At 66.6% G+C, this 115,343-nt stretch carries 95 protein-coding genes, 2 tRNA genes and 1 pseudogene (2 of these 98 cut by a window edge); 48 read left to right on the top strand and 50 right to left on the bottom strand.

Going from position 1 to position 115,343, the window contains the following annotated elements:
- Positions 1–558, top strand: the 3' portion of a protein-coding gene (gene rsmA, locus AB0N05_RS02365) for a 16S rRNA (adenine(1518)-N(6)/adenine(1519)-N(6))-dimethyltransferase RsmA (protein WP_364686496.1). The gene continues 330 nt to the left of window position 1, outside the view; 558 of the gene's 888 nt are visible here — the last part of the coding sequence; its start codon lies beyond the left edge, outside the window; it ends in the stop codon at positions 556–558.
- A 4-nt stretch (positions 559–562) separates the two neighbouring features.
- Here rsmA and AB0N05_RS02360 read toward each other — a convergent pair whose 3' ends face one another.
- From AB0N05_RS02360 to AB0N05_RS02340, 5 genes are all read right to left on the bottom strand, one after another.
- On the bottom strand, positions 563–1,057 hold the full coding sequence (locus tag AB0N05_RS02360; protein WP_364686493.1) for an LpqN/LpqT family lipoprotein: 495 nt from the start codon (positions 1,055–1,057) through the stop codon (positions 563–565).
- Between the two features lie 114 nt (positions 1,058–1,171).
- Complete coding sequence (locus AB0N05_RS02355) at positions 1,172–3,412, bottom strand: heavy metal translocating P-type ATPase (RefSeq protein ID WP_364686490.1); 2,241 nt, start codon at positions 3,410–3,412, stop codon at positions 1,172–1,174.
- Position 3,413: 1 nt separating this feature from the next.
- Positions 3,414–4,301: a hypothetical protein gene (locus tag AB0N05_RS02350; protein WP_364686487.1), complete on the bottom strand. Its 888-nt coding sequence runs from the start codon at positions 4,299–4,301 to the stop codon at positions 3,414–3,416.
- The gene (locus AB0N05_RS02345) at positions 4,302–4,508 is read right to left on the bottom strand and encodes a heavy-metal-associated domain-containing protein (protein WP_364686484.1); all 207 of its coding nucleotides are present in this window, start codon (positions 4,506–4,508) and stop codon (positions 4,302–4,304) included.
- A 104-nt stretch (positions 4,509–4,612) separates the two neighbouring features.
- A complete protein-coding gene (locus AB0N05_RS02340; protein ID WP_364686481.1) occupies positions 4,613–5,218 on the bottom strand; it encodes a TetR/AcrR family transcriptional regulator in 606 nt (201 codons plus the stop codon).
- 80 nt (positions 5,219–5,298) lie between these two features.
- Between AB0N05_RS02340 and AB0N05_RS02335 the strand changes: the two genes are divergently transcribed.
- Together AB0N05_RS02335 and AB0N05_RS02330 are read left to right on the top strand one after the other, a co-directional pair.
- Entirely contained in the window at positions 5,299–6,051 is a 753-nt protein-coding gene (locus AB0N05_RS02335; RefSeq protein ID WP_364686478.1) for an SDR family oxidoreductase, read from the top strand.
- 22 nt (positions 6,052–6,073) lie between these two features.
- Complete coding sequence (locus AB0N05_RS02330; RefSeq protein ID WP_364686475.1) at positions 6,074–7,012, top strand: 4-(cytidine 5'-diphospho)-2-C-methyl-D-erythritol kinase; 939 nt, start codon at positions 6,074–6,076, stop codon at positions 7,010–7,012.
- On the opposite strand, the gene AB0N05_RS02325 is transcribed toward AB0N05_RS02330, so the two are convergent.
- Positions 7,013–7,861 carry an LLM class flavin-dependent oxidoreductase gene (locus AB0N05_RS02325; RefSeq protein ID WP_364686472.1) on the bottom strand — a complete coding sequence of 283 codons (849 nt, stop codon included), beginning with the start codon at positions 7,859–7,861 and terminating at the stop codon, positions 7,013–7,015.
- 277 nt (positions 7,862–8,138) lie between these two features.
- Here AB0N05_RS02325 and AB0N05_RS02320 point away from each other — a divergent pair, with 277 nt between their 5' ends.
- Positions 8,139–9,947 (top strand): ABC-F family ATP-binding cassette domain-containing protein, encoded by a 1,809-nt coding sequence (locus AB0N05_RS02320; RefSeq protein WP_364686469.1) that lies wholly within the window; start codon positions 8,139–8,141, stop codon positions 9,945–9,947.
- 25 nt (positions 9,948–9,972) lie between these two features.
- Here AB0N05_RS02320 and AB0N05_RS02315 read toward each other — a convergent pair whose 3' ends face one another.
- A complete protein-coding gene (locus tag AB0N05_RS02315) occupies positions 9,973–10,845 on the bottom strand; it encodes an Abi-alpha family protein (RefSeq protein WP_364686466.1) in 873 nt (290 codons plus the stop codon).
- On the bottom strand, positions 10,836–12,113 hold the full coding sequence (locus AB0N05_RS02310; RefSeq protein ID WP_364686463.1) for a hypothetical protein: 1,278 nt from the start codon (positions 12,111–12,113) through the stop codon (positions 10,836–10,838). The genes AB0N05_RS02315 and AB0N05_RS02310 overlap by 10 nt, the downstream gene beginning before the upstream one ends.
- Positions 12,114–12,523: 410 nt before the next feature.
- Here AB0N05_RS02310 and AB0N05_RS02305 point away from each other — a divergent pair, with 410 nt between their 5' ends.
- Both AB0N05_RS02305 and AB0N05_RS02300 read left to right on the top strand, forming a co-directional pair.
- The gene (locus AB0N05_RS02305; RefSeq protein ID WP_364686460.1) at positions 12,524–13,405 is read left to right on the top strand and encodes a DUF4393 domain-containing protein; all 882 of its coding nucleotides are present in this window, start codon (positions 12,524–12,526) and stop codon (positions 13,403–13,405) included.
- Positions 13,406–13,556: 151 nt separating this feature from the next.
- Entirely contained in the window at positions 13,557–14,072 is a 516-nt protein-coding gene (locus AB0N05_RS02300) for a nuclear transport factor 2 family protein (RefSeq protein WP_364686457.1), read from the top strand.
- Positions 14,073–14,084: 12 nt separating this feature from the next.
- Here AB0N05_RS02300 and AB0N05_RS02295 read toward each other — a convergent pair whose 3' ends face one another.
- Positions 14,085–15,665 (bottom strand): peptide chain release factor 3, encoded by a 1,581-nt coding sequence (locus tag AB0N05_RS02295; protein WP_364687431.1) that lies wholly within the window; start codon positions 15,663–15,665, stop codon positions 14,085–14,087.
- Positions 15,666–15,767: 102 nt separating this feature from the next.
- Entirely contained in the window at positions 15,768–16,334 is a 567-nt protein-coding gene (locus tag AB0N05_RS02290; RefSeq protein WP_364686454.1) for a TetR/AcrR family transcriptional regulator, read from the bottom strand.
- Positions 16,335–16,428: 94 nt separating this feature from the next.
- Between AB0N05_RS02290 and AB0N05_RS02285 the strand changes: the two genes are divergently transcribed.
- The 3 genes from AB0N05_RS02285 to pth all read left to right on the top strand — a co-directional run bounded on the left by AB0N05_RS02285 (position 16,429) and on the right by pth (position 18,538).
- Positions 16,429–17,094 carry a lysophospholipid acyltransferase family protein gene (locus AB0N05_RS02285; RefSeq protein ID WP_364686451.1) on the top strand — a complete coding sequence of 222 codons (666 nt, stop codon included), beginning with the start codon at positions 16,429–16,431 and terminating at the stop codon, positions 17,092–17,094.
- Positions 17,095–17,323: 229 nt separating this feature from the next.
- Positions 17,324–17,923, top strand: coding sequence for a 50S ribosomal protein L25/general stress protein Ctc (locus AB0N05_RS02280; protein ID WP_364686448.1), 600 nt, complete (start codon positions 17,324–17,326; stop codon positions 17,921–17,923).
- 33 nt (positions 17,924–17,956) lie between these two features.
- The gene (pth, locus tag AB0N05_RS02275) at positions 17,957–18,538 is read left to right on the top strand and encodes an aminoacyl-tRNA hydrolase (protein WP_364686445.1); all 582 of its coding nucleotides are present in this window, start codon (positions 17,957–17,959) and stop codon (positions 18,536–18,538) included.
- A gap of 19 nt (positions 18,539–18,557) precedes the next feature.
- Here the strand turns inward: pth and AB0N05_RS02270 are convergent, their stop codons facing one another.
- Complete coding sequence (locus tag AB0N05_RS02270; protein WP_364686441.1) at positions 18,558–20,204, bottom strand: fatty acyl-AMP ligase; 1,647 nt, start codon at positions 20,202–20,204, stop codon at positions 18,558–18,560.
- Between the two features lie 92 nt (positions 20,205–20,296).
- Positions 20,297–21,469 (bottom strand): aminotransferase class V-fold PLP-dependent enzyme, encoded by a 1,173-nt coding sequence (locus tag AB0N05_RS02265; RefSeq protein WP_364686438.1) that lies wholly within the window; start codon positions 21,467–21,469, stop codon positions 20,297–20,299.
- 119 nt (positions 21,470–21,588) lie between these two features.
- Between AB0N05_RS02265 and egtA the strand changes: the two genes are divergently transcribed.
- The 4 genes from egtA to egtD are packed head-to-tail and all read left to right on the top strand — an operon-like array spanning position 21,589 to position 26,159.
- Positions 21,589–22,920, top strand: a complete 1,332-nt coding sequence (egtA, locus tag AB0N05_RS02260) for an ergothioneine biosynthesis glutamate--cysteine ligase EgtA (protein ID WP_364686435.1) — start codon at positions 21,589–21,591, stop codon at positions 22,918–22,920.
- Between the two features lie 28 nt (positions 22,921–22,948).
- Positions 22,949–24,292 (top strand): ergothioneine biosynthesis protein EgtB, encoded by a 1,344-nt coding sequence (egtB, locus tag AB0N05_RS02255; protein WP_364686432.1) that lies wholly within the window; start codon positions 22,949–22,951, stop codon positions 24,290–24,292.
- A complete protein-coding gene (locus AB0N05_RS02250; protein ID WP_364686429.1) occupies positions 24,292–25,191 on the top strand; it encodes a class II glutamine amidotransferase in 900 nt (299 codons plus the stop codon). Before egtB ends, AB0N05_RS02250 begins: the two co-directional genes overlap by 1 nt.
- Positions 25,188–26,159, top strand: coding sequence for an L-histidine N(alpha)-methyltransferase (gene egtD / locus AB0N05_RS02245; protein WP_364686426.1), 972 nt, complete (start codon positions 25,188–25,190; stop codon positions 26,157–26,159). Before AB0N05_RS02250 ends, egtD begins: the two co-directional genes overlap by 4 nt.
- Before the next feature lie 52 nt (positions 26,160–26,211).
- Here the strand turns inward: egtD and AB0N05_RS02240 are convergent, their stop codons facing one another.
- The 5 genes from AB0N05_RS02240 to AB0N05_RS02220 all read right to left on the bottom strand — a co-directional run bounded on the left by AB0N05_RS02240 (position 26,212) and on the right by AB0N05_RS02220 (position 30,027).
- Complete coding sequence (locus AB0N05_RS02240) at positions 26,212–26,850, bottom strand: DUF2461 domain-containing protein (RefSeq protein ID WP_364686423.1); 639 nt, start codon at positions 26,848–26,850, stop codon at positions 26,212–26,214.
- 31 nt (positions 26,851–26,881) lie between these two features.
- Positions 26,882–27,199 carry a hypothetical protein gene (locus AB0N05_RS02235; RefSeq protein WP_364686420.1) on the bottom strand — a complete coding sequence of 106 codons (318 nt, stop codon included), beginning with the start codon at positions 27,197–27,199 and terminating at the stop codon, positions 26,882–26,884.
- Between the two features lie 185 nt (positions 27,200–27,384).
- Positions 27,385–28,365 (bottom strand): ribose-phosphate diphosphokinase, encoded by a 981-nt coding sequence (locus tag AB0N05_RS02230; RefSeq protein ID WP_364686417.1) that lies wholly within the window; start codon positions 28,363–28,365, stop codon positions 27,385–27,387.
- Positions 28,362–29,852, bottom strand: a complete 1,491-nt coding sequence (gene glmU, locus AB0N05_RS02225; RefSeq protein WP_364686414.1) for a bifunctional UDP-N-acetylglucosamine diphosphorylase/glucosamine-1-phosphate N-acetyltransferase GlmU — start codon at positions 29,850–29,852, stop codon at positions 28,362–28,364. Before glmU ends, AB0N05_RS02230 begins: the two co-directional genes overlap by 4 nt.
- 104 nt (positions 29,853–29,956) lie before the next feature.
- Positions 29,957–30,027 (bottom strand) — tRNA-Gln (locus tag AB0N05_RS02220).
- Positions 30,028–30,358: 331 nt separating this feature from the next.
- Between AB0N05_RS02220 and AB0N05_RS02215 the strand changes: the two genes are divergently transcribed.
- The 6 genes from AB0N05_RS02215 (at position 30,359) to AB0N05_RS02190 (ending at position 38,236) form a co-directional block, all read left to right on the top strand.
- Positions 30,359–30,973 (top strand): TetR/AcrR family transcriptional regulator, encoded by a 615-nt coding sequence (locus tag AB0N05_RS02215; protein WP_364687429.1) that lies wholly within the window; start codon positions 30,359–30,361, stop codon positions 30,971–30,973.
- Between the two features lie 218 nt (positions 30,974–31,191).
- Positions 31,192–31,839 (top strand): TetR/AcrR family transcriptional regulator, encoded by a 648-nt coding sequence (locus tag AB0N05_RS02210; protein ID WP_364686411.1) that lies wholly within the window; start codon positions 31,192–31,194, stop codon positions 31,837–31,839.
- A 162-nt stretch (positions 31,840–32,001) separates the two neighbouring features.
- On the top strand, positions 32,002–35,619 hold the full coding sequence (gene mfd, locus AB0N05_RS02205; RefSeq protein WP_364686408.1) for a transcription-repair coupling factor: 3,618 nt from the start codon (positions 32,002–32,004) through the stop codon (positions 35,617–35,619).
- Positions 35,620–35,726: 107 nt separating this feature from the next.
- Entirely contained in the window at positions 35,727–36,392 is a 666-nt protein-coding gene (locus AB0N05_RS02200) for a MazG family protein (protein ID WP_364687427.1), read from the top strand.
- Positions 36,393–36,500: 108 nt separating this feature from the next.
- Complete coding sequence (locus AB0N05_RS02195; RefSeq protein WP_364686405.1) at positions 36,501–37,472, top strand: hypothetical protein; 972 nt, start codon at positions 36,501–36,503, stop codon at positions 37,470–37,472.
- 125 nt (positions 37,473–37,597) lie between these two features.
- On the top strand, positions 37,598–38,236 hold the full coding sequence (locus AB0N05_RS02190) for a sensor domain-containing protein (RefSeq protein WP_364686402.1): 639 nt from the start codon (positions 37,598–37,600) through the stop codon (positions 38,234–38,236).
- A 19-nt stretch (positions 38,237–38,255) separates the two neighbouring features.
- Here AB0N05_RS02190 and AB0N05_RS02185 read toward each other — a convergent pair whose 3' ends face one another.
- Genes AB0N05_RS02185 through AB0N05_RS02175 form a run of 3 tightly spaced genes read right to left on the bottom strand, consistent with a single transcriptional unit; the run spans position 38,256 to position 39,869 of the window.
- Positions 38,256–38,945 carry a hypothetical protein gene (locus tag AB0N05_RS02185; protein WP_364686399.1) on the bottom strand — a complete coding sequence of 230 codons (690 nt, stop codon included), beginning with the start codon at positions 38,943–38,945 and terminating at the stop codon, positions 38,256–38,258.
- 40 nt (positions 38,946–38,985) lie between these two features.
- The gene (locus AB0N05_RS02180; protein ID WP_364686396.1) at positions 38,986–39,285 is read right to left on the bottom strand and encodes an antibiotic biosynthesis monooxygenase family protein; all 300 of its coding nucleotides are present in this window, start codon (positions 39,283–39,285) and stop codon (positions 38,986–38,988) included.
- A gap of 2 nt (positions 39,286–39,287) precedes the next feature.
- Positions 39,288–39,869, bottom strand: a complete 582-nt coding sequence (locus AB0N05_RS02175) for a TetR/AcrR family transcriptional regulator (RefSeq protein ID WP_364686393.1) — start codon at positions 39,867–39,869, stop codon at positions 39,288–39,290.
- A 108-nt stretch (positions 39,870–39,977) separates the two neighbouring features.
- Here AB0N05_RS02175 and AB0N05_RS02170 point away from each other — a divergent pair, with 108 nt between their 5' ends.
- Positions 39,978–40,808 (top strand): Sir2 family NAD-dependent protein deacetylase, encoded by an 831-nt coding sequence (locus tag AB0N05_RS02170; protein WP_364686390.1) that lies wholly within the window; start codon positions 39,978–39,980, stop codon positions 40,806–40,808.
- Between the two features lie 10 nt (positions 40,809–40,818).
- Here AB0N05_RS02170 and AB0N05_RS02165 read toward each other — a convergent pair whose 3' ends face one another.
- The 3 genes from AB0N05_RS02165 to AB0N05_RS02155 form a co-directional block, all read right to left on the bottom strand.
- A complete protein-coding gene (locus tag AB0N05_RS02165) occupies positions 40,819–41,961 on the bottom strand; it encodes a Fic family protein (protein ID WP_364686387.1) in 1,143 nt (380 codons plus the stop codon).
- Positions 41,962–42,058: 97 nt separating this feature from the next.
- On the bottom strand, positions 42,059–42,634 hold the full coding sequence (locus tag AB0N05_RS02160; RefSeq protein WP_364686384.1) for a TerD family protein: 576 nt from the start codon (positions 42,632–42,634) through the stop codon (positions 42,059–42,061).
- Positions 42,635–42,781: 147 nt separating this feature from the next.
- The gene (locus tag AB0N05_RS02155) at positions 42,782–43,291 is read right to left on the bottom strand and encodes a hypothetical protein (RefSeq protein ID WP_364686381.1); all 510 of its coding nucleotides are present in this window, start codon (positions 43,289–43,291) and stop codon (positions 42,782–42,784) included.
- Between the two features lie 537 nt (positions 43,292–43,828).
- Between AB0N05_RS02155 and AB0N05_RS02150 the strand changes: the two genes are divergently transcribed.
- The gene (locus AB0N05_RS02150; protein ID WP_364686378.1) at positions 43,829–45,259 is read left to right on the top strand and encodes a stealth family protein; all 1,431 of its coding nucleotides are present in this window, start codon (positions 43,829–43,831) and stop codon (positions 45,257–45,259) included.
- Between the two features lie 59 nt (positions 45,260–45,318).
- On the opposite strand, the gene AB0N05_RS02145 is transcribed toward AB0N05_RS02150, so the two are convergent.
- From AB0N05_RS02145 to AB0N05_RS02120, 6 genes are all read right to left on the bottom strand, one after another.
- Positions 45,319–46,269, bottom strand: a complete 951-nt coding sequence (locus AB0N05_RS02145; protein ID WP_364686375.1) for a phosphodiesterase — start codon at positions 46,267–46,269, stop codon at positions 45,319–45,321.
- A 135-nt stretch (positions 46,270–46,404) separates the two neighbouring features.
- Entirely contained in the window at positions 46,405–47,802 is a 1,398-nt protein-coding gene (locus AB0N05_RS02140) for an MATE family efflux transporter (RefSeq protein ID WP_364686372.1), read from the bottom strand.
- Positions 47,799–49,223 carry a cysteine synthase family protein gene (locus tag AB0N05_RS02135; RefSeq protein ID WP_364686369.1) on the bottom strand — a complete coding sequence of 475 codons (1,425 nt, stop codon included), beginning with the start codon at positions 49,221–49,223 and terminating at the stop codon, positions 47,799–47,801. Before AB0N05_RS02135 ends, AB0N05_RS02140 begins: the two co-directional genes overlap by 4 nt.
- Positions 49,224–49,436: 213 nt before the next feature.
- Positions 49,437–50,780, bottom strand: a complete 1,344-nt coding sequence (locus AB0N05_RS02130; RefSeq protein WP_364686366.1) for a Y4yA family PLP-dependent enzyme — start codon at positions 50,778–50,780, stop codon at positions 49,437–49,439.
- 46 nt (positions 50,781–50,826) lie between these two features.
- Positions 50,827–51,816, bottom strand: coding sequence for an ornithine cyclodeaminase family protein (locus AB0N05_RS02125; protein WP_364686363.1), 990 nt, complete (start codon positions 51,814–51,816; stop codon positions 50,827–50,829).
- Complete coding sequence (locus AB0N05_RS02120) at positions 51,813–52,895, bottom strand: TauD/TfdA family dioxygenase (protein WP_364686360.1); 1,083 nt, start codon at positions 52,893–52,895, stop codon at positions 51,813–51,815. The genes AB0N05_RS02125 and AB0N05_RS02120 overlap by 4 nt, the downstream gene beginning before the upstream one ends.
- Positions 52,896–53,138: 243 nt before the next feature.
- Here AB0N05_RS02120 and AB0N05_RS02115 point away from each other — a divergent pair, with 243 nt between their 5' ends.
- From AB0N05_RS02115 to AB0N05_RS02085, 7 genes are all read left to right on the top strand, one after another.
- Positions 53,139–53,876, top strand: a complete 738-nt coding sequence (locus AB0N05_RS02115) for a lytic murein transglycosylase (RefSeq protein ID WP_364686357.1) — start codon at positions 53,139–53,141, stop codon at positions 53,874–53,876.
- Between the two features lie 77 nt (positions 53,877–53,953).
- Positions 53,954–55,240: a phosphopyruvate hydratase gene (gene eno, locus AB0N05_RS02110; protein ID WP_364686353.1), complete on the top strand. Its 1,287-nt coding sequence runs from the start codon at positions 53,954–53,956 to the stop codon at positions 55,238–55,240.
- 288 nt (positions 55,241–55,528) lie between these two features.
- On the top strand, positions 55,529–55,933 hold the full coding sequence (locus AB0N05_RS02105) for a septum formation initiator family protein (protein WP_364686350.1): 405 nt from the start codon (positions 55,529–55,531) through the stop codon (positions 55,931–55,933).
- Positions 55,930–56,478 carry a DUF501 domain-containing protein gene (locus AB0N05_RS02100; protein ID WP_364686347.1) on the top strand — a complete coding sequence of 183 codons (549 nt, stop codon included), beginning with the start codon at positions 55,930–55,932 and terminating at the stop codon, positions 56,476–56,478. Before AB0N05_RS02105 ends, AB0N05_RS02100 begins: the two co-directional genes overlap by 4 nt.
- 72 nt (positions 56,479–56,550) lie before the next feature.
- A complete protein-coding gene (locus AB0N05_RS02095; protein WP_364686344.1) occupies positions 56,551–57,510 on the top strand; it encodes a Ppx/GppA phosphatase family protein in 960 nt (319 codons plus the stop codon).
- 132 nt (positions 57,511–57,642) lie between these two features.
- A complete protein-coding gene (locus tag AB0N05_RS02090) occupies positions 57,643–59,124 on the top strand; it encodes a peptide MFS transporter (protein WP_364686341.1) in 1,482 nt (493 codons plus the stop codon).
- Between the two features lie 112 nt (positions 59,125–59,236).
- Positions 59,237–59,310 (top strand) — tRNA-Leu (locus AB0N05_RS02085).
- A 43-nt stretch (positions 59,311–59,353) separates the two neighbouring features.
- On the opposite strand, the gene AB0N05_RS02080 is transcribed toward AB0N05_RS02085, so the two are convergent.
- From AB0N05_RS02080 to AB0N05_RS02070, 3 genes are read right to left on the bottom strand one after another with little or no spacing between them, the layout of a single operon-like run.
- Positions 59,354–60,676 carry a glycoside hydrolase family 130 protein gene (locus AB0N05_RS02080; RefSeq protein WP_364686338.1) on the bottom strand — a complete coding sequence of 441 codons (1,323 nt, stop codon included), beginning with the start codon at positions 60,674–60,676 and terminating at the stop codon, positions 59,354–59,356.
- On the bottom strand, positions 60,676–61,683 hold the full coding sequence (locus tag AB0N05_RS02075; protein WP_364686335.1) for a glycosyltransferase: 1,008 nt from the start codon (positions 61,681–61,683) through the stop codon (positions 60,676–60,678). The genes AB0N05_RS02080 and AB0N05_RS02075 overlap by 1 nt, the downstream gene beginning before the upstream one ends.
- Positions 61,680–62,717 (bottom strand): glycosyltransferase, encoded by a 1,038-nt coding sequence (locus AB0N05_RS02070; RefSeq protein ID WP_364686332.1) that lies wholly within the window; start codon positions 62,715–62,717, stop codon positions 61,680–61,682. The genes AB0N05_RS02075 and AB0N05_RS02070 overlap by 4 nt, the downstream gene beginning before the upstream one ends.
- A gap of 317 nt (positions 62,718–63,034) precedes the next feature.
- Between AB0N05_RS02070 and AB0N05_RS02065 the strand changes: the two genes are divergently transcribed.
- Positions 63,035–64,213, top strand: a complete 1,179-nt coding sequence (locus AB0N05_RS02065) for a glycosyltransferase family 4 protein (protein WP_364686329.1) — start codon at positions 63,035–63,037, stop codon at positions 64,211–64,213.
- Positions 64,214–64,267: 54 nt separating this feature from the next.
- Here AB0N05_RS02065 and AB0N05_RS02060 read toward each other — a convergent pair whose 3' ends face one another.
- From AB0N05_RS02060 to AB0N05_RS02050, 3 genes are all read right to left on the bottom strand, one after another.
- Positions 64,268–65,116, bottom strand: a complete 849-nt coding sequence (locus AB0N05_RS02060; protein WP_364686326.1) for an alpha/beta hydrolase — start codon at positions 65,114–65,116, stop codon at positions 64,268–64,270.
- A gap of 172 nt (positions 65,117–65,288) precedes the next feature.
- Entirely contained in the window at positions 65,289–65,798 is a 510-nt protein-coding gene (locus tag AB0N05_RS02055) for a hypothetical protein (protein WP_364686323.1), read from the bottom strand.
- A gap of 293 nt (positions 65,799–66,091) precedes the next feature.
- The gene (locus tag AB0N05_RS02050) at positions 66,092–66,409 is read right to left on the bottom strand and encodes a DUF222 domain-containing protein (protein WP_364686320.1); all 318 of its coding nucleotides are present in this window, start codon (positions 66,407–66,409) and stop codon (positions 66,092–66,094) included.
- A 242-nt stretch (positions 66,410–66,651) separates the two neighbouring features.
- Between AB0N05_RS02050 and AB0N05_RS02045 the strand changes: the two genes are divergently transcribed.
- A complete protein-coding gene (locus AB0N05_RS02045) occupies positions 66,652–68,019 on the top strand; it encodes a hypothetical protein (RefSeq protein ID WP_364686317.1) in 1,368 nt (455 codons plus the stop codon).
- A 19-nt stretch (positions 68,020–68,038) separates the two neighbouring features.
- Here the strand turns inward: AB0N05_RS02045 and AB0N05_RS02040 are convergent, their stop codons facing one another.
- The 9 genes from AB0N05_RS02040 to AB0N05_RS02000 all read right to left on the bottom strand — a co-directional run bounded on the left by AB0N05_RS02040 (position 68,039) and on the right by AB0N05_RS02000 (position 79,754).
- The gene (locus AB0N05_RS02040) at positions 68,039–69,838 is read right to left on the bottom strand and encodes a long-chain fatty acid--CoA ligase (RefSeq protein WP_364686314.1); all 1,800 of its coding nucleotides are present in this window, start codon (positions 69,836–69,838) and stop codon (positions 68,039–68,041) included.
- A complete protein-coding gene (locus AB0N05_RS02035) occupies positions 69,831–70,286 on the bottom strand; it encodes a MarR family winged helix-turn-helix transcriptional regulator (protein WP_364686311.1) in 456 nt (151 codons plus the stop codon). Before AB0N05_RS02035 ends, AB0N05_RS02040 begins: the two co-directional genes overlap by 8 nt.
- 106 nt (positions 70,287–70,392) lie before the next feature.
- On the bottom strand, positions 70,393–71,844 hold the full coding sequence (locus AB0N05_RS02030; protein WP_364686308.1) for an amidase: 1,452 nt from the start codon (positions 71,842–71,844) through the stop codon (positions 70,393–70,395).
- A 202-nt stretch (positions 71,845–72,046) separates the two neighbouring features.
- Positions 72,047–73,099: an NAD(P)/FAD-dependent oxidoreductase gene (locus AB0N05_RS02025; RefSeq protein WP_364686305.1), complete on the bottom strand. Its 1,053-nt coding sequence runs from the start codon at positions 73,097–73,099 to the stop codon at positions 72,047–72,049.
- A 24-nt stretch (positions 73,100–73,123) separates the two neighbouring features.
- Positions 73,124–74,032: a UbiA family prenyltransferase gene (locus AB0N05_RS02020; RefSeq protein ID WP_364686302.1), complete on the bottom strand. Its 909-nt coding sequence runs from the start codon at positions 74,030–74,032 to the stop codon at positions 73,124–73,126.
- Positions 74,032–76,137: an MMPL family transporter gene (locus AB0N05_RS02015; protein ID WP_364686299.1), complete on the bottom strand. Its 2,106-nt coding sequence runs from the start codon at positions 76,135–76,137 to the stop codon at positions 74,032–74,034. Before AB0N05_RS02015 ends, AB0N05_RS02020 begins: the two co-directional genes overlap by 1 nt.
- A gap of 48 nt (positions 76,138–76,185) precedes the next feature.
- Entirely contained in the window at positions 76,186–77,811 is a 1,626-nt protein-coding gene (locus tag AB0N05_RS02010; RefSeq protein ID WP_364686296.1) for a class I adenylate-forming enzyme family protein, read from the bottom strand.
- An 11-nt stretch (positions 77,812–77,822) separates the two neighbouring features.
- Complete coding sequence (locus AB0N05_RS02005) at positions 77,823–78,911, bottom strand: 3-dehydroquinate synthase II family protein (protein WP_364686293.1); 1,089 nt, start codon at positions 78,909–78,911, stop codon at positions 77,823–77,825.
- Between the two features lie 48 nt (positions 78,912–78,959).
- A complete protein-coding gene (locus AB0N05_RS02000; protein ID WP_364686290.1) occupies positions 78,960–79,754 on the bottom strand; it encodes a 2-amino-3,7-dideoxy-D-threo-hept-6-ulosonate synthase in 795 nt (264 codons plus the stop codon).
- Between the two features lie 331 nt (positions 79,755–80,085).
- Here AB0N05_RS02000 and AB0N05_RS01995 point away from each other — a divergent pair, with 331 nt between their 5' ends.
- Complete coding sequence (locus AB0N05_RS01995) at positions 80,086–80,964, top strand: geranyl diphosphate 2-C-methyltransferase (protein WP_364686287.1); 879 nt, start codon at positions 80,086–80,088, stop codon at positions 80,962–80,964.
- A 95-nt stretch (positions 80,965–81,059) separates the two neighbouring features.
- Entirely contained in the window at positions 81,060–82,157 is a 1,098-nt protein-coding gene (gene fni, locus AB0N05_RS01990) for a type 2 isopentenyl-diphosphate Delta-isomerase (RefSeq protein ID WP_364686284.1), read from the top strand.
- Here the strand turns inward: fni and AB0N05_RS01985 are convergent.
- Complete coding sequence (locus tag AB0N05_RS01985; RefSeq protein WP_364686281.1) at positions 82,078–82,800, bottom strand: response regulator transcription factor; 723 nt, start codon at positions 82,798–82,800, stop codon at positions 82,078–82,080. The two genes, fni and AB0N05_RS01985, sit on opposite strands and share 80 nt — an antisense overlap.
- A 269-nt stretch (positions 82,801–83,069) precedes the next feature.
- On the opposite strand from AB0N05_RS01985, the gene AB0N05_RS01980 reads away from it, so the two are divergent.
- The 4 genes from AB0N05_RS01980 (at position 83,070) to kynU (ending at position 86,944) form a co-directional block, all read left to right on the top strand.
- A complete protein-coding gene (locus AB0N05_RS01980) occupies positions 83,070–83,882 on the top strand; it encodes an AfsR/SARP family transcriptional regulator (protein WP_364686278.1) in 813 nt (270 codons plus the stop codon).
- Between the two features lie 66 nt (positions 83,883–83,948).
- Positions 83,949–84,653 carry a response regulator transcription factor gene (locus AB0N05_RS01975; protein ID WP_364686275.1) on the top strand — a complete coding sequence of 235 codons (705 nt, stop codon included), beginning with the start codon at positions 83,949–83,951 and terminating at the stop codon, positions 84,651–84,653.
- Positions 84,653–85,705 carry an amidohydrolase family protein gene (locus AB0N05_RS01970; RefSeq protein ID WP_364686272.1) on the top strand — a complete coding sequence of 351 codons (1,053 nt, stop codon included), beginning with the start codon at positions 84,653–84,655 and terminating at the stop codon, positions 85,703–85,705. The genes AB0N05_RS01975 and AB0N05_RS01970 overlap by 1 nt, the downstream gene beginning before the upstream one ends.
- A gap of 6 nt (positions 85,706–85,711) precedes the next feature.
- Entirely contained in the window at positions 85,712–86,944 is a 1,233-nt protein-coding gene (gene kynU, locus AB0N05_RS01965; RefSeq protein ID WP_364686269.1) for a kynureninase, read from the top strand.
- Positions 86,945–86,968: 24 nt separating this feature from the next.
- Here the strand turns inward: kynU and AB0N05_RS01960 are convergent.
- Positions 86,969–88,885, bottom strand: a pseudogene (locus tag AB0N05_RS01960) (AMP-binding protein); the annotation flags it as partial.
- Positions 88,886–89,124: 239 nt separating this feature from the next.
- Between AB0N05_RS01960 and AB0N05_RS01955 the strand changes: the two are divergent.
- From AB0N05_RS01955 to AB0N05_RS01940, 4 genes are all read left to right on the top strand, one after another.
- Positions 89,125–90,174 (top strand): hypothetical protein, encoded by a 1,050-nt coding sequence (locus tag AB0N05_RS01955; RefSeq protein ID WP_364686266.1) that lies wholly within the window; start codon positions 89,125–89,127, stop codon positions 90,172–90,174.
- The gene (locus AB0N05_RS01950) at positions 90,171–90,689 is read left to right on the top strand and encodes a hypothetical protein (protein ID WP_364686263.1); all 519 of its coding nucleotides are present in this window, start codon (positions 90,171–90,173) and stop codon (positions 90,687–90,689) included. The genes AB0N05_RS01955 and AB0N05_RS01950 overlap by 4 nt, the downstream gene beginning before the upstream one ends.
- Before the next feature lie 293 nt (positions 90,690–90,982).
- Positions 90,983–91,612 carry an ATP-dependent Clp protease proteolytic subunit gene (locus tag AB0N05_RS01945; RefSeq protein WP_364687425.1) on the top strand — a complete coding sequence of 210 codons (630 nt, stop codon included), beginning with the start codon at positions 90,983–90,985 and terminating at the stop codon, positions 91,610–91,612.
- A gap of 129 nt (positions 91,613–91,741) precedes the next feature.
- A complete protein-coding gene (locus AB0N05_RS01940) occupies positions 91,742–92,284 on the top strand; it encodes an ATP-dependent Clp protease proteolytic subunit (RefSeq protein ID WP_364686260.1) in 543 nt (180 codons plus the stop codon).
- On the opposite strand, the gene AB0N05_RS01935 is transcribed toward AB0N05_RS01940, so the two are convergent.
- Positions 92,247–93,449: a cation:proton antiporter gene (locus AB0N05_RS01935; protein WP_364686257.1), complete on the bottom strand. Its 1,203-nt coding sequence runs from the start codon at positions 93,447–93,449 to the stop codon at positions 92,247–92,249. The two genes, AB0N05_RS01940 and AB0N05_RS01935, sit on opposite strands and share 38 nt — an antisense overlap.
- Before the next feature lie 71 nt (positions 93,450–93,520).
- A complete protein-coding gene (locus AB0N05_RS01930) occupies positions 93,521–94,261 on the bottom strand; it encodes a tryptophan 2,3-dioxygenase family protein (RefSeq protein ID WP_364686254.1) in 741 nt (246 codons plus the stop codon).
- Between the two features lie 161 nt (positions 94,262–94,422).
- Between AB0N05_RS01930 and AB0N05_RS01925 the strand changes: the two genes are divergently transcribed.
- Genes AB0N05_RS01925 through fabD form a run of 4 tightly spaced genes read left to right on the top strand, consistent with a single transcriptional unit; the run spans position 94,423 to position 111,422 of the window.
- On the top strand, positions 94,423–95,964 hold the full coding sequence (locus AB0N05_RS01925; protein WP_364686251.1) for a tryptophan halogenase family protein: 1,542 nt from the start codon (positions 94,423–94,425) through the stop codon (positions 95,962–95,964).
- Between the two features lie 29 nt (positions 95,965–95,993).
- Positions 95,994–105,938 carry an amino acid adenylation domain-containing protein gene (locus AB0N05_RS01920; protein WP_364686247.1) on the top strand — a complete coding sequence of 3,315 codons (9,945 nt, stop codon included), beginning with the start codon at positions 95,994–95,996 and terminating at the stop codon, positions 105,936–105,938.
- Positions 105,939–105,960: 22 nt separating this feature from the next.
- Positions 105,961–110,430: a beta-ketoacyl synthase N-terminal-like domain-containing protein gene (locus AB0N05_RS01915; RefSeq protein WP_364686244.1), complete on the top strand. Its 4,470-nt coding sequence runs from the start codon at positions 105,961–105,963 to the stop codon at positions 110,428–110,430.
- Positions 110,427–111,422 (top strand): ACP S-malonyltransferase, encoded by a 996-nt coding sequence (gene fabD, locus AB0N05_RS01910; RefSeq protein WP_364686241.1) that lies wholly within the window; start codon positions 110,427–110,429, stop codon positions 111,420–111,422. The genes AB0N05_RS01915 and fabD overlap by 4 nt, the downstream gene beginning before the upstream one ends.
- Here the strand turns inward: fabD and AB0N05_RS01905 are convergent.
- Positions 111,419–111,691 (bottom strand): MoaD/ThiS family protein, encoded by a 273-nt coding sequence (locus tag AB0N05_RS01905; RefSeq protein ID WP_364686238.1) that lies wholly within the window; start codon positions 111,689–111,691, stop codon positions 111,419–111,421. The two genes, fabD and AB0N05_RS01905, sit on opposite strands and share 4 nt — an antisense overlap.
- A gap of 222 nt (positions 111,692–111,913) precedes the next feature.
- Here AB0N05_RS01905 and AB0N05_RS01900 point away from each other — a divergent pair, with 222 nt between their 5' ends.
- From AB0N05_RS01900 to AB0N05_RS01885, 4 genes are read left to right on the top strand one after another with little or no spacing between them, the layout of a single operon-like run.
- The gene (locus tag AB0N05_RS01900) at positions 111,914–112,444 is read left to right on the top strand and encodes a DUF6817 domain-containing protein (protein ID WP_364686235.1); all 531 of its coding nucleotides are present in this window, start codon (positions 111,914–111,916) and stop codon (positions 112,442–112,444) included.
- The gene (locus AB0N05_RS01895) at positions 112,441–113,070 is read left to right on the top strand and encodes a hypothetical protein (RefSeq protein WP_364686232.1); all 630 of its coding nucleotides are present in this window, start codon (positions 112,441–112,443) and stop codon (positions 113,068–113,070) included. Before AB0N05_RS01900 ends, AB0N05_RS01895 begins: the two co-directional genes overlap by 4 nt.
- Before the next feature lie 12 nt (positions 113,071–113,082).
- Positions 113,083–113,820 (top strand): SDR family oxidoreductase, encoded by a 738-nt coding sequence (locus AB0N05_RS01890; protein ID WP_364686229.1) that lies wholly within the window; start codon positions 113,083–113,085, stop codon positions 113,818–113,820.
- Positions 113,820–115,298, top strand: a complete 1,479-nt coding sequence (locus AB0N05_RS01885) for an NAD(P)/FAD-dependent oxidoreductase (protein WP_364686226.1) — start codon at positions 113,820–113,822, stop codon at positions 115,296–115,298. The genes AB0N05_RS01890 and AB0N05_RS01885 overlap by 1 nt, the downstream gene beginning before the upstream one ends.
- Positions 115,299–115,300: 2 nt before the next feature.
- Here the strand turns inward: AB0N05_RS01885 and AB0N05_RS01880 are convergent, their stop codons facing one another.
- Positions 115,301–115,343: the 3' portion of a LysR family transcriptional regulator gene (locus tag AB0N05_RS01880; protein ID WP_364686223.1), read on the bottom strand. It continues 938 nt past the right edge of the window; only the last 43 of its 981 coding nucleotides appear in the window; its start codon lies beyond the right edge, outside the window — the gene reads right to left on this strand; the stop codon is at positions 115,301–115,303.

Raw genomic sequence — 115,343 nt, 5'->3', positions numbered from 1 at the left:
AGCGTCGTCGAGGCCGATGCCATGCGCGTCTCGGCCAGCGATATTCCCGGCGAACCCACCGCGCTGGTCGCGAACCTGCCCTACAACGTCGCCGTCCCGGTCCTGCTGCATCTGCTGGCCGAATTGCCCAGCATCCGAACCACTCTGGTGATGGTGCAGCAGGAGGTCGCGGACCGCCTGGCCGCCGAACCCGGCGGCCGCATCTACGGCGTTCCCAGCGCCAAGGCGGGCTTCTTCGGCACCGTCCGCCGCGCGGGCACGGTGGGCCGCCAAATCTTTTGGCCCGTCCCGAAGGTCGAATCCGGACTCGTGCGCATCGACCGCTACACCGAGGCCCCGTGGCCCATGGACGAGGAGCACCGCCGCCGCGTCTACGCGGTGATCGACGCCGCCTTCGCTCAGCGCCGCAAGGGCCTTCGTGCCGCCCTGGCCCGTTGGGCGGGCTCCCCGGCCGAAGCCGAAAAACGCCTCGTGGCAGCCGGAATCGATCCGACCGCCCGAGGCGAAACATTGGATACCGCCGCCTACGTTCGCCTGGCGAACGCGGTGGTCGACTAACCGGTCAGCGAAGATCCAGGCTGCCGAGAATGTCCTGGACGTCCTCCGCCTGATCGGCGCGGGCGGTGACGGTGAACTGGATGAGGTATTCGTCCATGCCCGCGACCGCGACGATATAGCGGGTGTGCACCCACAATTCGAGTGCGTCCAGGGAATAGGTGCCGGTCACCGCCGCCGTTGGATACCCCCGGTAATGCCCGGTCTCCGAGCCGATCTCATACCAGCCCGGCAGCTGCTGCGCATCGGCGAACGAGGACTGCAGTAGCGCGGTAGCGTCCACCGGCTTCGACAGCCGACCGACCAGCAGCACCACATTGTCGGCCCAGCCGTTCTCCGGCGGCAGCGCCCACACTCCGTACGCCCCCGGGAAGACGGACCCGTCCACCGGCTGCCACTGCTCCGGCAGGTCGATCGAAACCTGCGGAACGCCCGGGGCTCCGGCCGGACTCGGGGTGATCTGAATATCCGCTGCGGCCAGGTATTCGGCGATGGTCGTCACGAGGTGCACTCCTCTGCTTTCCGGGGAAGGGTCCCTGAAGCGGTCCAACCCATTCAACACGAAGGGCCGTCCGGATCGTGGATCCGAACGGCCCTGTGCGGGAACCGGTACCGCTCATCCCTGGAAGCGGCGCAGGCGCAGGCTATTGCTGACCACGAACACGCTGGACAGGGCCATGGCCGCGCCGGCGAGCATCGGGTTCAGCAGGCCCGCGGCGGCCAGGGGGATGGCAGCCACGTTGTAGCCGAACGCCCAGAACAGGTTGCCCTTGATGGTGCGCAGGGTGGCCCGGGACAGGCGAATGGCGGTGCCCACCGTGCGGAGGTCGCCGCGGACGAGGGTGATATCGCCCGCCTCGATGGCCACATCGGTGCCGGTGCCCATGGCCAAGCCCAGATCCGCCTGGGCAAGCGCGGCAGCGTCATTGACGCCGTCGCCGACCATGGCGACGACCTTGCCTTCGGCCTGGAGCTTCTTGACCACGTCCAGCTTGTCGGCGGGCAGGACCTCGGCAATGACCTCCTCGATGCCGACCTGATCCGCGACGGTGCGGGCGGCGGCCTTGTTGTCACCGGTCAGCAGGACGGGGGTCAGGCCCAGAGTGCGCAGGTCCGCAATGGCCTCGGCGCTGGTGGGCTTGACGGCGTCGGCGATGACCAGCACACCTCGGGCAATGCCGTCCCACGCCACCGTGATGGCGGTGTGGCCCGCTTGCTCGGCGTGAGTCTTGGCTTCCGCCAAGGCTTCCGGGAGGGTGATCGACCAGTCGTCGAGCAGTTCGGTGCGTCCGATGACGACCGCGCGCTCACCGACCAGACCCTGTACGCCCTTGCCGCCGTGGCTGACGAACTGATCCACCTTCTCGGTATCGATACCGCGGTCGGCCGCACCGGTCACCACGGCCTTGGCGACCGGATGCTCGGAGCCGTGCTCGACCGCCGCCGCCACCGCGAGCAGCTCATCGGCGTCCACGCCATCGGCCGGAATCGCTTCCGCCAGAGTCATTTTGCCGGTGGTGACGGTGCCGGTCTTGTCCAGCACCACAGTGTCGATGCGGCGGGTGGACTCCAGCACCTGCGGGCCCTTGATCAGAATGCCCAGTTGTGCACCGCGACCGGTGCCGACCAGCAACGCCGTGGGCGTGGCCAGACCGAGGGCGCAGGGGCAGGCGATGATCAGGACGGCCACGGCCGCGCCGAAGGCGGTCGAGACGGCCGCACCGGTGCCGAGCCAGAAGCCCAGCGCCGCAACCGCGATGGCGATGACAATGGGCACGAAGATCCCGGCCACCCGATCGGCCAGCCGCTGCACGGGGGCCTTGCCGTTCTGGGCGTCCTCGACCAGTGCGGCCATCTGCGCGAGTTGGGTATCCGCGCCGACCCGGGTGGCGCGCACGGTCAGCAGGCCGCCCGCGTTCACGGTCGCACCGACCACCGGATCACCGGGGCCCACCTCGATGGGCACCGACTCGCCGGTCAGCATGCTCATGTCCAGGGCCGAATTGCCGGTCACCACAACACCATCGGTGGCGATCTTCTCGCCGGGACGGACCAGGAATTCCTCGCCCACCCGCAAATCACCGACCGGGATGCGGGTTTCGATGCCGTCGCGCAGCACCGCCACATCCTTCGCGCCCAGCTCCAGCAGCGCCCGCAGCGCCGAACCCGCCTTCTCCTTGGAACGCGTCTCGAAGTATCGGCCCGCCAGGATCGCGGTGATCAGCGTGGCCGCCACCTCGAAGTACAGCGCCGACGCGGAGTCACCGCGCTGAATGGCGAAGGTGAACGGGTGCTTCATGCCCGCCATGCCCGCATCCCCGAAGAACAAGGCGTACACCGACCAGCCGAAGGCGGCGATGGTGCCCAGCGAGATCAGCGTGTCCATGGTGGCCGCACCGTGCTTGGCATTCACCCACGCGGCCCGGTGGAACTGCGCACCGCCCCACACCACGATGGGTGCGGCGAGGGTCAGCGAAAGCCACTGCCAGTTCTTGAACTGGAGCGCGGGAATCATGGCCATGGCGACCACCGGAATGGCCAGCGACAGGCTCACCAGCAGGCGATGGCGCAGCTGCTGGGTGGCGCTGGGGGCCGAATCACCCTCGGAATCACCGGTTTTCGCGGGTTCCGTGGTGTGTACGGCGGCCGTGTACCCGGTGTCGACCACCTTGGCGATCAGGTCATCGGCGGACACGGATTCGGGGAAGCTGACCTTCGCCTTCTCGGTGGCGTAGTTGACCGTGGCGGTCACGCCGTCGATCCGGTTGAGCTTCTTCTCGATTCGAGACGCGCAGGAGGCGCAGGTCATGCCACCGATCTCTAGCTCGATCGATCGCTCCGGGGCTGGGGCGCTCATGTCAGTGACCTCCTCCGTGATGCGCGGGCGCATCCGAAGATGCGACAGTGGTTGTTGCGTTCGTGAACTCGGCGGTGTGAACGGTGCCGCCATGTGAGAAGTCCAGGTACAGGCGGTAATTGCCATCGCTGGGCGCTTGCGCGTGGAAGCTCACGTCCGGTCCGGCCGGTGTCTTGCCGACCTCGCCCTCCGGATGTACGTGCAGGTAGGCCAGATCGGTGGACCGCAACGCGACCAGGTGCGCGTACGCGCCGAGGTAGGGCTGTAGATCGGTGACCGGCTTACCGTCGCGGGTGACGGTGAACTTCAATTCGCTTCCCGCGGTGGTGAGATCGCCGGTCATCGTGACCCGGTAACCATCCACCTCGGCGGTCTTCGCTACCGGCGGCAGCGGCTTGTCCACCGCGGCGCCGGTCACGTTCAGGGTCTTGCTGAGCACCAGTTCGCCCGGTCCGCCCACGGGGGAGAAGTCGGTGAACACCCGGTAGGTGCCGGGCTCGGCCCACTTCCAGTCCAGGGACCAGGTGCCGTCGGCGGCGAGTTCCGGATGGACGTGCCGGAATTGGCTCGCATCCGAGCGGACCACGATCAGGTGCAGGTTCTTGTCGTGCAGGGTGTTGTACTGGGTCACCGCGCCCTGTGGGCCAGTGATCCGGAAGCGCAGTGCGCCTTGCTGATTCGGGTCGGCCGGGGCGGTGAGATCGGTGAGGGTGTAGCCGGACAGGCTGTCCTGCAATCCCGTTGCCGCGTCGGCCTGATGTTCGCTGTGGTCGGTGGTGCCGGAGGCCGGCTCGGCTGGGTCGCCCACCAGGGCTCCGATACCGAGCGCGGCCCCGAACAGTACGACCAGTCCGGCGCCGAAGGCGGCGAACTTCAGTCGATCGTTCACTTAGCTCGCCACCTCATAGCCCGCTTCATCGACGGCGGCCACAACGTCGGCGTTCGCGAGCGGGGCAGTGGATTCGACCTTGACCAGACCGCTGGCGAGGTCCACGTCGACGCTGGTGACGCCGTCGATCTTGCCGATCTCCTTCTGGACCGATCCGACGCAGTGGCCGCAGGTCATGCCGGTGACGGTGTAGGTGCTGGTGGCCATGTTCGGCTCCTTCGCTCGCGCTTCTCATACGGTGTGGGGGTATCCCCGACAACCAGAAACATACCCCCCATGGGTACCCGGCGCAAGTGCTTGGGCGAAGAGATTCAGCCCGCTCGCGGGGTGGGTATGGCGAGCACTCCGAGCTCGGCGACTTTCTCCAGCTCATCGCGGCCCGCACCGTCCTGGGCGGATTGCGACATGCCCTGCATGAGCGATCCGACATAGCGGGCCAGGGCCGCCGGATTCGTCTCCGCGGGCAGGATTCCGGCCGCCACATCCTCGCGAATTCGCTCCGCGAAGGCGGCCACATTGGCGGTGCGCATGCGTTCCAGCCGGGTCGCCACATCATTGTTCGCGGTGTTCTGTGCGGCGCTGATCACCATGCAGCCGGTGGGCCGTCCGGGCAGCGTGTATTCGATGGCCGCCTCGCGCAGGGTGCGGATGATGGCGTCGCGGGCGGTCGGCTCCTCGTCCAGGGCGCGGGCGGCGAACCTGCCGTAGCGCGCGCCGTACACCTCGATGGCCTCGTTGAACAGCTGCTGCTTATCGCCGAACGCGGCGTAGAGGCTGGGTGCGCCGATGCCGAGTTCGCCGGTCAGGTCGCTGATCGAGGTCGCTTCATAGCCCTTGCGCCAGAAGAGCCGGATCGCCTTGTCCAGTGCGGCATCTCGATCGAACGAGCGGGGTCGACCCCGGGTCGGTGTGGCCATGCCAGGCATTTTATAGCGGTCGCTAAATAATGTGTTACGGTCCCTTTCTGTAACGATCGATAGAGAAAGGGGAGGGCGGCATGGGCGCACTCACGGGCAAGACGGCACTGGTCACGGGCAGCGGACGCGGCATCGGGCGGGCCATCGCGGAACGACTCGGACGCGACGGGGCGCGGGTCGGAGTGCACTACAACAGCAATTCCGACGCGGCCAAGGAGACGGTCGCCGCGATCGAAGCCGCCGGTGGCTCGGCCTTCACATTCGGATCGCCACTGGGTGGACCGGGTGACGCCGAGGCGCTGTGGGCCGCCTTCGATTCGCACGCGGACGGCCTCGACATCCTGGTCAACAACGCCGGAACCGACGGCGTCCGCGAACCCATCGGGGGTACCGAGGAGGAGGCCTACGATCGCGTCTTCGCGATCAATACCAAGGCACCGTTCTTCGTCACCAAGCTCGGCCTGGAACGCCTGCGCGATGGCGGCCGCATCGTGAACGTATCCACCGGGCTCACCGCGGGCCTGCGCATGCCGGAGCTCATCGCCTACACCATGACCAAGGGCGCGATCGACTCCCTGACCAGTGTGCTCGCCAAAGAGGTAGGCGCGCGCGGCATTACCGTCAATGCCGTCGCGCCCGGCGTGGTCGACACCGATATGAACGCGGGCTGGCTGCGCAACGAGGAGGCCATGGTGACGGTTGCGGGCTTCTCGCCACTGAATCGAGTGGCTCAGCCCGCCGATGTCGCGGATATCGTCGGCTTCCTCGCCTCCGACGATTCCCGCTGGGTTACCGGCCAATGGATCGACGCCACTGGTGGAGCGCTGTTGTAGGTTCCCCTACTAGGCTGTGTCGGTGCTCTCTGTTGTGCCCAGTCCCGTGGTCGTGCGCGCGCCATCCAAGGTGAATCTGCACCTCGGAGTAGGCGATCTCCGCGATGACGGGTACCACGACCTCACCACGGTCTTCCAGGCGCTCTCGCTCTGCGACGATCTGGAGATCTCGCCGGCCGCCTCACTCACGGTGAAGGTGACCGGCGAGAGCGCCGACGAGGTCCCCACCGATCGCGGCAATCTGGTGTGGCAGGCGGCGGTGCGGCTCGGCCATGTGGCCGGTCGCGCCCCGCTGGTGGACATCGCCATCAATAAAGGCATTCCGGTGGCGGGCGGCATGGCCGGTGGCAGTGCCGACGCCGCGGCCGCCCTGATCGGCCTGAACGATCTGTGGGAGCTCGGGCTCGGCCGCACCGAATTGTTCGATATCGCAGCCGAACTGGGCAGCGATGTTCCCTTCGCGCTGCACGGCGGCACCGCCCTCGGCCGTGGCAGGGGCGAGAAGTTGCTTCCGGTGTTGTCCCGCAACACCTTCCACTGGGTGCTCGCCCTGGCCAAGGGCGGCCTGTCCACCCCCGCGGTCTTCCGTGAACTGGATCGTCTCCGCGAAGTCGGTGACCCGCCCCGCCTCGATAGCCCCGAGGAGTTGTTGCAGGCACTGGCCTCCGGCGATGCCAAGCAATTGGCTCCGCTGCTCGGCAATGACCTGCAAGCCGCCGCGCTCTCGCTGAAACCCGAACTCCGCCGGACCCTCCGGGCCGGAGTGGGCGCGGGAGCCCTCGCCGGAATCGTTTCCGGTTCGGGCCCCACCTGCGCATTCCTGTGCGAGGACGAGGAATCCGCCGTAGCCGTCGCCGCCGAGCTCTCCGGCGCGGGCGTCTGCCGCAGCGTTCGCACCGCCTTCGGTCCGGTCCCGGGAGCCCGCGTGATCAGTGACCCCCGGGATGCGGCGAAGCGGTGATCAGCTGATCGCGTCGGCTATGCGATCGACCTGATCGGCGTCGCGGCCGTAGCAGTAGAGCATGACCTCGTCCGCGCCGAGCTCTTCGAATTGTTTGATGGCCGTGCGGATTTGGTCGGGGGTGGTGAGCATGGCGTCGACCATGTGGGCGGCACGACCGCTGAACTCGTAGTAGCCGCCCATCGAGGCGCGGGCGTCGTCGATCACGTCCTGGCTGCCGAGGGCGGCATTGACCTGAGCGACGATGCGCGGCTGCCCGGGACGGCCGTGTTCGGTCCACTGGGTGCGAACCGTATCGAACAGGCCTCCCGCCCAAGAGGGTGCGGCGGCGGCCAGGAAACCGCCGCCGTAGCGGGCGACGCGTTCCAGGGCGGCGGGCTGGAAGCCGCCGAAGAGAAGTTCCGGCCCTTCGGGACGGGTGGGTGCCGGGCCGATCGGGCCGCAGTCCGCACTGAACGGTTCGCCTGCCCACAGCTGCCGCATCAGGACGATCTGCTCATCGAGGCGGCGACCGCGGGTGCGGAGCTCGGTCCCGGAGGCCTCGTGATCATCCTCGCGACCGCCGACCCCGAGGCCGAGTACGAAACGTCCGCCGGACATGAGATCAAGGGTCGCAGCCTGTTTGGCGAGCAACGACGGCTCGCGCAAGGGTGCGATGAGGACCTCGGTCTGGAGTTTGATGCGTGAGGTCGCCCCGGCGAGAATGCCGAGCGCCACCAGGGGCTCCGGATTATCGAAGACGAGCCGATCGAGCAGGCCGAGGGTCGAGAACGGGCCACTGTCGGCGCGACGAGCCCAATCGAGCAGGACGGTGGGAGTGGAGATCGGAAGACCGATACCGATGTGCATGGAAAGCCTCCATGGAAAGGGGTGGGCAAACTAACGCCGCCCACTCGCACCTCACCCGAGGCGGTCACTCCCACACTGCGGCAATACATCTGGGGAGCAACTACTGAATTGCGGCCAGTTTACGATGCTAACCATCAGACTCGCAAACGGAGGCGTTTCCGCCACTTTTCTCCCACTTCCGTGGTTACCCCCGGTGAGAGCGGGGCCAGCGGCGCGGACGGCCCGCGCGGGCCTCGGTAGTCTGGCTCAGGGCAAGCATCTACTACCTAGAGGACCCATGGCCAACCTGATCAACCTCGAAGCGGTCAACAAGAGCTTCGGAGTCAAGCCGCTGCTGGATAGCGTCTCCCTCGGTATTCAGGAGGGGGAGCGGATCGGGGTCGTGGGTCTCAACGGTGGCGGCAAGACCACGCTGCTGGAAGTACTGACCGGGCTCGAGCCGCCCGACAGCGGCCGAGTCAGCAGGGTCGGCGGTTTGCGGATGGCCGTGGTCACGCAGCGCGGGGTGCTGCCGGACGGGGCGACCGTCGGGGATGTGGTGCTGGCCGGGCTGGCCGAGGACGCCATGACCGACGGGGTCGCCGAGCACGAGTGGGCGTCGAATCCGCGGATTCGGTCCGTGGTCGAGGGCATCGGCATTGCCGACCTCGGCATGGACACCGTGGTCACCAATCTCTCCGGTGGTGAGCGGCGACGCGTCGCCCTCGCCGCGGCGCTGGTGCGCGAGCTGGATCTGCTGGTCCTGGACGAGCCCACCAACCACCTCGATGTCGAGGGCGTGCAATGGCTGGCCGAGCATCTGCTGTCGCGACGTAGCGCGCTGGTGGTCGTCACCCACGATCGCTGGTTCCTCGATACCGTGGCCACCCGCACCTGGGAGGTGCAGGGCGGCAAGGTCGAAACCTACGAGGGCGGCTACAACGACTGGATCTTCGCCCGCGCCGAGCGGGTCCGGCAGATGGACGCCAGTGAGGCGCGACGGCAGAACCTGGCCCGCAAGGAACTGGCCTGGCTGCGGCGTGGCGCGCCCGCGCGGACTTCCAAGCCCAAGTATCGGATCGAGGCCGCCGAGGCGCTGATCGCCGATGTGCCCGCGCCGCGTGACGGTGTGGCCCTCGCGTCCTTCGCGCGAAAGCGGCTGGGGCGCGTGGTGATCGAGCTCGAAGACACCACCCTCGCGACTCCGGACGATCGCGAGCTGGTCAAGGACCTCACCTGGCGGCTCGCCCCGGGCGAGCGCGTCGGCCTGGTCGGCGTGAACGGCTCCGGCAAGACCACACTGCTGCGCGCGCTCGCCGGTGAGGCGAAGCTGAAGTCCGGCAAGCGGATTCAGGGCCAGACCGTCAAGATCGGCTGGCTGCGTCAGGAACTGGACGATCTTCCCTTGGGCATGCGTGTGCTGGAGGCGGTTCAGGATGTGGCCATGCGAACCATGCTGGGCGACAAGGAGATCAGCGCCGGTCAGCTCGCGGAGCGCCTCGGCTTCACCCCCGCCAAGCAGCGCACCCCGGTCGGCGACCTGTCCGGTGGTGAACGCCGCCGCCTGCAGCTCACCCGAATCCTGATGAGCGAACCCAATGTTCTGCTCCTCGACGAGCCCACCAACGACCTGGACATCGACACCCTCCAGCAGTTGGAAGACCTCCTCGACGGCTTCGCCGGAACCCTCGTGGTCATCTCCCACGACCGTTACCTGATCGAGCGCATCTGCGATTCCACCTGGGCGCTGTTCGGCGACGGCAAGCTCACCAATCTGCCCGGCGGCATCGAGGAGTACCTCCGCAAGCGCGCCGCCAGTGCGAGCAATGGCAAGCCGGGCGCGGTGGCCGCCCCCGCCGCCATCGCGAGTTCCGGCACCGGGGATGCGGCCGCCTACCGCGCCGCGCGCAAGGAACTCCAGAAGGTCGAACGCACCGTCCAAAAGCTGGATGAGCGCGAAACCAAGCTGCACGCGGCCCTGGCCGAGGCCGCCACGGACCAGGACAAGCTCATCGCTCTCGGCACCGAACTCAAGCAGGTGCAGGCGGAGAAGGAAGCCGCCGAGGAGCGTTGGATGGAGCTGGCCGAGCTCGCCGAGCAGGCCTGATCGCCGGAACGCTGTGTCGCCGGAACTACCCGTGCTGTTCGAGGACCTGTTGGTCCAGGGACGGCACGGGTAGGCAGGTGCGGACGAATCCCGCACCGAACGAGGTCAATTCGATGGTGCGGTAGAGCACCTTGGTGCCGAAGCTGGTGCGCTTGAGTAGTCGCCGCACGTCGGGGAGCGCTTCCAGCAGCTGGTAGCGATTGGGGTTGCCGAGCGGCTCACGGGTGATGTCGGTGAGGCCGAGCCGGTCCAGGTTGGTGAGGTAGTCCTCGACCCGGTTCGGGTAGCGCAGGGCCGCATCATCGCCGAGCAGGTTGAACTCCCCGCCGGTGGCGTAGCGCCCGGTGCGAACCTCCAGTGCGGGCTGCGGGCCGTCGAGGTAGAGGTGGCGAATGATGCGCGCCTCGTCGGGCGCGAGTTCGCCCAGGATGCGCGCGTAGGCGGGGTGATTGCTGTCGTCCTCCGCCTCGTGGAAATCGGCGGAGCGGCGCAGCAATTCGGCTCCGCGAGCGCGCAGCTCGGTGGCGGGGCTGGCCTCGGGCGCGGCATCGGCGGCCTGCGGCGGTGTGACGCCGAGCGCCTGCCGCACCGAATGACGCACCTGCGCACCGGCTTCGGTGAGAATATCGCGGGGCGCGTGCCCGGCCATGCTGCCGCGCAGCACCACCGAGGTGACGCCGAGCGCGGTGCCCAGGCTCCACATGCTCGCTTCGACGGCGGCCGACATGGCTACTCGCACAACACCGGTCGCAGTACGGACCGGTCCGGCTGTTTGTTGGACATGATTGTGTGGGGTATGGCTGACCTGCACCGGCAAGGGCGCGGACGCTCGCACCACGAGTTCGGTGGAGGTCTCGGCGGGATCGCTGTCGCCCGAGCCGGATTCGGTCATACCCATGTCGTAGCCACTCCTGTTCCGAAGATCAGGAGGTGAGCGTAACCGGCGAAGAGCCCCAGCGCGCCGCCATGGACGAACAAAAGCCATTCATCTTGTTTGATGGCCGATCGCAGCATGTCCACGAACTCCGGAGGCGACAGCGCCGACATTTGTTTGGCGATGAACTCCTGAACCTGCTTGCCCTGGCGCACATTGAAGGCCGGGTCGGCGAAGGCCAGCGGCGCGATGTTCATGGCCTCGGAGGTGAACGACGCCGAGAGCGAGTCGTACTCGTTGCTGCCGAGCGCGAACTTCACCACCGAGCGAGCCGGGCCGAGCGCGCGGTCCGCGGCGGGCTTGAGGGTGTCCGCCAGCATCTGCAGCGTGCGGTCCGAGCGCGGGCCATTGAGCAGCTCGTCGCCGATATTGGCGATGGTCATGACCTGGCTGGCCACCATCTCGGCGTAGCCCTCGGTGATCTCGGGCTGCCGCTTGATCAGCAGTCCCTGCCGCCACGGGCAGTACCACTTCGGGTAGTACGGCACGAAGATCAGGTTGATGCCGACCCAGTTGACGACCCAACCGATCACGATGCCGCCGACCGGCAGCAACAACAGTGGCGACCAGCCGGTCAAATGCAGCAGTCCGACCAGCACCAGGCCCATGGGCGCGCCGAAGTAGAAGCCGAAGTTCTGCATGAATCGCAGTTCCTTCGCCCCGAGCACCTGGAACAGGCTGTTGAGCAACTGCGGCCGGGCCTGGAAGTAGCGAATGACCATCTGCTTCACGTCCAGCAGTTGATCGATGTTGTTGCCGAGTTCGTCGGTGAGTTCCCGTAGAATGTCGGGCAGTTGCTGCTTGATCCGGGCATGCACCATCTCGCGCACGCCATTGGGGAGGTTGTACCAAAGTTGCGGATGTTCGCGTCGCAGAATGTCTTCCACGATGTCGCGAATCTGAAGATCAGCAATTTCGGTCAGGTGTTCAGCCAGCTTGTCGGGTTCGAGTTCCCGATAGAAATCGGCGACGTTCCCGAGTTTCGCCAATCCTTTGTCCACCGCGATGCTGGCCATCTTGTCCGCACGCGACGGGACGATGCCCTGCCAGCCCATCCGCCCGTCGTACCGGAGCAAGGGCAGCACCTGAATCCGCTTGGGAAGCAAGGGAAACAGCGCGGCCAGGCCCGGCATCCGGAATCCGTGGAACTTGATCGGCTTGAACAGCATGAGCACGCCGGTCCAGTTGGTGATGTAGCCGATCACACCGGTGAACAGAGGAATCGTGATCAATTCCAACAATATTGTCGGGTGGACTCCGAAGACGCTTTCTAGCACGACACCCTCCTGCCGACCCGCCACAACGCTAACGCCGCCGGCGTTGTCACCCCAACTGCGCCTCGGACCTTACTGTCTGTTTACGAATGGAGTCCAGCGGAAGACTGTCTGAGTCGGAGATCTCGGTCACAGTGGTCACCTCCAGTGTTCCTCTCTCACGACCCGACCGCGAGAATGACGGGGACCACATCCTGATCGCGTGCGCTTTTCCAGTGTCGGGGGTCATGTTCGGCGCATGTGGCAGGGCGTGGACGGGGTAGCCTTCGCATGGCTTGGCAGGTTCGCTGGAACTTTTCGCGACATGCCTGGTCGTCCGTCGGCGGCAATAATCTGTGAACAGTTGGTTCACCTGGCGAGTTTCGGAGATGGACGTGGCAGACGACAGGACCGGGCACGAGGTGGTCCGTCCGGGTTCTCGTGCCGTGGAACGCAGTTCGGATGCGGAGCAGCGGCAGATCAGCAATGAGGCGCGCTTGATCCGGGGCGCGTTCCGGGGGGTCGGCCTCGCGGTCGGAACGGTGGCACGCGGCAGCCAGTGGGCGGTCGGCACCAGCTTCGAGATCACCAAACAGCTCACCCAGGCCGCGCTCGACGGCGAATCCTCGGCCGATATCGCGGAGCGTACGGGGGCGGCGCTGCGGTCCATCGCGCGCAGCGCGCTCGGCGTCACCGAGGGTTCGGTCCGGGAGATCGTCAGCTATGTGCCCACTCCCGTGGGCGCGCCGCAGCAGTCCATCGCCACCAGCAGCCTGGTCCGCTCCGCCACCACCGATGACCTGCGCCGGCGCGGCGACGCACTGCTCGCGCGCTCGGCGGACGTGTACTTCACCGAGGATGTGCATCCGGCCTACGACCGCATCCTCGACCAACTCGCCCCCGATGAGGCCCGCATCCTGCGTTTCATGGCGCTGAGCGGCCCGCAGCCGACGGTCGACGTGCGCACCAACCGGCCGCTCGGCATCGGCTCGGAACTGGTGGCGGGCGATCTGACCTCGGTTCCCGAGCAGGCCGGTGTCCGTTATCCGGACCGTGCCCGGAACTATCTGATCAACCTCAGCCGTCTCGGCCTGACCGTGACCTCCGAGGATCCGGTGGTGCTCTCGCGCTACATGGTCCTGGAAGTGCAGCCCGTGGTGGAGACGGCGCTCAAGAAGGCCGGGCGAGTACCCAAGATCGTGCGAAAGAGCCTGCGGCTGACCGAGTTCGGCGAGGACTTCTGCGACACCTGCTTCAGCATCAACAACTGACCGGTTCTGGTTGTTTCGAGCGACCGCAAGCGATCGCTGGCTGGTTGTTTCGAGCGACCCGCAAGCGATCGCTAGCGGTGCTGATAGCGATCCGGTACAAATCTGTGCCAATGCCCATGGGATAGCGATACCTGATGGGATTGTGGATGGTATGGATTCCGATGCCGTCGCCGCGATCAGCCGGCTGAAGTTCCGCTACTTGCGCGCCCTGGACACCAAGGCGTGGGAGGAGTTCGCCGACACCATGATTCCGGAGGCCACCGCTACTTATAGCGAGTACCTCCAGTTCGAATCCCGCGACGCCTTCCTGGCCTTCATGCGCAATACGCTCGGCCCGCACGTCATCACCGAACATCGCTGCGACCACCCGGAAATCGACGTCGACGGCGGGACGGCCACCGGCACCTGGTACCTCGCAGACACGGTCCTGATCCCCGGCCACAATATGCTGCTGCGCGGGGCGGCCTTCTATACCGACGAATACGTTCTCTGCGATGACGGGCAGTGGCGGATCGCGCACACCGGGTACGAGCGCACCTATGAAGTGGTGCTCTCCCTCTCGGACCTACCGAGCCTGCGACTGACGTCGAGCCGCTGGGGACTCATCGCCCGCGACCCCGCCGACACCCCCCGTACCGAACCCGATTCCTCGGGCACGCTGGGTTGATTGCACGCTGGGTTAGTCGGTACCCGCGACCAGGAGTTCCAGGGTCAGCTTGGGCATTTCCTTCTGGATGTACTGCAAGCGCCACTTATCACTGAACAGCGCGAGGATCGCGCCGTCGGTCCGGGTGAAGACCTCCACACCGCGCTGGCGGTTCAACTCCTCGGCCGATTCGGCGTCGGTGCGGCGGGCCAGCTGGAAGGGCAGGAAGTCGAGCTGGGTTTCGACATTGTATTCACCCTGCATGCGGGCGGTCACGACCTCGAACTGCATGGGACCGACGGCCGCCAGCACGGGCGAGGCGTCACCGCGAATGTCATTGCGCAGCACCTGGACCACGCCCTCGGAGTCGAGCTGGTCGATGGCCTTGCGGAACTGCTTGTACTTGCCCGCGCTCTGGGCGCGCAGGGTCGCGAAGTGCTCCGGCGCGAAGGACGGAATCGGCGGGAACTCCACCTTCTTGTCCACGAACAAGGTGTGGCCGGGGGCCAGCGCGGTCGCGTTGACCAGGCCGATCACATCGCCCGGATAGGCGGTTTCGACGGTGGTGCGTTCGCGGCCGAACACGGTCAGCGCGTACTTGGTGGCGAACGGGCGACCGGTCTGCGCGTGCGTCACCACCATGCCGCGCTCGAATTCACCGGAGACGATGCGCATGAAGGCGAGGCGGTCGCGGTGCGCGGTGTCCATACCGGCCTGCACCTTGAACACGACCGCGCTGAACGGATCCGTGGTCTCGCGGGCATTGCCGTTCACGTCCTTGCGGCCGTGCGGCGGCGGCGCGAGTTCGATGAGGGTCTGAAGGATCTGGCGCACACCGAAATTCAGCATGGCGGAGGCGTAGATGACCGGTGAGGTCTGCCCGGCCAGGAACAGTTCCTGATCGTGGTCCTGCCCGGCGGCGGAGAGCAGCTCGCTCTCCTCGACGGCTTCCAGCCACACATCGCCTTCGCGCGCTTCGGCCTGCTCGGGGGTGTAGCTCTCTTCGGGGGCGATGGTCGCGCCGCCCGCGGTGCGGGTGAAGTGGATGTATTCGGTGGCCGCACCCTCTTCGCCGCGACGCAGCAGGCCGCGGAAGTCTCCGGCAATACCGACCGGGAGGAACAGCGGGGTGGGGGTGAGGCCGATGCGCTCGAGAATCTCATCGAGCAGTTCGAGGGGGGCCTGGCCCGGCCGGTCCCACTTATTGATGACGGTGATGACGGGGATGCCGCGATCGCGCGCCACCTGGAAGAGCTTGAGCGTCTGCGGTTCCAGGCCCTTGGCCGCGTCGATCAGCATGACCGCGGCGTCGACCGCGGTGAGCACGCGGTAGGTGTCCTCCGAGAAGTCCGAGTGGCCCGGAGTGTCCACCAGATTGATGACGCAGTCCTCGTACTCGAACTGCAGGGCCGTGGAGCTGACGGAGATACCGCGCGCCTTCTCCATCTCCATCCAGTCGGAGACGGTGGCCTTGCGTCCGGCCTTGCCGTGGATCGCGCCCGCCTCGGAAATCATCCTGGCGTGCAAGGCCAGGGCTTCGGTCAGCGTGGATTTACCGGCGTCAGGATGCGAGATGACCGCGAAGGTGCGCCGCCGGGCCACCTCGTCGCCCAGCCGCCCTGAAGTGGGTGCGGTGGTCGCGCTGGTGGTCGGGGAACTCACGGGGGACTCCTTTTGTGCAGACGAGGCAACCTGCCCAGGGTACGTGACGGGCGGTCAGGCGGGACTTCCGAGGTATTGGGCCACCGCGCCGACCACCAGGCGGCGGGTATCGGTGCCCGGCGCGATCGCCTCGATGCTGCGAGTGGCCACCACCACGGCAATGCCGTGCAGGTTGGTCCACAGACTCAGCGCGCGCTCGCCGTGCGGATCGGCCGCGCACTCGGCGACCAGGGCGCGCCAGCTTCGGAACATCGGCCGGGTGATCGTCTCGCGCAGGTTCTCCCCGGCTCCTTCGAGGAGGTCATGGCGGAACATGAGGGTGAACATCTCCCGCCGCCGCACCGCGAAATCCACGTAGGCCAGCCCGGTCAGCTCCAGCCGGGCGCGCGGCGAATCCGCTTGCAACGCATCGAATTCGGCTTGCAGGTCGAGGTAGCCCCGCGCCGCGATGGCCGCGAGCAGCGAATTGTGGGTGGGGAAATAGCGCCGGGGCGCACCGTGTGAGACCCCGGCTTCCCTGGCGATCGCCCGCAATCCGAGCTGTGCCGCGCCCACCGTCTCCAGCATCTCCGCGCCCGCGGACACCAGCCGATCCCGCAGCGACTCGACGACCACATCCATGCCGGACATTCTGTCCGATGTCTGTAGACAGTGTCTACCTGGTGGTGTAGACACGTAGACAGTGTCTACGCGTTCGTTCCGGGAGGGTAATTTCATGTGGTACTGGCTGCTGAAGCATGTATTGGTCGGGCCGGTGCTCAGACTGCTCGGCAGGCCGAAAGTCGAAGGACTCCAGCATGTTCCGGCCGAAGGCCCGGTGATCATCGCCGCCAACCATCTGGCCGTGGTCGATTCGCTGTATCTGTGCCTGGTGCTGCCGCGCCGTCTCACCTTCATCGCCAAGCAGGAGTACTTCACCGGGGGCGGTATCCGGGGGCGGATCAACAAGTGGGTGATGGCCGCGACGGGACAGGTCCCCGTGGATCGCACCGGAGGGGCCGCCGGGTCGGATTCCCTGGCGGCGGCCGTGCGAATTCTGGAAGAGGGCGGCATGTGGGGGATTCATCCGGAGGGCACGCGTTCGCCCGACGGGCGGATCTATCGGGGGCGCACCGGCGTGATCCGGGTGGCCATGCAGACCGGGGCTCCCGTGATTCCGGTCGTCCTGTCCGGCACCGATAAGGTGAACTCGCGGCACCGCCGATTTCTGCGCCCCGCGAAGGTGCGCATTTCCTTCGGCCGCCCGCGTTATTTCCTGCCCGCCGATCAGTTCGGCGTCCGCAAGGCGACCGACGATCTGATGGCCGATCTGGTTCGCCGCTCGGGCCGTCCCTATGTGGACTGCTACGCGACCACTTTCAAGGTCGACGCGGCCGCATAACCTGAAGCGGGGGGTGGTTCAAGGGGTATCAGGCTGCGTGTTAGAGTCTTCAGGTTGTCTCGGCGAGGGTGTGGCACCCAGGTTGCCCACCGTGATCGACGCGGCTCGGCCTTCCGGTCGTCCATGCTCGTTCTTCGCCCGACTAGCAAGCCAAGAACTCGAGTCAGGGCGGAGTTTTCCCCTGACTTGCATGTAGACCATTGCCGGAACAGCCGTAGGAGAGACTCTCATGTCTGATGCCAACCTTCTCGAAGCCCTCGTTCGCACCGAGTTCGGTAAGGGTGCCGCCCGCCGTACCCGCCGCGACGGCAACGTTCCCGCCGTGCTGTACGGCCACAATGAAGAGCCGCAGCACCTGGCCATCAACGCCCGTGAGTTCGCCGCCATCCTGCGTCAGCACGGCACCAACGCCATCCTGAACCTGGACATCGCCGGCAAGAAGCAGCTGGCCATGACCAAGTCCGTCGTCGTGCACCCGCTGCGTCGCTACATCGAGCACGCCGACCTGCTGCTCGTGCGTCACGGTGAGAAGGTCGTCACCGACGTGCACATCACCCTGGTCGGCGAGGCCGCCACCGGCACCCTGATCACCCAGGAGACCACCGTCCTGTCCATCGAGGCCGACGCCATGAAGCTGCCCGAGACCATCGAGGTCTCCATCGAGGGCATCGAGCCCGGTACCCAGATCACCGCCGGCACCATCACCCTGCCGGCCGGCGTCACGCTCGCCGGTGACCCGGACGCGCTGATCGTCAACATCATCGCCGCCCCGGCCGCCGCTGCCGAGTCCGAGGGCGAAGCCGCCTCCGAAGAAGGCGCTGCCGAGTAATCACCGGTCTCCCAACGACTTTCAGTCACAGGAATGACCGAAGCGACGGCCGGGCCCGCGCTCGTGGTCGGACTGGGTAATCCAGGACCCGAATACGAGCGCACCCGGCACAATGTCGGTTTCATGGTCGCCGATGTGCTCGCGGAGCGCGTCGGCGGCCGTTTCACCGTGCACAAGAAGTCCGGCGCGGACCTGCTCGAGGCGCGCCTGGACGGGCGCAAGGTGCTGATCGCCAAGCCGCGCACCTATATGAACCTGTCCGGACGCTCGGTCGCCGCGCTGGCCCGCTTCTTCTCGATGCCCGCCTCCGAGGTGATCGCCGTGCACGACGAACTCGATCTGCCCTTCGGGGCCATCCGTTTGAAGCTCGGCGGCGGCGAGGGCGGGCACAATGGCCTGCGCTCGATTTCCCAGGCGCTCACCACCAAGGACTACCTGCGGGTGCGCTTCGGCATCGGCCGTCCGCCGGGCCGTCAGGACCCGGCCGACTATGTGCTGAAGCCGTTTTCGGCTCCGGAGCGCAAAGAGGTTCCGGTGATCGTCGAACAGGCCGCCGACGCGGTCGAGCTACTGCTCAGCATGGGCTTGGAGCCCGCGCAGAACCAATTGCACTAAGTCTCAGGACAGCTGCGTTTCAGGACAGATGCGCCGCCGTGGCCGAGCGGCGCAGCTTTCCGGACGAGGTCTTCGGCAGTGCGCCGGGGCCGAGCACCGTCACGCTGCGGGGGCGGACCCCGACCTCCGAGAACACCGCGTGCACGATCTCATGCTCGATGCGTTTCACCTCATCGGGATTCTGGTGGTCATTGGATTCCACCACCACCGCGAAGCTTTCGCGTTTCTGACCGGCGTCGAGCCGGACCGCCACCGCATTGCCGGGGCGAACTCCCTTGATGCGCAGGGCCGCTCGCTCGATATCGGTCGGGTAGATATTGCGGCCCGCCATGATGATGACGTCCTTGATCCGGCCGCACACGACGACCAGGCCGTCCTCGGTGAAGTAGCCGATATCGCCGGTATCGAGCCAGCCGTCGGCATCCTGTGCGGATTTGAATCCGTTCACCGTGACATAGCCGGAAGTGACTGCGGGGCCGCGCAATTCGATCACGCCCACGCTGCGCACCGGCATCGGATGCCGGTCGGTGTCGACGACCCGGCCCTCCAGATTGTCGACCAGATAGCCGAGTGTGGGCAGCCGCCGGACACCGCCGTGATGATGGTCGGGATCCCGGACCGGTACGGCCTTGCCCAGGGCTTCCAGCAGGTCCGCGTCGACCATGTCGAGTACCTGGCCGAGATTGGGATCCGGAATCGAGACGGCGAGGGTGGTTTCGGCCATGCCATAGACCGGAGTGAGCGCCATCGGGTTGAGCCCGAAGCGTTTTCCGGCCACGGCCAGGGCATCCATGGTGTCGGCGTCGACGGGTTCCGCACCGTTCCACATGTAGCGCACGCTGCTCAGATCGAACGCGCCGTCCGGGGCATTGCGCAGTTTGCGGCCGAGTAGCGAGTACGCGAAATTCGGTGCGGCGGTGACTGTCCCGCGATATTTGGAGATGAGTTCGGCCCACAGTATCGGCCGCATGAGGAAGTCCAGCGGCGTCACGCACACGACCTCCGCACCGAATTGCATGGGGACGCTGAGGAAGCCGACCATGCCCATATCGTGGAAGAGTGGCAGCCAGCTGATCATCACATCATTGTCGAGCTGGAATTTCACTCGATCGAACATGGCGTAGGCGTTCACGAAGAAGTTGCCGTGCGTGATCCGCACCGCCTTGGGTGACCCGGTGGAGCCGGAGGTCAACTGCTGCAAGGCGATATCGTCCTCACCGGTGGGCAGCGGATCGGTATCGCTGCCCTCGCGCATGGCGTCGATGGTCACGAAGTTGATGCCGCGCTCGGCCAGCAGGGGTGCGGCGGCCTCGAACGGCGCACCCAGGATGACGGCCCGGGCCTCGATCATCTCGAGCACGGTTTCGGTGTCGTGCACCCACATCTGCAGGTCGGTGCGCGGGGTCGGCTGATGCAGCATGGTGATGGACGCGCCCCGCATCCACACGGCCTGGCAGGCGGGCGCGATATCCACCGGCATGCCCGCCAGCACGCCCACCGCGTCCCCGTGCCCGATTCCGGCCGCGGCCAGCCCACCGGCCATGCGGCGGGCGATCGAATGAATTTCCCCCCAGGTCTGTCGTTTCGGCGCATCCGGTTCCCCGGTCACCAACCCCCGTTCCGATACTTCCGCCGTCGCATACATCTCTTCGGTGAACCGACTCACGATCGACTCCTCCAGCGCTGCCCAATATCTCCACTATCCGGCAGCCATGCCCACCTGTTAACCCCGTTTGGGCGTTTAGGAGTCGATTTTCCTCAGCGGAGGGCGGTCACGGCGGCCGTGAAGCGGTCCAGATCCTCGAAGCTGACGAAGCAGTGCGGTGAGGCTCGGACCACCGAATCCAGTTCGCGGGCGGTCATATCCAGCAGCGTGGAGCCGCGGTGACTGACCGTGACCGTGATGGATTCGGGTGCGAGGCGGTCGCGGACCTCGATCGGGGTGAGGCCGTCGACGGTGAAGGAGACGATGCCCGCGTGCTGGGTACCGCGGTCGCGGACGGTGACGCCGGGGATCTCCTGCAAGGACTTGCGCAGGTATTCGGCGCGGTCGGCAATGGCCTCGTAGACCTGGGCGGGGCCGAGATCCAGCAGGTAGCGTACGGCCGCGCCCAGGCCTAGTCGGCCCGCGATATCGCATTCCCAGAATTCGAAGCGGCTGGCATCGCTCGCCAGGGTGTATTCGCCGGGGCCGGTCCAGGCGGCGCTGTGCAGGTCGAGGCGGCCGGGTTCCATTGTGGTGGCGAGTTCGGGGCGCAGGTACAGGAAGCCGGTGCCGCGCGGGCCGCGCAACCATTTGCGGCCGGTCGCCGAGAGCGCGTCGACGCCGAGTTCGGTGACGTCGAGGGGGAGTTGCCCGGCGGACTGGCAGGCGTCGAGCAGCACCAGCGCGCCGACGCGGTGGGCGATGCGGGCGGCCTCGGCGACCGGGTTCACCAGGCCGCCATTGGTCGGAACATGCACCAGCGAAACGATTCTGACGCGTTCGTCGAGCATGGTCTCGAGGGCGTCGAGGTCGAGTTGCCCGCTGCTGTCGCTGGGGATGGGCTCGACGGTTGCCCCGGTGTGGCGGGCGCGTTGCAGGGCGGCGATGGCATTGCTGGCGTAGTCCGCGCCGGAGATGAGAATGCGGTCCCCGGGGGCGAGCGGGATCGAGTAGAAGAAATCGCTCCAGGAGCGGCTGGCACTGTCACTGAGCGCGAGCGTGGACGGGTCGGCATTGATCAGCTGACCGATGGCCGTCTTCACGTCGGCCAGGTCCGCGAGCCGCTCATTGGCGGCGCGATAGCCGCCGATCTCGGCTTCGCGGCGCAGGTGGGCGATGGCCGTGTCGGTGACGATCCGCGGCGGGAGCGAGGAGCCCGCGCTGTCGAGGAATACCTGGTTTTCGCATCCGGGAGTATCGGCCCGCAACGTCGCGATGTTCAGCATGGAATCGACCATAGAGGTTGAGGTGTTCTCCAATTCGTCAGATTTTTTGTCATGGTCTGTCGTTACCCTGGTTTGGGTCGCTGCTCGACCGAGCCGCGATTCGGTGAGCGGAGGTTGGCATGGCGGTCACGGTATCCACTACCGGCGCGGTGCGCTCCACGGTAGCCGCGCCTGATTTATCCGAGGCTGCTCGGGCCGGTCGTGCCGAGCACGCACCCGGATCCGAGTTCTCCTCGCGGGCGGCTGCCGAAGCGTACATAGGCAAGGTCTGTTTCAAGCAGGGTCCACCGATGCTGATCGGTGCCGAACTGGAGTGGCTCACTGCGCAATACGAGCCTTCGGCCCCGGCTTCGCGTCCGGACCTCACGGTGCTCGCGGACGCACTCGGATCGTATGCGCCACGGTCCATTTCTCCTGATTCCCCGGCCGATCCATTGCCGGGAGGAAGCCGGGTCACCATCGAACCCGGCGGTCAGATCGAACTTTCCAGTTCCCCGTTCGGCTCCGCCGCCGAACTGTGCGAGAGCCTGCTCATCGACGCGGCCCGCCTGGCAGAACTGCTCGAATCCCGTTCGATCACCACCTTCTCCGCCTCCGCCGACGCGCATCGCGCGCCGCGACGACTCCTGCAGCTGCCGCGCTATCGCGCCATGGAGCAATCCTTCGCCGGGATCGGCCCCTTCGGCGCACTCATGATGTGCAATACGGCCGCCGCCCAGGTGAGCGTGGACGCGGGCCGGGATCCCGCCGAAATCGCGGCCCGCTGGAACGCCCTCTACGCCATCGGCCCGGCCCTGCTCGCGGCCTTCGCCTGCTCACCCACGCTGCACAGCGCCCCACCCGGCGAATGGGCGTCGCAGCGCATGCGGGCCTGGCTGCGCCTCGATCATCTGCGCACCCGGCCGCCCGTGCACGATTGGCAGGATCCGATCACCAGCTATGCCCGCTGGGCGCTGGACGTGCCGCTGATGTGCGTCCGCTCCGACGGCGAGGACTGGACCGCCCCGCCCGGTGCGACTTTCGCGGACTGGCTCTGCGGTGCACTCGATGACGAGATCGACCGCAGGCCCGATCGCGCCGACCTCGACTATCACCTGACCACCATTTTCCCCCCGGTGCGCGCCTCCGGTCATCTCGAAGTGCGCTACCTCGATGCCCAGCCCGGCGACACCTGGTCGGTGCCGGTGCACGCCATCGACGCCCTCATGTCCACGCCCGCCGTGGTCGCCGAGGCCACCGCGCTGGCGGCCCCGACCTCCTATCGGTGGTCCGAGGCCGCTCGCCACGGTCTGGCCGATCTCGAAATTCGCGCGGCCGCGGTGGCCTTGCTCGAGCTGGCCGCCGCGCATGCCGCAACCCCTACCGCCACCAAGGAATTGGAGGCCGCCGCCGAGCGATGTCGTAGCGGTCGCACGCCCACAGAAGACCTCCGAGCAGGAGGCGACGCATGAACTGTTCACTCGAATTCGGAGTTCTGTCATGACCATTCAGCATGTGCCCGGGACCGATAGAAGCGAGACCGAGCGACTGCGCGAGCGGATCGCGCAGTCGCTGGAGCGCGCCCGTCGGCGGACCTTGGGCCTGACCGAATGCCTGGATGAGGCCGAACTGGTGGCGCAGCATTCGCGGATCATGAGCCCGCTGGTGTGGGATCTCGCGCATATCGGGAACCAGGAAGAGCTGTGGCTGGTGCGCGATGTGGGCGGGCGGGACGCGGTCCGATCGGATATCGACGAACTGTACGACGCGTTCAAGCACGCCCGGGTGGATCGGCCCGCGCTGCCGCTGCTGGATCCGACGCAGGCGCGCGACTATGTCGGCACCGTGCGGGAAAAGGTGTGGGATGTGCTGGAGCGCAGCCCATTACACGGTGACGGCCTCGTCACGGATGGCTTTGCCTTCGGCATGATCGCCCAGCACGAACAGCAGCACGACGAGACCATGCTGGCCACCCACCAGCTGCGCACGGGCGAAGCGGTGCTGTCGGCCCCGCCCGCACCCGCCGCCCTGGTCCCGGCGCGCGGTGAGATCGTCATCCCCGCAGGCGAATTCATCATGGGCACCGATACCGACCCGTGGGCCTTGGACAATGAGCGTCCCGCACACCCCGTCTTCGTTCCCGGTTACGCCATCGATGCCGCACCGATCACCAATGAGCAGTACCTGGCGTTCCTCGCCGACGGCGGCTACGACCGCCCCGAGCTCTGGTCCGAGCACGGCTGGGCGCACCGTATCGAGGCCGATCTCACCTCCCCCCAATTCTGGGAGCGGGATGGCGGCGGCCATTGGTGGCGAAGGGTTTTCGGCACCATGCAACCCCTGCGACCGAACCAGCCGGTGGTCCACGTCGGCTGGTTCGAGGCCGAGGCCTACGCCAATTGGGCGGGCAAACGCCTCCCCACCGAGGCCGAATGGGAGAAGGCCGCCCGCCACGATCCGGCGACGGGTCGGTCCCGCCGCTTCCCGTGGGGCGACGCCGATCCGGACACCCGGACCGCCAATCTGGGCCAGCACCATCTGGAACCCGCCGACGTCGGCGCGTACCCGGCCGGTGCCTCCCCTTCGGGCGTCCACCAACTGATCGGTGACGTCTGGGAGTGGACGGCTTCGGGTTTCGAGCCTTATCCGGGCTTCCGCCCCTTCCCCTACCGCGAATACTCCGAGGTCTTCTTCGGCGGCGACTACAAGGTCCTGCGAGGCGGCTCCTTCGGCGCGGACGAGGTCGCTGCGCGGGGCACCTTCCGCAACTGGGACCACCCTGTCCGCCGCCAGATCTTCTCCGGCTTCCGACTGGCCCGAGACCTGACCCCGGAGGAGCGCTGATGTGCCGCCACCTCGCCTACCTCGGGCCCCCGGCCTCCGTGGGCGAACTCCTCACGCGGGGCACGCATTCGCTGCGTTCCCAATCCTGGGCTCCGCGCGAAATGCGCGGCGGCGGAACCATCAATGCCGATGGCTTCGGCGTCGCCTGGTGGGCTCCACCCGCCGAGGCAACCCCGGAACACGGCTCCGGTGTCCGCTGGCACGGCGGCATGGGTTCCGATCCGGACGAGGCCGAGACCGGTCCGCCCCAGACCACCGCGGGACCTCCGGTGGTCAGCCGCTATCGCAACGCCTCGCCGATCTGGACCGATCCGGCCGTCGATGAGGTGCTGCCGCAACTGCATTCGACCGCGGTGCTGGCGGCCATTCGCTCCGCTACGGTCGGCATGCCGGTGGAGCGTGCGGCCTGCGCGCCGTTCACGCACGGCCGCTGGGCCTTCAGTCACAATGGCGCGATCCCGGACTGGCGCGAGACGCTGACGGCCATTGCGGCGCAATTCGGTTCGCCTTCGCTCCTGGAGGCGGAATCACTGACGGATTCGGCGACGCTGTGGGTGATCCTGCGCGTTCTGCTCGAAGACGGGACCGATCCGGGCACCGCGCTGCGACGGGTTGTCGCGGCGGTGCTGGAGCGATCGCCGAAGGCGCGGCTGAATCTGCTGGTGGGGGATGGGGAAACGGTGTGGGCCACCACCCGGCATCACTCCTTATCGGTGCTGGTCGCCGACGACCTCGCGGTGGTCGCTTCGGAACCGTATGACGACGATCCCCGCTGGCGGCCCATTGCGGACCGGCAGTTGGTGGTGGTGCGCCCGGGGCGGCTGATCGTGGAACCGCTGGCTGTGGAACCTCCAGACGCCAGCGGCAATTTTTCTGAGAACGAGAGGGCATTTTCATGACTCAGGCAACGCTCGAGATTCATTTGACCGACGAGGATTTGACGGCCGCGTTGCGCGAGGATGTGCGAGCCGGGCTGACCGCCGAGCCGAAGACGTTGCCACCCAAGTGGTTCTACGATGCGCGCGGGAGCGAGCTGTTCGAGAAGATCACCGAGCTGCCGGAGTACTACCCGACTCGGACCGAACGGGCGCTGTTGGAGCGGGTCGTGGGGGAGATCGCTCAGGTCGCGCAGGCCGAGGTGCTGGTCGAGCTCGGGGCCGGGTCGGCGGCGAAGACGCGGTTGCTCTTGCAGGCGCTCACTTCCGGCGGGCCATTGAAGACCTATGTGCCGCAGGATGTCTCGGTGGCGGCCCTGAGCGCATCGGCGGAGGAGGTGGCGTCGGAGTTCCCGGGGCTGGGCGTGCACGGCGTGGTCAGCGATTTCACCGCCACGCTGGATAACCTGCCCGGCGGCGGGCGGCGCATGATCGCCTTCCTGGGTGGCACCATCGGGAATTTGGTGCCGCAGGAGCGGGCGGCATTCCTCGGCGGCATTCGGGACGTGCTGGAGCCGGGTGAGCAATTGCTGCTCGGCGCGGGCCTGGTCATCGATCCGGCGGTGCTGGTGCCCGCGTACGACGATGCCGCCGGTGTCACCGCGGAGTTCAATCGCAATGTGCTGCATGTCCTGAATGCCCGGCTCAATGCGAATTTCGACCCCGAGAAGTTCGCGCACGTCGCCCTGTGGGACGCGGAGAACGAGTGGATCGAGATGCGCCTGGAAGCCGCCGAGGCCATGACCGTCACCATCGCGGAGCTCGATCTGACCGTCGAGTTCGCGGCCGGTGAGCAGCTACGCACCGAGATCTCCGCCAAGTTCCGCCGCGAGGGCCTCGAATCCGAGCTGGCCGCAGCCGGTTTCGCGACCGAGCGGGTGTGGACCGATCCGGACGACCGGTTCGCCCTGGTCCTGGCGGAACGCCGCTAGATTTACGGCCTCGTCCTCGGAGTCGCCGCGTTCCGTATCGGAGCGCGGCGATTCACTTCTGTGCGGTGACGGCGGACAGCCATTCCACCAGTGGCCGCATTTCCTCCCACGCCGCCCGCACCTCCTTGGCGGCGCGCGGCGTGGTCAGCCATTTGGGTGCGCCGAATTCTCTTCCGACGGTGATGGATCGGTGGCGCAGCAGTTCGATGCGCGGATGGTCGATCGAATAGCCCTTGGGCTTGGTCTTGAGCTTGTCCCCGCCGATCGTGTATCCGGCCGAAACCAGCTGTGCCAGCAGCCCTTCCAGCTCGGTCCCGCGCACCTCGGTGTCGATTGCCACGCGCAGCGCGGTCAGTTGGTCGGGTGCGGCGGCATACAACCCGCCGCCCACGAACAGTCCGCCCGCCCCGATCGACACATACCAGCCGGCGGTCTGGGCGGTGTGCACGACGAAGCCCTGATGCGTCTTATAGGGCGTCTTGTCCTTGGAGAATCGCACGTCCCGGTACGGCCGGAAGATTTTGCCGGGTCCGAAGTCGCCTTCCAATTCGGCGGCGAGCGCCTTCATCGGGTCGCGTACCGCGGTCTCCCAGGTGCTCTTGTTGGCGTTCCAGAAGGCCTTGGAGTTGTCGGCCTCGAGATCCTCGTAGAAGTCGAGTCCGGCGAGCGGGAATCCGCTGAAGTCCGACATGGCTAGAGGTTATCGCTGCCGGGCGTCGGCGTCAGTCGCCGGGTTCGTCCACGATCTCCATGGCGGCGAGTTCGGCGGGGCGGTCGTCCTCGGCCTTGCGCTCGTCGCGGCCGCGGCGGCGGGTCCATTCCTGGTCGAGTTCGGCGTCGATGCCCAGGCGGCCGTCGTCGTCGTTCTCGCGATTGCGGATCACCAGGTCATCGGGTGGGTCGCTGATGTAGCGCTCGTATTCGCGGACCTCATCGGCCTGGTCGTCATCGCCGAGGTCCAGGTCCAAGTCCTCGATATCGTCGGTGTCGAAGACCTCGTCCATGAGCTGCTCGTCGTCATTGCCCGGTCGATCGTCCATATGGCACCGCCTCTCCGCGCTGGAGCGCACACCATGAGCAAACCGCTCAGTACGCCTGCAACGCTACCGCTGACACCAGCCCTGGCTACCCATTGCCGTGCTTTTCACACCAAAAGCATGGCAAGTCGCCTAACGAAAAGCACCCCCGCCGATCGGCGAGGGTGCTTCCCGAAAAACTTGGGTAACTACGCGTTACCGTTGAAAAGCCCGGTGACGGAACCGTTTTCGAACACCTCGCGGATGGTCATCGCCAGCAGCGGGGCGATCGACAGCACGGTCAGCGTCGGGAACTTCTTGGACTCCTCGATGGGGAGCGTATTGGTGACCACGACCTCCTTGGCCCCACAGTTCGCCAGCCGCTCGGCGGCCGGATCGCTGAGGATGCCGTGGGTGGCGGCAATGACCACATCGCCCGCGCCGGCCTCCTTGAGGACGCGCACGGCACCGGCGATGGTGCCACCGGTGTCGATCATGTCGTCGATCAGGATGCAGGTGCGGCCCTCGACCTCACCGACCACGCGGTTGGCCACGGTCTGGTTGGGCACCAGCGGATCCCGGGTCTTGTGGATGAAGGCCAGCGGCGCGTCGGCGAGCGAGTTGGCCCACTTCTCGGCCACCTTCACGCGGCCCGCGTCGGGGGAGACGACCGTGATATTGGTCAGGTCGTAGTTGAGGCGAATGTGCTCGGCCAGCTGCACCTGCGCGTGCATGTGATCGACCGGGCCGTCGAAGAAGCCCTGGATCTGATCGGTGTGCAGGTCGATGGTGATGATGCGGTCGACGCCGGCGGTCTTGAGCAGGTCGGCGATCAGGCGAGCGGAGATGGGCTCGCGGCCGCGGTGCTTCTTGTCCTGGCGGGCGTAGGGGTAGAACGGCAGCACCGAGGTGATGCGCTTGGCCGAACCGCGCTTGAGCGCGTCGATCATGATCAGGTGCTCCATGACCCACTGGTTCAGCGGGGCGGGGAAGCTCTGCAGAACGAAGGCATCCGAGCCACGTACCGATTCCTCGAATCGGACGAAGGTCTCGCCGTTCGCGAAGTCGCGTGCGGTCTGCGGGGTGACGTGGACGTTGAGTTCCTTGGCCACCGCCTCGGCGAGCTCTGGATGAGCGCGTCCCGAGAACAACATCAGATTCTTATGGTTTTCGGTAGAGAACGCGGTCACTGACGTTCGCCGTCCTTTTGCTCGTTAGCCTGATTGGACATCTCGGCGGCCGCGAGGGCCGCTTCTGCCGCGTGGGCGGCGTCGGTGCCGGGCCGGTTGCGTTGCACCCAGCCCTCGAGATTGCGCTGTGCCCCACCGGACACGGCCAAAGCCCCCGGCGGAACATTTCTACGCAGCACAGTACCCGCTGCGGTATACGAACCGTCACCCACCGTTATCGGCGCGACAAACATCGTGTCACTCCCCGTTCGCACATGGGAGCCGACCACGGTGTGGTGCTTCTTGACGCCGTCGTAATTGACGAAAACGCTCGAAGCGCCGATGTTGCTGTGCTCGCCGATGGTGGCATCGCCCACATAGGTGAGGTGCGGGACCTTGGAGTGCGCGCCGATGTTCGCGTTCTTGGTCTCCACGAACGCGCCCAGCTTGCCGGCCTCGCCGACAATGGTGCCGGGCCGCAGATAGGCGAAGGGGCCGATATTCGCGCCGGGTCCGATGGCGGCCTTCTCGGCGTGACTGCGGATCACCTTCGCGCCGTCGCCGACGTTCACGTCGGTCAGCGTGGTGTCCGGTCCGATCTCGGCGTCCTCACCGATCACGGTGTCGCCCAACAGTTGTACGCCCGGGCGGATGACCGCGTCGCGGCCGATGGTGACGCCGCCGTCGATCCACGTGGTGGCCGGATCCATGATGGTGACCCCGGCCCGCATATGCCGTTCCACGATGTAGCGGTTCAGCGTGCGGGCGGCCCCGGCCAGCTGCACCCGATCGTTCACGCCGGTGACCTTGGCGGAATCGAGCAGGCGCGCGCCGTGCACGGGATGCCCGGCCTCGCGGGCCAGCTTCAGCACATCGGTGAGGTACAGCTCATGCCGGGCATTGGCGGTGTCGATGCGGGAGAGCATGGTGCGCAGCACGGCGGCGTCGAAGACGTAGACGCCCGAGTTGACCTCGGTGATCGCGGCCTGCGCGGGGGTGGCGTCGGCGTGCTCGACGATCTCGAGCACCTGCCCCTCTTCATTGCGGACGATGCGGCCGTAGCCATTCGGATCGTCCGGGACGAAGGTGAGCACGGTGACGGCCGAACCGTCGGAGTAGCTGCGGTGCTCGTCGAGCAGCGCGTGCAGGGTGTGCCCGTCGAGCAGCGGCACATCGGCGTAGGTGACGAGCAGGTTCCCGGTGAAATCCTCGGGCACCACGGTGAGCGCGCACTGCACGGCGTGCCCGGTGCCGAGCTGTTCCTCCTGAACCGCCAGGACGATCTCGCGGCCGAGTTCCGCGGCCTCTTTACCGACGGCGGTCTCGACTTGTTCGCGATCATGTCCCACGACGGTGATCAGGTGTACCGGGTCGATCTCGTTCGCCGCATGCAGCGCGTGCGCGAGCATGCTGCGGCCGGCCAGCGGGTGCAACACCTTGGGTGTCTTGGACCGCATTCGAGTTCCGGCTCCGGCGGCGAGAACGACGACGGCGGTCTGCTGTGGCATGGATCTCCCTCGGCTGCCGGGTCATCGTGCTGAGTGCTGGTTGTGCTGGGCCACACGGGTGGGCAGCGATGTGCGGGAGCAACGATAGTGACCCCGCTCGCAAGCTCCGCCGCCAGGACTCGAACCTGAACTATCTGAACCAAAATCAGAGGTGCTGCCATTACACCACGGCGGATTGCAGCGATCTGCGGGTCGATCCTCGCATAAATGATCCCTCTGAGTCGAACCAGAGCTTATCCGCCTCTCCGCGTCTTTTGCCGCTCGCTAACGATCCCCGCAAGTTTCGTCGCGGGCCGGCGGTCGGCGACGTGGCCGGGTTCTGGGGGTACCCCAGGAGTTACCCAGATCGTGCTAAATCAGTTGTTGCGTTTGCGAACTAAGAGAGCGAGTGGTCCCCGACGCGCTCGGGGCGGACATATCTGGAACAGTTAGTGGTCCATAACTGGGACGCAGGGAGGCGCGAGGCGATGACTACGGGTGAGGCGAGCAAGCCATCACGCCCGCGCATGACCGGTACCCAGCGCAGGCAGCAGCTGATCGAGATCGGGCGGGCGCTCTTCGCGGAGCGCGGGTACGACGCCACCTCCATCGAGGAGATCGCGCAGCGCGCGCAGGTCTCGAAACCTGTGGTGTACGAACACTTCGGCGGCAAGGAGGGTTTGTATGCCGTCGTGGTGGATCGGGAGATGTCCACGCTGCTCGAAATGATCACCGCATCGCTCACCCAGAACCGGTCGCGGGTGCGGCTGGAGCAGGTGGCGCTGGCGTTGCTCACCTATATGGAGGAGCGCACCGACGGCTTCCGCATCCTCATGCGCGATCAGCCGGTGTCGGCGGCGGTGGGCACCTACTCGAGTCTGCTGAACGAGGCGGTGAATCAGGTGGCGCACATCCTCGCCGAGGATTTCGAGAGCCGCGGATTCGACACCAGTCTCGCCACTTTGTATGCGCAAGCGCTGGTAGGCATGGTCGCGACCGCCGCCACCTGGTGGCTGGACGAGCGGTCACCGTCCAAGGAAGTGGTGGCCGCGCACCTGGTGAATCTGTGCTGGAACGGCCTGACCCACCTGGAGGCGGAACCCAAGCTGGCGTCGGAATGGCCCAGCGGCAAAGGGGTATAAGACCAATCGGTCTTCAGGGTATTGGCGGCACACCATGGAACTGGACAGTTAACCAGCGAATTGCGAAGGAGGATGGGTCGAATGCTCGAATCGGCTGGCATCGCGCAGCCGGATGGTACGGTTCACCCATCCTTCTGGTGCTGTTCGAACTGTGATGTCGGTCAACTTCGGGATGTCGGTCTACTTCAGGATGGCTGGTTTGATGACAGGCGGATCTGATGGCTAGGCAAGCGCGTGCGGAGATCACTCGCGATTCCGTGCTCGCGGGCGCGGCCGATGTCTTTCTGCGACTGGGCTACGCGAACGCGAGCCTGTCCGAGATCATCGCGCAGTCCAATGTGACCAAGGGCGCCTTGTACTTTCACTTCGGCTCGAAGGAAGAGCTGGCCCGCGCCGTGGTCGATCAGGGCAATGAGCGACTGGTCAGCGCATGTCAGGGATTCTTCGATCCGCGAGTGCCCGCGCTCGAGGCGTGCATCGGGATCACCTATGTGGTGGCGGATCTGACGATGAACGATCAGATGGTGGGGGCGATGCTCAAGCTCACCCATCAGATCGGCGACTACCGCGGCGCGGCGGGCGAGAACATCGCCAAGACGTGGGGCGAAACGCACCGTTTGCTCGCGGAACGCGCCATCGCACAAGGGGATTTGCAGCACGACCTGGATCCGGAGACCATCGGCCTGTTGCTACAGGAGATGACCACCGGCGTGCACATGGTCGCGGTCAGCACCGAAACCATCGATCAGATGGCGACGCGCATGGAGCGCGCCTGGTATTTCCTGCTGCCGTCGATCGTCCCGGATGAGAAGGTGGCGTACTTCCGCGAGTTCGCGGCCCGCCGCCTCCGCCGCTACGTGCAGTAATACCTCTTCTCTTACGCGCCCGTTGCGATCCTCGCGGCGGGCGTGCGTTGTGCGGACGGCGGGTACACCGGAAGAGTGCGGTCGGTGAGCATCCCTGTCGGATCGGGCTACTAGACTCGGCTGGCCGTCCAAATCGCTGATCTGCGCCCAGGAGTCTGCCTCATGTCGACCCATCGTCCACCGTTGGCGGGACTGGCCGCTGTGGCCGGTGCCGATAAAGCATTGCAGCAGGTCGAGGGCCTGATCGGGCGATCCTCGGCAATGCTGGTCGCGCCCTCGGCGGTGCGGCCGTTCGTGGCCGCGACCATAGCCGGGCAGCGTCCGCTGGTGGTTGTGACGGCCACCGGGCGCGAGGCCGACGATCTGGCCGTGGAGCTGACCGAGATCCTCGGGGACAGCGTCGCGCTGTTCCCGTCCTGGGAGACGCTGCCGCATGAGCGGCTGTCCCCGGGCGCGGATACGGTCGGCAAACGGTTGCAGGTTTTGCGGCGACTCGCCCATCCCGAAGACGAGATTTATTCGGAGCCACTGCGCGTCATCGTCACCACGGTGCGGTCGCTCATGCAGCCGATGGCGCGCGGGCTCGGGGATGTCGAACCCATCCTGCTGCGCGTCGGCGCCGAACATGACTTCGACGAATTGCTCACGCGGCTGGTGGAATTCGCCTACGAGCGGGTCGACATGGTCGGCAAGCGCGGTGAGTTCGCGGTGCGCGGCGGCATTCTCGACCTCTTCCCGCCGACCGCGGATCATCCGGTGCGCGTGGAGTTCTGGGGCGATGAGGTGTCCGAGTTGCGGGCATTCTCGGTCGCCGATCAGCGGTCGATCGAGGATGTGCCGATCGAGATCGTGGTCGCCCAGCCCTGCCGGGAGCTGCTGCTCACCACCGACCTACGTGTGCGGGCGGCCGAGGTCGCGGCCGAGAATCCGGCCGACGCTGCGCTCGTGGAAATGCTGGAGAAGCTGTCCGAGGGCATTCCGGTGGACGGCATGGAGGCCTTGCTGCCGGTGCTGCAACCCGGGGAGCTGCAATTGCTCACCGCGGTGCTGCCGCCGGAAACCCATGTGCTGGTGTGTGATCCGGAGAAGGTGCGCACCCGCGCCGCCGATCTGGTGCGCACCGGGCAGGAGTTCCTGGAGGCGTCCTGGACGGCGGCCTCGTTCGGCGGGGCCGCGCCGCTGGGCGCGCACGGACTGGATCTTGCCGCCTCGTCCTATCGCGGACTCGATGTGGTGCACGCCGACGCCGAGCAGCGCGGGCTGCCCTGGTGGACGCTGAGCCCGCTGATCGCCGACGACCCGAACGAGATCGTGCTGCCGGTGCTGGCCGCGTCGTCGGCGCGCGGGTCCGAGGAACTGGTCGCGACCATCTTCGCCTCGCTGCGCGCGCACGTCTCCACCGGTGGCCGGGCGGTCATCGTGGTGGCGGGACACGGTACGGCGCAACGCTTCCTGGAGCGGCTCGCCGATGCCGAGGTGCCCGCGGCGACCCTCGAGCACGGTGCGGAACCGGTGCGCGGACTGGTCGGCGTGCTGTGCGGATCGCTGCACGACGGCATTGTCTTCGATGACGCCAAACTGGTCGTGATCGCGGAATCCGATCTCACCGGCAATCGGGTCACCGCACCCGGCGAGGGCAAGAAACTCGCTGCGCGGCGGCGCAATCAGGTCGATCCGCTGGCCTTGAGCGCCGGTGACATGGTGGTGCACGACCAGCACGGCATCGGCCGCTTCGTGGAGATGATCGAGCGCACCATCGCCGGTGCGCGCCGGGAATACCTGGTCATCGAATACGCGCCGAGCAAGCGCGGCCAGCCGGGGGACCGGTTGTTCGTGCCGATGGACTCGCTCGATCAGCTGTCCCGCTATGTGGGCGGCGAGCTGCCGAGCCTGTCCAAGCTCGGCGGGTCCGACTGGCAGAACACGAAACGCAAGGCGCGCAAGGCGGTTCGCGAGATCGCCACCGAGCTGGTGCAGCTGTACGCGGTCCGGCAGGCCGCGCCCGGGCACGCCTTCGGACCCGACACACCGTGGCAGCAGGAGATGGAGGACGCGTTCGCGTTCACCGAGACCGTCGATCAGCTCACCGCCATTGCCGAGGTGAAGGCGGATATGGAGAAGACGGTCCCCATGGACCGGGTGGTCTGCGGCGACGTCGGCTACGGCAAGACCGAGATCGCGGTGCGCGCGGCCTTCAAGGCGGTGCAGGACGGTAAGCAGGTCGCCGTGCTGGTGCCGACCACGCTGCTGGCGCAACAGCATTTGCAGACCTTCACCGAACGCATGTCCGGATTCCCGGTGCGGGTGCGAGGCCTGTCGCGCTTCACCGATCCGGGCGATTCACGCGAGATCATCGACGGCATGGCGGCCGGTGAGGTCGATGTCGTGGTCGGCACGCATCGCCTGATCCAGACCGGCGTGCGCTGGAAGGATCTGGGCCTGGTCGTGATCGACGAGGAGCAGCGCTTCGGTGTCGAGCACAAGGAGCACATCAAGGCGCTGCGCACGCACGTGGACGTGCTCACCATGTCCGCCACGCCGATTCCGCGCACCCTGGAGATGAGCCTGGCCGGCATTCGCGAGATGTCGACCATCCTCACCCCGCCCGAAGAGCGGCATCCGGTGCTCACCTATGTCGGCGCGTACAACGACAAGCAGGTCGCCGCGGCCCTGCGCCGCGAGCTGCTGCGCGACGGCCAGGTGTTCTATGTGCACAACCGGGTGTCGTCGATCGACAAGGCGGCGCAGCGGATTCGCGATCTGGTACCGGAGGCGCGGGTGGCGGTCGCGCACGGGCAGATGAACGAGGACATGCTGGAGAAGACCGTGCAGGGCTTCTGGGAGCGGGAATTCGATGTGCTGGTCTGCACCACGATCATCGAGACCGGTCTGGATATCTCCAATGCGAACACGCTGATCGTGGAACGCGCGGATGCGCTGGGTCTTTCGCAGCTGCATCAGTTGCGTGGCCGCGTCGGCCGCAGCCGCGAGCGCGGGTACGCCTACTTCCTGTATCCGCCGGAGAAGCCGCTCACCGAGACCGCCTACGACCGGCTGGCCACCATCTCGCAGAACTCCGACCTCGGCGCGGGCATGGCGGTTGCCATGAAGGACTTGGAGATTCGCGGCGCGGGCAATGTGCTCGGCGCGGAACAGTCCGGCCATGTCGCGGGCGTTGGGTTCGACCTCTATGTGCGGCTGGTCGGCGAGGCCGTCGAGGCCTACCGCGCCGCCGCGGACGGTCGCCCGATCACGGTCGACGAGGAGCAGAAGGAAGTCCGCATCGACCTTCCCGTCGACGCGCATATCCCGCCCGACTACATCGCCTCCGATCGGCTCCGGCTCGAGGCCTACCGCAAACTGGCCGCCGCCCAGGACGATTCGGCCCTGGCCGCCGTGGTCGAGGAACTCGTGGACCGCTACGGACCGCTCCCGGTGGAGGTCGGCCGCCTCGTCTCGGTGGCCAAGCTGCGCCTGCTGGCCCGCCACTACGCGCTCACCGAAATCGGTGTCACCGGAACCACTCTCAAGGTGTCTGCGCTGCAACTCCCTGATTCGAAGCAGTTGCGACTCAAGCGGCTCTACCCGAATGCCACCTATCGCGCCGCGACCGGAGTGGTCCAACTCCCGCTCCCGCGCGTGGAGGACAGCGTCGGCGCGGCCCGGGTTCGCGATGTCGCGGTGCTCCAGTTCGTCGCCGATCTCCTGCTCGCCCTGGACGGAAAGGCCCCCGGCGCAGTCGATGTCAGGGGCGCGACCGAGGCCACCGCGACCCGATGATCACATCGGAGTCCAACGAGCGCGGCCGTACCTCGACCGATGCGGCCCGCACCTCCGAGGCGCGCGCCGCCGCGGTTACGGCGGAATCGGTGACGGGCATCGCTCGCATGTCCGACGCGCTCGGTGAGGCCGTCGAGGTCATGGATCGGCTCTGGAAGTTCGGCGGGTGGGAGGTCACGCAGACGCATGATTCGCTGCGGCCCTATCTGCTCGAAGAGACGTACGAATTGCTCGATGCGATTCAGGCCGAGGATGCCGAGACGATTCGGGAGGAGCTCGGGGATCTGCTGTTGCAGGTGCTGTTCCACTCCCGGATCGCCGAGGCCGCAGGGGAATTCACCGTCGCGGAGGTGGCGGCCGCGCTGGTGGCGAAGCTGGTGAATCGGAGTCCGCATCTGCACGGCGGGGATATCGATCCGGACGCCGAGTTGGACGAGAAGATCGCAGCGCAGGAGCGGGCCTGGGAAGAACGCAAGTCGGCGGAGAAGGCCCGGCGGTCCTGTCTGGACGGGATCGCCATGGCGCAGCCCGCGCTGGCATTGGCCGAAAAGGTGCGATCCCGCAGTGTGAAAGCGGGTTTGCCGGAGGAACTGATTCCGCTGGAATTGCGCATGGTCCGGCTCGGCGGGCCCGAGAGTGCCGAGGAGCGTTTGCGCAAGGCGACTTTGGCCTTCGCGACTGCCATTCGGACCGCGGAGGATGCCGCCGAGGCGGCGCGGGGGGAGCGCTCGCCGCTGTCGGCGGGTGACTGGAATCGGTACTGGCCCCGATAATGAATCGGTACCAGCCCGGATAATTGAGGGCTCCGGCGCGCGATTCTCACCGATTTCAGATGATTGCGGCGGTGTTGCGCTGGGCCGTATTGGGCTAGCGTTTCCGGTGTGCATGATGAGGCGCGCGAATCGGTGACCGAGTTCTACCCGAAGCGGTCGGGGACCATCGGTGGCCTGGCCTTCTTTCTGATCATGGCGGCACTGCCCGCAATGCTGGTCTTCGACTCCACCGCGGGCATCGGCCTGCGTGTTCTGGGCGGATTCTCCATGCTGCTGTTCGGGATCGGCGTGCTGGCCATGGCCCACGAGCTGATCAGGCCGCAGCCGACGCTGGTGATCACCGAGGCGGGATTCACGTACCTGGGTTATCCGCACGTGGCCTGGCATGAGGTCGAGCGGCTGCGCTTGCGGGTCGCGCGGTTGCGCACCGGGGGCCATGAGGAGCGGTTCGCCGAGGTGCTCATGCGCGATCCGGACGACTATCGCTCGCGGGTCATGGCATTGGGTGACGCGCGGGCCAAGCAGGCCGCCGACCGCCCGCTGTACCTGCTGCCCGCGCGGCTGCCGATTCCGATGGCCGAGGTGGTGGCGGCCATGGTGCACCATCACCCCGGCCTGAATGTCGGCTCGGGGGATGAGCAGTCCGAGCATGTGGCCGTGGTGCCGCGCTCGGCCGATCGGGACATGGTGGAGAGCGCGCTGATCAGTGCCCTCACCGAGGAGTTGCCCGACGGCTGGCAGCTTGCGGTGCTGTGGTTCTCGCTGGTGGGGGAGGACGGGCACGCGGGCATTCAGCTACAGCTCGGCGATGAGTCGGTCGATGACCTGAAACCGTCCGAAGAGGTGCTGGCGCTGGTGAATCGGCTCAAGGAAGTCTGCTACGACCAGATGACCGGAACCTGGCTGAGCGGGCAGGTCGCCATCAAGCTCGGCGAGGAGCGCGCCCAGTTCAAGCTGTCGTTCCAGGATGTCCCGGAGTGGCTGCCGGTACCTGATGCCGAGGAATGCCGCCGCGAACTCGCCGCCTACCCGCGCGCCGGTGACGAGATCCCGGAGTGGTTGCGCCAGCGCATTTCCTGAGCCGGGCGGTTCGCTGCTCCCGCCCGCTATGCTCATGCTGATTCGGGTTCAGAGGAGGGCCAATGCGGGGGCGTCGCATCGCCATCTGCCTGTCGCTACTGTTTTTGGTGGCGGGGTGCAGTCAAGTGACGAGCGGTACAGCAACACCGGACCCGGCGGTCCTCAAATTGCCGCGTCTGACACCGGACAAGATCGCCGACGTCATGCTGTCGATCGACGAGATGGGCAAGATCGTCGCCGCCACCGGCCTGGCGCAGAAGTTCGAGAACACGGTCCCCACCGCCCCGAACTTCACCTACAACCCCGCCGACTGCGCCCCCATGCTCTACACCGGTGACGCGGATACCTACGGCGACAAGTGGAATGGCTACCGCCTGCGCTCCCTGCAGGAACCGGGCGACAACTACGAGCACGCCATCTACCAGACCGTCACCACCTTCAAGAACTTCCTGGTGGCCGAGCAAATGGTCACCCACTACAAAGACGTCCTCGCCAAATGCCGCGACAAGGACGTCGTCACCACCCCCAAGGACAACAAGGGCACCCCCAGCACCCTCCACCTGACCCAAATCCCCCACAACTCGGACCCCGCAGCAACTTCCGTGGACTGGACCGTCTCCTCCAAGGGCAGCACCTGGGTCTGCTCCGACACCATGCGCACCCAGGGCAACGTCCTCATCGAAGTCTCCAGCTGCTCCTACTCCGACTCCCGCAGCTCAGCCGTCATCGCCGACCGCATAGCCAGCAAGGTCCGCCAGGTCTGACGGTTCGCGCGCGAATCCGCTAGACCGGCAACGGTTTACGCCAGTCACCGATCGTGACCGCGATCCGCTCGGTATGGCTGCCCGACCAGCTCACGTCCAGCCCCCGGCCCACCAGTGCGGCGACAATATGGCGACCCACCTCGGAATCGGTGCGCCGTGTCACCTCGGCATCGGCCTCCTCGTCACCCGCGGCTGCGGCATCGATCAGTGCCTGCGGCAAGTCGGGTAGCGCCCGGAACGCGCTGTAGCCCAGGAGCAATGCGGCCCCCGGCTCGGTGAGACGGGCCGCGTTCTGCTCGTGGAAGTACACGTACGCCCACTCCCGATAGCGATACCAGTCCGGCGGATTCGGATGCTCGGTCCGCTCGTCATCGATCTCGCCCGTCGCGCAGTTCGTACAACAGGCGAAGTTCATCCGTCCCAGGATCCCCTCTTCGGCCAGATCCGCGAAGGCGGCCGCCAGCCGGTCGTAATCCCCTGTCCCGGTCCAGTTCTCCTGCTCGGCCAGTCGCTCATGCCAGACTGTCAGGGCGAACGCTTCGGCGTCGGCCACGGAGGTGGTTTCCGCCTCCTGCTCCACCCACTCCCGCACATACTCGAGCACCGTGTCCAACGGCATGAATCCGGGCAATACGTATTCCCGGACGAGCCGCGTGAGCGCTTCGCTCTCATCGCGATCGTTCTTGTGATCCCCATCGGCTTCCAGCACGACCCGAACCTATCGCCCCCGACCGACAGGTCGTTCGAGCTCAGCGGATTTCGGCCTCGAGCTCATAGGTGGTGAGCCGATTGGAGTCGATGGGCGCATGGTCGGGCCAGGTGTGTGCGGCCCGGAAGGCTTCCGATCCGAGAAACGCGGAATAGGCCGCCGCATCGCTGAATTCGAGGATGGAGAGATAACCGCGTCCGGATTCCTGTGGCCGCAGCAGCCGGGCGGCGACGAGACCCGCAACGCCCGGCAGGGTGCCGCGCATGCTCGCCGTGAAATTGCGTTCGAAGACCTCGCGATTCTCCGGCGTGACGAACAGCTCATTGGCTACGACGAACATTGCTACTCCTCGAGATTCAGGGCTCGGTGGACGAATTGCAGAGTGTGGGGGAGGACCCGGTCGAGGGGTAGACCGGCGTCGAGTCGATCGATGGCGCGCCCGAGCGCTCCGTCGACCAGTTCGGCGGTCAATTCGGGATCGGTATCGCCGCGGTCGGCGAGGGCCCGGCGCAGTGGGGCCGCGAGATCCTGATGCGCCCGCGAGATGCGTTGCCGCGCGGCCTCGTCGCGTGGCACGCCACCTCCGAGAACCGCAATGCGGTGCGCCCCGGAACCGGCCAGCCCCAACGACGTGCGCACATACGCCTCGATCCGGGCATCCGCGTCCGGAGCCTGCTCGACGGCCGCCCGCACGGTGGCTGCCCACTCGGCGAAGGCGTCGGCGACTATCCGATCCAGGATCTCTTCCCCTGATCGGAAGTACTTGTAGATGCTGCTCCGTGCCAGACCGGTGGCCGCGCCGACCGCCGCGGGCGTGACGGCCGCGCGCCCGCCGCGCAGCAGGATTTCCCGCGCGGCGGCGAGTAGCGCGCCCTCCTGATTGGTGCGGTGTTCCGCCACGGTGGGTGCCTCGATCTTCGGCACGGGCGCTCCTCCCAACTTGGCGACACTGTGTCGCCAACATAGCACTTGGCGACATAGTGTCGCCATAGTTCGCCGCGCTGACCGCCCATCGGATGGAATGATCGACTCGTGACCGAACCCGGGATTGCCCGTGCGGCGGAACTGATCGAGTTCGCCGACGCCCTGTTGATCTGTACCGGCGCTGGAATGGGTGTCGACTCCGGGCTTCCCGATTTCCGTGGCACCCAAGGTTTCTGGAAGGCCTACCCGGTGTACGCCCACCTCGGGATGCGCTTCGAGGAAATGGCCGATCCGGTGCACTTCGCCCGGGATCCGGAACTGGCCTGGGGCTTCTACGGGCACCGCCTGGCCCTCTACCGGAAAACCGTGCCCCACAAGGGCTTCGAAATCCTGCGCGACTGGTCCGCGAACCTGCCCGGCGGCGGCCGAGTCCTCACCTCGAATGTGGACGGCCAATTCCAGCGCGCCGGTTTCCCCGAAGATCACATCACCGAGGTCCACGGCTCCATCCACCACCTGCAGTGCACCGACCCGGCATGTACCCAGAAGATCTATCCGGCCGACGATTTCGTCCCCCGCGTCGACGAATCCACCATGCGCGCCGAGCCCCCATTCCCCGCCTGCCCCACCTGTGGCTCCCCGGCCCGCCCCAACATCCTCATGTTCGCCGACTGGAACTGGCGCCCCGAACGCACCGACACCCAAACCCACCACCTCGACACCTGGCTGGCCAAGACAACCGGCCCCGGCCTGGTCGTCATCGAACTGGGCGCGGGCACCGCCATCGCCACCATCCGCCAGACCGCCGAATCCCTGGCCCACCCCGGCACCCTCATCCGCATCAACCCCCGGGACCCCGACCTTCCCCCAGCCGCCGGAGTCTCCCTCCCCATGCGAGCCGCCGCCGCCCTGACCGCCATCAGCGACCACCTGAGCTGACGCGACTCGGCTATCGCGGCTCGAGCAGTTCCGCGCGGAGCCGAGGGTAGGGGTCCACGATGTTGCGCGGAACATCTTCGCGCAAGAGGAGTTTGAGCTCGAGAAGTTGCTCGCCTGCTACGTAGTGGCGGGCGCGGGTCTCGCCGCGCGCGGCGAGCAGGTTGATATCGGTGAGGGCCTTCAGATCCCGAGACGCCGTGCGCTCGTCGATGCCGGCGCGAGTGAGGTAGCCGTGGCGGCGAATGCGGAAACCGATCAGGGCGTCATAGAGAATGTCGGCCACTCGGTCGGGAAGCTTGTGGGTTGCGACCAGTTCGTCGAGCCGGGACCAGGCCCGCTCGGTTCGCCGTATCCGGCCTTCGACGGTCTGCGCTTGGATGTCGTGGGCGCGAAGGTTGAACTTCATCCACAGCCGGGCGTCGTGGCGGGGATTCCAATTGCCCGCGCTCGAGCACGCCAGAACTCGGTAGTAGTCCTCGGTGTTCACCCCGAGCCACTCTTCGATGCTGCAGAATGTCGGTTCGGCGAGGCCGCCGCGCGACACCACAAGGGTTTGCAGGGCGCGCGCCATGCGTCCGTTGCCATCCCGGAATGGGTGGATCATCACCAGGTTCAGGTGCGCCATGGCTCCGGCGACGATCGGATCGGTCTCCGTGGCAAATGTTTTCACGAGTTCGGCCATCAGTGCCGGGACCATCGCCGACCCGGGGCCCTCGTATACGGCGTCGCCGGTATTGTCCTCGCGAACGTAGATCGGGCCGCTCCGGTACTGGCCCGGGCTCTTGCTCAGGTCGTGACCCAGCATCATGAAATGCAATGCCTTGAGTGCCGATTCGTCGATCGGCGCGGTTTCCTGGGCGATGGTGAGGACATAGCCGAGCGCCTGCCGATACCCGCGAATCTCGGCGAAGGTCCGCTCATCGGCGGTGAGTGCCTCTTCGTAGTCGACGGCGGCGGCGGCGTCATCGGTCTCGACCACGTAGCCCTCGATGCTGTTGGAGCCGCGAATGGCCCGAGCCATCAGATTGCGGCGAAGCAGACCCGGCCACCGCTTGGGTACGCGCATCGCGGACGACAAGGCGTCGCGGCGGCGATAGATGCCGGCCAGTACGGCTTGATCGATATCGTCGAGTTCGGGTGTCGCGTAGAGCACGGATCCGTCCTCCCATGTCCTGATGTCTCTAATCTTAGGACAAAAAGACTAGATATGTCCTTAAACTCAGGACATCAGGACGCGGGAGAAAGGGCTATCAGACGTTGACGCCGTAGTCGCGGGCGATGCCGCCGAGGCCGGAGGCGTAGCCCTGGCCGATGGCGCGGAACTTCCATTCGGCGCCGTGGCGGTAGAGCTCGCCGAAGACCATGGCGGTTTCGGTGGAGGCGTCCTCGGTGAGGTCGAAGCGGGCCAGTTCGGCATTGGTCACGGCGTCCACCACGCGGATGTAGGCGTTGCGGACCTGGCCGAACGACTGGTGCCGGTTGTCGGCGTCGTGGATGGAGACCGGGAAGAAGATATTGGTGATGGTCGGCGGCGTGGCGGCCAGGTCGACATTGATCACCTCGTCGTCACCGTCGCCCGCGCCGGTGAGGTTGTCACCGGTGTGCTCGATGGTGCCTTCCGGCGAGCGCAGGTTGTTGTAGAACACGAAATGCCCGTCGGACAGCACTCGCTGGTTCGGTCCACAGACCAGCGCGCTGGCATCCAAGTCATAGTCCGCACCGGTCGTGGTGCGCACGTCCCAGCCGAGGCAGACCGCGACCTTGGTCAAGTTCGGGGCCTGCTTGGACAGCGAAACATTTCCGCCCTTGGCCAAAGTGACTGACATGATCTCCTTCCCCGCGGCGCCATTCACACCGCATCCCCGCCCCATTATGGTGGAAATCTTGATCACGGCGGCGTCGCGCCTGAAATGTCCGGTTCTGCGGTAATCCCGACGAACGGGCCATCAATCGGCCCGGTACCGAGTGGAGCCTCAGTTGCGTTCTGCCGCGATGGCTTTCAAGGTCGCCACCCGCTTCTCCAGGTAGCGGAGCTCGGTGGGATCGAGCACTGTCCGCTGGATGCCGGTGAGGACCGCGAAGGCCGACTGCCGATGATCGTCGATCACCGTCACGTCGATGGCGACGGCCACGTAATCGTCCGCATCGGGTAGCGGGTCGGCCACCACGCGTGCCTTACCGCGGGCGCACAGCGCCACATTGCCGCCGCCCAGGATCAACAGGGCGACCTCAGGGCGCTCACGCAGGCGAGCCAGGGAGCCGCGATCGGACTTGAGGCTCAGTAGGATCCGTCTGTCCCCGGCGCGCACCGGCCAGGAGACCGGAATGGCATGTGGTGCCGGGTCCGCGGTGACCAGGACGGCGATGGTGTCGAGCGGCCATTCGGGCAGGGCGTCCAGTTCGGGGTGGTCGGGCTCCGCCGCATGCGGCTCGGGCTGCGACATAGTCGAGGACTCCTGACGTTCCCGCGCTTCGGCTACCATGTGCCTCACCTCACGATCGGGTACCAACACAGCGGGCTGGACTGTGTTGCCATGAAGTGTATGCCGTTGCCGCCGTAGCCCGCTGGGCTCCACAGCGGGGGTCCGGAGCGCACGGCGCGCCCGATTTGCCGGTTACGGATGTGAAAACACCTGTAGACCTGCGGGGGAATGGATTGACGGGAACCGATAACGGTTGCATCATTTCGTTACAGTCCCTCGTCCAATCGAGGTCTTGCGAGTAGCCGGCCGATGACCGTCCGGTGAAGATCGTCCATCGCCTCCGGTGTCGACGAACGCAAACAATTACCACCGTCCGACGCGTCACCGCGTCAACCGAACAGAGTGAGGTGAGTGCGAATGGGGTACCGGCCGTACCTGCGACGACCGCCGACTATGGCCACCGGTGCCCCGGTCTCACGCGCTCTCTGCTCCGCCCCGTTCTTCTGAATGCGCACAACAGCTTTCGTGACCCGGTACCGGGCCACGAGTGCGCCGGTGTCAGACGTGAGGTGAAGAGTGCGACAGAGGGAGACGGTGATGGTGGACATGGTGGGCGGCTCGGTGGCGGCCAACCTGGTGGTATCGACGGCGGTAATCGACGATCTGCGGTATCTGCGCGGCGAGATGACGGCGTCGGATGTGCCGTACCTGCTGGTGCGGGATTCGAGTCATCGGCTGGTGCTGTCGGTGGACAGCGCGTACCGATCCGCGCTGCGCCGGGTGCTGGGCGCGGCCATGATGGCGGGTTTCATCTGCAATGAGAAGCAGCACAATGTGTTCCGGCTGGGCCGGGATCTGGACACGGCGCATCACGTGGACATCGAACTGTGGGAGTACCACGGCGACACCGTGGAGTGCCCGCGCCCCAATGCCTTGACCCGCAATGTGTTCGACGTCGCCGACGTCGAGCCGACCACGGTGCTGCTCTACGACGCCAGCTGGCCCACCCTGGACGGCATGTTCAGCCCGCACCCCACCGATGTCGCGTTCGATATCGACATCGTGTTCTCGTGGGTGGACGGCAGCGATCCCGAATTCCGTGCCCGCCGTGCGGGAATGCTCGCGCAGGTGGTGGTCGGCGAGGGCGATGAGGCCGATGCCCGCATCCGCCAGATCGACGAACTGCGCTACGCCCTGCGCTCGGTGCACAAGAACGCGCCGTGGATTCGCCGCATCTTCATTGCCACCGATTCCCGCGTCCCGGACTGGCTGGCCGACGATCCGAAGGTGACCGTGGTCCGCGCGGTGGATCATTTCGCCGATCTCAGCGGCCTGCCGGTCTTCAATTCCCATGCGGTGGAATGCCAGTTGCAGCACATCGACGGCCTGTCCGAGCACTTCCTGTACTCCAATGACGACATGTTCTTCGCCCGCCCCGTGCGCCCGGCCATGTTCTTCACCCCCGCGGGCATCAGTCGCTATATCGAGGCGGGCACCCGAATCGGCCCGGGCGCCAACAATGAACGCCGCAGCGGCTTCGAGAACGCGGCCCGCATGAACCGGCAACTGCTGACCCAGCGCTTCGGCCACATCATCACCAGGCATCTGGAACACACCCCGGTTCCCTTGCGGCGCAGCGTCCTACTGGAAATGGAGCAGGCCTTCCCCGACGATTTCGCCCGCACCCGGACCAGCCGCTTCCGGTCGGCCACCGATATCTCGGTGACCAATTCCCTCTATCACTACTACGCCCTGCTCACCGGCCGCGCGGTCCCGCAGGAGACCGCCAAGATGCGCTACGTGGACACCACCATGTACACCGGCCTCGCCCTGCTCGACGGCCTGGCCCGGCGCCGCAATGTGGACTTCTTCTGCCTCAATGACGGCAGTTTCCCCGAGGTCCCCGAAGCAGAGCGAGTCCGCGCGGTATCGGAGTTTCTGGACACCTACTTCCCGGAGCCGGCTCCCTGGGAAAAGCCCGACACCACAGCCGGTTCCATAGCGGCCTTCGAGTCCGGAGCGGCCTGAGTCCCGCTCCCGTGGCTCCCGCCCCCGGCATTCCTTCCGGGAATGACGGGGGCAGGTAGCTAAGAGAACGATTCGTCGGACTCCGGGGCATTGGCGCGGCGGTTCAGCACGTGCGGGATGCGCGCGGCGGGCGGAATCACGATTCCGGCGTCGGCGAGTCTTTTGGCGGCCTGCTCGGGGTTCGCGGGCTCACCCACCGTCGGCCCGGCGCCCAGCGGCACCACCGAGTGCACGATCGTCTCGGGGTAGATGTGCACGTAGTTGAAGGCCTGTGCGCCGTCGCGCCCGCGCTGGCCGCCCTCGGCCACGGCCATATCCTGGCTGTAGCAGGTGGCCGACGCGACCGAGACGGGAATGCCCGCGAAGGTGGCGCTGGTCGAGAAGTGCAGGTGCCCAGCCAGAATCGCGCGCACATCGGTGCCGTCGAGCACGTCCGCGAGGCGGCGCTGATCGCGCAGTTCCACCATCACAGCCAGGTCCTGCACGCAGGGGATGGGCGGATGATGCATGGCGAGAATGGTGCCGAACGGTGCGGGCTCGGCGAGAATGTCGCGCAGCCAGGCCAATTGGGCCTCGGTGATCTCGCCGTAGTGGTGGCCGGGCACGGTGGTGTCGAGGGCGATGATGCGCAGCCCGTCGAACATGTGCACGCGGTCGAACGGTGCGCCGGAAGGTGTTTCGTCCAGCAGGGTCTCGCGCAGGACGGCGCGGTCGTCGTGATTACCTGCCACCCAGACCAGCGGCGCGCCGATGCGCGCCGCCCACGGCTCCACCATGGCGCGCAGCTTGCGGTACGCGCCCGGCTCGGCCTTATCGGTGAGGTCGCCGGTGAAGACGATGGCGGTGGGGGTGATGCGGCTGTGCTCGGCCTGGCCTAGCAGCCGGTGTAGGCGCGCTTGCGCATCCACCGCGTCGTACAGATCGGCGTCGGCGGCGATCAGGTGTGTGTCGCTGAAATGGAACAGAACATGATCTGCTCTCGGGTGCTCGGCGACTCGCGAGATGTGCACGGACATCCTCCCCGGCATGTATTGGTACGCCTTTGGCTTGCCCATTCCGTCGCAAGAATAGTCAAAGCTGTTTCTTTCAGCGTGCCCACGTCCAGTGACGACATGCTTGCGGGAAGGTGAGTTTTACATGTCGGCTCAGTGCCCGAGGCTACCCGCCAGCACGCGGGGATATTCCTGTTCACGCAGGTGCAGCAGGGTGAAGTAGCGGCGCAGCATCAGAACAGCGGTGGTGGCCAATCCGGCCGTCAGGCCCCACCAGACCCCGGCCGCCCCCAAATGCGCCGGGAAGGCAAGAAGCAAAGCCGTGGGCAATCCCACACCCCAGTAGCCGACCAGGGACAGCCGGAATCCGGCCTGAGTGTCCTTGAGCCCGCGCAACAGACCGACCCCTATGTTCTGCGCCGCGTCGAAGAATTGCAGCACGATGGCGATCAACAGCAGGCTGTGCGCCAGCTCCACGGTGGCGCTGTCGCTGTCGGCCAGGAACGGCCGCAGCACCCAGTCCGGGGCCACCACGTAGGCGACACCGGTGACCGCCACGACCACTCCCGCATACCGCAGCGCCAGCCACGCGACCGAGCGCGCATGCGGATACTCATCGCGCGCCACCGCCTTGCTGACCAGAATCGACGAGCCGTGCGAGAGCCCGATCGCCACCTGGAACACGATGTACACGATCTGATAGACGACATTGTGTGCCGCCAGCGCCGCCGCCCCCAGGCTGCCCATCACCAGCGCCAGCACCGAGAACATCCCCGCCTCGGACCCATAGGTGAGCGCGATCGGCGTCCCCAGCTTCAACTCATCGCGCACCGTGGCCATGCGCACCGGCCACATCCGAAGCGGCAGCGTCGCACCGAGTTTCGCATCCCGCCGCACCATGGCCCAGAACACCCCGAAGGTGATCAGAAAAACCAGCGAGGTGGCCACCCCGACCCCGGTCAGCCCCAGCTCGGGCAGAAACGCCCACCCATGCATGAACCCCAACGCCAGCACCACATTGAGCGCCACCGACCCCAACGTCACCAGCAGCAGCGCCTGCGGCCGCTGCATCCCCACCGTGTACTGCCGCAACACCTGAAACCACAAGCACGGCAACAACCCCGGCGCCAACGCCACCATCATCGGCCGCGCCTCACCCAACACCGAGGCATCCTGCCCCAGCCACTGCAATGACCACCCCAGCCCGATCAACAACACCCCACCGAGCAACCCGGCAATGGTCGCGATCAAAAAACTGGACCGCACCACATCCCGAACCTCGGCATCGACCCCCCGCCCCCGCTTCTCCCCCTGACTGACCACAGTCGCCACCTGATTACCCGTCCCGGTAATCAACCCCACACACATGGTCCGAATCTGGTTGAACAACACCATCGCCAACCCACCCGCGGCAACCTCCGCCACCCCGAGCGTCCCCATCAACGCGATATTCGTAGTCGACACCGCAACCTGAGCAAGCTGCGTCAAAGCAATAGGCGTGGCAAGTGACGTGAGTTGCCGCCCATCGGATTGCCGAGGGCCGGAAATCATTGGGCCGCTACCCCGTTCAGGGCGGGCTCGGCCGGATCCACTTCCGCGGTGATCGTGGGCACCAGGATTGTGTGTGTTCCGGCGGGTTGCGGCGCGTCTGCTCGGCGCATGCTCGCGATCGCCCGGTCGACCATGGTCGCCTGCTCGTGCAGCCGCTTGCGGTGGTTCTCCAGCGCGTGCAGCATGCTGTCGTCGCTGTCGGCGGACAGTGCCCCACTGATCTCGTCGAACGGCATATCCATCAGGTGGAGTTGATGAATCAGCTTGGCCTTGGGCACCTGCTGGTCGACATAGTCGCTCAGCGTCGCACCGGTGAGCCCGTTCTCGACGGCGAAGGTATCCGGCAGGCCGTAGTGCAGGTCGCGCAGCACCTTGATCTCACGCGGGTCGGGCCGGTTCGGCGGCGCGAAGGATCGCAGCATCCGCGTGACCTCGGCCTCGCGTTGCCGGTCGATCAGGTCGCGGTCGCTCATCCATTCGTCGTCGAACACCGTGTCAAGGTACTTCTCGCCGTCATCGTTGATGATCACGACCACGGTCGAGTGATGCGGGTACTCCTCGAGCCTCGTCAGCGCCGCGTACACGGAACTCCCGGAGGAACCGCCGATCATCAGACCGACTTCGGCGGCCAGCGCGCGGGTGGTGGCGAAGGCGTCGACATCGGAGACCTTGAGACGGTCCTTCTCGGCGATCAGGTGCAGATCCTGGTCGACCTGCGCGCCGGGCTCGGCGCCGAGCGGAGTCCCCGTCCCCGATTGCCAATAGTCGTGTGCGGGACCGCCGAACGCTATCGACCCTTCCGGCTCCACACCGACCAGCCGCGGCTCGCGGCCCAGCTGGCGCAAGCCCTGCGCGGTACCGAAGAGGGAGCCGCCGGTGCCGACCGCACCGATGAGCACATCGATGTGATCGAGATCCGCGACCAACTCCTCGGCAAGTGCGAAATAGCCGATGCCATTGGCCAGATTATTGTGCTGGGCCGGGAAGTAGGCGGTGTGGCCTTCCTCTTTGGCCAGCTTCTCGGCCAGATCTTCACGAGCGGAGGTAGCGAGGCTGTCGTCGCCCTCGTCGGCGACGAATACGAGTTTCGCTCCCATGGCCTTCATGGCATTCAACTTGGCCTGGCAGGCATGGTGATCGACGACGGCGGTGAAGCGATATCCGCGCTCGCGCGCCACAACGGCGAGTCCGAGTCCGGTATTGCCGGAAGTCGATTCGATAATGTGCCCGCCGGGTTCGAGAAGTTTGCGGCGTTCGGCTTCCAGCACCATGGCGCGCGCCATCCGGATCTTGGCGGCACCGGTCGGATTCATGGTCTCGAGCTTGAGGAACAACCTCGTTCCGGTCATGGGGCTCACCGCGAGCTCGAACAATGGGGTCTGCCCGATCAGCTCCGACACGCGCCTGGCGATAACCGGCATCGAGAACGTCAGCTCCTTCAGAGTTCAGTGAGGTTCGGCCGATCGGTGCCCGGCGCATTGGTATGGATATCGCCGGTGGCAGCTCAGCGATTCGTGCCGTTACCAGATCGTGGTATTTCTGAGGCAAGAAAACAATAGTGCACGTGCATCTGCACGGCCAGCGCAGAAGAAAGAAAGCGGCGTGCCGCGGTCCAGGAGTCTGCTTACTCCGGATCAGGTATCGGGTGCCCACCCGAATTGTCCGTTGCCGCCCTGTAAAACGATCTTCGGCGGAATGGGTAGCTGATGGAAAGCGGATTCGTTGCTATCCATTTGATAGCCCGCGGTATTGGGGTAGATCAACAGGTCGTCCGTTTCGGCGAGGCGGGGAAGCGGGATGCGCCGCCAGCTGAGCATGTCGGCTTCGAGGCAGGAGGATCCGCCCACGCAGGTCGGTGTCATCGTCCCGGGGCGGCGCGGCCACAACACCGGATCGGGCAGGTATTCGCTGTCGAACCACTGCTCGGACAGGCTCAGGCTGGTGCCGTTCACGGTCAGAATCCGGTACGGATGCCCCAGCGCGGTCCGGGTTTTCACGCCCTGCACCTGGAATACGGTGCTCCCCGCCCGATCCAGCAGGGCCCGCCCGGGCTCGATTGCGAGTCGAATTCCCGCGTCGCGCAGGCGGTTTGCCAGCCCGCCGTGCTCGAGAATCGCCTCCAGCATGGCCGGGCCGGGCTTGGGGAAGTGGTAGGGGTAGTAGAGGCTGTGATTCTGAATCCGGCCGCCGTGAAACCAGCGTGGGTTCACGCCCTCGCGGAACGCCCGCCATGCGGCCGCGGGCACATAGTCCACTCCGAAGCCGCCGCCGATGGAGATCGTGGTAACCGGATGGCCCCGGCGCAACGCGTCATGGCAGCGGTCGAGCAGTTCCGCGGCCAGCGCGGCGCGCGGCGCGATCTTGTAGCCGGTGAGGTGAAAACTGAACCCCTCCAGCCGAACCGACTCCGCCCGCACCAGCTGCATGGCATGGTCGAGTTCGGTGGCGTCCATGCCGAATCGGCTATTGGACTCGTCGGGCTGCACCCGCAGTAATACGCGCGCCGCGATGCCGGTGTCGATCAGGCGGGCGAGTTCATCCGGGGAATCGACGGCGATCAGCGCACGGTGCCCCGCCGCCTTCCGCAGCAGTTCATCGGATTTGGCGGGTCCGGTGACCATGAGCGCGCGACCGCGAATTCCACCGGCCAGGGCCGCGTCGAACTCGCCGATACTGGAAACATCCACGCCCGCACCCGCTTCGGCGCAGGCATCCACCACGCAGGAGGCTTTATTGGCTTTCTTCCCGTAGTAGATGGCCCCCACCACCCCGGCACGGTCGAATACTTCCTGGAATGCGCGAATATTCGCGATCACGGTTTCGGGATGCATGACGTGAAACGGTCCGCCGATCCGATCGGCGATGGTGCGCAGCAGATTCGGATGCGCCAGCAGGCGCTCTTCCCATTCGGCACGGTGCGCGGGCATCGGCGCGGCCGTAATGTCGCAGATCTCGGACGGCACTGTCAGGGTCTTCATGGTGTCCGTCAGGGCGCTCTCCCTTCGTCGGCGGACCCGGCGCGGGTCAATCCCATAGCGACACCTCCGTTCCGCGGCCCTCGGAGATGGCGCGATTGGCCAGGGCGTGCGCGACCGCGATATCGGTCAGCACGAGGCCGCTGTTGTACACGAAGATGCGTTCGTCATCGGTGACTCGGCCGACGGCGCGGCGTTCCAGGATCTGGGGTAGCTCCGCGTCGACCCGGCGTAGTCGGCCGTCCGGACCGGCCATATCGGTTCCGGTGAGCGCCATTTGCTCGGCGCTGGTGGCGATCACCCGATCCGCCTCGATCAAGGTGGAGGGGGCGAGGCCGTAGCCGACCAGCACGACCGTCGCTCCCGGCTGTAAGTCCTTGGCCTCGATGGCGACCCGGGTGCCGGGCCCGGCGGTGGCGAGAATGACGTCCGCGGTGCGGGCGGCCTCGATCGGATCGCTGACGATCTCCAATTCGGCCTGCGGATGGTGTTGCAGCAGACCCTGATACACGGCCTCCAGCCCCTCCGGGTGGGTGCCGTAGAGCATCAGCCGATTCAGGTGCGGATTGGCGGCGAGCAAGTGCGGCAACGCATTCCGGCCCTGGGTTCCGGTGCCGATCAGCAGCACGCTGCGCGCCCCGGGCCGCGCGGTCTCCCGCACCAGCAGCGCGGACACCGCCGGTGTGCGCAGCGCGCCGACCCGGGCGCAGTCCATCATGGCGATGGGCATGCCGGTCGTGTCGTCGTACAGGGTGATCGTCGTGAAATACCTTTTGTTGCTTCGATCATGGTGCGGATCGAACTTGTAGGAGGTCTTCATGGCCACCACCCGACGACGGCCGTCGCGGCCGAGCATGGCGTAGGCCACCGACCACCCATCCGGATGGGCGACGCTGAGCTTTCGCGGATTATCCGAATCTCCGGCCGCGAAGGCGAGGTACGCGTCCTCCACGGCACGCACCACCTCGGCCGGGCTGATCGGGACGTCCGCTAGGTCGCTGCGGCTGAGTACCCGCAGCGGAGTAGGTCGGGAATTCACGTGTGGTTACCTTCGATGATGGGGCGGAACGGCGTGACCGTGCGCTGGCCGTAGCCATCCTCGGCGGCCTCGGACGCGTCGCGACGACGCTGGGGCAGCCGGATATTCACCCGCTTGAGCCAGCGGTCGGTGCCGTCGTATCGGGGGGTGAACGGCACCCGTCCGTGCACCACAACGTCATTGTCCACCAGGAGAAGTTCTCCCGGGGTCAAAGCGGCGGTGATGCACACCCTTTCGAGCTCCGTGCTCAAATGCTCGTAGGAGGCCTGGAATTCGGGGTCGGCGTCCTGGAGTGGCGTGTACGCCGGATCGAATCGCAGGGTGAGCCGCCCCTCGTCGGTGCCGAGCGTGGCGACCGGGGGAGCGGGCACGGTGGGGAAGTCGGTGCCGTAGGAGACGTCCGGCAGGATCGGCAGCCGCGCCTGTTCGAGCCGTTCTCGTTGCGCCCCATCGAGTTTCACGCGCCGCACCGAGGAAACCGTGGTCCCGACCCGGTCCGGATTGCGCAGGCAGCCCAGCATGAGCAGATTGGCGCGCAGCGGGCTGAAGGCGTCCTCGGTGTGCGGGCTGAGCAGGGCCTTGCTGCTGGCTCCCGACTGCTCCAACTCATGTCCCGGGGTCGGCACGATGTTGTTCACCAGCCGCCCCGCCTGCTGCCCCTGCCAGCCGAATGGTTCTCCCGCACAGCGGGCGAGCAGCAGCATGGCGATATCGAGCTCGAACGATTTGGCGCAGCGCCCCGCGTCTCCGGCCCAGGCGGCGGCCTCGCGCCAGTCGACCGGTGTGATGCCGAGTTCCTCGTCGCTCAGCGGTAGCCGTCCGATGACTGTCACTCCCGCCTCGGTGGCGGGCGCGCGCATGGCCTCGTGCACGGCGGCGGGCAGTTCGCGGAATCGGTCGTCGATGTGACGCAGCAGGACCGGGTCGGCGAGGGTGGTGGCTATCGCCGGATCGGGTCCGACTGTGATTGCGATCTCAGCAGCGAGCGCGCGAATCGCATGTCCCGCGTCCTCCGGCCAGTCGCGTCGTTCGAGTTCTGATGGGTGAAGCGTCTTACGTTCGGAGAGAACGCTTTTCACCAGGGGTGTACCTTCCAGGCGTTGGAGGTAGGGCAGGATTTTTGCACTCGGCGAGTGAGGCTATAAGGCTCAGGTAAATATGGCAAGGCTTACCTAATGGTGTGTCGCAGAAATAGCTGAGAGGTATCAAAGGCTAGCGGGGAGGGTAACCGAATCGCATCGATCGGGGCGACTCGTGCGTGCGGACGTTCACGGTCCTGGTTGGTGGCCCGATGAATCTGGATGATGAGAGGGGTGTACCCCATGAAGGCTGGCGCTCGTGCCGCTCTGTCTCGCGCCGGTCTGCTCGGCTCGGTGGCTGCTCTGGTGCTGCTGACGGGTTGCGGGACAACCGATCTCACGCCGATTCCGGAGGGGGTGCCGCCGGGGGTGGGTGCGCCGTTGCCGCCGATCGACCTGGATGCGGCCGGGCGCAGCGCTGTTCAGCTCAGCGGGTGGGCGAAGGAACAGGACAGTACGGGCATTTCGCGGACTGCGCTCGAGGCGTATGGGTATGCGGCGGCGGTCATGGCGCGATCGCGGCCGGACTGTGGGATCGCGTGGACCACTATCGCGGGGATCGCGAGCGTCGAGAGTCGGCATGGCACGCACCACGGTGCGAGCGTCGGCGATGACGGGAAGGTGAGTCCGCCGATTCGTGGCCTCGCCCTGGATGGGTCGCCCGGCGTGGCTCTGGTCAAGGACACCGATGGTGGGAAGCTGGATGGGGATTCGGTGTACGACCGTGCCATGGGGCCGTTTCAGTTCATTGCGGAGACGTGGCAGCGCTACGGAGTCGACGCGAATGGTGATGGGATCGCCGATCCGGACAATATCGACGATGCGTCATTGACGGCCGCGCGCTATCTCTGTGTCAGCGGCGGCGACCTGACGGGTGCCCCCGGCTGGGAGAAGGCCCTGCTCACCTACAACCAGTCCGCCGTCTATATGAAAACCGTGCGTGACCGCGCCGCCGCCTACAGCGTCGGCAGGCGAGGCTGACGGTCCTGTTAGGCTCGCTGGCAGCACGGGCATGCCGTGCGACCTGCCGTGTTAAGCAGCCGAAGGAGTGTCGTTTCGTGGCCATCATCGAACAGGTCGGAGCTCGCGAGATTCTGGATTCGCGTGGCAACCCCACTGTCGAGGTCGAGATCGCTCTCGACGACGGCACCCTCACTCGCGCGGCCGTGCCCTCCGGCGCGTCCACCGGTGAGCACGAGGCCGTCGAGCTGCGTGACGGCGGCGACCGCTACCAGGGCAAGGGTGTGCGCAAGGCCGTCGAGGGCGTCCTCGACGAGATCGCGCCGGCCGTGATCGGCCTGGATGCCGTCGAGCAGCGCACCGTCGACCAGACCCTGCTGGATCTGGACGGCACCCCGGACAAGTCCCGCCTGGGCGCGAATGCGCTGCTGGGTGTTTCGCTCGCCGTGGCCCGCGCGGCCGCCGAGTCCTCGGGCCTGGAGCTGTTCCGCTATGTCGGCGGCCCGAACGCCCACGTGCTGCCGGTGCCGATGATGAACATCCTCAATGGTGGCGCGCACGCCGACACCAGCGTCGATGTCCAGGAATTCATGATCGCCCCGATCGGCGCGCCCACCTTCAAGGAGGCGCTGCGCTGGGGCACCGAGGTCTACCACACCCTCAAGTCGGTGCTGAAGGCTCAGGGCCTGGCCACCGGTCTGGGTGACGAGGGCGGTTTCGCGCCGGACGTCGCGGGCACCAAGGCCGCGCTGGACCTGATCTCCTCGGCCATCGAGAAGGCCGGATACAAGCTGGGCACGGACATCGCGCTGGCTCTCGACGTGGCCGCCACCGAGTTCTACACCGCCGGACAGGGTTACAAGTTCGAGGGTCAGATCCGCTCGGCCGCCGAGATGAGCGCGTTCTACGCCGAACTGCTGGGCCAGTACCCGATCGTCTCCATCGAGGACCCGCTGTCCGAGGATGACTGGGACGGCTGGGTCGCCCTGACCGACGAGATCGGCGACAAGGTGCAGCTGGTCGGCGACGACCTGTTCGTCACCAACCCGGAGCGTCTGGAAGAGGGCATCGCCAAGGGCGCGGCCAACGCGCTCCTGGTGAAGGTCAACCAGATCGGCACCCTGACCGAGACCCTGGACGCCGTGGACCTGGCCCACCGCAATGGCTACAAGACGATGATGAGCCACCGGTCCGGCGAGACCGAGGACACCACCATCGCCGACCTGGCCGTGGCCGTCGGCTCCGGCCAGATCAAGACCGGCGCTCCGGCTCGCTCCGAGCGGGTCGCCAAGTACAACCAGCTGCTGCGCATCGAGGATGCCCTCGGTGACTCGGCACGCTACGCGGGAGATGTCGCCTTCCCGCGTTTCGCGTTCGAAGGCTGAATAATCGGTAACTCGTAAGGGGTTTCAGGGGCGCCGCCCCTGAACTTCCCGCGAGTTGGGACGATTTCGAGGTGTGAGATGACGGAGCGACGGGCACGAGGTACCAGTCCGGCAGGACGTGGTGACCGGCGACCGTCGCGGTCCGCCAAATCACGCACCGGCGGTAAGCGGGCGGTGCCGGAAGGTACCGCCCGTACCGCTGCCGGGGAACGCGCGGTCAAGCGCCGCGCGGCCGCGAAATCCAGGTCCGGGGCGAAATCCGATCGGCATGATCGGAAGATTCTCGGAATGTCCACGGGGCGTGCGGTTCTGCTGGCCGCCGTGCTGTGCGGCCTGGCGTTGACGCTGGCCGTCCCGCTCCGCACGTATTTCACCCAGCGCGCCGATGCCCATGAACTGGCGGCTCAGCGGATTCAGCTGGAACAGGACGTGGCGAGCCTGCGCGATCGTCGTGCGCAGCAACAGGACCCGTTCTACATCAAGACCGAGGCGCGCGACCGGCTGCGGCTGGTGATGCCCGGCGAGACTCCCTACATCGTGCAGGTGCCCGGCATGGAACAGCCCGCCGTGCCCGCCCAACCGACCAAGGCTCGGGAACCGGACCCCTGGTACACCGACCTGTGGCGCAGCATTTCCTCGCCGCAAACCCCGCTGGCCGACCCAGCACCGACCCAGGAAGGAAAACCCAGGTGACCACCGCACCCGAGAGCCAGCCCAGCGAGCAGGATCTCGAGATCGTAGGTAAGCAACTGGGCCGTTCCCCACGCGGCGTGCTGGCCATCGCCTACCGCACCCCGGACGGCTTGCCAGCGGTCGTGAAGACCGCCCCCAAGCTCCCGGACGGCACCCCCTTCCCGACGTTGTTCTACCTGACCGACCCCCGGCTCACCGCCGAGGCGAGCCGGTTGGAGACCACGGGCATGATGCGGGAAATGACCGAACGCCTCACCCGCGACACCGAATTGGCGGCAGGCTATCGGGCCGCCTACGAGGGCTACCTGGCCGAACGCAATGCCATCGAGGACCTGGGCACCGATTTCGCGGGCGGCGGCATGCCAGACCGGGTCAAGTGCCTGCACGTGCTGATCGCACACTCGCTGGCCAAGGGTCCGGGCGTGAATCCGCTGGGGGACGAGGCTGTCGCGGCCGCGGCCGATAATGGGCTGCGCGGCACCGCGATTCCCGCGGATTGGCCGAAGTATGAGCAGTACCAGGTGAGCTCGGAGGACCGGGCATGATCGGATCAGGCCCGGAGGCGGCAGCTTGCGTCACCACGTAGGGCCTCCGATCATGCCTAAGAAGGACACAGTATGAGCGAGCGGATTGCCGCCGTCGATTGCGGCACCAACTCCATCCGACTATTGATCGCCGATGTCGTCCGTGATGAGGCGGGGTCGGCGCATCTCACCGATGTGCATCGCGAAATGCGCATCGTCCGCCTCGGACAGGGTGTGGACGCGACCGGTTCGCTCAATCCGGAGGCGATCGAGCGCACCCGCGTCGCGCTGCACGACTATGTGGATCTCATGCTCGTGCACGAGGTCACCCGGGTGCGCATGACCGCCACCTCCGCCACCCGCGATGCGAGCAATCGCGAGGACTTCTTCACCATGACCGCGCTCGAGCTGGGCCGTGCCGTGCCCGGCGCGCAGGCCGAGGTGATCACCGGTGATGAGGAGGCGCGGCTGTCCTTCGCCGGTGCGGTCGGTGAATTGTCCAGCGCCGAGGGGCCTTTCGTGGTCGTCGACCTGGGCGGCGGGTCCACCGAGGTGGTGCTCGGCGACAGCAATGGCGTGCAGTCCGCGTATTCGGCCGATATCGGCTGCGTGCGCATTACCGAGCGCTGCCTGCACGGCAATCCGCCCACCCGCGAGGAGGTCGCCTCGGCGCGGTTCTTCGCCTCGGAGCGGCTGGCGCAGGCGTTCGGCGTGGTGCCGGTGGAGCGGGCGCACACCTGGGTGGGTGTCGCCGGGACCATGACGACCTTGGCCGCGGTCGCCCTGGATCTGCCCGAATACGATTCGGAGAAGGTGCATCTGACCCGCCTGCCGCTGTCCGAGGTGCGGGCGGTGTGCGATCGTCTGATCGGCATGAATCACGATGAGCGGGCCGCGTTGGGTCCCATGCATCCGGGCCGGGTGGATGTGATCGGTGGCGGCGGCGTGATCGCCGAGGTGCTGGCCGATGAGCTGGCGCGCCGGGCCGGAATCACCGAGTTGATCGTGAGCGAGCACGACATTCTGGATGGAATCGCGCTGTCCATCGCCTGATTCAGGCGACCTTCCGGCAAACTGGGGTCCGCATTAAGCGGACTTTCCACCAGTGCTTTTGCGAAACATTTGTGACGCGTGTCAACACCTGAGGTTGCTGTCAGATAGCCCGATATGGGAGGGTCTGGGTTTATGTCAGGAGTAGCACCCAGCGCAGCCGGAAAGCATGCGAAACCGGATTCCGAACGCACCCTGTTCGGGCATCCGATCGGCCTCGCGAATCTGTTCGGCGTCGAGCTGTGGGAACGGTTCTCGTTCTACGGCATGCTCACGATCCTCGGCTACTACCTGTACTACTCGACCACCGACGGCGGCCTGGCGCTGGAGAAGTCCACCGCCACCGGCATCGTCGGCGCGTACGGCGGTCTGGTTTATCTCTCCACGGTGCTCGGCGGCTGGATCGCCGACCGCATCCTGGGCATGGAGCGCACCGTCTTCTACGGCGGTGTGGTCGTCATGGCGGGCCATATCGCCCTGGCCGTCCTGCCCGGACTGACCGGCGTCGGCGTCGGCCTGGTGTTCGTGGCGCTGGGTTCCGGTGCGCTGAAAGCCAATGCGTCCTCGCTGCTGGGCACCTTGTACGCGAAGGGCGATGCCCGCGCCGACGGCGGCTTCACCCTCTTCTATCTCGGCATCAATCTGGGTGCCTTCGCCGGGCCGCTCATCACCGGCCTGCTGCAGGACCATGTGGGCTTCCACTACGGCTTCGGCGCGGCTGCCATCGGCATGGCGCTGGGCCTGACCCAGTACGTGGTCTTCCGCCGCAATCTCGGCGGCCATGGCCGCGATGTCCCGAACCCGCTGCCGCGCACCGAGGTTCCCAAGGCGATCGCCGCCATCGTGGCGTTCCTGGCAGTGGCCGCCATTGCCGGGGCCACCAAGCTGCTGACCTTGTCGAACCTCCCCGACGTCACCACCGGCGTCATTGTCGTCGCCTCGATCGCCTACTTCGCGATCATGCTGACCAATGCCAAGGTGACTCCCCTCGAGCGCACCCGAGTCCGCGCGTTCATCCCGCTCTTCATCGCGAACGCCGTCTTCTGGTCGCTGTTCCAGCAGATGTTCACCGTGCTGGCCGTCTACTCCGACGAACGCATCAACTGGAATGTCTTCGGCTGGACCGCCCCCTCCAACTGGATCGGCTCCATGGAACCGGTCTGGATCATCGCCCTGTCCCCACTCTTCGCGGTCATGTGGACCCGCCTGGGCAACCGCGCCCCCAGCACTCCCCACAAATTCGCCTACGGCGTCATGGGCATGGGCGCCGCCTTCTTCCTCTTCGCCCTCTTCTCGGGCTCCGAAGGCAAAACAGTCCCCATCCTCTTCGTCTTCATAGTCCTGGGCGCCTTCGCCATCTCCGAACTCCTTCTTTCCCCCATCGGCCTAGCCGTCACAACGAAGCTCGCCCCCAACGCCTTCCGAGCCCAAATGATGGCCCTCTACTTCTTCTCGGTAGGCCTGGGCACCTCGATGTCCGGCGTCCTCTCCAAGTTCTACAACCCCTCCCACGAACTCGCCTACTTCGGCATCACCGGCACGATCACCATCGTCGTAGGCATCATCGTCTGGCTGATCGCCCCCCGCGTAAGCCGCCTCATGGAAGGCGTCCACTAACCACCCACCCGGGGCCCGCGTCTCGTATATCTGTCGCATATGAGCCGCGGTCCCGAATTCATCTCCTGGGTGATTCCAGCACGACCGTACGGCTCGGTACTCTGACCCAGACGCCCCCGTAGCCCAATTGGCAGAGGCAGTGGACTTAAAATCCATCAAGTCTGGGTTCGAACCCCAGCGGGGGCACTCGGAAATGGCTGGTACCTCGGGGTTTCGCTCCGCCGGAGGCTCAGGAGTTGTGGGAGTGGGGCCCGGCTGCCAAGAGGGTCCGCACTAGTTCCGGTACCGCGACGAACGCGAATCCGACTGCCGAGTCGCTGCGGCCGTAGGGCAGCACGAGGGTGTCTCGATGCACGAGTGCGCCGCAGGAGTACACGACATTGGGGACGTAGCCGTCGCGTTCGGTGTCGGTCGGGGTGAGCAGCGGCTGTTGTAATGTGCCGATGACCCGGGTCGGATCGTCGAGATCGAGCAGGATCGCGCCGATGCCGTAGGTGCGCATCGGTCCGACGCCGTGGGTCAGCACCAGCCAGCCCGCGGTGGTTTCAATTGGTGCACCGCAATTGCCGAGCTGGATCAGCTCCCACGGCTGACTCGGCCGATAGATGGTGACCGGGTCGGCCCACACGCGCAGATCCGGTGAACCGACCACGCTGATGCTCTCCCGGTCCCATCGGGAGAGCATCAGGTAGCGGCCGGCGACCTGGCGCGGAAATAGCGCCATCCCTTTGTCTGTGGCCCCGGATCCGGTCAGCCGGGTGCTGCCGAAGGTGCGGAAGTCGTCGGTGTGCAACAGCCTTGGCGTGATACGCGCGCCGTCGAAAGCGGTGTAGGTGGCGTAGTGGGTCACCGAACCGTCTGCCGCGTGGAACCGGGTGAATCGCGCGTCCTCGATACCGTGGCTCTCATCGGCGTGCGATGGAAAGATCACTCGCTCCGAGAGCGAATGATCGGCCGCGAATTCGACGGTGTAGTCATCGAGGGTGGCCGATGAGATCTGACCGGTTTCGATGAAGCGGGTCTGCTCGTCCAAGCGGATCGACTCGCCCGGTCCGATGACGCCGGTCCGGAACTCGATGCTGGAGAGATGTCCCTCGCCCAGGGCCCGCAGGCTCATGACGAAACGCAGTTCGCCTGGGGCCGAACCGGATTGATCGGGATGCGCGACGATGGACGGATTGAACAGGGCGGCGGCCTCGACCGTGTACTCCTGGGTGAAGCAGGCACCGATGAGCTGTCGGCGTTCGAGTGTGAGCGTCGCGGACACCGGGATCCGATGCTCGACGTGCGCATAGTTCGCGGCGAAGGTCGCACCGATATCGCGGTGCCGGTCTCCGAACCGGCTCAGCACGTCGGCCGAGGTGGCCAGTACCTGTTCATCGGTGAGGCCGAGCACCCGGGCGATGATGGCATCGGCGCGCGAAATGCCTTGTCCGAGAATCTCTTGGCCGGGTAGAAACAATCTGGCCAAGGCCCGGCGTGCGTCCGGATAGAGCACATGGGCGCCCCGACGGGCGAGCTCGGTCGGGCTCGGCACCGCGGGGCCGGTCATCACGGTGACCGTTGCAAACGGCGGACCTGCTGCAGCGTGGAGATCAGCGCGAGTGTCGATTCGGCGCCCTGGTTCTCATTTCGACCGGTGGGCTCCAGGCCGTCGCAACAGCCGCCGCTGTTCGAGTCGATCAGCGAGGTGCCGCTGTCGTTCACGCCACGGAACCAGGCTTCGCAGAGCAGCACCGCATCCTTCCACTTCTGGTGGCCAGTGTGGTCGTAGGCGCGCGCGCAAGCGTCCGCCAGCGTCGCGACCTCGATGGGCTGTTGATCGAAGCCGGGCCGCGGTTCGCCCGCGGACCAGCCGTCCACCGGCGTCACCGAAAGATGGTCGCCCGAGGTCTCCACCTCGAGCAGCCAGCGCAGCATCACGAGTCCGTCGGCGTGGGTGCGTCCCTCGCCGAGCGCCTCGCCGGCCACCAGAATTGCCTCGGCCAGCACCGCGTTGGCGTACTCGAGGCGCGGTTGCGGCCAGCGCCAATCCAGTGTGCGAGTAGGTGCGCCGATCAGCGCGCTGGCGCTGGCCAGTAGCTCACGGGCGCACTGGTTTCCGGGCACGGCGCGCAGCACTTCGGCCGCACCGAGGGCCGCGAAGGCCATCGCGCGCGGCCACGGCGACCGTCGCCGCGCGCCGATGGTGAAGTGCGCCAATGCGGCCTCCGCCAGATCGGGCCGATGTGCGACCACCGAACCGAGTCCCCACAGGCCGCGGCCCCAATGATCGTCGAGGCTCGGTTCGTCCCGCCAGCTCAGGTCGACGTCGCGACGATTGTGGAACCGGCCGTCCTCGGTGAGCGCGTCGACGAGGAATTTCAGATACACCTGGGTGAGGGCGAGTAGTTGTTCGTCGGGCTCGGGCTCACGGACCGCGACGACCAGGGCGCGCGCGACATCATCGACGCAGTAACCGTTCTCGATCCGGGGCTCGGTGAGCTTCGCATGCTCGAAGATGCCGCAGTCGTCGCTGAGGCGGAATAGGTGGTCGTAGGAGATGGCGATGGTGTTCATGCGATGGCCAACTTCGAATCGGTGTGCAACGCTGCGGCGGCAAGCTCGTGGTACTTTCTGCTGACCGAGGACCAAAGTAATTCGGGTGCAATGCGATTCGCCTCGGCTCCCATTTGTGCCGCGAGTCCGGGCTCGGTGAAGACGCGGCGCAGCGCGGAGGCGATGGCGGCGGCGGACTCTCGCTCCACCAGCAGGCCGGCACCGGACGACAGCAGCTCCCGCGCATGCGGGAAGGCCGTCGAGATCACCGGTTTGCCCGCCGCGACGGCCTCGATCAGCACGCCGGAAGTCACTTGTTCGCGCGAATCATAGGGCAGCAGAACAACGTCGGCCTGCCGGATCAGCCGGTACAACTCGGCGCGCGAGAGGTAACGATCGTCGAAATGCACGGCATTGCCGACACCGTGCCGTTCGGCGCGGTCGATGAGGCCGGTGCGATAGGACTCGCCGAATCGCTCCAGCACCCTGGGATGAGTCTGCCCGACCACCCGATACCGCGCCGCCGGGCGCAAGTCGGCGATCTGGGCCATTGCGTCGATACCCCATTCGATGCCCTTGCCCTCGCCGAGCAGTCCCCAGGTCAGGATTACCGGCGACCGGGTGATCGGCTGGTGCTGGTCACTGTGCTGCCCGGCGCGATTGTCGGCGGCGCCGTGCGGAATAACCCGGATCTTCGTGTGATCCACCGCGTAGTGATCGATCAGGCGCTGGCGCGCTGTTTTGGTCATCGTGACAACGGCGACACAGGTATGCGCCAGCTCTTCGAGAATCGCGCGCTGCCGTGAGGTCGGAGTGACCAGTACCGTGTGTAGTACTACGATCGCCGGAACACGAAGGGCACGAACGGTTTCGAGGACATCCATGCCATCGCGACCGCTGAAGATTCCATACTCGTGCTGAATGATCGCGATGCTGTACCGGTTGAGTGCGGCCGCCGCGGCCGCTGCGCCTCCGCGTGCGCTGCGCGCCCACTGGTGGGTCACCTCGGGTGGTGGAGTCGGCTCGGGCGTGTCGACGATGGCGACGACGCCCACAGCCTGCACCGGTTCGGCCGGTTCGAAGCCGAAATCTCCAGGTGCATGGTCATTTTCGCCAGTCTTCGTGAGTGCGGCGACCAGTGCCTCGGTGAAGGTTGCCAGGCCGCACTGCGTTGGCGGGTAAGTGCTCAGAACTCCATAGGACCGAACTGACACAGGGTCAGCCTTCCTGTTTCTAGTCAGCGGCGACGCTGTCGCTGTCTGTAGCCACTCAATTGGCTGAGGTGCTGCGCTCGAGCGCTTGAGAATCCGCTCCGGACAATGACACGGGCAGATCGACCACTAGGAGTTGATCTTAACACCCAGGTCGCAGGATGCGGGCCGTGGTACGGTCATGTCATCAGTCCGCTCCGTCATTCGACGATTCTCGCGGCAAATTCGCAAGTAATCGAGGGCCTATGAAAATCGGCGTTATCGCGTCGGTCGCTCACCGGACGCCACCGAAAAACTATGGACCGTGGGAGCAAATCGCTTCGACCCTGGCCGAGGGATTCGTCGCGCGTGGCCATGAGGTGACACTGTTCGCGACGGCCGACTCCGAAACGTCGGCGCGGTTAGCGGGTCCCGTCGCCTCGGGGTATGAGGAGAATGCGGATTCGGACGCGAAAGTTGATGAGGCGCTGCACAATTCGACAGTGTTCGAGCATGCGGGCGATTTCGACGTGCTTGCCAACCACTTCGACTTCATGCCGCTGACCTACAGCCGTCTGGTTTCGACTCCGATGGTCACCACCGTTCACGGCTTCTCCTCGCCGAAGATCGTTCCGGTGTATCGGGCATTCAGCGATATCGCGCACTATGTGGCGATCAGTGACGCGAATCGCCACCCGGATCTTCCCTATGCCGCAACAATTCATCATGGAATCGACCTCGAGGAGTTCACTTTTCGTCCCGGGCACGGCGAATATCTGCTCTTTCTCGGCAGAATTCATCCGGAAAAGGGTACGCACCTGGCGATCGAGGTGGCGCGGCTCGCCGGGCTGCCGCTGATCATCGCCGGCGTGATTCAAGATCAGGAATACTTCCGCGCCGAGGTCGAGCCGCACCTCGGCGGCGCGGCGGTGAGCTATGTCGGTCCGGTGGGTCCGGCACAGCGTGATGAATTGCTCGGCGGCGCCCGCGCCCTGCTGCATCTCATCGCTTTCGCCGAGCCGTTCGGGCTATCTGTCGTCGAATCCCTGGCGACCGGAACACCGGTCATCGCAACGCCTTTGGGATCGATGTCGGAGATCATCCGTGACGGCTCGACGGGCTATCTCGTCACCGATGTCGCGGCCGCCGTCGCAGCGGTGGCCGAGATCGGCGCGCTCGACCGTCGCTCATGCCGGGACGACGTGGAAACACGATTCACCGCGGATCGGATGATCGACGCGTATCTCACCCTCTTCGAGCGAATCGTCCGGCTGCCGAGAAGGCCCATCAGGCAAGCGGCTCCCACGCCTTTGCCGCAGGCAGTCGGTTCACCAGGGCTCTTCTCACGCGCCGACCGATAGCCCGGCCTGCGCGAAGTTGCGCACTATTTCACACGGCTGGTTGATCTTCCGGCGTCAGCTTGCTGCCGCCAGGACCCTCCACACCTTTCTGGAACGCGTGCGGGGCTGGGGAGCGGCGTATTCGATTCGGCGGCGCGCTTCGTGGGTGGTGATCCGTAGCAGGTCGGTCAATAGTTCTACGGTGTCGCGGTAGGGGAAGATCATGTCGTTGCGGCCGTGCAGCAACAGGATCGGGATCTCGGTGCGGGCCAGCGACCGCACCGGATCCTCGAGTCTGGCCGATGGAAGGAGCCCGGACCGGCGCGCCCGGTCCCACTCGGCGGAAAACCACACCGCGTGTAGTCGTTCGAAAAGTTCGGGCAACGCTTCAGCACGCCAGATGTTGGCTCGGGCACCAGCTAGCGCCGCTGCTCGGGTCCGCTCGGGTCCGGCGATCGCTGGATCGGACCACACCGCAGTTTCCGCCGCTGCCAGCGCATTTCGCTCTGGCCAATCGCGGTAACTGTCCGGCGGGATCGGAAGGATGCTGCTGGAGGCGATGATCAGGCGGCGGACGCAACCCGGGGCGGTGACAGCGAGCCGCTGAGCCAGCAGCCCACCGTAGGAGAAGCCCAGTACGTCCGTAGCCCCGATGCCGAGATCGTCCAGGATCGCGAGGAGGTCGGCGACCACCGCGTCGGGACGGTAGGACTCGGCTGGCAGGTCGCGGGCGGATCGGCCGCAGCCTCGAAGGTACGGCAGCAGAAGATGTTTCGAGTCGGCGAGCCGGTCCAAGGGTGTGCGCAGGTAGGTGTGATCCCAGTCAGGCCCGCCGTGGATCACCAACAGCGGCGGATCGGCGGGATTGCCCGCGCGGGCGGTGTAGAGCTCGACATCGCTGACTGTCCGGTGTCCGACCCACACCCCAGTGCCTCCTCCTGCCCTGCCCTCGTTCGCGGTGGCCGACCTTCCCGGCTGAACGCGTGGGTCGCGGCAAGAGCGGATGGTCTGTCGACCTCGGATCGGCTAGCCCGCGCTGACCGGTTCAGTCAGCGCGGTCAGCGGCATGTGCGGATATTGGAGACGAGCTGGGGCGTCAGTCGTCCGAGGCAACGACAAGTGTCATGACGCGGCTGGGTCGGTCGATGGCGACAAGCTCGTGAAAGCCATTGACAGCTCCGACAACCCAACCCCAGTCATGTTCGGCATCTGGGCGCAGACTGGGAAGTTCTAACACGGCGCTATCTTTCAGTGCTGGGTACACCCACCGGTTCAATTCGTCTTGAACGGCAGCAGATACGGTCCCGCTGGCCCGGTCGGCCCACTGCTGTAGCAAGGTTTGGGCGGTTCGTGGGCTGAGGTGGTTGAAGCTGTCAGCGGAAATGCGGTCGAGCAGGTAGGGCCCGTGCAGGCTGGGCGAGCTTTGGTCGTCGGGACCACTGCCGGCATAGTTGTCGCGGTATTGCGGGTGGCGGATCAGCGCGGCGAGCAGCTCTTTGTCGGGCCGATCGGCAGTAATCCGGAACGTCTTCAGGCTGACCCAGTGGTATGTGCCGGAATCTAGCTGAATCATCTGCTCGTGATCGAATGCGATCAGGTCATCCATGTTGCGAGCGTGCCATGGGTTCGCCCTTGTCTCTGGGACCGGCTCCAAACAAGCGGGAGCGAGCGGGCATCGGCAGGATGTCGCGTTCGGAAGGCACAGCAGCGATCGCGTCCGGCCTGAACATGCACTTAGACCCATGAACAGTCAGAAAACTGACCGGCAACAGAGGTTAGTGCATGAATAGGCCGGTAATCCGGACCTCGGCAGTTGCGGACGTTCTGCCGACCAAGGATCGCCACGGCCGGTTGATCTTCCGCCACCCCGGGGGCACGCGCGCGCGGGCAGATGCGGCGTCAGCTTGCTGCCGCCAGGACCCTCCACACCTTTCTGGAACGCGTGCGGGGCTGGGGAGCGGCGTATTCGATTCGGCGGCGCGCTTCGTGGGTGGTGATCCGTAGCAGGTCGGTCAATAGTTCTACGGTGTCTCGGTAGCCGGTGCCTGCGGCTAGGCCGCGGCGGTCGGCTTCGGCTACGGCTGCGCGCATGGCGGCGTCCAGTCGCCTTCGGCGGCGTTCGGTTTCGACTAGGGTGCGCAGCAAATCGACATCGGCCAGTTCCGGCCATCCTCGCGCGGGAGCCTCCGGCACCAGCGCGGTCGAATGTATGGTCACCCGGACAGCTTAACTCAGGATCGAACAAATGTTCGACTAATCGGCTTGCTGGATATGCCCGAGCCTTGGAGATGGGCGATGGCGAAGCAGTGCGCCCGGGATGGGGTTGCGGCTGTGGAGGATTCGCGCGAGCCGACTGTCAAGTGAGATTGGATATGTCACTGGGAGTGGTGAGGCACGTACGGAGCGCGGAATAGTGGAGCGGGGGTCGTTCCGCTGTTCCAACTCCATGAGGAGCCTGTGTGTCTGCTGGTCGTATCCGTTCCCTTGCCCCTAGCGAGCAGGTCTTCGCCATGGCGGGCGCCTACATCGGCTACCGCGTGCGTGTGCGAGGCGCGGTGGATATCGCTGCGCTGGCAGAGGCATTCGCGCTATTGCGGCGACGGTATCCGGTGCTGGCTGCGGTGCTGGAGCCTGAGGGTGCCGGGCACGTGATCGTGGCTCGGCCCGGGCCGCTGCCGGGAGTGGTGGTGAGTGTGGGGGATATCGATGCGGGGGTTTCCGGTGTGTGTGCGGAGCAGCATCGCGCGTTGTCGGGCTTGCATGTGGCGGTTGACGGGGAGCGTGCGGCGGTCACGCTGTTCACCCATCACAGCATCGCGGATGGTTATCACTCGTTTGCGCTGCTGGCGGACCTGTGGTCGCTCTACACGGACACGGTGGGTGGCGAGCCGGTAGACACCATCGTGTGGGACTATCCGGAATCGCTGGAGAAGGTGCTCGCCGATCGGGGAATTATCAAGGCGGACAACGATATTCCGGCCGAACCGGCCGAACCGGCCGAACCGGCCGAACCGGCCGAACCGGCCGAACCGGCCGAACCGGCCGAACCGGCCGAACCGGCCGAACCGGTTGAACTGGCCGAACCGGTCGAACCGGCAGTCGAGGACGGGGCGACGGCCGAGGTGCCCGGTATGCCGCCCGCTTCCCGCGCGGAGCGGATTTTCACGCCCGCCGCCGCGCGGTTCCGGTTGGAGGCCGATGCCACCGCCGCGCTCCTGGCGTACGCGCGGCGGCACGAGACCACGCTCAATGGTGTGGTTTCGGCCGCGATTCTGCGGGTGGAGTCCGAGCTCAGGGGTGTGGCTCCGGAGCGGATCAAGTACACCTATGCGGTGAATCTGCGTAACAGGGTTTCGCCGGTGGTGCCGAACCCGGCAGCCACCGATCCACTGGGGTTCGCGGGGTTCGTGCCATCCGGTGATCTCGAGGATATCGCCATGGTCGCGCGGGCCGTCACCGAGGAACTGCGAAAAGGGTTGGACAGCAAGGAGATCCATCAGGCAGGCCTGTCGTTCTTCGACACAATGCGTGCGGCGGTAGCACAGCTCCTCCAGATGCCCGAGGAGGAGCGACCCATCGGCGTGGTCTCCACCAACTGGGGCGTGGTGCCGCCGCTGCGAGCCCCAGCACAGCTCGAGTTCGAGGACTTCCGCAGCATGATGAACGAGCCCGCGTTCGATCCGGACGCGCCGATCAGCCCGCCCGGCACCTGGATTCTGTCGACTTTCCAGGATCGCCTGGCCATCGAGCTGCGGGGGCCGTTCGAGGTCGAGACGGCCCAGAAGCTCGTCGCCGCAGTGGAATCCGTGCTGCTCACCCTCGGCTAGCGGGCGCACCGGAGGGAACTCACTGCCGGTACATGTTCTCGATCGTGTCGGCGAAGCGTTCGGTGATGACGTGGCGCTTGACCTTGAGGGTGGCGGTGAGTTCTCCCGATTCCTCGGTGAGGTCGCGATCGAGAACGGCGTACTTCTTGATCGCTTCGGCGTGCGAGACCGTGCTGTTCGCATCGTCGACGGCCTGCTGCACCTCGGCCAATAGTGCGGGATCGTCGCGCAAATCGGCGACGGTCGCGTCCGCGGGTTTGCCGTGAGCCGCCTTCCAGGTCGTGAGCGCCTCCGGATCGATGGTGATCAGCGCGGTGATGAAGGAGCGTCCGTCGCCGAGCACGATGGCCTGCGAAATCATTGTGTGCGAACGGATTCGATCCTCCAGCGGACCGGGTGAGACATTCTTGCCACCGGCGGTGACGAGTAGATCCTTCTTGCGGCCGGTGATCGAAAGGAACCCGTCCGCGTCGAGGACGCCGATATCGCCGGTGCGCAGCCAGCCGTCGCGCACCGCGTCGGCCGTGGCCTGCTCGTTGTGCCAGTATCCGGCGAACACAACACCGCCGGACAATTCGATCTCACCGTCCTCGGCGATCCGAACCGCGTTGCCGCCCAAGGGCTGTCCCACGCTGCCGATCTTGATCGCACCCGGCACATTGACGCAGTGCGCCGCGGTGGATTCGGTCATTCCGTAGCCCTCGTAGATCGGGACGCCGACGCCGCGGAAGAAGTGGCCCAGTCGAGGGGCCAGCGCCCCGCCGCCGGAGATGGCGAACTCGCAGTGCCCGCCCAGCGCCGCACGCAGCGGCGCGTACACCAATCGATCGCATAGTGCGTGCGAGAGACGCAGGAGGGGGGTAGGCCGGAATTCGCCTGTGCTGCTCGCTGTTTCGCTCCATAGGATGGCGGTCCGCTCGGCGAACCGGAATACCGCGCCCTTGAGCTTGCCGCCCGAGCGCGCCTTCTTATCCGCGCCGTCACGCACCTTCTCGAATACTCGCGGCACCCCGAGAATCGTGTGTGGGCGGAAGCGTGTGAACTGCTCGGTAATGGTTTTGAAGTCCGCCCAATGCGCCTGGGTCATCCCGCCTTCGAACGCGGCCAGCGATACGGCGCGGGCCAGCACGTGTGCGAGCGGCAGGAAGGTGAGCATGCGCTGCCCGGGGCGAGCGACGTCACCGATGCTGGCGTGCAGGATGCCGCGCACCTCCGACAGGAGGTTGCGGTGCGTGAGCATGCAGCCTTTGGGACGGCCGGTCGTGCCGGAGGTGTAGACCAGCGAGGCGAGTCCGTCCGCGCGCAGCCCGTCGAGCCGCTCGCGCAAGACCGAGTCGGTGGTGTTCTCGCTCTCGGCGATCAGGACGGCTTCGGCACCGTCGTCGATGACCATCGTCCGGCGCAGGGTGTCCGGCGCGGCCGCGAGAAGTTCCTTGTGCCGCGCGGTCTCCACGACCGCGAGCGCGGCCCCCGAGTCCTCGAGAATCCACCGCACCTGCTCGGCGGAGGACGAATCGTAGACCGGGACGGTGACCGCACCCGCCGCCCAGATCGCGAAGTCGAACAGCGTCCATTCGAATCGAGTCGCCGACAGCAGCACGACCCGGTCTCCCGGCTGAATTCCGTTGGTTATCAATCCTTTTGCGACCGAGGAGACCAGCCGTGCGAATTCCGCGGCGGTGACATCGAGCCAGTCATCACCGGATGGCCGGGAGAACAACACCCGCTCCGGCGTCTGCTCGGCCTGGCTGTAGGCCGAGCGGACGATCGTTTCGTCCTCGGCGATGGCGAAGGTGGTCGCCGCGGCGAACTCACGCATGATCGTCTCCAATGGTCGAATCGGGGCGACCGAGTCGCCGCAGCGCCCGGGCCAAGTCGGCAATTTCCTGCGAAGTCCAATCGGCCGTGCGCTCGTTCAGCTGAGCGAGATCGTGTCCGATCGCCGCCGACAGCGCACGCCGCCCCGCACTGGTCAAGTTCAGTGGATACCCCACCCGCAAACTGCCCTCCCCGGCCGCCACCCACCCCGCGTCCACACAGCCCCGCACCTGCCGGGACACCGTCGACCGATGCACACCGAACACCTCGGCGATCTCGGTCGCACGGCAACCCGGATTCCGGTCGATATAAGACAGTGTCGACTGCTGGGTGAAGGACGGAACCCCCTCCGTGACGGGGCGGCCCGCGACGATCTCGCGGACGATCCCCGTCAACCCGTCGTGGACCGCCACGAGCTCAGCGGACCACTGCCCAGTTTGGTGTTGCACAGCGCAACTATAACCCGCGATCCCGCGGAATCGAGCAGGCCTTCGCCCCGCCGGGTCGCGTCGGTCGTTGGCGAACACGGCGGTCGTGCACACCCGGTGGTGCGCGCTAGTTCGGTGCCTGGAAGCCGCCGATCCTCTGCTCGAGTAGTTCGGCCAGTCGCAGTGGGGTGCGGTCCTCGAACATCGGGCCGATGAGTTGCACTCCGACGGGTAGCCCCTCGGGGGAGGGGCCCGTGGGGATGGCGGTGGCGGGTAGGCCGGGCATGGTGGCCACACCGGCCAAGACGATCTGGTCGAAGTACGGGTACTCGACGCCGTCGATGTCGATGTGCCGGTCCTCCAGACCTCCATTGTGGTTGTGCGGGAAGGCGGGAGTGGGCGTGATGGGGCACACCACGGCATCGAACTCGGTGAAGAGCTGACGCCAGCCGTGGCGGTGGAGTTCGCGACGGTTGTTCGCCTCGACCCAGTCGCGGTGGCTGAGCACCATGCCGCGCAGCCGCGCCGCATCGAGACTCCGGTCGTCCGCGCTCAGGGCGGCGGCCTGGGTCCGCAGCTGTTCGTACACGTCGACGGGAAGACTTGCGGCGGCGTTCGACAGCATCAGCTGCATGTAGAGCGTCGCCGCTTCGGTCAGATCGGGCAGCAGCGGACTGTGCCGTTCGACGCGTGCGCCGCCGTCGACGAGCGCCTCGGCGACCCGGTTCACGCCCGCCCGCACCGCCGATCCGGTCGCGATGAGCGGATGATCCTCGATGATCAGGACACGGAAGTCCGACAGCCGCTCGTGGCGTGCGGGCGGAAGTGCGACGTTGTAGGCGACGCCGTGGGTCAGCGGGTCCGGTCCGGCCATGATGTCGAGCAGCAGTGTGAGGTCGCGGGCGGTGCGCGCCATCGGCCCGACGACGGCGAGGTCGAGGTCGATCGGCAGGGCCGGCGCGGGCGGCGCGACCATGCCGCGGGTCGGCGCCAGCCCGAGTGTCGGCTTGTGCGCGTAGACACCGCAGAAATGCGCGGGGGTGCGCAGCGAACCGCCCAGGTCGGAGCCGATGGACAGCGCGCCGAATCCGGCCGCCAGGGCCGCCGCCGAACCGCCGGACGACCCACCCGATGTCCGGTCGTGATCCCACGGATTGTTCGTGGTGCCGTAGATCTCGTTGCAGCTCTGGATATCTCGCAGCGTCTCCGGCACATTGGTCTTGCCGAGTATCACCGCGCCCGCCGCCTTCAGCCGCGACACCTGTACCGCGTCCTCGTCCGGCACAAAATCCGCGTATTGCGGCATGCCCCAGGTAGTGGGCAGCCCGGCCATGTTGTAGGACTCTTTGACCGTCACCGGAATACCGAGTAGCGGCCCGTCCTCGCCGCGGCCGCGCGCCTGGTCGGCCCGGCGCGCGTCCGCCCGCGCATTCTCGAAGTCCGGCACACAGATCGCGTTGATCACCTTGTCGTCGCGCTCGATCCGGGCGATCGCCGCGTCGGTAAGCTCCACCGCTGTCACCTCACCGGCCCGCAAGGCAGTTGAAAGTTCTTCGGCCGACCGATAATTCCAATCCATGAATCCGAAGCTATCGACCTGCCGCAAAGGGCATAAAATGCCACTTCACACAAAGGGAAGGTCGAATGGACGACCCCCACCGGCAATGTCATGCACCCGATCTGTTCTCGGAGGTGCCCCGCCCCAGGTCATCGTGTTGACGGTGGGTTCGTGCCATTGGCGTGAGCCATGAAATTCCGTTTCGCACAACGGGATGGATATCTCAGTGGCGCGAGTACTCGAGACGATCGGCGGACACCAGTCCGGTGCGGTTGAGCTGATGGCGAATCGCCCGCCGGCCGCGCTCGGCATCGTATTTCGTTTCTGCCCAGTCGAAGAGCCAATCACTGTAGGAACGGGCAGATTCCGGGCTTCCGATGGCGTATTCGGCCGCCGCCTGCCCGGCCATTCTGCCGGTGGCGAGCGCGGGACCGATGCCCTCGCCGGTGAGGGGATCGACAATTCCCGCCGCGTCGCCGCACGAGATGATGCCGCCACCGGCGACGCTCCAGCTCCGGCCGGCTCCGGTCCAGAGCGGCTCGTAGGCGCCACGCCATTTGGTGGTTTCGGTATCGAACGCACCGGCGTATCGATCCATGGCGACGCGCAGATCGGTGCGGTCGAGCGAGAAGATGCCCACATTCAGATAGTTGTCGCTCACCGGGAATTCCCAAATGTAGCCCGGCCCGAACTTGTCGGGATCGAAGCGGAAGTGCAGCCCGGCCGGCGGTACTCCTTCCTGGTAGCGCGACACCGCGGGGACGCGGATCGGCGAGCCGTCGATGCCCAGGTCTTGGCTGAGGCGGCAGTTCACCCCGTGCGCGAGCACGACGGCGTCGGCCCGTAGGCTCGAACTCCCTTGCGGGCCTCGGTACTTCACGAGGAAGCCGCCGTCTGCCGCGGGTTCGGCATTCAGCACCGTGGTGCGGTAGCGCAGATCCACGCCGATGTCCTCCGCGCGATCGCGCAGGGTCTGGTCCAGGAGCTTGCGGGGTGCGAGCCAGCAGTCGCCGGGATGTTCCTTGCGCCAGGTGGTTCCGTCGGCGGCCTCGAGGCTGGACTCGCCGATGACCTGCCCCTGGATGGTGCCGGCGTCGAGGATGCCCATCTCCCGCAGTTCGGGGACGGCCTCCTTGACCAGCGCGTCGCCGCAGGCCTTGTCCCGGTTCGGTCCCGAGCGTTCGAACTGCACGACCTGGGCACCGCTTCGGGTCGCCCAGTAGGCCGCCGAGCTGCCGGCCGGGCCGCCGCCGACAACCGCCACTGTTTTCCGCATGATTTTCCCCAATTCGAAATGTGATCAAGAAGCGAGATTGAATAGCGCCAGGCCGGCGAACATGAGATTGCAGGCCTTCATGCCGAGCAATCGCGCGTACATCCAGCGGCGCTGAAGGACCGCGGCCCGGAGTTGCAGTGCCGCGCACACCAATCCGGGTCCGGCTGCCGCCGCGAACCACAGGGGCGCGCCGGTCGCGACGGCCCAGACGACGGCCGCGACCTGGATGGCGAAGGACGCGACGAGTGCCGCGGACGTGCCGGGGGTGCCGAACATGGCCGCGATGGTCTTGCGGCCGACTTCGCGGTCGCCGATCTGGTCATTCTCGTTGGAGCACAACGAGATCAGTAGGAAGCCGACGGCGAAGAGCACGGCCTCGGCCGCGATCAGCGGGCCGATTGTCGATGCCACGGTGAGAGCGGGCCACAGCACGCACAGGATGTGGGTCGCCACCAGCACCGTTTCCCCGCCGACGGGGTAGTAGCTGGCCCGTAGTCCCCACGAGTACTGCGGCATCAGCGCCAGGCACAGGGTGAACAGGCCGGTGGCCGCCCACCTGCCCGGACCGTCCGCGAAGAGCAGGCCCACGCCCGCGAAGGCCACCGACAGGGTCATCGAGAACACTGCCCAGCGCTGCACCTGCGCGACGGTCAATCCACCGCTCAGCAGCGGCTTCATGGCCACATTGCGGGCGAATTCGCCATCCGCGCCCAGATAGTTGCGGCGGTCGCTGCCATTGCGATAGCCGGTCAGATCGTCGAGGGCACACGATCCGGAGATCATGAACTGGAAGGACACGACGGCGGCCAGGCACATGATCCAGTGCTGGAGGCGGTCCACGCCCAGCGCGGTGAGGACGAGCAGCCCCCCATAGGCGTGCTGATACACCCGGAACTTGCCGAGTCTCCAGTACTGGATGATGTCGTCGCGCATCACCGCACCGCGAATTCCGGTTCCGGTGCGGCCGTTGTGGTCCGAGCGGTTTCGTTCTTGCCCCAGAGCCGGGGGCCGAGTACCCGGAAGACCGCCGGAACGACGAGCCGGCGCAGGACGACGGCATCGAGGATGACCGCGATGGCGAGGCCGGTGCCCAGCTGCGCCACGATGGCGATCTTGGCGACGAGGAAGGACAGGAAGACCGTCGCCATGACCGCGGCGGCCGCGGTGATGACCGGGGTGGTCGCGCGCAGGCCGGCCGTGATCGCCTCGGGATGTGCTGCGCCGCTCCGGTATTCCTCACGCATGCGGGAGGCCATGACGATCAGGTAGTCCATGCTCATGCCGAACATGACCGCGAAGATGAGGACCGGCTGCATGGTGCTGACCGGTTCCGCCAATCCGGACTGGAAGATCAGGATGAGCAGGCCTACGGCGCTGCCGATCACCAGATTGTTGAGGACGACCGCGCAGATCGCCAGGGTCCAGGACCGGAAGACCCAGTAGAGCAGGAGCAGTCCGAGCACCAGCACCGCGCCGACCAGCAGGGGCAGCGACTTCATGACCACCCGGTCGAAGTCGTATCCGACCACGGCGACGCCGCCGGAATACATCCGAATGCCCTCGTCCGCCTGGCTGTTCAGCCCCTTGATCGCACTCACCAGCGCATGCTGGGTGCGCGCGGAGCTGCCCTGCGTCGGAATCACGCTGAGCCGGTCCACATTCGCCGCCGGCGCGGCCGGGTGTTCGACCCCGGCGACATCGGGCCGGGCCGAGAGTTCGGCGGCCACCCGGTTCACCGTGCGGGTGAGCTGGTCGGCAGTCGCGCCCGCATCGGCGCGGAAGACCAGGTCGATGGGCTGTTCGCGAGGGACGCCCAATTGATCTGCCAGCAGCTGGGCGGCGACCCGGGATTCGGCATCCTTGGGTAGATTGTCGACGCTGGCCACCGGAACCTGGAGCCGAGCGAAGACGACCGGCGCCGCGAGTACGGCCATCACCGCGGCGGCGGCCAGTCCGAAGACGACCGTGCGCTTCGCGGAGACGGCCGAGTTGCCTTGTCGTGCGCCGGAATCGCGGCCACCGGCGGACTTGCCGGCCAGGAAGCGGTTGCGGGCGTAGATCTTGTCGCCCCACAGCTTCAGGATCGCGGGCAGCGCCACCGCGGTGAGCAGCATTGCCACGGCGGTGGCGGAAATGCCGGCGATGGCGATGCTGCGCAGCACCATGACATTCGGAATGAACAGTCCGGCAAGGGAAACCATGACGATCACGCCGCCGAAGAGCACCGATCTGCCCGTCGTCCGGAAGGCGGTGAGCAGCGCCTCGGATCCCGGCTTACCGCCATCGCGCTCCTGGGTGTAGCGCCGCATGATGAACAGCGAGTAGTCCACCGAAACGGCGAGCCCGATAATGGACACCGCGTTCACGTACAGGTTGGAGATGTCGGTGAACCAGCTCGCGAATCCGCCGACCGCCTGCGCCGCCACCAGGGTGAAGACGCCGATCGTGATCGGCACCAGCATGGCGATCACGGACCGGAACACCACGAGCAGCAGGATGATCAGTACGGGGAAGGCGATGGATTCCGCCAGTAGCGCGTCCTTGGCCGTCTGGTCGTTGTAGTCGCTGTTCAGCGCCGCCTCGCCGGTGAGGCGAATCGCGGTGCCGCTCGGCAGGTCCGCGCCGAGTCGGGTACGCACGTCCTTGACCGTGCGCACGGCGTCGGTCGAGGTGTCGGAGGTCATGATCTGCACCGCGGTCAGGCGACCCGAGGGTGCGGTCAGCTTGGCGTCGTCCCGATAGCTGCGCACGGACTGGAATCCGGCCAGCCGTTGCGCGTTGGCGATCACGGTGTCGGCCGCGGCCTTGACGTCGCCGTCCGATTCCACCACCGCGACAAAGGTGTTCGACGGGATGTGGAAATCGTCGGCCAGAATCTGCTCGGCGGTCACCGCCGAGGATTTCGGATCCTCGAAGCCACCCGGGATGACCTGGTGGGTGAGCCGCGTCATGAGCGGTGAACACAGTATCAAGGCAATAAAAGTGCCGACCAGTACCAGGCGTGGCGCACGCAGCACCCGCCCCACTAACTTGTCCATGCGAATGGTTCTCTCTCGACGATCACGCGGCGACCGCGTGAGGGGTGATCAGGTCCAAAGACCCTGTCCGACACCGACATAACCTGCACCCAATTGCTCACGCAGGGCCGAGCGGCGGACCTTCATGGTCGCGGTCTTGGGCACGTTCGCCCAGTCCAGATAGATCGGTGCGCGCAGCGGTGGCAGGTCCGCGACGGCGCGCTCCCAGTGGAGCTCCGGCAGTTCGCCCCCGGACCGCAGGCTCACCACCGGCTGCGGCAGACCGTCTCCGGTCGCCAGCACCACGATTTCGACCGCTTCCGGAATGCGATGCAGCAGTTCGCTTTCCGTGGAGATGGTGCTGCCGCCCGGCATGGCGTCGACCTCGCGGTCGATGAGCCGGATGCGGCCGAGGCTGATGCGCTGCCCCAGATCGCCGGTGCACCACCAGCCGTCGGTGTCGGCCTTGAGGCGGTGCCGCTCGGATTCGGAGAGGTAGTCCAGGCAGCGCGCCCCGGTCCGCACATAGACCATGCCGACCTCGCCCGGCTGCTTGTCCGTCCCGTGCTCATCGGCGATCTTGATCTTGACGCCGGGGGCCGGAATGCCGTGCAGGGTCTTGACTCTGTCGAGGCCCCGCTTCGTGGTGAAGGTGCGACGGAAGTAGAAATCGACCGCGATCGGTCCGGTTTCGCTCTGCGCCCACCCCTGTCCCCAGATCGGGAAGCGCCGGCCGCTGGCGCCGAGCAGCGCTTGCACGGTATGCGGATGGATGGCATCGAAGGTGCTCATGAAAAAGCGCGTGCGGGCGAACGCCTCGGGGTGCGTGCGGGCGGCGTCGGTCCAGAGCTGGAAGTCATTGGGATGCGCCTCGACCATGGTCGGCGCCACCCGTGCGAAGTGCCGCACCATGTTCTCCGGGCTCGGGTCCGTGAGCATGAAGGAAAGCTTCGGCGCGCACCGCAACTGCGCGGTGATCCAGCTCAGATTGCGAATATGGTTGAACGCGGTGCTCGAGGCGTACACGTCCTTGCGCCCCGCTCGCCAGAATGCCCCGCGCATCGATTCCATGGCCGACTGTGCGTGCAGGCCCGTGCGCGTCGAATGCACGATGATCTTGGGCGTTCCGGTCGTCCCGGAGGTGTGCGTGCAGACCATGGGCGCGTCCGGATCCGGCTGCTCGCACAGCGGCAGCGGCGATGCGTCGAGGTCGGCGAACATCCGCTCGGAGGTGCCCGGTACGGCGATGTCATCCGCGCCGAGAATGACCTGTGGGACAGCGGAATACGACGCGCGCAAGGTAGGCCGAAGCCCCGGCATCTGATCCGCGGACAAGATGATGAGATCCGGCTCGAACTTGGCCAGCAACTCCGAAATCGCCTGCGGCGTATTGGCTCCGGAGATCATGAGCGGCAGCCCGCCGCCACGGGCCACCGCCGACGCCAGCAGGATGAAATCGAGGTGATTGCGCTTCACGATCGCGACCTTGCGGCGTTCACCCCGGAACGGGAACTGTGCCAGCGCGCCCGCGGTGGTGGCCACCAGTTCTGCCAGATCGGCTACCTGCCAGCGTGTTCCACGGTGCGGGGCGAGATCGAACGGGCGGTCCGCTTCGAAGGTGTGGCGCCGGTCCGCGGCGAAGTCATCGAAGATCGCGCCGAAGTGCCGGAACACCCGGGGATTACGTCGTGGCATCCTCATCACCCCTAGACCTCGACGCAGAATTCTTCGACCGGCCAGCCGACGTGGCGGCTGGCGCTGGACTGGAAGCCGAGAATCTTGTCGCCGGAGCGCAATTCGGTGACATTGAGGACGGCCGCGCGCGGTCCGAGCACTCGGACATGCCAGTCGTCCTGCACGGTCAGCGAGACCGCCGCGCCGTCGGCGTCCACGCCGTCGATGGTCAGCAGCGGCCGCGTCTCGATCTTCGCGCGGCCGACGACCACCTCCCGGGTGCGGCCGTCCGCGCCCACCGCCAGCACCAGATCGCCTGCCCGCAGCTCGCTGAGGTAACGCGTGCGACCGCCGACGCCGAGCACATAGGAGTGCAAGGCGCCCGCATTGACCCGGAACGGCCGGGTCGGCATGTACGGGAGCGGGTGAGTCTCGCTGACGCACAGGAAGAGTCCGTGCGCGAACGATCCGATCAGCAGGCCCTCGTCGGTGTCGAACTGGGTGCAGGTGTCCACGCACACCCGCTCGCCGACACCGGTGTGCCGAATCCCCGTGACGGTGATCTCGGAGAGGTCCAGGTCGCCGGAGAACGCATTGACCGTTTCGATGAGGCCGCGCACCTCTTCGACCGAGCTGGGCGCGGCGAGGATGCCGGCGGGCCCCTTCTCCAGGACGGACAGTGTGACCTGTGCGTCGGTGTGGTCGCCGACGCCGCAGATGATGCGCCCGTCCGCGCCGTCGGCCGCCGCGATCACGATCTCGAGGGGAATCTTGGTGGGGTCCTGGAACCGGACCACGGTGGCCGGCCACTCCCGGGCGTAGTGGCAGGCCAGCTGCAAGGTCGGATCGTCGATCACATGGACATCGGGGACGGTCAGGTGCGCCCCGTCGGCCTCCTGGCTGAGCCCGTTCGCGGTATCCACGGCGACCAGGCGCTGGCGCGAGCGGTCGGTGTTCGTTTCGCGCGCCGATCGCACCACCGTCGTGCGATCCGACAGCAGCGCCGTGACGTGCTCGTCATCGGTGATCACCACTTCGACGGAGTTGAAGATCTCGTCCTTGGCGATCGCACACGCGACGTCCGTCGCCAGGTGAGAGAGGTCGATCCACACTGTGCGCATTGCAGAATTCCTTACTGTTCGATGAATGTATGTGTGCGAGGACCGCATTCAGCGGACCGACTGCGACCGCTTCGGGTGCGCGAGCGCGACGAGGCTCCGGACCACTTCGCCGGGGCTCTCGCTTTCGAAGATTTGCCGCCCCATGGCGAGCCCGGCGCAGCCGGATCGGATGGCGTCGTCACCGATCTGCTCGATCGAGCGGCCGTCGGCCGCTCCGCCGGCCACCAGCACCGGAATCGGTGAGGTCGCCACGATTTCGCTCATGGCCGCCACCGATCCGGCGTAATTGGTCTTCACCAGGTCCGCACCGAGATCGACCGCCACGCTCACCGCATGCGCCACGCGTTGGGGATCGTGTTCGTCCGTGACCTGCGGGCCACGTGGATACGCCATGATCAGCAGCGGCATCTGCCAGCGGTCGCACGCGGAGGCCAGCTCACCGATCTCGCGCAATTGGGTCGGCTCGGTATCGGAGCCGACATTGAGGTGCACGCTCAAAGCGTCCGCACCCAGCCGCAGTGCGTCGTCCACACAACCCACCGCGGTCTTGGCATCGCCGTGCACACCGGCGCTGGTGCTGGCGCTGACATGCAGAATCAATCCCATCTCGCCCAATTGGCCGATGGCCCGCTTCGCACGTCCCCGATGCATGATTACGGCATCGGCGCCCGCTTCCGCAACGGTGCGAATCAATTTATCGAAATTATCGGCTGAGGTGATCGGACCCATGGTCAGCGAATGATCCAGGGCGACAATGACATATCGCCCGTCATCCACGGAGCACAGTCGCCCCAGCCTTCTCTCCTTGCCCGAATCACTCAACTCAACGACCTCGAATTCCATTGTGTCCCAGTGGCAGAGCCAGACAATTTCAGCCGCCGAGAACGTTGTCAACGCACGCGGATCGGTGCACCGGAGCGGTTTTCGGGCGATTTTCGAGGACTCGATCCAGGTCATCGGCTCGAAAAGGGTTGTAGTGCGCGCGGCCCGGGGATACATCCAAAGTTGTAGTCGACCGGTGTATGCCGAGGGGGCGTGGCGACCTCGCCGCGACTCGAAATCGGTTCGTGACCGGGATTGTTCGCTACAACCAAGGTTGTAGTCCCCTCGCTTCGGCGTCCGGCGATCAATACCGTTGGCGGCGTTCGATATCTACGAAGGGACACCCACGGACATGACCGCCGTACTGGAAAACGCTGTGCAGCAGGACAACGGCGTGCTTCGCACCGCGTACCAGCGATCCGTCGCCGCCTACTGGAATGACAATCCCAACGATGACCGAGTCAATTACAAGCTCGGTGAGGTCGACGGAATTTTCCACCACCACTATGGAATCGGCGCCGCGGACTTCTCCGTGCTCGAGGGCCCCGAGGCCGGCAAGGAAGACCGGCTCATCCGGGAACTGCACCGGCTGGAGACGGCCCAGGCCAACCTGCTGCTCGACAATCTGGGCGATATCCGGCCCGAACACCGGCTGCTCGATGCCGGCTGTGGCCGCGGCGGTACCAGTGTGATGGCCACCCAGCGCTTCGGCTGCCACGTCGACGGCGTCTCGATCTCCGAATACCAGGTGGACTTCGCCAATAAGCAGGCGGCCGTGCTGGGCGTCGAGGACAAGGCGAAGTTCCATTTCGGGAACATGCTGCACACCGGTCTGGAAAGTGGTTCCCGGCAGGCCATCTGGACCAATGAGACCACCATGTACGTCGATGTCGAGGAGGCGTTCGCCGAATTCTCCCGGCTGCTGGCTCCGGGCGGTCGCTACGTCAATATCACCGGTGCGGCCAACGACCTCAATGGTATGAAGTCCCGCGCGGTGACGGCCATCGACGCTCACTACGGCTGCAATATCCACCTGCGCAGTGAGTACTTCGCGGCCCTGGCGGCCAATGGCCTTATTCCGATCAAGGTCATCGACCTCACTCCGGACACCATTCCCTACTGGGAACTGCGCACCCACACGGAACTCGCGACCGGTGTCGAGAATCCGTTCCTGTCCTCCTACAAGGATGGCAGCTTCCAGTACCTGCTCATCGTCGCCGAAAAAGCCTGATTCCCGGCTTATTTCGAATCGCGCGTACGGATTGCGACCGGCCCAGTCCATAACCTCTGGGCCGGTCGCCGCAACATGATTTCAGGAGGGGCGCAGTGATCAGCCAGCGAAAGGACGATCACGTCCGGCTCGCCAGGACGCAACGTGAATCGTCCGATATGGCGAACGAATTCGACGATGTGCGGTTCGTTCATCACGCACTGGCGGGCATCGACAGGTCCGACCTCGACCTCACCGTGCGTGTGGCCGGGATGCGCTGGAACTCCCCGCTGTTCATCAATGCGATGACCGGCGGCAGTGAGCACACCGGAAACATCAATCGACAGCTCGCCATCGCGGCCCGGCAGACGGGTCTGGCCATGGCGACGGGCTCGATGAGCGCCTTTCTGCGCGACCCGGATACCGCGGACACCTATCGGGTTGTCCGAGACGAGAATCCGGATGGCATCATCCTCGCGAACATCAATGCCGACACCTCCGTCGCGGACGCTCGGCGTGCCGTCCACCTGCTTCGCGCCGATGCCTTGCAGATCCATCTCAATGCCGTGCAGGAAACGGTGATGCCCGAGGGGGACCGATCCTTCGGTGCGTGGGCCGCGAACATCGGGCGCATTGTCGCCGGGGTCGATGTCCCGGTCATCGTGAAGGAGGTCGGGTTCGGGCTGAGCCGGGAAACCGTCGCCGCACTGCGGGATCTCGGTGTCGCCGCCGCCGATGTCGCAGGCCGCGGTGGCACCAATTTCGCCTTGATCGAGAACGGTCGCCGCCGCGCGGGCGACTACGGTTTCCTCGCCGACTGGGGACAATCCGCCCCGGCCTGTCTGCTGGACGCCCTGAGCTTGGAGGTACCGCTGATCGCCTCGGGCGGGGTCCGGCATCCGCTGGATGTCGCCCGCGCGCTGGCACTGGGCGCCTCGGCGGTCGGCGTGTCCGGGGCCGTGCTCGATATTCTGCTCACCAAGGGGCTCGATGCCCTGATCGCCGAGATCCACTGCTGGCTGGACCAATTGGCGGGCATCATGGTCATGCTCGGCGCGTCCACCCCGCCCGAACTCGCCGATCGTGATCTCGTCATCACCGGGGAGCTGGCGAGCTTCTGTGCGGCTCGGGGGATCAGAATCGACCAGCTGGCAGCGCGCCGTGCCCGGCGGGCCGCGAAGATCGCGGTGCGTCGGACACCCTCCTTGCAGTAGGCGCCGACAGCAAGCCGCTCTTGTGCACGGCGTCCATTCGCGACACCGCGCGCAATTTGCGAAAGATATTGTGCACGTGCCGTTTCACGGTAGCTTCCGAAATCTGCAACCGCCGGGCGATCTGCGCATTCGTCATGGATTGCGCGACCAGTTCGAGGACGGCGCGCTCCCGCTCGGAGAGCGCGCCGGCCTGGCTGTCCATGGCCTTGATATCGGTGAGCGCGAAATGGTCGTGCCCGCCGAAGGTTTCGCGCAGCACATGCATGAGCTCGCCGCCGCCCGACTCCTTGGAGACGTAGCTGGAGATCCCGTATGCGGTGAGGCGCTGCTCCAGCGCGTCGTCACGGTTGGACCCGAGCGCGATGAGCCGGGTGCGCGGCGCCGTGGCCCGCAGCGTGGCCAGGGTCTGTCGGTTCGGCGGGGTGGGCAGCTCGATATCGAACAGTGCGGCGTCCGGTTGCAGCCGTTCGATCGCGGCGCACGCGTCCTCCACGCTCGCGGCCTCGCCCACCACCCGGAGCCGGTCGGTACCCAGCAATGCCCGGAGACTGTCCCGGAACAGCTGATGGTGGGTGACGACCATCAGCCGAATCGCCCTGTGGCCCAGGTGAACCGGGAGTACGCCGTGAGCTTCTGACCTCATGGCTCACCAGGCTAGGTACCGCCTCCCGCCCGGCGACAGTAGCAACCCGGCGACAGTAGCCACTCGGTCACCTCGAGGTGACCGCGATGACCGGTACCGTTCCCGGCCCCCGGCCCCCGGCCCCCGGCCCCCGGCCCCCGGCCCGGGGTATCTCGACTGGAGATGAGTGCCATCGCGAAGTGGCCATGGACGGGCTTGCCCGGGTGCCCCAGACTTTGGAATCGCGGTTCATCAGGCGTGTTCCGGGATATCGGCAGGGCGGGGAGAATATGCGCGACGTTGAGTCGGAAGTCTTCATAGAGGCGAGGATGCTGGGCCCGCTGCGGCTGTGTGCCCCGCGGTCCGCGGTGCCGAGCGCGGCGAAGCCGCGCACCCTGCTCGCGCTGTTCGTGCTCAATCCGGGTCGGCAGTTCCCAGCGTCATCCCTGATCACCGAGCTATGGGAAGACCGTCCGCCACTGAGTGCGGCGGCGACGCTGCAAACCTACATTCTGCAACTACGCAAACTGCTGGCCACGGCCACGGATGTGACTCCCGCGGTGGTGTCGGAGTCCTTGCTGCGCACCATGAACGGCGGCTACGTCTTCACGCCCGGCGATATGTGGCTCGACGTGCACGAGTTTCACCGCCTGTCGATGCGGGCCGATGCGAGGTCTCGGGCGGGCCGGGGCGCGGAAGCCGTCGAGGCGTACCGCGCCGCCGAAGGGCTGTGGACCGGATCGGCGCTGGTCGACGTGGAGCAGGGTCCGGTCTTGCGGGCCGAAGTGGCGCGGCTGGAGCAGTCGGCGCTGTCGGTCAAGGAACGGCGGCTCGCGGCCGAGTTGCGGATGGGCTATCACCGCGCGGCGCTGGGCGATCTCGCCTCGCTGGTGGTGCAGCACCCCTTTCACGAAGGTCTGCACGCCCAATTCATGGTCGCACTGTACCGATCGGGCAATCGGACCGCCGCGCTCGACGTTTTCCACGGTCTCCGGCGCACGATGGCCGACGAACTGGGGTTGGGGCTCTCACGCAACCTGCATGAATTGCAGCACGCCATTATCAACGCCGATCTCGTTCCCGATGAGCTGGCGATGATCTGACCGGCGCGCGGAACCATCATGCAATTCGGCTCGGCCTTCCACGAGGCTATAGAAGGAAGTAATGCCATGTATGAGAACAATCTGAACTCGGCATATGCGTTGGAACCCCTCGACGGCGACTACGGCGTCGAGGATGCCGCCCTTTCGGTCCTGGTTGTCCTTCCGAACGAGATCTCGAGGTGGGGGATCACCTCGATGCTGCACAGTCTTCCGCAGGTGCGTACCGTGCGCGGCTGCACCGACTTTCGAGAGGCGCTGCCTCTGCTGGAGGGCCATCCTTTCGATATCGCGATTGTTTCCGCGGATGGGGTGGAGGAGTTCGAGCAGGTAGCCGCCGTGGCCGCGAATCGTGATGTGCAGACGCTGGCATTGCTGCGCGACGCCGGTGACGAGGCGGTAGCCCAGGCGGCGACCTTGGTCGCCGATGGTTTTCTCCTCGACTCCGTGGTCGATTCGAAGGCGCTCGAGGATGCCCTGTTGCGGCTGCGGCGTGGCGATTTGGCGCTGCCGCCATCGCTGGCCCGGGGCCTGATCATGGAGCTGCGCCGCCGGGACCAGCCGTGCACCGGTAGCTTTCGCCTCACGCCGCGTGAACAGCAGACGCTGACGCTGCTGGCGGAAGGGCTGAGCAACAAGCAGATCGGCCGCCGTCTCGGCATCTCCATACACGGGGCCAAGCGGCACGTCGCCAATGTGCTGGCAAAACTGAACTGCTCCAATCGGACTCTCGCGGTGACCTATGCCATCCGTGACGGTCTGCTGAGCGTGTAGTGAACGCACCCGTCGCGGAGGAATGGCTCCTGGCCGACTCCGCCTGGTGGGGCGCGGGCCGATGGTTCGGACGGTGCGCCCTCCGCCTGCATGACGGTGCGCCCGCCGATTCCTCACCCGCCGCCCCGGAAGACGTTCCGGCCCGTGCTCGGACGAGACGACTCGCGGGGACCGTGCTGCCCGGGCTCCGTGATGCGCACGTGCACTGCGGATTGGCCGACATTCGCGCGGTCCGCGCCGGCGGGATCGCCGAGGTGCACGATCTCGGCAGCGCTCCCGATGTGCTTGCCGCCTTGCGCACCGCGGACCCGGCATTGCCGAGGACGCGGGTGGTCGGCGCGTTCCTGACCGCCCCCGGGGGCTATCCCTGCGATCGGTCGTGGGCCGCAGGCAGTTTCCGCGAGGTGCGCTCACCGGCGGACGCCGAGATCGCGGTGGCCGAACAGCTGTCGGCCGGGGCCCATGCCATCAAGGTCGCAGTGAATTCCGATGCGGGCCCGGTGTTCTCGGGCTCGGTGCTCACGGCCGTCGTCGCTGCCGCACAGCGTGCCGGTCGCACCGTCGTCGCGCACGCCGAGGGCCGGGACGCGGTGCGGTTCGCCTACGACCACGGCATCGACGCGCTGGCGCACACCCCGTGGACCGAACGCGTCGACGACGGGCTCATTGCCGATGCGGCACAGCGAATGAGCTGGATCAGCACGCTGGATATTCATGGCTACGGCGTCGACACCCCGGAATTCCGCACGGCGACAGACAATCTGCGACGGTTCGTCGAACACGGTGGCGTCGTCCGCTACGGGACGGACCTGGGCAATGGGCCATTGCCGCTGGGCGTCAATCGCAGGGAGATCGCCGCGCTGCTGGCCGTCGGACTCACACCCGACGACGTGCTCACCGCCATGACCGATGTGCGCGGCGGGGCCCCACCGTGCTGGATCCCGGGCGGACTCGACCGGGACCGCGCACATTTCGCCGAATCACTCTGCCACGCACAGGTAGTCGATTCGATCACGCAGAGCAAACCATGTGACGAGTCACCGGAAAGGTGAGCACCCATGCTCGACAGTGACGACCTGCTGACCCAGGCGCATGCCCTGGATGCCGCCGATCCGCTGCGCGATTTCCGGGACCGGTTCGTGCCCCTGGACGGCGGTGACGTGGTCGCCTACTTCGACGGCAACTCCCTGGGCCGCCCGGCCCTTGCCACCGCCGAGCGAATGGACCGATTCATTCGTGGGCAGTGGGGACAGCGGCTGATCCGCGGCTGGTTCGATGGCTGGTTCGACTGGCCCGGACAGCTGGGCGACCGCCTCGGCCGCGTGGCACTCGGTGCGGACCCCGGCCAGGTCGTGGTCGCCGACTCGACCACCGTGCTGCTCTACAAGCTCGCGCGTGCCGCCGTGGACGCCCGGCCCGGCCGCCGCGAAATCGTCCTCGACACCGATAATTTCCCCACCGATCGCTATGTCCTCGAGGGCATTGCCGCCGAACGCGGCTTGCGCCTGAGGTGGATCGACACCGATCCGGCCGCGGGCGTCACGGCCGAACAGGTCACGCGCGCGGTCGGTCCGGACACGGCGCTCGTCGTGTTCAGCCACGTCGCCTACCGATCCGGGTATATCGCCGACGCCGAGGCGATCACCCGCACCGCCCACGACGCGGGCGCGCTGGTGCTGTGGGATCTGAGCCACGCCGTCGGCTGCGTTCCCGTCCACCTCGATGCCTGGAACGCGGACTTCGCGGTCGGATGCACCTACAAGTACCTCAATGGCGGTCCCGGATCCCCGGCGTTCGGGTATGTCAACCAGCGTCTTCAGGATCATGTGCGCCAACCCATCCAAGGCTGGATGGGGCATCGTGACCCGCTGGCGATGGGCCCGGGATACCAACCCTCACCAGGCATTCGCGGGATGATCAGCGGCACCCCGCCGATCCTGGCCATGTTGCCATTGCTGACCGGTCTCGACATGCTCGAGGAGGCCGGTATGGACGCGGTCCGCGCCAAGTCGCTGCGGCTGACCGACTATGCGCTCGAACTGGCCGGCGCATGGCTGCTCGGCCATGACGTGAGGCTGGCCTCGCCACGGTCTCCCGAATGCCGCGGCGGTCATATCACGCTGTGCCGAAACGACTTTCGTGAGATCAACGACGAGTTATGGCAGCGTGGCGTCCTGCCCGACTTCCGTGCCCCCGACGGCATCCGCATCGGTTTGGCCCCGCTGAGCACCGGCTTCCGCGACGTCCACCGGGGATTGTCGGTCCTCGCCGAACTCGTCGCTCGCCGTTGATGATTCCGCCAGGACCAGCGCGCAGAGGTCCTCGACGGTCGCGCGCAGGAAGCCGGACATGGCGATCGAGACCCCGTAGTCCCGCTCGATGTCGTGGCGTAACCGCATCATTCGCACCGACTCCAACCCCAAACCGATCAAAGGCGTGTCCACGGACAGGGTCTGGCGGCTCACGCCGAGCAAGTCGGCGATCCGGCGGCGCAGATCCCCGGTGACGGCGGCGGACCCGGCGATGGGCGCGGGTCGCGTACTCCTCGCCAGTCCCACGAGACCACCGTCGAGATAGGCCTCCCGGCAGCCGCGCCTGCGCACCTTCCCACTCCCCGTGCGCGGCACCGCCGCGGGTTCGACGAGCACGACCTCATGAACCTCGACCTGATGTGCGCTGGTCACCGCGGCACGAATGCGCGCGGCGAGATCCGCCGCGTCGACGGCTGTGCCGGGCGACCGCACGGCCTGAACAATGATTATCCGTTCCCCCTCCGGCGAATCCACGGAGAAGGCCGCGCCCGGAAGCGTCGCCAATGCGGGCTCGACCCGGTGCACGGCCGCCTCGAGGTCCTGCGGATACAGATTGCGGCCATTGATGATGATCAGTTCCTTCAGCCGGCCGCAGGGCACCAGATCATCGCCCTGGAAGAAGGCGAGGTCGCCGGTCCGCACGAAAGGGCCCTCGCCATTCGCCAGTGCGGCGGTGAACACCTCGGTCGTTTCCGACGGACGGTTCCAGTACCCCTGGCATACGACCGGGCCGCTGACCCACACTTCACCGACTTCCCCGGCGGCACACTCGGTTCGGGACTCGGCATCGACGACGAGGACGCGGCCGAAAGGTCCGGCGTTCCCGCATCCCACGAGTGATTGCGTCCGCGCGGGCCTTTCCGGTGATGCCGGTTCGGCTCGGCCCTGTTCCAGTGCGGCGGCATCCACCACGACATCCAACGAGCCGGGCCGGTGTGTGCCGACTACGATCTGCATGGTCTCGGTGAGGCCGTACGCCGGAAACAGTGCGGAGCGTCGAAAACCGCTGGGCGCGAACGTCTCCGCGAATCGTTCGAGAGTGGCCGACTGAATTCGCTCGCCTCCGATGAGCGCGGCCTCCCAGCCGGACAGATCCAGCGTTGCCCGCTGATCCGCGCCGATCTCGGTGCGGCACCGCTCATAGGCGAAGTTCGGCCCGCCGCTGAACACCGGTCCGGGGGTTGTCGAGATCGCCGCCAGCCACCGATAGGGATCGGCGACGAAGGTCTCCGGGGCCATCGCGACCGCCTCGCCACCCACCAGCTGGGCGAGCAGCAGATGCCCGAGCCCGAGGGCGTGGTGCGGCGACATCCAGCACACCACATTGCCGCCGTCCGGCAGCCGGGTGAGGGCCCGGAAGTTGGCGATCTGGGCGGTGAGGTTGGCGGTCGAGACCATCACGCCCTTCGGGCGACCGGTCGACCCCGAGGTGTATTGGAGCAGGGCCAGATCGGCCGCGGAGCTCCGAGGCGGAACCCAGAGTCCCGCACGATCACCGATCGACGCGTCGACGGCGAACCACTTCCCGGGTGGGTTCCGGTCTTGTCCCCAGCCATCGCGCAAGGCGGGCATCGACTCCGCCGTGGTGAGCACCGCGGCGACTTCGGCATCGGCCGCCACGGCGGCGAACGGCGCGGCCGTATCGGGCTCGGCCGCATTCGATTCGGGGGAGAACGGCACGGCCGTCACGCCCGCGTACAGGCAGCCCAGGAATGCGACGAGGAAATCCGGACCCGGCGGGAGCAGCAAGAGCGCCCGCGCGCCCGCGGGGCATTCCTGCTGCAAGGTCGCCGCGACGGCGCGCGCCCGCAGGTCGAGCTCGCCGCGGCTGAGGACCACCCCGGGCTCGCCCGGCGAGTGGTGCCGGGGCAGAAATCGGAACGCGGTGGCGCCCGGCGCCCGGCCGGCGTTCTCCCGCATCACATCGATCAGCGAACCGATCGCGGATGTCATTGGGAGAGTGGCGAAATCGGTCATATGCCGAGGATCCCCAGCATCGGTGGTTCTGACCATCCCCGGACGGAGTCGCCGAACGGTCACCGGCGCGGTAGCCGACCGGTGAACGCCGACCGGCGCTCAACCACCGCTCCAGTGGAATTCCAGGCCGGCCGGTCAGGATCGGTCGTGTTGATCGATGCCTCGAAGGGAGTCCCACAGTGGTGAGCAAAGTGCTGATCACGCACGCGGAGACCGCGACATCGGCGGCGCCCGACCTGACGACGCTGTGGGACACGCTCATCGGCGGCATCGTGGCCGACCGTCCGGATTCGGCCCGCCTGCTTCCCGCGGCGGGCGGACCCGGGCCGTGCCTGCCGCGGCTCACGGCCGCGGCACTGGGGCCGGTGCTGCCGCGCCTGCGCGCGGCGGCGAACGATCGCCGTCGCGGGCGGCCGGTCGTGCTGGTCTCCACCGTGCTGGGCTCGCGCCCGTATTACGACCACAGCCATGCCGAGGCCGGCTGGTTCGGCATTCGGCACGCCTTGACCATGGATGTGGCCGTGATCTCCGATCTGGTCGGCGAGGCCACCGATGTCATCGGCATCGGTTCCGGTGGCGCCGCGGGCACCACGGCGGTCGGCATCGCCCGGGGGCTCATCGCCTGCGGGCGTGCCGATTTCGTGGTGTGCCTGGGAATCGAGATCGGCTCTCTGGAGATGATGCTGCCCGGTGAGGGCTGGGGCGTGCTCGTGCTGGAATCGGATCGATGGGCGCGTGAGCCGGTCGGTTCGGTGCTGGGCTACGGCGAGGCTTCCGACGGGTACGACCTCACGGCCCGATCGCCGGTCGGCGCGGGTCTGACCGCCGCCGTCACTCGCGCCCTGGCCGAATCCGGCTCCACCGTGGATGACATCGGCTGGATCTGCGCGCAGGGCACCGGAACTCCGGTCGACGATGCGCGACAGGCACGAATCTACGGTCGGCTCTTCGGATCCCGTCGGCGCCCCGTTCCCTGCGTCTCGCTCGCGGGCGTGACCGGCTATTGCCGGGGCGCTTCGGGCATCATCGAGGCCGCCGTGGCCTGCCGTTCACTGCGGGAGGTGATGGTGCCCGCGAATTCGCCGCCGGGGGAAGCCGATTCCGCTGTCGCGGCTCCCGGCAGCGTGTTCACGCCCGCTGCCCCGATGGCCATGGATCCCGAATCGAGGGTGCTGTCGACCTCCTTCGGATTCGGTGGCGCGGTGTCGGCCATAGTGATCGGACAAGTATGACCAGCATCGACCCGCACGCGCTCCCGATCCCGTTCGGCTCGGCATCGGACTGGGTCCTGTGCGTCGAGGAGCCCGCCACCGGCGAACCGGAGGTGGCGGCCAGGGCCGTCGCCGAACTGCTTGCCGGCCTGAACCCGGACGGAGCCCGGATCGGCGTGCTGTGGTCGTCGTCCACCTCCGGTAGCGAGGCCTACAGCCGGGTGCTCGGGCAGCTCGGGCATCCCCCCGCACGCGACCTGGCCGAACTGGTGTCGCTCAGTGGTGCGGATGCCGTTGCGGCCGTGGTCAGTACCCGCTTCCGGCTGACCGGCCCGACGGTGTCGACGTTCGGCCCGTGGAGCGATCATCATCTGTGGCTGGCGCAGTACTACGTCGATACCGCGCGCGCCGACCTCATGCTGGTCGGATTCAGCCTGCTCGGAAGCGATTCCGTCGTGGCCGGCGTCCGGGTCGTCGAATGGAATTCGCGGGGCGTGCCGTGCGCGGTGACCGATCGATCCACCGAATCGATCTGATTCGACTGCCTTTCCCGGAGAAGACCGCGTTGTGGCTAGCAGCGGAGAGCAAGACCGCGTCACGCCTAGTAGTGGGACTGCCAGTCGCGCAGGTGTGTTCGCCCGGGGCGAACGTCCCGTGCCTGTCGTTTGCTCGAAAACGATCACGGCTACAGTGGCGTTCGCATGTGAAAACCGCGGCGAGAGGGGAGGAGTCGGCGGGTGCTGCGTTCGCCGGCATGTTTCCCGACCCAGCACACCTTTCGGGTGTGACGGTCCTCCGACGCGACAGGAGAGAAAGAGAGCGCGTGAGTATGAACGACCACAGGCCCGGCTTTTCCCCGGTGGCAGCCAATCCCGGCAGTGGGTTGGCTTGGGGTGACTCGCTTTTCGACCGGCTTCTCGCTCAGCGGATCATTGTGCTCGGACAGGAAGTGAACGACGAGATCAGCAATAAGGTCTGCGCGCAGATGCTGTTGCTCGCCGCCGAAGACCCGGTGGCCGATATCTCGCTGTACATCAACTCTCCCGGCGGTTCGGTCACGGCGGGTATGGCGATCTTCGACACCATGAACCTGATCTCCTGCGATGTGAGCACCTACGCCATGGGTATGGCCGCGTCGATGGGCCAGTTCCTGCTGTCCGCCGGGGAGCCCGGAAAGCGTTTCGCCCTGCCCAATGCCGAAATCCTGATGCACCAGCCCCTGGGCGGCGTCGGCGGCAGCTCGTCCGACATCACGATTCAGGCCGATCGGCTGCGTCGGTTGAAGGCCCGAATGGCCGAACTCATCGCCGGATTCAGCGGGCAGACGCCCGAACAGATCCGCGAGGATTCCGAACGCGACCGGTGGTTCAGCGCCGTCGAGGCCAAGGAATACGGTCTCGTCGATCACGTGATCACCCGTTCGGTCGAGGTCGGCAAGACCCCCACGGGCGTCTCGTAGCCGAACTCGAAGCGTCTCCGTCGCCGCGGCCTTTCCGCTCGCGGTGACGGAGACGCGGGTGATCGGCGTGTTATCGACAGGGATGCGGCAGCGGGGCGGGTTTTGCGCGGTTGGGCAATGAACAAGGTAATGAGCGACATGTTCGAGGATCGAACACTTCTCCTCAGCGGTGAACTGGGGACAGACGCTTCGAATGATGTGATCGCCCAGCTGATGTTGCTGGAATCCATGGACCCCGATCAAGGGATCCGGCTGTACCTCGACTGCCCTACCGGATCGCTGCCGGCCGCTTTCGCCGTCTGCGACGCGATCGAGTGCCTCCAGCCCCCGGTGTCAACCTGGGCGATAGGCGGGGTCGGCTCGGTGGCGGCCCTCGTCCTGTGTTCCGGAACCATCGGTCACCGCTACGCGCTGCCCGGATCGAATATCGTTCTGCGCCAACCCGGTCTCGGTGAGGGGCTGATGGACGAAACCCCCATGCCCACGCCGGCGGCATACAACGGATGGATCGCCGATATGATCCGGCTGCTCGCCGAGCGGACCGGGAAACCGTCGGACACCATCGCCACCGACCTGCGCAACAGTCATTACCTCTCGGCCTCCGGCTCGGTGGCCTACGGGATCGTCGACCGGGTCATGCCCGGCGGGCGGCATCTGCCGCAGGCGAATTGACCTCGTACGCGGGCGGACCGGATTCGCCGAACCAGCGCAGCAGGGGTGCGGTCATGGCGGTGGTGAGCAGTGCCGCGATGACCATGAGGGCATAGAGCTGTCGATCGAGCAGGCCCGCCGAGAGGCCGACGACCAGAATCACCAATTCGGTCAGCCCGCGGGCGTTCATCAGGCTCGCCCAGATCCCGGCCTCACGATGACTCAGCCGCCCGCAGCGGGCGGCGAGGTAGGTGCCACCCAGCTTGCCTGCGACCGCGACGGCCACGATGGCCGGGAGCTCCACCAGCGCGCTCGGGCCGATCGATGCCAGGTCCATATGCAATCCGGCGACCACGAAGAACGCGGGCAGGAACAGTGAACTGACAGTGCGGATTCGGTCGGCAGTCCCGGTACTGCCGGTGCGCGGGAATGCCAGACCGAAGGCGAACGCACCGAAGATGACGTGCAGTCCCGCCCATTCGGTGGCGGCGCCGCACAGGAGCGCCCCCGCCACGGCGACACTGAACGTGCCGTTCGGCGTCGATCGAGCCAGGCAACGGGCGAGCAAGGGCCTGCCGAGGATCAGACCGGCGATCACGGGGAGCAGCAAGAGCATTCGCCACGAGTCGTGATCCTCGGCCCCGACCAGGCCCAGCACCACGGCCAGGACAATCCAGGCCAGCACATCGTTCAATGCCGCGGAGGCCAGGCTCAATTGGCCGAGGCGGGACTTCAACATCCCGCGATCGTCGAGAATGCGCGCCAGCACCGGGAAGGCCGTCACCGCGATCGCGGCGCCCATGAACAGCGTGAAGCCCAGACGGTGCCCATTGTCGTGACGGGCCAGCAGCGTCGCCCCCAACGCGGCGCCGAGCAGGAACGGGACCACGTAGGACGCCGTGGAGACGCCGAGGACGAGTCGTCTGCCGGTGCGGAAGAGGCCGGCGTCGACCTCCAGCCCGGCATGGAACATGAACAGGGCGACGCCGACATTCGCGAAGGCGCTCAGCGGCGACTGCACCTCCGGCGGGAAGGCGGTCGTGGCCAGGGTATGGCCCAAAACCATTGGGCTGGCCAGAATTCCCGCGGTGATCTCGCCGACCACCGGTGGCTGGCCGACCATGGTGGCGAGTCGGCCGAACACTCGCGCCGCGATGGTGATGATCACGAGGTCGAGCAGGAGCATGACAAGTTGATGACTCGGCACCGGAGCGCTTTCTGATTGTCGCGGAAGCGGATTGCTCTGCCGGGGCCGGCCTAGAGCTCGGACCGGACTGCCCAGAGCTCGGGGAACAGTCGCAGTGTCATGCGGGCGCGCAGATATTCCACGCCCGCCGATCCACCGGTCCCCGGCTTGTATCCGATCTGGCGTTCCACGGTGAGCGCATGGTGTGATCGCCACCGGCTGAAGGCGTGATCGACGTCGAGGAGGGCCTCGGCGACCCGCAGCAGTTCCCAGTGCTCGGCGGGGAGGCCCCGATATCCGGTGCGCCACAGTTCGGCGAGCGAATCGACACCCCGCTTCTCGACGAGCATCTCGAACGCCTCGCGCAGGCTCGGTTCCGCCAATCTGCGGAACAGGCGCTCGCGCTCGCCGTCGGTCAATCGCACGCGGTCCAGATAGTCGGCGTCCTTCTGTCCGGCCAGGAACTCGATCTCGCGGTGCTGCACGGATTCGAACCCGCTGCCGCCCTTGAGGGTGTGCCGGAACGCGAGGTAATCCATCGGCAGCATGGTGTCGATCACCGCCCACTGGGAGATCAGTACGTTCTGGATCGTCACGAGCCGGCGCAGCAGGTGCTCGGCCGCATCGGTCTCGCCGGCAAGCAGCAGATCGCGCGCCTGCTCCAGTTCGGCGAGCATCAGCTTGAACCACAACTCATGCACCTGATGGACGATGACGAACATCAATTCGTCGTGCGCGCCCGTGTCGGGCTGGCAACTCAGCAGCTGATCGAGTTGCAGTACGTCGCGGTAGCAGGTCCGCTCTGGGGTCACGAAGCCGACACTAGGAACTCCGGCCCCTGCCTGCCAGTGCCCGAATGGACGCTCCATGAGGCACTGCCACGTGGGACAGTGCCCGAAGGAGTAGTCGTGCTCGAACAGCGAAACATGTTGCACTGACCCGGAATCGGTATCGGGCTGTGAAGAGGTGGAACATGCTGCGCAATGTCGTCATCGTCGGTGGAGGTACGGCCGGTTGGATGACCGCGACCTACCTGAAGGAGGCTTTCGGCGAGCGGATCTCGGTAACCGTCGTCGAATCCGACCGGGTGCCCACGATCGGCGTCGGCGAGGCTACCTTCAGCACCGTCCGGCACTTCTTCGACTATCTGGGGTTGTCCGAACAGGATTGGATGCCCGCCTGCAATGCGTCGTACAAGCTGGCCATCAGGTTCGAGAACTGGCGCGAACCGGGTCACGTCTTCTACCACCCCTTCGAGCGCATGCCGAAGGTGCAGGGGTTCACCCTGGCCGACTGGTGGCTCAAGCTCGGGGGTGAGCGGTTCGACAAGGACTGCATGGTGATTCCCGCCCTGTGCGACGCCGAGCGGTCACCGAAGTTCCTGGACGGGAACCTGTTCGAGCGTTCCCTGCACGACAGCGGTGATCGGCCGCGCCGCAGCACCATGTCCGAGCAGGACACCCAGTTCCCGTACGCCTACCACTTCGACGCCGCGCTGCTGGCCGAGTTCCTCGCCGACTGGGGCACCCGCCGCGGCATCCGCCGGGTGCGCGACGACGTGCTGGACGTGAGCCAGGACGAGCGCGGCTGGATCACGCACGTGGTCACTCGCGAACACGGCGACATCACCGGCGAACTCTTCGTCGACTGCACCGGATTCCGTGGCCTGCTGATCAATCAGACCCTCGACGAGCCCTTCGAGTCCTACCAGGAGTACCTGCCGAACAACCGCGCCGTGGCGCTGCGCGTCCCGGCCGATATGGCCGAGGCGGAAATGCGGCCGTGCACGACCGCCACCGCGATGGACGCCGGCTGGATCTGGACCATCCCGCTGGCGAACCGCATCGGCACCGGCTACGTCTACGCCGACGACTTCTGCTCGCCGGAGGAAGCCGAGCGCACGCTGCGCGAGTTCGTCGGCCCGGCGGGTGCTGACGCCGAAGCCAATCACATCAGGATGCGCATCGGCCGCAACCGGAACTCATGGGTGCGGAACTGCGTGGCGATCGGACTGTCCAGCGGGTTCGTTGAGCCGCTGGAATCCACGGGGATCTTCTTCATCCAGTATGGCATCGAGCAATTGGTCAAACATTTCCCGGACGAGACCTGGCAGCCGGAGCTGACCACCGCCTACAACAGTGCGATCGGACGCTGCCTGGACGGTGTCCGGGACTTCCTGGTCGTGCACTACCGCTGCGCGGCACGGGCCGATACGCCGTACTGGAAGGCGACGAAGGACCGGGTGCTGCCGCCCGGACTGGCTGAGCGTCTGCAGGCTTGGTCGGCGCGCCTGCCCGACGAGTCGAGCGTGTATCCGCACTACCACGGCTTCGAGCCCTACTCGTACAACCTCATGCTGCTCGGCCTCGGCGGCCATCTGCCCGCGCGGTCGCTGCCCGCGCTCGACTACCTCGACGACACCGCCGCACGGGCGGAAATGGCCCGGGCACAAGAGCGTGCGGCCCAGCTCGTGGATGCCCTGCCGAGCCTGCACGACTATCTGCTGTCGCGCTGAGCGACACGACCCGGGACGGATGGCCGGCAATGAATCTTGGTGACCTCGCTCAGCGGTACGGACAGGGCGGGCTCTCGACGGCGGAGGCGCTCGCGGAGCTGGAAGGGCATGTGACGCTTCCCTTGTCGGAAGGCCAGCCCTTGTCGGAAGGGCAGCCCTTGTCGGAAGGCCAGCGCGGCCTGTGGGTCCTGCACGAAATGGAGCCCGGCGGCTACTCGTACAACGTTCCGGTCGCCTTGGCGTGCGCGCACGTCGACCCGGACGCGCTGCGGGACGCGTTGGTCGAGACCGCCTCGCGCCATCCGATTCTCACGGCCACCGTCGCCACCGGGCCGAACGGACCGCGGCTGTCCCTCGGTGATGCCGAGCGGCTGCACGTGGAATCCGCTGATATCTCGGGTGTTCCGGCCGACGGCGTGCTCGGGGCGCTGCGGGAGCGCGCGCGACGGCCGTTCGATCTCACGGCGGAACCGTTGATCCGGCTGTCGGTCCTGTCTCGCGCGCCCTCCGAGATCTATGTGCTCCTGGTCGTGCACCACCTCATCCTCGACGGGCCGTCGCTGTGCGTGGTGCTCGATACCCTGCTTCGCGCCTACGGCGCCCGGGTAGGCGGCGGGGAAGCGCCGGATGCGCCCGATGCCGCGGCGTTCGGCGAGTTCGTCGCGCGGGAGCGGGAGTTTCTCGGCAGTCCGCGCGCGGACCGCGAAAGAGGCTTCTGGAAGCGGGAACTCACCGGGAGCATCCCGCTGACCGGCCTGCCCACCGAGAAGACGCCGGGTCGGGACGTGCCGCACGAAGGCGAGGTGTACACGCGCCGGCTGTCGCGGGAGCAGACCGGGGCGGTCGCCGCCCTCGCCGCGGCGAACGAGGTGCTGCCCGCGGTATTGCTGCTGGCCGTCTTCAAGACGCTGCTGCACCGATACACCGGGCAGGACGACCTCGTCGTCGGGATGCCGGTGTCCCGGCGTCCGGCGGGCCACTTCGATTCATCGGTCGGCTACTTCATCAATATGCTGCCCATCCGCAGCAAGCCGAAGAACTCCGAGGAGTTCACGCGGTACGCCCAGCGCTTGCAGTCGGCGGTGTTCGAGGCCCTCGACCACGGGGACTACCCCTTCGCGCATATCGTGCGCGAACTCGGTGACCGCGACAATCCGCGGTCGCCGGTGTTCCAGGTGGCCTTCAACTATCAGAACTTCTCGCTCTCCGGCCGGGTGGAACGCCTGGCCGACGAGCTTCGTGACGTGTGGTCATTCCGGGCGGTGCCGGGTCTGCATCAACTCGGCGAGTACGACCTGGTGCTCGATGTGGATCCCGGTGACGGATTCGAGCTGCACTGGAAATACCACCCCGGCCTGTTCTCCGCCGCCACCGTGGCGCATCTGGCCGACCACTTCGGCGCCGTGATCGATCACCTCGCGGCGTCGGGCGGCGAGGTGGCACTGGACCGGCTGAACCTGTTCGGCGCGGCCGAGCGACGGCGCGTGCTCGAGGAATGGAATCGAACGGACGCCGTGTACCCGGAGCATCGGACGGTGTGGGACCTGTTCGCCGAACAGGCCGGATCGCGTTCGGAGAAACCGGCTTTGAGTTGCGGTGCGCAGACCCTGACCTACCGGGAACTGGCGGAGCGCGCATCGGCTCTGGCCGCGCGGCTGCGGCGGCGAGGCGTCGGGGACGGCCGAATGGTCGGCGTCTGCTTCGAGCGCTCACCCGATCTGATCGTGGCTCTGCTCGCGGTCATCAAGTCCGGAGCGGCCTATGTGCCCTTGGCTCCGGAACTCCCGGCCGAGCGGCTCGCCACCATGATCCAGGACAGCGGGATCGACCTCATCGTCTGCGACGAGGCATCGGTGCCCGCATTGCCGGGCGGATCACGGATCCATGTGACCGATCGCCCTGACAGCGGCGCGGACGAAGGGCCGAGCGAGGCGGATCTCGTTGTCACAGGCCCGCGGACGACGGCCGCTCCCGCGTACCTCATGTACACCTCCGGCAGTACCGGCAGGCCCAAGGGCGTGGCGATCGCGCATCGGTCGCTGACCAATCTGCTGCTGTCCATGGCGCGCGCCCTGGAGGTGACCTCCCGCGACCGGTTGCTGGCGATCGCCACCTACAGCTTCGACATTGCCGCGCTGGAGTACTTCCTGCCGCTGATCACGGGCGGACAGTGTCGCATCAGCGAGTCGGCGACGGTCAGGGACGCGACTCTGCTCGCCGACGAAATAGCCGACTGGCGGCCCACTCTCGTGCAGGCGACCCCGATCACCTGGGCCATGCTCCTGCGGGCCGGATGGCAGAACACGGGCGAGGCGCGGATCCTCAGCACCGGCGAGGCCTTGCCGAGTGATCTGAAGGACCAGCTCGTATCCCGCGCAGAGGCCTGGAACCTGTACGGGCCGACCGAGACCACGCTCTATGCCTCGCTGAAGAACCTGCGGCGGGACGAGCCGGTGACCATCGGCGCACCCGTCGCGAACACCCGGCTGTACGTCCTCGACGGGACACTGGAGCCGGTGCCCGTCGGCGTCCCGGGTGAGCTGTGTATCGCCGGACACGGTGTGGCACTGGGATACCAAGGCAGGCAAGCTCTCACGGCCGAGCGATTCGTCGCCGATCCCTTCGCACACGGCGAGCGCATGTACCGGACCGGCGATGTGGCTCGCCGCCTGCCGAATGGCGAAATCGTCGTGCTCGGACGACAGGACCATCAGGTCAAACTCCGCGGCCACCGCATCGAGCTCGGCGAGATCGAGGCCGCGCTCGACGCCCATCCGAATATCGCGCACAGCGTCGTGGCGGTGGAGCCCGGCAATGGCGAGGCGAAACGGCTCACGGCGTACTTCACCGTGCGCGACCGCGGGCAGGTTCTCGACACCGGGTCGCTGCGTGTGCGGCTGCGGCAGACCCTCCCGGCCTACATGGTGCCGAACGCGTTCGTGGCCTTGGAATCCTTCCCGGTCACCGCGAACGGCAAGATCGACCGGGCACGTCTGCGAGAGCACTCCGGCGGGCCGGTTCCGCCCGCGCGGACCGCGCCCGCCGGGCAGTCCGTCGCCGGTGAGCCCCGGATCGAACGGGTGCTGCACACGATCTTCGGCGAGGTACTCGGCCGCGACGACATCGACAGGGACGAAGGCTTTTTCGAGGCCGGAGGCGACTCGTATTCGGCCATTGTCGCGGTACAGAACATCAATCGAGTCCTCGGATGCGACCTGCGGCCCACGGACCTGTTCGCGCATTCGTCGATCGCGGCCATGGCCCGGCATGTGGCCGGGCCGCGAACGGAACAACCGCGGGTGGTGGCATCCCAGGCTCGACCGGCACGCGCGTGCGACCTCGGCGACACGGTCGCCGTGATCGGAATGTCCTGTCATTTCCCCGGATCCGAGGATCACCGGGAGTTCTGGCGCAACCTGCTGGCGGGTGATGCCCCCGATACACGCTGGTCGCCGGAGGAATTGCGGGCGCGCGGGGTACCCGACGAGCTCATCGAGAGAACCGATTACGTGCCGCGCCGGGCGATCATCGAGGGCAAGGCGGAGTTCGATCCCGCGTTCTTCGGCCTCTCGCCACGCGATGCCGAGCTCATGGATCCGCAGGGTCGCCTGCTGCTGCTGCACGCGTGGAAGGCCTTGGAGGACGCGGGATATCGCCCGGAGGACGTTCCCGGCACCAGCGTCTTCACCTCGACGAGCAGCAACTTCTATCAGATGCTGCTGCCGAGCCTGATGGCCGATGCCGGGACGCGGGTACTGGCCGACACCGAGGAATACGCGGCGTGGCTGTTCGCGCAGGGCGGCACCGTGCCCACGATGATCTCGAACAAGCTGGACCTCCGGGGTCCCAGCATGGCGGTGAGCACCAATTGCTCGTCGGCACTGAGCGGACTCCATCTCGCGGTCCAGGGGCTGCTGTCCGGTGAGGTCGATCAGGCGCTGGTCGGTGCGGCCAGCCTCTACTCCTCGATGGAACTGGGCTATGTGCATCAGCCGGGCCTGAACTTCTCGAGCGATGGTCACTGCCGGGCGTTCGACGACGCGGCCGACGGTATGGCCGGCGGCGAGGGCGTCGGTGTCGTGATGCTCAAACGCGCCGACGATGCCCTCGCCGACGGCGACCATGTCTACTGCCTGATCCGCGGCGTGGCGGTCAACAACGACGGCGGTGACAAGGCCGGTTTCTACGCGCCGAGCGTGCGCGGACAGGTCGAGGTCATCCGCAAGGCGCTGGACCGGTCGGGAGTGTCCGCCGAGTCGGTCCGCTACGTGGAGGCGCACGGCACCGGTACCAAGCTGGGCGATCCCATCGAGGTGGCGGCGCTGTCCGAGGCGTACCGGCACGACACCGGCCGAAGCCGTTACTGCGCACTGGGTTCGGTCAAGAGCAATATCGGCCACCTCGATGCCGCGGCGGGGATCGCGGGCCTGATCAAGGTGGCCCTGAGCCTGCACCACGGCCAGATCCCGCGAACCCTGCACTGCGAGGTGCCGAACACCGAAATCGATTGGGAGAACTCACCGTTCTTCGTGGCCGACCGGAATATCCCCCTGGACGCCGAGGGCGCCGAGCCCCCGCGGGCCGGGCTCAGCTCGTTCGGAGTCGGTGGCACCAATGTGCATGCGATCCTCGAGCAGACGGCTCCGCGCACGCGCGCGATGCCGGCCGCGGAGGGGCCGCAGCTGGTGGTGTTGTCAGGGCGGGACGGCGACCGCGTGCGGGCGCTGTGCCGAAACCTGCTGGCATTCCTGCCCGAATACCGCGCCGCGGGCGGAGACCTGGCCTCGCTGGCATACACGCTGCAGGTCGGGCGGCGGGCGATGGCGAGCCGGATCGCCTTTGTCGCCGATGATTTCGACATGCTGTCCGCACAGCTGCGGACTCACGCCGAAGGTCGCCTGCCCGATGCGGCGTATGAAGGCGTTCTCGTGCGGCCGACCGGGGAACTGATCTCGCTGTTCGCCCGCACCGACCAGCTCCGCGAGCTCACGGCGCACTGGCTCGGGCATCAGGAATGGGACAAGATCGCGCCCTTGTGGGTGAGCGGTATCGACCTGGACTGGAAGCTGTGCCACGGTACGCGGCCACCGGCGCGGGTGAGCCTGCCGACCTACCCGTTCGACACCAAACCGTTCTGGCCCGCCCCGGTGGCGAAGACCGGCGAGCCGGCGACGCCGACGCGATCGATCGACGTGCCCGCCGACGCCGAGGACTTGCTGGCCGCCGCCGCCGGAAGTTCCGGGATCCCAACGTTTCTGGCGCGTCGCCAGGGGCACGTGGCAGAGATGAACGACCTCCTGCGTCGTGTGCTGTTCGCGCAATTGTGGTCCGCCGGGCTGTTTCCCGACGGTGTGCCGAGCGAACGGATCGGTGCGGGGGGCGCGATCGCCCCGCGCTATCGAAAGTGGCTCGACGCCACGGTGAACGCGCTACTGGACGGTGGCGAACTCGTTCGCGACGGGGATGTCCTGCGGACGCCGGGCGGAGCGCCCGACCTCGCGCGGGCATGGCACGCCTGGCGAGAGTGGATGCGCGCGCACCGCGACGATCCCGAGCTGATCGCCAAGGCGACCGTGACCGAGCGCATGATCGAGTCCGCGCCGGCGATCCTGTCGGGGGCGGAGGCCGCGACCGCCGTGCTGTTCCCCGGTGGGTCGCTCGACCTCGTCCAGTCGGTCTACAACGGGAATATCGCCTCGGACTACTTCAACTGCGCATTGGCGGCCACCGTCGGTGCGGAGGTGGAAAGCCTTTCTCTCACCTCGCGTTCCGGGATTCGCATCCTGGAGGTGGGTGCGGGTACCGGCAGCGCCAGCGCGTGGGTGTTCGACCGGCTGGCGCGGCACGAGACCGCGATCGCGGAGTATTGCTACACCGACATCTCCAAGGCCTTCCTGATCGCGGCCGAGAAGCGATTCTCACCGCGGGTGCCGTACCTGGACTACCGCGTCTTCGATGCCGAAAAGCCCGCCGGTGCACAGAATCTGGCGGTCGGACAGTACGACATCGTGATCGCCAATAATGTCCTGCACGCCACCGAGGACGTGGCGAAGAGCGTCGAGCACGTCCGGGAACTACTGCGTCCGGGCGGGGTGCTGCTGCTCAACGAGCTCACCGGCAACGAATGGTGGGCGCATCTGACCTTCGGGTTCCTCGACGGCTGGTTCCGCCACTCGGACGGCACGCGAATGGCGGGTGGACCCGCGCTGGCGGCGGGTTCATGGCGAGAAGTACTGCGAGCGAGTGGATTCGACGAGGTGCGGTTCCCGACCGCGGAGGTCGGATCGCTCGGAATGCAGATAGTGGTCGCCCGGGCGGGACTGTCCACACCTCGGGTCGCTCCGCGTGCCGCCGTCCGGCAACCCCGGGCGACCGAACCGGAGGGGTTGCGCGGCACACACCTTGAGGAAGTCATCGCGACCTGCCTGATGAGCTCCTTGAAGCTGAGCCGGGACGAACTCCGGGCCGAGGTGCCGTTCGCCGACTATGGGCTGGACTCGCTCACCGCCGTCACCCTGGTGCGGCTGCTCGACGAATCATTGGGTACCACACTGGATCCCAGCATTCTGTTCGACAACCCCTCGATCGGGCGGTTGGCGACATTCCTGCTCGCCGAGCACGGTGCCACGATCACCGCTCACCGGACCGAGCCCGCGCCGGAGGACATCGAACCCGCACCGCGCGGTACCGGACCCGTCGTCGCGTCCGAGACTGACACCGAAGTGCCTCTGCCCGAAGTGAATCGGCTCGAGGTGCCCGCGCACCGGGAGCCCATCGCCGTCATCGGTATGAGCGGCAGGTTCCCGGGCGCGCGGGATCTCGATGAGTTCTGGCGTCAGATGGTGGCGGGGACCGACCCGGTGACTCCGGTCTCCCGCTGGGACCTGCCGGACGACCGGAACACTTGTCCGCGGGGCGGATTCCTCGACGGCATAGAGGATTTCGATCCGCTGTTCTTCGGAATCTCCGGGCTGGAAGCCACCTACATGGAACCGCAGCAGCGATTGTTCCTTCAGGAGGCGTGGAACGCGCTCGAGGACGCGGGCTATACGGGCGAGTCGATCGACCGGGACCGCTGCGGCGTCTATGTCGGCTGCGGCGACGGCGACTATTTCGACCTGACGACGGCGTCGGAATATCCGGCACAGGCGTACTGGGGCAATATGTCCTCGATGGTGCCGTCCAGGCTGGCGTACTACCTGGACCTGCACGGACCGGCACTCACGGTGGACACTGCCTGCTCGAGTTCGCTCATGGCCGTTTACGTTGCCTGCCAAGGCTTGTGGGCGCGCGAGGCCGACCTGGCGCTGGCCGGGGGTGTCGCCATCCAGTGCTCTCCCCGGGTCTATCTGGCGGGATCGCGCGCCGGGATGCTCTCGCCGTCCGGCCGGTGCAACACCTTCGATCGTGCCGCCGACGGATTCGTCCCGGCGGAAGGCGTCGGCGTGCTGGTCCTGAAGCGGCTTTCCGACGCGGAGGCCGACGGCGATCATGTCTACGGTGTGATCCGCGGTATCGGCGCCAACCAGGACGGCACCTCCAATGGGATCACCGCGCCGAACGGCACCTCCCAGGAATCCCTGATCCGCCGGGTCTACCGTGATTTCGAGATCGACGCCCGGGGTGTCCAGCTGGTCGAAGCGCACGGCACGGGAACGAGATTGGGCGATCCGGTGGAATTCAATGCGCTGGTCCGCGCGTTCCGGGCCGCCACGGACGATACGGAGTTCTGCTCGCTGGGATCGGTGAAGGCCACCATCGGCCACGCCGGGGAAGCGGCCGGGGTGGCCGGGCTCATCAAGACCCTGCTGGCCATGAAGCACGCCACCCTGCCCGGATTGCTGCACTTCCGGACCGCCAATTCCGCGATCGCCTTGCCGGGCAGCCCGTTCTACGTGCACTCGGAGCCGAGGGCGTGGGCCGCACCGCGAGACGGTGTGCGTCGCGCGGCGGTCACATCCCTCGGTGCGAGCGGGACCAATGTCCACGCCGTTCTCGAGCAGTCACCGGCCCGATCGCGGCGGGAAACGCCAGGCGGCCCGCGGCTGATCGCGCTCTCCGCGCGCACGGCGGACGCCCTGCGCGAGCGGGCGGCACGCCTCGTGCGCCATTGCGCGGAAAACCCGGACATCGACCTCGGCGATATGAGCTACACGCTGCTGTTCGGGCGGACGCACTTCGAGCATCGGTGGGCCTGCGTGGCAAGCGATGTGGCCGAGCTGGTGAGCACGCTCTCCGCATGGCTTTCCGGCGACCACGGCAGCGAGCCGGCCGCATTGGGGGCGAACGCTCCGAGCGACCGATTGCACAGCGTGGCAGCGGAATTCCTCGAGGGGCAGCGGCCCGGATTCGCGGAGTTGTTCCGCGCCGGGCGATTCCGGCGCGTGCCATTGCCGGGCTATCCCTTCGATAGGACCCGTTACACGCTGCCGAGCGCGGTGCTCGAGGTCGAAGCGCCCGCACCCGACGACCGCGAGGAACAGGCTCGGCCGAGCGAACCCGTCGTATTGCTACCGGTGTGGGAACCGATCGACGAGGTGACCGAGCGCTGGCCGCTGGTTTCCGAGTCGGTGGGAATCATCGCGATGTCGCGGGACGCACGCGAGGTCCTGACCGCGATGTATCCCGCCGCGCACGTGATATCGACTGCGCCGCACCATGATATCGAGAGTGCGCTCCGGGCCGCCCCTGCGGTGGATCACCTGATCTGGGTGGCTCCCGACCACACCGAGGCGGCCTCCGCCGCGGATCTGATCGACGGTCAGCAGGCGGGCACGCTGCATGCGTTCCGCACGGTGAAGGCCTTGCTCGCCGCAGGTTATGGCAACCGTTCGGTGGGCCTGACCGTGATCACACAGCGGGCGCACGCCAGAGACGAGTCCGAAGCCGCCGACCCCACCCACGCCGGTGTCGCGGGCTTGGCCGGCTCGGTGGCGAAGGAGTACCCCAACTGGGCCGTGCGGGTCGTGGATCTCGAGGCCTACGACATCCGGTCGCTGTCGGCGGTAACGGGTCTGCCCGCCGACCCGGAGGGCAACCCGCGTATCCGCCGCGACGACCGGTGGCACCGGCAGCAGCTGCTGACCGTGCGCGCCGACTCGCCAAAGTCCTCTCGGCTGCGGGAAGGCGGAACCTACGTAATCCTCGGCGGAGCCGGGGGATTGGGCACGGCCATCAGCGAGTACCTGATCCGCCGGTACCGCGCGCAGGTGGTGTGGCTCGGCCGCAGCCCCCGCGATGCGCGCATCGATGCCGCCCTCGTGCAGGCCTCCGGCGCGGGGGGACCCACACCCCACTACATTCGCGCGGACGCCACCGACGCCGAATCATTGCGACAGGCCCGGGCGGAGATCGAACGGCGCTTCGGCGCGGTGCACGGACTCATTCATTCCGGACTGGTGGCGTCGGGGGAGAGCCTGGCCGAACTGACCGAGACGCGCTTCCACGATGTGCTCCGCGGCAAGGTCGATACGAGTGCGCTGCTGCTGGACGCGTTCGGCGGCGACTCGCTCGAGGTCGTCGTCTTCCTCTCGTCCATCAACTCCTATCTCAAGGCCATCAAGCAGGCGGACTACGCGGCCGCGTGCACGTTCATGGACGCCTTCGCGCACACGGTGGAACGCCGCTACGGGTACGCGGCCAGGGTGGTCAATCTCGGGTACTGCTTCAACAACGCCGTGGACGGCGGCAGCCGTTCGACGCTCATGGGCAATGAAATACCTCTCATCGAGGCCGGCGAGCTCACGGACGTGATCGAGCTGCTGTGTGCGGGCACGACCGGCCGACTGACCCTGATGAAATTCGGCCCGGGCGTGAACACCCGGGGAATCACCCTCGGCGACGACGAGATTCGCCTGCTCGCGCGGGAGTCCTCGCCGGCCGTCCACACCGAGAGCCGGGAGCCCCGGGCGGTGTTCGACGACCTCGCGTCGCTGCGTGAGCGAGTCGCGGAACTGACCGCGCTCGTGTTCTGACTGGGAACTTCGGAGAAATCACATGATGAAACGGCTGCTGCTCGACCTCCTTTGGTCCCACCTGCGTTCCCTGGGCGCGTTCGGTCACACCGGGCAGACCATGGCCGCGGCACGGGAGACCGCCGGCCTGCTTCCGATGTACGACGCGTGGTTCGACGAATCCGTCCGGCTGCTGGAGGTCGGGGGCTACCTGCGGCGGCGGGGCGAGCGAATCCTGACCGATGACGCACCGAGCGCGCGGTCCCCCCACGACGTGTGGCGGGACTGGGAGACGGAAAAGCCACGCTGGCAACGCAATCCCGACCTGGCCGCCATCCACCGGCTGCTGGAGACGACCCTGCCCGCGATCCCCGCCGTGCTCACCGGCGAACGGCGGGCCACGGAGATCATGTTCCCGAAGGGATCGCTACGGCTGGTCGAAGATGTCTATAAGACCAATCCCGCCTCGGCGTTCTTCAACCGGGTGCTCGCCGAGGAACTGATATCCCGGTTGCGCGCCCGCACCGAAGCCGAGCCCGGCTTCGCGCCGCGCATCCTGGAGATCGGCGCGGGCACGGGTGCGACGAGTGCCGCTGTCCTGGAGGCGATCAGAGCCGATGGCCTGGCGGTCCGGGAGTATTGCTACACCGACCTGTCCCGGGCGTTCCTGGACCACGCCGAGCGGAACTACCGGCCCGCCAGCCCATTCCTGACCTGCCGGATACTCGATATCGAGCGCCCGGTGGCCGAACAGGGAATTGCCATCGGCAGCTACGACATCGTCATCGCCGCCAATGTGCTGCATGCCACCCGCGACATTCGCGCCACCCTCCGCAATGCCAAGGCGCCGCTTACACACGATGGGCTGCTGGTGCTCAATGAGATCACCGCGAACGTGGTGATCAACCATTTCACCTTCGGCCTGCTCGAGGGCTGGTGGCGTTATGACGACGCCGAGCTGCGCATTCCGGGCAGCCCGCTGCTCACGTCGGACAGCTGGCAGCGCCTCCTCGCAGAGGAAGGCTACGGGCAGGTCACCTTCCCGGCCACGGCGGCCGCTGATCTCGGCCAGCACATCATCGTGGCCCGGAGCAATGGCATAGTGCGCCAAGCGATCTCGCCGACGCGTGCAGCCGGACCCGATCCGGTGCCGAATATCGCCACACCCCCGCTCCCCGAGCCCGCGCGGGTGGCATCCGGCGACAGTGTCCCCGACGGTTCGCGCGCCCGTGTCGAGGCGGTGATACGCGAGATTCTGGCGGAGTCCTTGCGCATCGACGGCACCCGAATCGCGCGGGAGGCGAACTTCTCGGCCTATGGCGTCGATTCCATTTTCGCCGTGCAGCTCGCCCGGACCATCGGCGCGAGGCTCGGCCTCGACCTGGATGTCACGCTGCTCTTCGAATACAGCACGCTGTCGGACCTCGGTGCCTTCCTTGTCGCCGAGTACGCTGCGGAACTCGCTGCCGCACCGGATGATTCGCGCGCTCCCGGCCACGAGCAAGCCGAACCGGAGGGCATGGCCATCGTGGGAATGTCCGCGCGCTTTCCCGGGGCCGAGGACGTCGGGGAATTCTGGCGCATCGTCGAACAGGGCGCGCGGTGCATCACCACCCCGCCGATGCGGCGCAAAGACTGGGCGAGCCACGGCGACACCGCGCACACGACCGGGTTGTGGGGCGGATTCCTGGACGGGATCCACGAATTCGACCCTCTCTTCTTCGCCATGTCCATGACCGAGGCGCGGCAGGTGACCCCCGAGCTGCGCCTGATGCTGATGGCGGCCTGGAACGCCGTCGAAGACGCGGGCTACCGGATCACCGATCTGCGCACCCGGCCCACCGGAGTCTTCGTCGCCACCACCGGCAGCGAATACGACGGTGGACCGAGCCTGCTGAGCTCGCCGGTGCCCGCGCTCATCCCCAATCGCATCTCGTATGCGTTCGACCTGCGCGGTCCGAGCGAGCAGTGCGATACGACCTGCTCCTCATCGCTGGTGGCCCTGCACCGCGCCATCCGGTCGATTCGCGAGGGGGAATGCGAGCAGGCCCTGGTCGGTGGCGTGAATCTGGTCATGTCACCGGCGCGATTCGCCGGTATGCGGGGCGCGGGAATGCTCAGCGCCGAGGGGAACGTGCGCCCGTTCCAGCAAGACGCCGAGGGCACCGTGCGCAGTGAGGGCGCGGGTGCCGTGCTGATCAAGCCATTGCGCCGGGCGATCGAGGACGGGGACACCATCTACGGCATCGTGCGCGGCACCGGCGTCGCCCATGGCGGACAGGGCGTGTCGTTCACCGCGCCGAGCATTCGCGGGATGAAATCGGCGATCGCGCGCGCCTTCGACGACGCCGGAACCGATCCCGGCGCCATCGAGTACGTCGAGGCCCACGGCATGAGTTCGGCGCTGGCCGACAGTGTGGAAATCGCGGCATTGCGCGCGAGTCTGGGAACAGCGGGCGCGGGCGACGCAGCGGACTCCGCCGCCATCTACTTCGGCAGCGTGAAGCCGTGCATCGGGCACAGCGAGGTGTTCTCGGGCCTGGCCGCACTGGTGAAAACGGTGCAGGCCGTGCGATTCGGCGTGATCCCGGCGATCCCCGACTTCGGAGGCCTGCACGCGGACATCGCGCTCGGAACCCGGCTCCGGCCGGCGACGGTCAACCGGCCGTGGCCTGTCCGAACCGATGGCAGCGGCCGCGTGCTGCCGCGGAGGGCGAGCATCAACAGCTTCGGCATCGGCGGTGTCAACGCGCACGTGGTGCTCGAACAGTATGTGCCCGGCTCTGACGGCGGTGCGGCCGTGGACGGCGCGAATCTGCATGTCCCGCAACTGGTCATCCTCTCGGCCAAGACCGGACAAGCGCTCCGGGAACGAGCGAGGCGGCTCCTCGCCCCGCTGCGGGAAACCGGCCCGGAAACCTGGCCGGACCTCGCCTATACCCTTCAGGTCGGTCGCGAGGAGATGGAGTGCCGGTTGGCGCTGGTCGCCGCAACTCCCGAGGAGGCGGCCGAGGTACTTGCCGGGTGGCTGGAGGGCGACCCGGACTCGAGCGCGAGGGTCGCGCTCACCGACCATGCGGGGAAAGACCCTGGTGCTGTGGACTTCTCGGCTGTGCAGGACGGATCCCCTCGACTGTCGCGGCAGCACTTGACGCTGCTGGCCGAGCAGTGGGTCGCGGGCGCACACGTGGATTGGGGCCTGCTGCACCGAGAAGCCCGACGCCGCCGGATTCCCTTGCCCGCGTATCCATTCGCGCGGCGGACCTGCTTCGCCGCCGGTGTTCCGGAGCGCCCGGCAACGCCCGCGCTCGGGCAATCGGCGGAGGTGAGCACGGTCCCCGTGGGCACCGCGGGAACCTTCGTCTCCGGTCTCGTGGCCTCCGTGCTGGGTCTGGAGGAACACGAAATCGACAGGCGACGCTCGCTCGCCGGCTATGGCCTCAACTCGCTTCTGCTGGTGGCGGTGCTCGGCCGCATTCGCGGGGAATTCCCACTGTTCCAACCGGATTGGCTCCACGCGGAGGACACCCTCGACGATGTGGTCGCGAGGCTGTCGAGCCTGCCGCCATCCGAGGGCTTGCCGAGCGGAGCGCGATTCCCGGAACTCGTGCACCTGAATGGCGTCACCACGGGCAGGCCGGTGTTCTGGGTGCACGGCGCGCTGGCGGGCGTGGAGTCGTATCACCCGATCGCCGCGAAGATTCCGCGCCCCTTCTACGGAATCCAGGCCCGGGGCTTCCTCACCGATCACGCACCATTGCAGGGTGTTCCGGCGATGGCGGAGTACTACGTCGAGGTCATTCGCGGCGTGCAGCCCGAAGGCCCCTACGACGTGGGCGGATTCTGCCTCGGCGGCATCCTCGCCTATGAGATCACCCGGCTGCTCCAGCTACGGGGCCAGGTCGTGAACTCGCTGACGATGGTGGACTCGCCGGACAACTCGGGTTGGGCCGTATCCAATGCGAGCGGGTCCGGACCGGCGCAGAGCGCGGCGCTGCAAGTGGTGAACTCATTGCTCTGGCCCGCGGGGGAGAAGAACCTCGCCCGGGTGACGAGCGGGCTGATCCATCAGAACGAAATCGCCGACGCACCGGATCCGGAGGCCTGCCTGCGGCGGCTCGCCGACCTCGCGGCCGAACGCGGTCTCGCCATGGCGCGCGAGCACATCGTGCACTTCGTCCGGCGCAATATCGAGGTCCAACTGGCCTATCGCATCGACGAATACCGCATCCGGCCCCTGGTCAGACCGGATGCCGTGGAGTGCACGTACTTCCGCAATCGCCGGGCATTGTTCCTGGGTGATCTGGAGCCGTACTTCCAGGTGGTGGGTGAGACGTTCTCGCTGGATCACGTGGATTACGTACAGGATTGGAAGCGCGAGCTCCCGGGCCTGCGGGTGGTGGATATCGACGCGTCCAACCACATGACCATCCTGCACGACGACCTGTCGCTCGCCGCGATCGAACAGGCCTGTGTGACCACCTATCTCGACGATCTCGAGGAATCCCGATGAGAGCCTTCGTCTTTCCCGGACAGGGCGTGCAGAGGCGGGGGATGGGCGGAGACGTCTTCGAACGCTTCCCGGTGCTGTGCGGGCAGGCCGACACCGTGCTCGGCTACTCGATCGAGCGACTGTGCCGGGAGGATCCGCGGCGACTGCTGAACCGGACCGAATACGCGCAGCCCGCGATATACGTGGTCAACGCGCTCCACCACCTCGATGCGAGTGGGCCGGACCGTCCGGTCGCGGACTATCTGGCCGGCCACAGTCTCGGTGAGTACAACGCGCTGCTGGCGGCGGGCTGCTTCGATTTCGAGACCGGCCTGCGCCTGGTGCGCCGCCGCGCGGAGTTGATGGCCGAGTCCGACGGCGGCGGAATGGCGGCGGTGGTCGGCGTCGCACCGGCGGTGATCGAGGAGGCCCTACGGGCCGGCGGTCTCGCGAACGTCGTCATCGCCAACTACAACGCGGACGAGCAGTGCGTGCTGTCCGGTACCGCGGCGGACCTCGCCCGCGCCCGGCCGATATTCGAAAAGCTGGATGGCGTCAGGGGTTTCGTCCCACTCCGGGTCAGCGGGGCGTTCCACTCGCCGCTCATGGAACCGGCCGCCGCGGCGTTCCGGACGGTGCTGGACACGGTCGATTTCGACGAGCCCCGGACACCGGTCATCTCCAGCGTGACCGGGCGGCCCTTCGCACCGGGCGGGCAGGCCCTGCGCGATGCGCTCGCCGAGCAGATCACCCGGCCGATCCGCTGGGACGAATGCGTTCGGTACCTGCGCAGGGCCGGTGTGACGGACTTCGTGGAAGCGGGCGAGAGCACGGTCCTGACGTCATTGATCGACAAGATCACTGCGTCGGAACCGGCGGGTGGCCGGCCCTGGCGCGAATATCGTGACGAGCACGTCCTGGCACTGCTCCGCGAGTGCGCGAACGGGACGCTCGGTGTCGACGAGGTCATCGACATGATCCGCGCCGGCGGCGCCGCGGCCGGTACGGGCTAGCCGCCCGCGACCGCCTGCAGGATCGTGATACGAGATCCGTTGGCCACCACCGTATCCAGGCCGCTGAGGAAACGGACGTCATCGTCGTCGACGTAGACGTTCACGAATCTCCGCAACTCTCCCCCGGTGACCAGGCGATCGCGAATCCCGCTCGCGGAGACCTCGATGCTCTCGATGATCTCCCGGACCGTTCTGCCCTCGGCTTGCAACGTCTTTCGGCCGTTGGTGGCCGATCGGAAGATGGTCGGAATGTCCACTGTCGCCGTCATGACTGGCAACCCCCCTGATGTTCCGTGCTGAGCTGATACCGCCTCGGAGTCAATCAGTTTCAGCCGCCGGAAGGCAATCATTACAGCCATCTGAATTGGAGATGGCCTCGATCGCGAAACGGTACTGGCGCCGCGCCCCGGGGGTGTTGAAGACTTGGCTCGAAGCCAAATGAGGTGAAGGGGGAGGGTTCGGTGGGTACTGCTGCCTGTAAGGACTTGCTTATGTCGCTGGGGGCGACGGAGATTGCGCATCCGGGTCATGGCGGAAATATGTTCACCCATCTGACCCGCGTCGAATCTCTGCTTCGGGAATGGGGCGAGCGTGAGGCCGTATGCAGTGCGGGCTTTCTGCACGGATTGTTCGGCCCCGCACCGTTGCCCGATGGCGGGTTCTACACGATCCTGCCGCTCGATGAACGTGCTCGTGTTGTCGAAACAGCGGGCGCGGAGGTTGCCGACCTGGTATATGAGTACGGCGCATGCGATCGCGAATACACGTATCCGCGCCTGGAGCTCTCGCCGGAGCCGTACCGGGATCGGTTCACCGGAATCGCAGGTCCGCTCGAAGACCGGCGTCTGCGGGACTTCCTGGCCATCACCGCCGCCAACGAGGTCGACCAAGGCCGGGAATCCACCGAATTCGTCGAAATGCACGGCGCCTTTTTCATGGAACTGTTCACCCGCTGCCGGAGCTTGCTGAGCGACGGTGCGTGGGAGGCGTGCGTCGATACGTTCGCGGGGGAATCTCGATGAACGACTATCGCGTGTCGGTCGACGAGGAAACGCTACAGCCGTATTTGCGGGATGCCCTCACCGAATACCTGGATTGCACACCGGATTCGCCGCCATGCTGTTTCGCGGTGCTGCTCGGACATCTCTCCGACGGGCAATGCACGGTGCGGGACATCAAATACGGTGCGAATGTCAAGTCCAGCGAGGGACAGGCATGCGCGGAATTCGACGAGGTCATCGTGCCCTGTTTCGGAAAGGGATACGCCCACCAGCGCCGCGGTTTCTGGTGTGATTCGAAGGATCTGCTCCGTATCTATCGTGAGGCGAATGACGAGGGCCTGGACATCCTCGGATCGATACACCTGCATCCCGATTGGCATGTCATCGGCCCGGAAGGCGAACGCGCGCTGCGCATCGGCCAGTGGCCCACCCCGATGGACAACCACATGTTCGTGAACACCCAGTGGCCCGTAAACATGATCTGCTACATCCAGGGCACGGGGTCGGGACCGCGCGCGACGGTGGCCGCGTGGTCGACGTCGGAGGAAAAGGGCGCGACCATGCCCCTCACCCTGGATTGGCGGGGCTGGGACGGTGCCGAGCGGTCGAGCAACGAGATCGATTTCGAGATGATGGCGGTGCGGTAGATGGTGGAGCGGATGAACGGATCGCGGACCGCGATTGTCGTGGGTGGATCCGGCGGTATCGGCGCGCAGATCACGAGAACCCTTGTCGCCGAGGGGTTTACCGTGGTGGTCAACTACTCCCGGGACGAACAGGCCTGGCAGCGGTTGCTGGGTGAGTTCCCGGGCTCCGAGGTGGTCGGCTTCCAGGGAGACATCTCCGAGCCGGGTGTGGCGGAGCGGCTCTTCGACGCGGCCGAACAGGTACACGGTCACGGTGCCGACGTTCTGGTGAATTGTGCTGCGGTGCAGGGAGAGCGGGGAATCTCGTTGTCCGCGACGTCCGACGAGGCCTTCGACCGGATCGCCGACGTGAACATGCGAGGGCTGTTCTATCTGCTGCGCCAGGCCGCATCCCGGGTGCGTGCGGGTGGCAGCATCATCAATCTGTCGAGTTCGGCTGTGGCGCTGAGGATTCCCGGGCAGCTGCTGTACAACGCCGCCAAGGCGTGGGTGGAGTCCGTCACGGGTCAGCTGGCCGTGGAGCTCGCCGGAAAGAACATCACGGTGAATGCCATCGCTCCCGGTCCCACCGCGACTCCGCAGTTCCTCGGCAGCCGGACCCCCGAGCAGGTCATGCAACTGGCCGAACAGACGCCGCTGCGCCGGATCGGCACCCCCGACGATATCGCCGGTATTGTCGCCTTTCTCGTCGGCGAATCGGGCCGCTGGCTCAATGGGCAGACGATTCGTGCCAATGGCGGGCTGATCTGATGGAGCGGACCGCTCCGATTGTCGTGATCGGTGCCGGGTTCTCCGGGTTATGCGCCGCGATTCGACTGAAGCAGGCGGGTTTCGAGAACTTCACCGTGCTGGAACAGGCCGATGATCTCGGTGGCACCTGGCGTGACAATACCTATCCGGGAGCCGCCTGCGATGTCCCGTCGCACCTGTACTCGTATTCGTTCGCCCCGAATCACCGCTGGCGCAGGTGGTTCGCCGGTCAATCCGAGATCCACGGGTATCTGCGGCGTACCGCCGAGGAGTACGGCATCGTCGGCCATATCCGATTCGGATGCCGGGTGAACGGTGTGCGCTACCGCGATGACCAGGGGCGGTGGGAGATTACGACGGACGCCGGTGAAAAGAGCTATGCCCTGGCGGTCGTGGCATGCGCCGGTGCTTTGAGCGTCCCGTCCTCGCCCGATATCACCGGCCGCGATGCCTTCGCGGGCAACGTCTTTCATTCTTCGAACTGGGACCACTCGATAGATCTCGACGGCAAGTCGGTGGCCATCGTCGGAACCGGGGCCAGCACAGTGCAATTCCTGCCTCCGGTCGTGCGGCGGGCAGCCGAGGTGACCGTCTTTCAGCGCACGCCGACCTGGGTGCTCCCGAAACCGGAGCGAACCATCCCACCGGCCCTCGGTCAGGTATTCGGCCGCCTGCCGTGGCTCCAGCGCGTGGTGCGCACCGCGGTTTTCGTCGAACGCGAGGTGCAGGCGGCCGGATTCGCGCTCACGCCGCTCGCGGATCGGTGGAGAGCGCGGCGGGCCCGCAAGCACCTGGCCGCCCGCATCGCGGACCACGACTTGCGGGCCAAGCTGACGCCCGATCATACGGTCGGCTGCAACCGCCGGATTCCGCTGTCCAATGACTACTACCCGGCGCTGGCGAGTCCGAACGTCACACTCGTCACGGAATCGCCGGCCGAAGTCCGCGAGCGTTCGGTCGTGTGCGGCGACGGACGGGAGTATCCGGCCGACGTCATTATTTTCGGGACAGGGTTTCGCCCGGGCGCAGCCATTGCGGCGATGAACATCACCGGACGCGGCGGCATCACCCTCGCGAGTTCGTGGGATCGAGGTCCCGAGGCACATCTCGGCATGATGATTCCGAGGTTCCCCAATCTCTTCCTGATCTTCGGGCCCAATGCGGGACTACAGCACAATTCGATCGTCTTCATGATCGAGCGTCAGATCTCCTATGTCATCGAATGCCTGAGTCTGCTCGACGGGGAGAGCCCGGCGGCACTCGAGGTTCGCCCTTCGGCCATGGCGGCATCGCTGAGCAAGATGCGCGCCAGGCGGCGGCGGAGCGCATGGGCGGGATGCGAAACCCGATTCCTGGATCCCGAAGGCGTCAACCGCACGCTCTGGCCGGGCTTCGCTTTCGAGTACTGGCTCGCCACGCGTCGGGTGCGACGGGCCGATTTCGAACTGGTGGAAAGTGAATCGATCGTGCACTCATGACACTAGATCTTCTGGTGGACAGTGGATTCCGTGGCAGGCTCACCG

It is taken from the genome of Nocardia sp. NPDC051030, assembly GCF_040683015.1.
Taxonomy (GTDB): domain Bacteria; phylum Actinomycetota; class Actinomycetes; order Mycobacteriales; family Mycobacteriaceae; genus Nocardia.
The sequence above is the reverse complement of the archived record's forward strand: the minus strand, read 5'-3'. Positions and strand labels throughout refer to the sequence as shown.

What these genes read in the sequence shown, in the direction of transcription:
- AB0N05_RS02235 (WP_364686420.1), bottom strand. Translation starts at nt 27,199, where the DNA reads ATGGACGATCGACCGGGCAATGACGACGAGCAGCTCATGGACGAGGTC.
- AB0N05_RS02180 (WP_364686396.1), bottom strand. Translation starts at nt 39,285, where the DNA reads ATGTTCGTCGTAGCCAATGAGCTGTTCGTCACGCCGGAGAATCGCGAG.
- AB0N05_RS01945 (WP_364687425.1), top strand. Translation starts at nt 90,983, where the DNA reads ATGAACGACCACAGGCCCGGCTTTTCCCCGGTGGCAGCCAATCCCGGC.
- mfd (WP_364686408.1), top strand. Translation starts at nt 32,002, where the DNA reads ATGTCGACCCATCGTCCACCGTTGGCGGGACTGGCCGCTGTGGCCGGT.
- AB0N05_RS02135 (WP_364686369.1), bottom strand. Translation starts at nt 49,223, where the DNA reads ATGCCGGTTATCGCCAGGCGCGTGTCGGAGCTGATCGGGCAGACCCCA.
- AB0N05_RS01995 (WP_364686287.1), top strand. Translation starts at nt 80,086, where the DNA reads ATGACCGCCGTACTGGAAAACGCTGTGCAGCAGGACAACGGCGTGCTT.
- AB0N05_RS01985 (WP_364686281.1), bottom strand. Translation starts at nt 82,800, where the DNA reads ATGAGGTCAGAAGCTCACGGCGTACTCCCGGTTCACCTGGGCCACAGG.
- AB0N05_RS02355 (WP_364686490.1), bottom strand. Translation starts at nt 3,412, where the DNA reads ATGAGCGCCCCAGCCCCGGAGCGATCGATCGAGCTAGAGATCGGTGGC.
- AB0N05_RS02215 (WP_364687429.1), top strand. Translation starts at nt 30,359, where the DNA reads ATGACCGGTACCCAGCGCAGGCAGCAGCTGATCGAGATCGGGCGGGCG.
- AB0N05_RS02105 (WP_364686350.1), top strand. Translation starts at nt 55,529, where the DNA reads ATGTCCACGGGGCGTGCGGTTCTGCTGGCCGCCGTGCTGTGCGGCCTG.
- egtA (WP_364686435.1), top strand. Translation starts at nt 21,589, where the DNA reads ATGGCGGTCACGGTATCCACTACCGGCGCGGTGCGCTCCACGGTAGCC.
- AB0N05_RS02040 (WP_364686314.1), bottom strand. Translation starts at nt 69,838, where the DNA reads ATGCGTGAGTTCGCCGCGGCGACCACCTTCGCCATCGCCGAGGACGAA.
- AB0N05_RS02010 (WP_364686296.1), bottom strand. Translation starts at nt 77,811, where the DNA reads ATGCCACGACGTAATCCCCGGGTGTTCCGGCACTTCGGCGCGATCTTC.
- AB0N05_RS01980 (WP_364686278.1), top strand. Translation starts at nt 83,070, where the DNA reads ATGCGCGACGTTGAGTCGGAAGTCTTCATAGAGGCGAGGATGCTGGGC.
- AB0N05_RS01925 (WP_364686251.1), top strand. Translation starts at nt 94,423, where the DNA reads ATGCTGCGCAATGTCGTCATCGTCGGTGGAGGTACGGCCGGTTGGATG.
- AB0N05_RS01905 (WP_364686238.1), bottom strand. Translation starts at nt 111,691, where the DNA reads ATGACGGCGACAGTGGACATTCCGACCATCTTCCGATCGGCCACCAAC.
- egtD (WP_364686426.1), top strand. Translation starts at nt 25,188, where the DNA reads ATGACTCAGGCAACGCTCGAGATTCATTTGACCGACGAGGATTTGACG.
- AB0N05_RS02020 (WP_364686302.1), bottom strand. Translation starts at nt 74,032, where the DNA reads ATGCGCGACGACATCATCCAGTACTGGAGACTCGGCAAGTTCCGGGTG.
- AB0N05_RS02290 (WP_364686454.1), bottom strand. Translation starts at nt 16,334, where the DNA reads ATGGATGTGGTCGTCGAGTCGCTGCGGGATCGGCTGGTGTCCGCGGGC.
- AB0N05_RS02025 (WP_364686305.1), bottom strand. Translation starts at nt 73,099, where the DNA reads ATGCGGAAAACAGTGGCGGTTGTCGGCGGCGGCCCGGCCGGCAGCTCG.
- AB0N05_RS01950 (WP_364686263.1), top strand. Translation starts at nt 90,171, where the DNA reads ATGACCAGCATCGACCCGCACGCGCTCCCGATCCCGTTCGGCTCGGCA.
- egtB (WP_364686432.1), top strand. Translation starts at nt 22,949, where the DNA reads ATGACCATTCAGCATGTGCCCGGGACCGATAGAAGCGAGACCGAGCGA.
- AB0N05_RS02325 (WP_364686472.1), bottom strand. Translation starts at nt 7,861, where the DNA reads ATGCACATCGGTATCGGTCTTCCGATCTCCACTCCCACCGTCCTGCTC.
- AB0N05_RS02210 (WP_364686411.1), top strand. Translation starts at nt 31,192, where the DNA reads ATGGCTAGGCAAGCGCGTGCGGAGATCACTCGCGATTCCGTGCTCGCG.
- AB0N05_RS01975 (WP_364686275.1), top strand. Translation starts at nt 83,949, where the DNA reads ATGTATGAGAACAATCTGAACTCGGCATATGCGTTGGAACCCCTCGAC.
- AB0N05_RS02280 (WP_364686448.1), top strand. Translation starts at nt 17,324, where the DNA reads ATGTCTGATGCCAACCTTCTCGAAGCCCTCGTTCGCACCGAGTTCGGT.
- fabD (WP_364686241.1), top strand. Translation starts at nt 110,427, where the DNA reads ATGAGAGCCTTCGTCTTTCCCGGACAGGGCGTGCAGAGGCGGGGGATG.
- AB0N05_RS01915 (WP_364686244.1), top strand. Translation starts at nt 105,961, where the DNA reads ATGATGAAACGGCTGCTGCTCGACCTCCTTTGGTCCCACCTGCGTTCC.
- kynU (WP_364686269.1), top strand. Translation starts at nt 85,712, where the DNA reads ATGCTCGACAGTGACGACCTGCTGACCCAGGCGCATGCCCTGGATGCC.
- AB0N05_RS01935 (WP_364686257.1), bottom strand. Translation starts at nt 93,449, where the DNA reads ATGCTCCTGCTCGACCTCGTGATCATCACCATCGCGGCGCGAGTGTTC.
- AB0N05_RS02160 (WP_364686384.1), bottom strand. Translation starts at nt 42,634, where the DNA reads ATGTCAGTCACTTTGGCCAAGGGCGGAAATGTTTCGCTGTCCAAGCAG.
- AB0N05_RS02335 (WP_364686478.1), top strand. Translation starts at nt 5,299, where the DNA reads ATGGGCGCACTCACGGGCAAGACGGCACTGGTCACGGGCAGCGGACGC.
- AB0N05_RS02000 (WP_364686290.1), bottom strand. Translation starts at nt 79,754, where the DNA reads ATGGAATTCGAGGTCGTTGAGTTGAGTGATTCGGGCAAGGAGAGAAGG.
- AB0N05_RS02320 (WP_364686469.1), top strand. Translation starts at nt 8,139, where the DNA reads ATGGCCAACCTGATCAACCTCGAAGCGGTCAACAAGAGCTTCGGAGTC.
- AB0N05_RS01940 (WP_364686260.1), top strand. Translation starts at nt 91,742, where the DNA reads ATGAGCGACATGTTCGAGGATCGAACACTTCTCCTCAGCGGTGAACTG.
- AB0N05_RS02075 (WP_364686335.1), bottom strand. Translation starts at nt 61,683, where the DNA reads ATGAACACCATCGCCATCTCCTACGACCACCTATTCCGCCTCAGCGAC.
- AB0N05_RS02315 (WP_364686466.1), bottom strand. Translation starts at nt 10,845, where the DNA reads ATGGGTATGACCGAATCCGGCTCGGGCGACAGCGATCCCGCCGAGACC.
- AB0N05_RS02140 (WP_364686372.1), bottom strand. Translation starts at nt 47,802, where the DNA reads ATGATTTCCGGCCCTCGGCAATCCGATGGGCGGCAACTCACGTCACTT.
- AB0N05_RS02090 (WP_364686341.1), top strand. Translation starts at nt 57,643, where the DNA reads ATGTCAGGAGTAGCACCCAGCGCAGCCGGAAAGCATGCGAAACCGGAT.
- AB0N05_RS01920 (WP_364686247.1), top strand. Translation starts at nt 95,994, where the DNA reads ATGAATCTTGGTGACCTCGCTCAGCGGTACGGACAGGGCGGGCTCTCG.
- AB0N05_RS02095 (WP_364686344.1), top strand. Translation starts at nt 56,551, where the DNA reads ATGAGCGAGCGGATTGCCGCCGTCGATTGCGGCACCAACTCCATCCGA.
- AB0N05_RS02150 (WP_364686378.1), top strand. Translation starts at nt 43,829, where the DNA reads ATGGTGGACATGGTGGGCGGCTCGGTGGCGGCCAACCTGGTGGTATCG.
- AB0N05_RS02055 (WP_364686323.1), bottom strand. Translation starts at nt 65,798, where the DNA reads ATGGATGACCTGATCGCATTCGATCACGAGCAGATGATTCAGCTAGAT.
- pth (WP_364686445.1), top strand. Translation starts at nt 17,957, where the DNA reads ATGACCGAAGCGACGGCCGGGCCCGCGCTCGTGGTCGGACTGGGTAAT.
- AB0N05_RS01900 (WP_364686235.1), top strand. Translation starts at nt 111,914, where the DNA reads ATGTCGCTGGGGGCGACGGAGATTGCGCATCCGGGTCATGGCGGAAAT.
- AB0N05_RS01890 (WP_364686229.1), top strand. Translation starts at nt 113,083, where the DNA reads ATGAACGGATCGCGGACCGCGATTGTCGTGGGTGGATCCGGCGGTATC.
- AB0N05_RS02240 (WP_364686423.1), bottom strand. Translation starts at nt 26,850, where the DNA reads ATGTCGGACTTCAGCGGATTCCCGCTCGCCGGACTCGACTTCTACGAG.
- AB0N05_RS02030 (WP_364686308.1), bottom strand. Translation starts at nt 71,844, where the DNA reads ATGGATTGGAATTATCGGTCGGCCGAAGAACTTTCAACTGCCTTGCGG.
- AB0N05_RS01895 (WP_364686232.1), top strand. Translation starts at nt 112,441, where the DNA reads ATGAACGACTATCGCGTGTCGGTCGACGAGGAAACGCTACAGCCGTAT.
- AB0N05_RS02005 (WP_364686293.1), bottom strand. Translation starts at nt 78,911, where the DNA reads ATGCGCACAGTGTGGATCGACCTCTCTCACCTGGCGACGGACGTCGCG.
- AB0N05_RS01885 (WP_364686226.1), top strand. Translation starts at nt 113,820, where the DNA reads ATGGAGCGGACCGCTCCGATTGTCGTGATCGGTGCCGGGTTCTCCGGG.
- AB0N05_RS02305 (WP_364686460.1), top strand. Translation starts at nt 12,524, where the DNA reads ATGGACGTGGCAGACGACAGGACCGGGCACGAGGTGGTCCGTCCGGGT.
- AB0N05_RS02340 (WP_364686481.1), bottom strand. Translation starts at nt 5,218, where the DNA reads ATGGCCACACCGACCCGGGGTCGACCCCGCTCGTTCGATCGAGATGCC.
- AB0N05_RS02080 (WP_364686338.1), bottom strand. Translation starts at nt 60,676, where the DNA reads ATGACCGGCCCCGCGGTGCCGAGCCCGACCGAGCTCGCCCGTCGGGGC.
- AB0N05_RS02250 (WP_364686429.1), top strand. Translation starts at nt 24,292, where the DNA reads ATGTGCCGCCACCTCGCCTACCTCGGGCCCCCGGCCTCCGTGGGCGAA.
- AB0N05_RS02130 (WP_364686366.1), bottom strand. Translation starts at nt 50,780, where the DNA reads ATGAAGACCCTGACAGTGCCGTCCGAGATCTGCGACATTACGGCCGCG.
- AB0N05_RS02265 (WP_364686438.1), bottom strand. Translation starts at nt 21,469, where the DNA reads ATGCTGAACATCGCGACGTTGCGGGCCGATACTCCCGGATGCGAAAAC.
- AB0N05_RS02200 (WP_364687427.1), top strand. Translation starts at nt 35,727, where the DNA reads ATGTCCGACGCGCTCGGTGAGGCCGTCGAGGTCATGGATCGGCTCTGG.
- AB0N05_RS02285 (WP_364686451.1), top strand. Translation starts at nt 16,429, where the DNA reads ATGTGGTACTGGCTGCTGAAGCATGTATTGGTCGGGCCGGTGCTCAGA.
- AB0N05_RS02065 (WP_364686329.1), top strand. Translation starts at nt 63,035, where the DNA reads ATGCGGGCCGTGGTACGGTCATGTCATCAGTCCGCTCCGTCATTCGAC.
- AB0N05_RS02015 (WP_364686299.1), bottom strand. Translation starts at nt 76,137, where the DNA reads ATGGACAAGTTAGTGGGGCGGGTGCTGCGTGCGCCACGCCTGGTACTG.
- AB0N05_RS02300 (WP_364686457.1), top strand. Translation starts at nt 13,557, where the DNA reads ATGGATTCCGATGCCGTCGCCGCGATCAGCCGGCTGAAGTTCCGCTAC.
- AB0N05_RS02155 (WP_364686381.1), bottom strand. Translation starts at nt 43,291, where the DNA reads ATGGTAGCCGAAGCGCGGGAACGTCAGGAGTCCTCGACTATGTCGCAG.
- glmU (WP_364686414.1), bottom strand. Translation starts at nt 29,852, where the DNA reads ATGCCACAGCAGACCGCCGTCGTCGTTCTCGCCGCCGGAGCCGGAACT.
- AB0N05_RS02115 (WP_364686357.1), top strand. Translation starts at nt 53,139, where the DNA reads ATGAAGGCTGGCGCTCGTGCCGCTCTGTCTCGCGCCGGTCTGCTCGGC.
- AB0N05_RS02345 (WP_364686484.1), bottom strand. Translation starts at nt 4,508, where the DNA reads ATGGCCACCAGCACCTACACCGTCACCGGCATGACCTGCGGCCACTGC.